Annotated in this window: 103 protein-coding genes, 1 tRNA gene and 2 pseudogenes (2 of these 106 only partly in view); 55 read left to right on the top strand and 51 right to left on the bottom strand. The window is 69.9% G+C overall.

Going from position 1 to position 115,343, the window contains the following annotated elements; translation table 11 throughout:
* Both QGN30_RS06065 and QGN30_RS06060 read left to right on the top strand, forming a co-directional pair.
* Window positions 1–605, top strand: partial view of a molybdopterin oxidoreductase family protein gene (locus tag QGN30_RS06065; RefSeq protein ID WP_248923241.1) — the 3' portion only. It extends 1,783 nt beyond the left edge of the window; only the last 605 of its 2,388 coding nucleotides appear in the window; its start codon lies off the left edge, out of view; the stop codon is at window positions 603–605.
* Window positions 602–1,081, top strand: coding sequence for a hypothetical protein (locus QGN30_RS06060; RefSeq protein ID WP_008260959.1), 480 nt, complete (start codon window positions 602–604; stop codon window positions 1,079–1,081). The genes QGN30_RS06065 and QGN30_RS06060 overlap by 4 nt, the downstream gene beginning before the upstream one ends.
* 110 nt (window positions 1,082–1,191) lie before the next feature.
* Here QGN30_RS06060 and QGN30_RS06055 read toward each other — a convergent pair whose 3' ends face one another.
* Genes QGN30_RS06055 through QGN30_RS06040 form a run of 4 tightly spaced genes read right to left on the bottom strand, consistent with a single transcriptional unit; the run spans window position 1,192 to window position 3,999 of the window.
* Complete coding sequence (locus QGN30_RS06055; protein ID WP_008260961.1) at window positions 1,192–2,196, bottom strand: patatin-like phospholipase family protein; 1,005 nt, start codon at window positions 2,194–2,196, stop codon at window positions 1,192–1,194.
* Window positions 2,197–2,652: a cyanase gene (gene cynS / locus QGN30_RS06050; protein ID WP_442587018.1), complete on the bottom strand. Its 456-nt coding sequence runs from the start codon at window positions 2,650–2,652 to the stop codon at window positions 2,197–2,199.
* A 33-nt stretch (window positions 2,653–2,685) separates the two neighbouring features.
* Window positions 2,686–3,435 (bottom strand): class I SAM-dependent methyltransferase, encoded by a 750-nt coding sequence (locus QGN30_RS06045; protein WP_014381155.1) that lies wholly within the window; start codon window positions 3,433–3,435, stop codon window positions 2,686–2,688.
* Window positions 3,436–3,483: 48 nt separating this feature from the next.
* Window positions 3,484–3,999 (bottom strand): nitroreductase family protein, encoded by a 516-nt coding sequence (locus QGN30_RS06040; RefSeq protein ID WP_009957403.1) that lies wholly within the window; start codon window positions 3,997–3,999, stop codon window positions 3,484–3,486.
* Window positions 4,000–4,156: 157 nt separating this feature from the next.
* Here QGN30_RS06040 and QGN30_RS06035 point away from each other — a divergent pair, with 157 nt between their 5' ends.
* The 6 genes from QGN30_RS06035 to QGN30_RS06010 all read left to right on the top strand — a co-directional run bounded on the left by QGN30_RS06035 (window position 4,157) and on the right by QGN30_RS06010 (window position 15,525).
* On the top strand, window positions 4,157–5,023 hold the full coding sequence (locus tag QGN30_RS06035; protein ID WP_008260968.1) for a cyclopropane mycolic acid synthase family methyltransferase: 867 nt from the start codon (window positions 4,157–4,159) through the stop codon (window positions 5,021–5,023).
* 40 nt (window positions 5,024–5,063) lie between these two features.
* Window positions 5,064–8,366 (top strand): exodeoxyribonuclease V subunit gamma, encoded by a 3,303-nt coding sequence (gene recC / locus QGN30_RS06030; RefSeq protein WP_248923242.1) that lies wholly within the window; start codon window positions 5,064–5,066, stop codon window positions 8,364–8,366.
* Complete coding sequence (gene recB / locus QGN30_RS06025; RefSeq protein ID WP_014381158.1) at window positions 8,366–11,668, top strand: exodeoxyribonuclease V subunit beta; 3,303 nt, start codon at window positions 8,366–8,368, stop codon at window positions 11,666–11,668. Before recC ends, recB begins: the two co-directional genes overlap by 1 nt.
* Window positions 11,665–13,386, top strand: coding sequence for an exodeoxyribonuclease V subunit alpha (gene recD / locus QGN30_RS06020; protein WP_014381159.1), 1,722 nt, complete (start codon window positions 11,665–11,667; stop codon window positions 13,384–13,386). Before recB ends, recD begins: the two co-directional genes overlap by 4 nt.
* Window positions 13,383–14,138: a TVP38/TMEM64 family protein gene (locus QGN30_RS06015; RefSeq protein WP_036459711.1), complete on the top strand. Its 756-nt coding sequence runs from the start codon at window positions 13,383–13,385 to the stop codon at window positions 14,136–14,138. Before recD ends, QGN30_RS06015 begins: the two co-directional genes overlap by 4 nt.
* A 130-nt stretch (window positions 14,139–14,268) precedes the next feature.
* Window positions 14,269–15,525 (top strand): HNH endonuclease signature motif containing protein, encoded by a 1,257-nt coding sequence (locus QGN30_RS06010; protein ID WP_036459812.1) that lies wholly within the window; start codon window positions 14,269–14,271, stop codon window positions 15,523–15,525.
* Window positions 15,526–16,064: 539 nt separating this feature from the next.
* Here QGN30_RS06010 and QGN30_RS06005 read toward each other — a convergent pair.
* Window positions 16,065–17,012: a class I SAM-dependent methyltransferase gene (locus QGN30_RS06005; RefSeq protein WP_014381162.1), complete on the bottom strand. Its 948-nt coding sequence runs from the start codon at window positions 17,010–17,012 to the stop codon at window positions 16,065–16,067.
* A 145-nt stretch (window positions 17,013–17,157) separates the two neighbouring features.
* On the opposite strand from QGN30_RS06005, the gene QGN30_RS06000 reads away from it, so the two are divergent.
* On the top strand, window positions 17,158–19,536 hold the full coding sequence (locus QGN30_RS06000) for a lysylphosphatidylglycerol synthase transmembrane domain-containing protein (RefSeq protein WP_014381163.1): 2,379 nt from the start codon (window positions 17,158–17,160) through the stop codon (window positions 19,534–19,536).
* Between the two features lie 10 nt (window positions 19,537–19,546).
* Here QGN30_RS06000 and QGN30_RS05995 read toward each other — a convergent pair whose 3' ends face one another.
* The gene (locus QGN30_RS05995; protein ID WP_233042239.1) at window positions 19,547–22,192 is read right to left on the bottom strand and encodes a GH92 family glycosyl hydrolase; all 2,646 of its coding nucleotides are present in this window, start codon (window positions 22,190–22,192) and stop codon (window positions 19,547–19,549) included.
* Between the two features lie 199 nt (window positions 22,193–22,391).
* On the opposite strand from QGN30_RS05995, the gene QGN30_RS05990 reads away from it, so the two are divergent.
* Together QGN30_RS05990 and QGN30_RS05985 are read left to right on the top strand one after the other, a co-directional pair.
* Window positions 22,392–23,072 carry an LpqN/LpqT family lipoprotein gene (locus QGN30_RS05990; RefSeq protein WP_026071189.1) on the top strand — a complete coding sequence of 227 codons (681 nt, stop codon included), beginning with the start codon at window positions 22,392–22,394 and terminating at the stop codon, window positions 23,070–23,072.
* A 37-nt stretch (window positions 23,073–23,109) separates the two neighbouring features.
* Window positions 23,110–23,595, top strand: a complete 486-nt coding sequence (locus QGN30_RS05985) for a hypothetical protein (RefSeq protein ID WP_095763735.1) — start codon at window positions 23,110–23,112, stop codon at window positions 23,593–23,595.
* 4 nt (window positions 23,596–23,599) lie between these two features.
* Here QGN30_RS05985 and QGN30_RS05980 read toward each other — a convergent pair whose 3' ends face one another.
* From QGN30_RS05980 to QGN30_RS05965, 4 genes and pseudogenes are all read right to left on the bottom strand, one after another.
* A complete protein-coding gene (locus tag QGN30_RS05980; RefSeq protein ID WP_009957863.1) occupies window positions 23,600–24,283 on the bottom strand; it encodes a PAS and ANTAR domain-containing protein in 684 nt (227 codons plus the stop codon).
* A 200-nt stretch (window positions 24,284–24,483) separates the two neighbouring features.
* On the bottom strand, window positions 24,484–25,575 hold the full coding sequence (locus QGN30_RS05975; RefSeq protein ID WP_014383325.1) for a galactokinase: 1,092 nt from the start codon (window positions 25,573–25,575) through the stop codon (window positions 24,484–24,486).
* A complete protein-coding gene (gene galT, locus QGN30_RS05970) occupies window positions 25,572–26,612 on the bottom strand; it encodes a galactose-1-phosphate uridylyltransferase (protein WP_416366874.1) in 1,041 nt (346 codons plus the stop codon). Before galT ends, QGN30_RS05975 begins: the two co-directional genes overlap by 4 nt.
* Window positions 26,586–26,657 (bottom strand): annotated as a pseudogene (locus QGN30_RS05965) (galactose-1-phosphate uridylyltransferase); the annotation flags it as partial. The pseudogene QGN30_RS05965 and the gene galT, both read right to left, overlap by 27 nt.
* A gap of 111 nt (window positions 26,658–26,768) precedes the next feature.
* On the opposite strand from QGN30_RS05965, the gene QGN30_RS05960 reads away from it, so the two are divergent.
* From QGN30_RS05960 to QGN30_RS05950, 3 genes are all read left to right on the top strand, one after another.
* Window positions 26,769–28,991 carry an FUSC family protein gene (locus QGN30_RS05960; protein WP_248923694.1) on the top strand — a complete coding sequence of 741 codons (2,223 nt, stop codon included), beginning with the start codon at window positions 26,769–26,771 and terminating at the stop codon, window positions 28,989–28,991.
* An 84-nt stretch (window positions 28,992–29,075) separates the two neighbouring features.
* A complete protein-coding gene (locus QGN30_RS05955; protein WP_014381171.1) occupies window positions 29,076–30,326 on the top strand; it encodes a cytochrome P450 in 1,251 nt (416 codons plus the stop codon).
* A complete protein-coding gene (locus tag QGN30_RS05950) occupies window positions 30,323–31,489 on the top strand; it encodes an FAD-binding domain (protein ID WP_009953215.1) in 1,167 nt (388 codons plus the stop codon). Before QGN30_RS05955 ends, QGN30_RS05950 begins: the two co-directional genes overlap by 4 nt.
* Before the next feature lie 7 nt (window positions 31,490–31,496).
* On the opposite strand, the pseudogene QGN30_RS05945 reads toward QGN30_RS05950, so the two are convergent.
* Window positions 31,497–32,368, bottom strand: a pseudogene (locus QGN30_RS05945) (alpha/beta fold hydrolase).
* A 66-nt stretch (window positions 32,369–32,434) separates the two neighbouring features.
* On the opposite strand from QGN30_RS05945, the gene QGN30_RS05940 reads away from it, so the two are divergent.
* From QGN30_RS05940 to QGN30_RS05925, 4 genes are all read left to right on the top strand, one after another.
* Window positions 32,435–33,334, top strand: coding sequence for an NYN domain-containing protein (locus tag QGN30_RS05940; protein ID WP_014385837.1), 900 nt, complete (start codon window positions 32,435–32,437; stop codon window positions 33,332–33,334).
* A 153-nt stretch (window positions 33,335–33,487) separates the two neighbouring features.
* Window positions 33,488–34,717 (top strand): cytochrome P450, encoded by a 1,230-nt coding sequence (locus QGN30_RS05935; protein ID WP_008260994.1) that lies wholly within the window; start codon window positions 33,488–33,490, stop codon window positions 34,715–34,717.
* Window positions 34,718–34,856: 139 nt separating this feature from the next.
* Complete coding sequence (locus tag QGN30_RS05930; protein WP_165576433.1) at window positions 34,857–36,116, top strand: IS30 family transposase; 1,260 nt, start codon at window positions 34,857–34,859, stop codon at window positions 36,114–36,116.
* Between the two features lie 146 nt (window positions 36,117–36,262).
* Entirely contained in the window at window positions 36,263–37,582 is a 1,320-nt protein-coding gene (locus QGN30_RS05925) for a hypothetical protein (protein WP_248923243.1), read from the top strand.
* Window positions 37,583–37,595: 13 nt separating this feature from the next.
* Here QGN30_RS05925 and QGN30_RS05920 read toward each other — a convergent pair whose 3' ends face one another.
* The gene (locus QGN30_RS05920) at window positions 37,596–38,903 is read right to left on the bottom strand and encodes an NRAMP family divalent metal transporter (RefSeq protein ID WP_248923244.1); all 1,308 of its coding nucleotides are present in this window, start codon (window positions 38,901–38,903) and stop codon (window positions 37,596–37,598) included.
* A 127-nt stretch (window positions 38,904–39,030) separates the two neighbouring features.
* Between QGN30_RS05920 and QGN30_RS05915 the strand changes: the two genes are divergently transcribed.
* A complete protein-coding gene (locus QGN30_RS05915) occupies window positions 39,031–41,016 on the top strand; it encodes a molybdopterin-containing oxidoreductase family protein (protein ID WP_248923245.1) in 1,986 nt (661 codons plus the stop codon).
* A gap of 97 nt (window positions 41,017–41,113) precedes the next feature.
* On the opposite strand, the gene QGN30_RS05910 is transcribed toward QGN30_RS05915, so the two are convergent.
* Together QGN30_RS05910 and QGN30_RS05905 are read right to left on the bottom strand one after the other, a co-directional pair.
* Window positions 41,114–41,323, bottom strand: coding sequence for a hypothetical protein (locus tag QGN30_RS05910; protein WP_009951849.1), 210 nt, complete (start codon window positions 41,321–41,323; stop codon window positions 41,114–41,116).
* Window positions 41,324–41,575: 252 nt separating this feature from the next.
* Window positions 41,576–41,659: transfer RNA gene (locus tag QGN30_RS05905), tRNA-Tyr, on the bottom strand.
* A 69-nt stretch (window positions 41,660–41,728) separates the two neighbouring features.
* Here QGN30_RS05905 and QGN30_RS05900 point away from each other — a divergent pair.
* The 4 genes from QGN30_RS05900 to QGN30_RS05885 all read left to right on the top strand — a co-directional run bounded on the left by QGN30_RS05900 (window position 41,729) and on the right by QGN30_RS05885 (window position 46,715).
* Window positions 41,729–42,220, top strand: coding sequence for a YajQ family cyclic di-GMP-binding protein (locus QGN30_RS05900; protein ID WP_008261003.1), 492 nt, complete (start codon window positions 41,729–41,731; stop codon window positions 42,218–42,220).
* A 113-nt stretch (window positions 42,221–42,333) separates the two neighbouring features.
* Complete coding sequence (locus QGN30_RS05895; RefSeq protein ID WP_248913419.1) at window positions 42,334–43,845, top strand: flavin-containing monooxygenase; 1,512 nt, start codon at window positions 42,334–42,336, stop codon at window positions 43,843–43,845.
* A gap of 61 nt (window positions 43,846–43,906) precedes the next feature.
* Window positions 43,907–44,932 (top strand): NAD(P)H-dependent glycerol-3-phosphate dehydrogenase, encoded by a 1,026-nt coding sequence (locus QGN30_RS05890; RefSeq protein WP_008261006.1) that lies wholly within the window; start codon window positions 43,907–43,909, stop codon window positions 44,930–44,932.
* A 244-nt stretch (window positions 44,933–45,176) separates the two neighbouring features.
* Window positions 45,177–46,715 carry a SulP family inorganic anion transporter gene (locus QGN30_RS05885; RefSeq protein WP_198347144.1) on the top strand — a complete coding sequence of 513 codons (1,539 nt, stop codon included), beginning with the start codon at window positions 45,177–45,179 and terminating at the stop codon, window positions 46,713–46,715.
* Window positions 46,716–46,730: 15 nt separating this feature from the next.
* On the opposite strand, the gene QGN30_RS05880 is transcribed toward QGN30_RS05885, so the two are convergent.
* The 3 genes from QGN30_RS05880 to grcC1 all read right to left on the bottom strand — a co-directional run bounded on the left by QGN30_RS05880 (window position 46,731) and on the right by grcC1 (window position 49,050).
* The gene (locus QGN30_RS05880) at window positions 46,731–46,991 is read right to left on the bottom strand and encodes a helix-turn-helix domain-containing protein (protein WP_042913551.1); all 261 of its coding nucleotides are present in this window, start codon (window positions 46,989–46,991) and stop codon (window positions 46,731–46,733) included.
* An 82-nt stretch (window positions 46,992–47,073) separates the two neighbouring features.
* Entirely contained in the window at window positions 47,074–47,937 is an 864-nt protein-coding gene (gene htpX / locus QGN30_RS05875) for a zinc metalloprotease HtpX (RefSeq protein WP_008261012.1), read from the bottom strand.
* A 96-nt stretch (window positions 47,938–48,033) separates the two neighbouring features.
* Window positions 48,034–49,050 carry a nonaprenyl/(2E,6E)-farnesyl/geranylgeranyl diphosphat synthase gene (gene grcC1 / locus QGN30_RS05870; protein ID WP_095563060.1) on the bottom strand — a complete coding sequence of 339 codons (1,017 nt, stop codon included), beginning with the start codon at window positions 49,048–49,050 and terminating at the stop codon, window positions 48,034–48,036.
* Between the two features lie 22 nt (window positions 49,051–49,072).
* Between grcC1 and menJ the strand changes: the two genes are divergently transcribed.
* Complete coding sequence (gene menJ / locus QGN30_RS05865; protein ID WP_248913420.1) at window positions 49,073–50,311, top strand: menaquinone reductase; 1,239 nt, start codon at window positions 49,073–49,075, stop codon at window positions 50,309–50,311.
* Window positions 50,312–50,421: 110 nt separating this feature from the next.
* Window positions 50,422–50,835 carry a DUF732 domain-containing protein gene (locus tag QGN30_RS05860; RefSeq protein WP_008261015.1) on the top strand — a complete coding sequence of 138 codons (414 nt, stop codon included), beginning with the start codon at window positions 50,422–50,424 and terminating at the stop codon, window positions 50,833–50,835.
* Window positions 50,836–50,842: 7 nt separating this feature from the next.
* Here the strand turns inward: QGN30_RS05860 and QGN30_RS05855 are convergent, their stop codons facing one another.
* Entirely contained in the window at window positions 50,843–51,535 is a 693-nt protein-coding gene (locus QGN30_RS05855) for a demethylmenaquinone methyltransferase (RefSeq protein ID WP_095563061.1), read from the bottom strand.
* Between the two features lie 55 nt (window positions 51,536–51,590).
* Between QGN30_RS05855 and QGN30_RS05850 the strand changes: the two genes are divergently transcribed.
* Entirely contained in the window at window positions 51,591–52,415 is an 825-nt protein-coding gene (locus tag QGN30_RS05850; RefSeq protein ID WP_095562932.1) for an SDR family oxidoreductase, read from the top strand.
* Between the two features lie 8 nt (window positions 52,416–52,423).
* Here QGN30_RS05850 and QGN30_RS05845 read toward each other — a convergent pair whose 3' ends face one another.
* The 6 genes from QGN30_RS05845 to QGN30_RS05820 form a co-directional block, all read right to left on the bottom strand.
* Window positions 52,424–53,578 carry a glycosyltransferase family 4 protein gene (locus tag QGN30_RS05845; RefSeq protein WP_095562933.1) on the bottom strand — a complete coding sequence of 385 codons (1,155 nt, stop codon included), beginning with the start codon at window positions 53,576–53,578 and terminating at the stop codon, window positions 52,424–52,426.
* Between the two features lie 51 nt (window positions 53,579–53,629).
* A complete protein-coding gene (locus QGN30_RS05840; protein ID WP_036389758.1) occupies window positions 53,630–54,154 on the bottom strand; it encodes a DUF3592 domain-containing protein in 525 nt (174 codons plus the stop codon).
* Window positions 54,155–54,165: 11 nt separating this feature from the next.
* Window positions 54,166–55,815 carry a 2-succinyl-5-enolpyruvyl-6-hydroxy-3-cyclohexene-1-carboxylic-acid synthase gene (menD, locus tag QGN30_RS05835; RefSeq protein WP_201406308.1) on the bottom strand — a complete coding sequence of 550 codons (1,650 nt, stop codon included), beginning with the start codon at window positions 55,813–55,815 and terminating at the stop codon, window positions 54,166–54,168.
* A gap of 140 nt (window positions 55,816–55,955) precedes the next feature.
* Window positions 55,956–56,741 (bottom strand): alpha/beta fold hydrolase, encoded by a 786-nt coding sequence (locus QGN30_RS05830; protein ID WP_009951861.1) that lies wholly within the window; start codon window positions 56,739–56,741, stop codon window positions 55,956–55,958.
* Window positions 56,738–57,655: an o-succinylbenzoate synthase gene (locus QGN30_RS05825; protein WP_373307938.1), complete on the bottom strand. Its 918-nt coding sequence runs from the start codon at window positions 57,653–57,655 to the stop codon at window positions 56,738–56,740. Before QGN30_RS05825 ends, QGN30_RS05830 begins: the two co-directional genes overlap by 4 nt.
* A gap of 50 nt (window positions 57,656–57,705) precedes the next feature.
* A complete protein-coding gene (locus QGN30_RS05820) occupies window positions 57,706–59,310 on the bottom strand; it encodes an amidohydrolase (protein WP_009951863.1) in 1,605 nt (534 codons plus the stop codon).
* 77 nt (window positions 59,311–59,387) lie between these two features.
* Between QGN30_RS05820 and fadD8 the strand changes: the two genes are divergently transcribed.
* The gene (fadD8, locus tag QGN30_RS05815) at window positions 59,388–60,989 is read left to right on the top strand and encodes a fatty-acid--CoA ligase FadD8 (RefSeq protein WP_009951867.1); all 1,602 of its coding nucleotides are present in this window, start codon (window positions 59,388–59,390) and stop codon (window positions 60,987–60,989) included.
* Window positions 60,990–61,064: 75 nt separating this feature from the next.
* Here fadD8 and QGN30_RS05810 read toward each other — a convergent pair whose 3' ends face one another.
* Entirely contained in the window at window positions 61,065–61,607 is a 543-nt protein-coding gene (locus QGN30_RS05810; RefSeq protein WP_038537675.1) for a TetR/AcrR family transcriptional regulator, read from the bottom strand.
* 85 nt (window positions 61,608–61,692) lie between these two features.
* Here QGN30_RS05810 and QGN30_RS05805 point away from each other — a divergent pair, with 85 nt between their 5' ends.
* From QGN30_RS05805 to QGN30_RS05760, 10 genes are all read left to right on the top strand, one after another.
* Window positions 61,693–62,628 (top strand): aldo/keto reductase, encoded by a 936-nt coding sequence (locus QGN30_RS05805; RefSeq protein WP_008261042.1) that lies wholly within the window; start codon window positions 61,693–61,695, stop codon window positions 62,626–62,628.
* A gap of 14 nt (window positions 62,629–62,642) precedes the next feature.
* The gene (locus QGN30_RS05800; protein ID WP_014942953.1) at window positions 62,643–63,098 is read left to right on the top strand and encodes a nitroreductase family deazaflavin-dependent oxidoreductase; all 456 of its coding nucleotides are present in this window, start codon (window positions 62,643–62,645) and stop codon (window positions 63,096–63,098) included.
* A gap of 13 nt (window positions 63,099–63,111) precedes the next feature.
* Window positions 63,112–64,014 carry a 1,4-dihydroxy-2-naphthoyl-CoA synthase gene (locus QGN30_RS05795; protein ID WP_038537677.1) on the top strand — a complete coding sequence of 301 codons (903 nt, stop codon included), beginning with the start codon at window positions 63,112–63,114 and terminating at the stop codon, window positions 64,012–64,014.
* 29 nt (window positions 64,015–64,043) lie between these two features.
* Window positions 64,044–64,940, top strand: coding sequence for an SDR family oxidoreductase (locus QGN30_RS05790; protein WP_008261046.1), 897 nt, complete (start codon window positions 64,044–64,046; stop codon window positions 64,938–64,940).
* Between the two features lie 40 nt (window positions 64,941–64,980).
* Window positions 64,981–65,388 carry a VOC family protein gene (locus QGN30_RS05785; RefSeq protein ID WP_008261047.1) on the top strand — a complete coding sequence of 136 codons (408 nt, stop codon included), beginning with the start codon at window positions 64,981–64,983 and terminating at the stop codon, window positions 65,386–65,388.
* Window positions 65,389–65,485: 97 nt separating this feature from the next.
* Window positions 65,486–66,724: an inorganic phosphate transporter gene (locus tag QGN30_RS05780; protein WP_008261048.1), complete on the top strand. Its 1,239-nt coding sequence runs from the start codon at window positions 65,486–65,488 to the stop codon at window positions 66,722–66,724.
* Window positions 66,721–67,032, top strand: coding sequence for a hypothetical protein (locus QGN30_RS05775; RefSeq protein WP_008261049.1), 312 nt, complete (start codon window positions 66,721–66,723; stop codon window positions 67,030–67,032). The genes QGN30_RS05780 and QGN30_RS05775 overlap by 4 nt, the downstream gene beginning before the upstream one ends.
* A 56-nt stretch (window positions 67,033–67,088) precedes the next feature.
* The gene (locus QGN30_RS05770) at window positions 67,089–67,391 is read left to right on the top strand and encodes a DUF3349 domain-containing protein (protein ID WP_008261050.1); all 303 of its coding nucleotides are present in this window, start codon (window positions 67,089–67,091) and stop codon (window positions 67,389–67,391) included.
* A 68-nt stretch (window positions 67,392–67,459) separates the two neighbouring features.
* Window positions 67,460–68,545: an o-succinylbenzoate--CoA ligase gene (menE, locus tag QGN30_RS05765; RefSeq protein ID WP_008261059.1), complete on the top strand. Its 1,086-nt coding sequence runs from the start codon at window positions 67,460–67,462 to the stop codon at window positions 68,543–68,545.
* Between the two features lie 35 nt (window positions 68,546–68,580).
* Window positions 68,581–69,921, top strand: a complete 1,341-nt coding sequence (locus QGN30_RS05760) for a hypothetical protein (RefSeq protein WP_038537680.1) — start codon at window positions 68,581–68,583, stop codon at window positions 69,919–69,921.
* 153 nt (window positions 69,922–70,074) lie between these two features.
* Here the strand turns inward: QGN30_RS05760 and QGN30_RS05755 are convergent, their stop codons facing one another.
* The 3 genes from QGN30_RS05755 to QGN30_RS05745 are packed head-to-tail and all read right to left on the bottom strand — an operon-like array spanning window position 70,075 to window position 73,187.
* Window positions 70,075–70,740: a TIGR04282 family arsenosugar biosynthesis glycosyltransferase gene (locus QGN30_RS05755; protein ID WP_008261071.1), complete on the bottom strand. Its 666-nt coding sequence runs from the start codon at window positions 70,738–70,740 to the stop codon at window positions 70,075–70,077.
* Window positions 70,737–71,399 carry a glycosyltransferase family 2 protein gene (locus tag QGN30_RS05750; protein WP_014381199.1) on the bottom strand — a complete coding sequence of 221 codons (663 nt, stop codon included), beginning with the start codon at window positions 71,397–71,399 and terminating at the stop codon, window positions 70,737–70,739. Before QGN30_RS05750 ends, QGN30_RS05755 begins: the two co-directional genes overlap by 4 nt.
* Before the next feature lie 3 nt (window positions 71,400–71,402).
* Window positions 71,403–73,187 (bottom strand): hypothetical protein, encoded by a 1,785-nt coding sequence (locus tag QGN30_RS05745; RefSeq protein ID WP_248923246.1) that lies wholly within the window; start codon window positions 73,185–73,187, stop codon window positions 71,403–71,405.
* Between the two features lie 306 nt (window positions 73,188–73,493).
* On the opposite strand from QGN30_RS05745, the gene QGN30_RS05740 reads away from it, so the two are divergent.
* A complete protein-coding gene (locus QGN30_RS05740; RefSeq protein ID WP_041787109.1) occupies window positions 73,494–75,203 on the top strand; it encodes a DUF7937 domain-containing protein in 1,710 nt (569 codons plus the stop codon).
* Window positions 75,204–75,207: 4 nt separating this feature from the next.
* Here QGN30_RS05740 and QGN30_RS05735 read toward each other — a convergent pair whose 3' ends face one another.
* Together QGN30_RS05735 and QGN30_RS05730 are read right to left on the bottom strand one after the other, a co-directional pair.
* Window positions 75,208–76,236: an NAD-dependent epimerase/dehydratase family protein gene (locus QGN30_RS05735; RefSeq protein WP_038537689.1), complete on the bottom strand. Its 1,029-nt coding sequence runs from the start codon at window positions 76,234–76,236 to the stop codon at window positions 75,208–75,210.
* Window positions 76,233–77,009: an S-methyl-5'-thioadenosine phosphorylase gene (locus QGN30_RS05730; RefSeq protein ID WP_230487585.1), complete on the bottom strand. Its 777-nt coding sequence runs from the start codon at window positions 77,007–77,009 to the stop codon at window positions 76,233–76,235. The genes QGN30_RS05735 and QGN30_RS05730 overlap by 4 nt, the downstream gene beginning before the upstream one ends.
* Window positions 77,010–77,087: 78 nt before the next feature.
* Here QGN30_RS05730 and QGN30_RS05725 point away from each other — a divergent pair, with 78 nt between their 5' ends.
* On the top strand, window positions 77,088–77,960 hold the full coding sequence (locus QGN30_RS05725) for a 1,4-dihydroxy-2-naphthoate polyprenyltransferase (RefSeq protein WP_038537691.1): 873 nt from the start codon (window positions 77,088–77,090) through the stop codon (window positions 77,958–77,960).
* A gap of 82 nt (window positions 77,961–78,042) precedes the next feature.
* Window positions 78,043–79,050: a beta-ketoacyl-ACP synthase III gene (locus QGN30_RS05720; protein WP_248923247.1), complete on the top strand. Its 1,008-nt coding sequence runs from the start codon at window positions 78,043–78,045 to the stop codon at window positions 79,048–79,050.
* Window positions 79,051–79,054: 4 nt separating this feature from the next.
* Here QGN30_RS05720 and QGN30_RS05715 read toward each other — a convergent pair whose 3' ends face one another.
* Window positions 79,055–79,426, bottom strand: coding sequence for a DUF4229 domain-containing protein (locus QGN30_RS05715; protein ID WP_008261083.1), 372 nt, complete (start codon window positions 79,424–79,426; stop codon window positions 79,055–79,057).
* Window positions 79,427–79,472: 46 nt separating this feature from the next.
* Here QGN30_RS05715 and QGN30_RS05710 point away from each other — a divergent pair, with 46 nt between their 5' ends.
* Window positions 79,473–79,634, top strand: a complete 162-nt coding sequence (locus QGN30_RS05710; RefSeq protein WP_008261085.1) for a hypothetical protein — start codon at window positions 79,473–79,475, stop codon at window positions 79,632–79,634.
* A 21-nt stretch (window positions 79,635–79,655) separates the two neighbouring features.
* Here the strand turns inward: QGN30_RS05710 and QGN30_RS05705 are convergent, their stop codons facing one another.
* From QGN30_RS05705 to QGN30_RS05670, 8 genes are all read right to left on the bottom strand, one after another.
* The gene (locus tag QGN30_RS05705) at window positions 79,656–80,963 is read right to left on the bottom strand and encodes a MinD/ParA family ATP-binding protein (protein ID WP_008261087.1); all 1,308 of its coding nucleotides are present in this window, start codon (window positions 80,961–80,963) and stop codon (window positions 79,656–79,658) included.
* Window positions 80,964–81,035: 72 nt separating this feature from the next.
* Window positions 81,036–82,013 (bottom strand): c-type cytochrome biogenesis protein CcsB, encoded by a 978-nt coding sequence (gene ccsB / locus QGN30_RS05700; protein ID WP_008261089.1) that lies wholly within the window; start codon window positions 82,011–82,013, stop codon window positions 81,036–81,038.
* The gene (gene resB, locus QGN30_RS05695; protein ID WP_038537698.1) at window positions 82,010–83,605 is read right to left on the bottom strand and encodes a cytochrome c biogenesis protein ResB; all 1,596 of its coding nucleotides are present in this window, start codon (window positions 83,603–83,605) and stop codon (window positions 82,010–82,012) included. Before resB ends, ccsB begins: the two co-directional genes overlap by 4 nt.
* A 47-nt stretch (window positions 83,606–83,652) precedes the next feature.
* Window positions 83,653–84,432, bottom strand: coding sequence for a cytochrome c biogenesis CcdA family protein (locus QGN30_RS05690; protein ID WP_008261093.1), 780 nt, complete (start codon window positions 84,430–84,432; stop codon window positions 83,653–83,655).
* Window positions 84,429–85,013 (bottom strand): TlpA disulfide reductase family protein, encoded by a 585-nt coding sequence (locus tag QGN30_RS05685; RefSeq protein ID WP_009952542.1) that lies wholly within the window; start codon window positions 85,011–85,013, stop codon window positions 84,429–84,431. Before QGN30_RS05685 ends, QGN30_RS05690 begins: the two co-directional genes overlap by 4 nt.
* Window positions 85,014–85,030: 17 nt before the next feature.
* On the bottom strand, window positions 85,031–85,639 hold the full coding sequence (locus tag QGN30_RS05680; RefSeq protein WP_009952541.1) for a histidine phosphatase family protein: 609 nt from the start codon (window positions 85,637–85,639) through the stop codon (window positions 85,031–85,033).
* Complete coding sequence (gene hemL, locus QGN30_RS05675; protein ID WP_009952540.1) at window positions 85,639–86,988, bottom strand: glutamate-1-semialdehyde 2,1-aminomutase; 1,350 nt, start codon at window positions 86,986–86,988, stop codon at window positions 85,639–85,641. The genes QGN30_RS05680 and hemL overlap by 1 nt, the downstream gene beginning before the upstream one ends.
* A 69-nt stretch (window positions 86,989–87,057) precedes the next feature.
* A complete protein-coding gene (locus tag QGN30_RS05670; protein WP_008261101.1) occupies window positions 87,058–87,399 on the bottom strand; it encodes a hypothetical protein in 342 nt (113 codons plus the stop codon).
* 73 nt (window positions 87,400–87,472) lie between these two features.
* Here QGN30_RS05670 and QGN30_RS05665 point away from each other — a divergent pair, with 73 nt between their 5' ends.
* The 4 genes from QGN30_RS05665 (at window position 87,473) to car (ending at window position 93,613) form a co-directional block, all read left to right on the top strand.
* Entirely contained in the window at window positions 87,473–87,868 is a 396-nt protein-coding gene (locus tag QGN30_RS05665; protein ID WP_008261103.1) for a nitroreductase family deazaflavin-dependent oxidoreductase, read from the top strand.
* An 11-nt stretch (window positions 87,869–87,879) separates the two neighbouring features.
* On the top strand, window positions 87,880–89,061 hold the full coding sequence (locus QGN30_RS05660; protein ID WP_248923248.1) for a mandelate racemase/muconate lactonizing enzyme family protein: 1,182 nt from the start codon (window positions 87,880–87,882) through the stop codon (window positions 89,059–89,061).
* The gene (locus QGN30_RS05655; RefSeq protein WP_038537703.1) at window positions 89,058–89,975 is read left to right on the top strand and encodes a ketopantoate reductase family protein; all 918 of its coding nucleotides are present in this window, start codon (window positions 89,058–89,060) and stop codon (window positions 89,973–89,975) included. The genes QGN30_RS05660 and QGN30_RS05655 overlap by 4 nt, the downstream gene beginning before the upstream one ends.
* A 71-nt stretch (window positions 89,976–90,046) precedes the next feature.
* Window positions 90,047–93,613 (top strand): carboxylic acid reductase, encoded by a 3,567-nt coding sequence (gene car, locus QGN30_RS05650; protein WP_042792115.1) that lies wholly within the window; start codon window positions 90,047–90,049, stop codon window positions 93,611–93,613.
* 22 nt (window positions 93,614–93,635) lie between these two features.
* On the opposite strand, the gene QGN30_RS05645 is transcribed toward car, so the two are convergent.
* The 3 genes from QGN30_RS05645 to QGN30_RS05635 form a co-directional block, all read right to left on the bottom strand.
* Window positions 93,636–94,994, bottom strand: coding sequence for an amino acid permease (locus QGN30_RS05645; protein ID WP_036459753.1), 1,359 nt, complete (start codon window positions 94,992–94,994; stop codon window positions 93,636–93,638).
* 79 nt (window positions 94,995–95,073) lie between these two features.
* Window positions 95,074–96,426 carry an MFS transporter gene (locus QGN30_RS05640; protein WP_014385860.1) on the bottom strand — a complete coding sequence of 451 codons (1,353 nt, stop codon included), beginning with the start codon at window positions 96,424–96,426 and terminating at the stop codon, window positions 95,074–95,076.
* 5 nt (window positions 96,427–96,431) lie between these two features.
* Window positions 96,432–97,577 (bottom strand): LLM class flavin-dependent oxidoreductase, encoded by a 1,146-nt coding sequence (locus QGN30_RS05635; protein WP_014942971.1) that lies wholly within the window; start codon window positions 97,575–97,577, stop codon window positions 96,432–96,434.
* A 346-nt stretch (window positions 97,578–97,923) separates the two neighbouring features.
* On the opposite strand from QGN30_RS05635, the gene QGN30_RS05630 reads away from it, so the two are divergent.
* Window positions 97,924–98,787 carry an alpha/beta hydrolase gene (locus QGN30_RS05630; protein WP_179300164.1) on the top strand — a complete coding sequence of 288 codons (864 nt, stop codon included), beginning with the start codon at window positions 97,924–97,926 and terminating at the stop codon, window positions 98,785–98,787.
* Window positions 98,788–98,836: 49 nt separating this feature from the next.
* Window positions 98,837–100,960: an acyltransferase family protein gene (locus QGN30_RS05625; RefSeq protein WP_042792116.1), complete on the top strand. Its 2,124-nt coding sequence runs from the start codon at window positions 98,837–98,839 to the stop codon at window positions 100,958–100,960.
* Window positions 100,961–101,151: 191 nt separating this feature from the next.
* On the opposite strand, the gene QGN30_RS05620 is transcribed toward QGN30_RS05625, so the two are convergent.
* Both QGN30_RS05620 and QGN30_RS05615 read right to left on the bottom strand, forming a co-directional pair.
* Complete coding sequence (locus QGN30_RS05620) at window positions 101,152–101,838, bottom strand: Rv0518 family GDSL lipase (protein ID WP_026071180.1); 687 nt, start codon at window positions 101,836–101,838, stop codon at window positions 101,152–101,154.
* A 90-nt stretch (window positions 101,839–101,928) separates the two neighbouring features.
* Entirely contained in the window at window positions 101,929–103,167 is a 1,239-nt protein-coding gene (locus QGN30_RS05615) for an acyltransferase family protein (protein WP_014381214.1), read from the bottom strand.
* A 356-nt stretch (window positions 103,168–103,523) separates the two neighbouring features.
* Between QGN30_RS05615 and QGN30_RS05610 the strand changes: the two genes are divergently transcribed.
* The gene (locus QGN30_RS05610) at window positions 103,524–103,964 is read left to right on the top strand and encodes an STAS domain-containing protein (RefSeq protein WP_009955034.1); all 441 of its coding nucleotides are present in this window, start codon (window positions 103,524–103,526) and stop codon (window positions 103,962–103,964) included.
* Here QGN30_RS05610 and QGN30_RS05605 read toward each other — a convergent pair.
* The 7 genes from QGN30_RS05605 to QGN30_RS05575 form a co-directional block, all read right to left on the bottom strand.
* The gene (locus tag QGN30_RS05605) at window positions 103,948–104,208 is read right to left on the bottom strand and encodes a hypothetical protein (protein ID WP_038537711.1); all 261 of its coding nucleotides are present in this window, start codon (window positions 104,206–104,208) and stop codon (window positions 103,948–103,950) included. The two genes, QGN30_RS05610 and QGN30_RS05605, sit on opposite strands and share 17 nt — an antisense overlap.
* A complete protein-coding gene (locus tag QGN30_RS05600) occupies window positions 104,205–104,735 on the bottom strand; it encodes a DUF3093 family protein (RefSeq protein WP_009955035.1) in 531 nt (176 codons plus the stop codon). The genes QGN30_RS05605 and QGN30_RS05600 overlap by 4 nt, the downstream gene beginning before the upstream one ends.
* Before the next feature lie 55 nt (window positions 104,736–104,790).
* Complete coding sequence (gene hemB, locus QGN30_RS05595) at window positions 104,791–105,780, bottom strand: porphobilinogen synthase (RefSeq protein WP_009955036.1); 990 nt, start codon at window positions 105,778–105,780, stop codon at window positions 104,791–104,793.
* A gap of 45 nt (window positions 105,781–105,825) precedes the next feature.
* Complete coding sequence (locus QGN30_RS05590) at window positions 105,826–107,481, bottom strand: uroporphyrinogen-III synthase (RefSeq protein ID WP_008261154.1); 1,656 nt, start codon at window positions 107,479–107,481, stop codon at window positions 105,826–105,828.
* A 23-nt stretch (window positions 107,482–107,504) separates the two neighbouring features.
* Window positions 107,505–108,452, bottom strand: a complete 948-nt coding sequence (hemC, locus tag QGN30_RS05585; RefSeq protein WP_008261156.1) for a hydroxymethylbilane synthase — start codon at window positions 108,450–108,452, stop codon at window positions 107,505–107,507.
* 13 nt (window positions 108,453–108,465) lie between these two features.
* Window positions 108,466–109,845: a glutamyl-tRNA reductase gene (locus tag QGN30_RS05580; RefSeq protein WP_008261158.1), complete on the bottom strand. Its 1,380-nt coding sequence runs from the start codon at window positions 109,843–109,845 to the stop codon at window positions 108,466–108,468.
* A gap of 115 nt (window positions 109,846–109,960) precedes the next feature.
* Entirely contained in the window at window positions 109,961–110,230 is a 270-nt protein-coding gene (locus QGN30_RS05575; RefSeq protein WP_008261160.1) for a glutaredoxin family protein, read from the bottom strand.
* Window positions 110,231–110,289: 59 nt separating this feature from the next.
* On the opposite strand from QGN30_RS05575, the gene QGN30_RS05570 reads away from it, so the two are divergent.
* From QGN30_RS05570 to QGN30_RS05540, 7 genes are all read left to right on the top strand, one after another.
* Complete coding sequence (locus QGN30_RS05570; RefSeq protein WP_014381220.1) at window positions 110,290–110,598, top strand: WXG100 family type VII secretion target; 309 nt, start codon at window positions 110,290–110,292, stop codon at window positions 110,596–110,598.
* Window positions 110,591–110,881, top strand: coding sequence for a WXG100 family type VII secretion target (locus QGN30_RS05565; protein ID WP_014383353.1), 291 nt, complete (start codon window positions 110,591–110,593; stop codon window positions 110,879–110,881). The genes QGN30_RS05570 and QGN30_RS05565 overlap by 8 nt, the downstream gene beginning before the upstream one ends.
* 4 nt (window positions 110,882–110,885) lie before the next feature.
* A complete protein-coding gene (locus QGN30_RS05560; RefSeq protein ID WP_082278443.1) occupies window positions 110,886–113,378 on the top strand; it encodes an ADP-ribosyltransferase in 2,493 nt (830 codons plus the stop codon).
* 44 nt (window positions 113,379–113,422) lie between these two features.
* On the top strand, window positions 113,423–113,638 hold the full coding sequence (locus tag QGN30_RS05555) for a hypothetical protein (RefSeq protein WP_080552538.1): 216 nt from the start codon (window positions 113,423–113,425) through the stop codon (window positions 113,636–113,638).
* A 30-nt stretch (window positions 113,639–113,668) separates the two neighbouring features.
* A complete protein-coding gene (locus tag QGN30_RS05550; RefSeq protein WP_157135798.1) occupies window positions 113,669–113,806 on the top strand; it encodes a hypothetical protein in 138 nt (45 codons plus the stop codon).
* 310 nt (window positions 113,807–114,116) lie between these two features.
* Window positions 114,117–115,028, top strand: coding sequence for an HAD family hydrolase (locus QGN30_RS05545; RefSeq protein WP_008261172.1), 912 nt, complete (start codon window positions 114,117–114,119; stop codon window positions 115,026–115,028).
* Between the two features lie 44 nt (window positions 115,029–115,072).
* Window positions 115,073–115,343, top strand: partial view of an FAS1-like dehydratase domain-containing protein gene (locus QGN30_RS05540; protein ID WP_009955042.1) — the 5' portion only. 251 nt of this gene lie beyond the right edge of the window; 271 of the gene's 522 nt are visible here — the first part of the coding sequence; the start codon lies at window positions 115,073–115,075; its stop codon lies beyond the right edge, outside the window.

The raw sequence follows: 115,343 nt of genomic DNA, 5'->3' as shown, positions 1-115,343 counted from the left end.
AGTTCTGGGCGGAACCCGACTACTGTGAGGCCTACGGCAAAGACATGATCACCGGCGCCCCGCTGCAGCCCGACGAGTACCGCTCGATGAACCCCTACGGCAGGGCGATCATCAAGGCGGCCCAATACGTTCCTCCCCATGAGCGGACCAGCCCGGATTTCCCGTTCGCGCTGATCACCGGACGCACCGTCTACCACTTCCATACCCGCACGAAAACCGCGCGGGCACAGCAACTTCAGCGGGCCGCCCCCGAGGTGTGGGTCGAGGTCTCGGCCGGCGACGCGCGCCGGCTGGGCATCGCCGACGGCGACCTGGTCGAGGTGAGCACGCCGCGGGGCTGCATCAGGTGCGCGGCGCGGGTCTGCGGCATCCGCGACGGCGTGTTGTTCGTGCCCTTCCACTATGGCTATTGGGATGCCGGGACCAACGGGCATCACCGGGCCGGCAACGAACTCACGCTGACCGATTGGGACCCGGTGTCCAAGCAGCCGATCTTCAAGACGGCCGCCGCCCGGCTGCGCAAAAGCCGGATGCGGCGAGCCGGCGGGAACGGCGCCGCCGCCCCGCCCGCGGCGGTTGCCGAAGCCTTGGGGGGTCAGGCGTGAAGCTCAAAATGGCGCTGCGCGAACTGCACCGCTCCGAACGCAAGCTGGCCCACGAACTCAACGTGGTCGCCGCGCGACACCACAGCGACCAGGACGTCAGCCACCTGGCGCAGGACCTGGCCGGCTGGTCACGCCATCACCTCGCCGAGCTGGCGCGGCACGGCCGCCACTACGGCCTGCACCTGTCCACCGATCCCCGCACCGGCGCGGTCACCGGTTTCCTGCAATCGCGCCTCAGCGGCCTGCTGCGGCACCGGCCGGAGCCGGGGCTGATGCTGCTCGCCGACCTACGCCGGATTCACCGCCTGTCCGCGGGGGTGTCGCTGGACTGGGAGCTGCTGGCCCAGGGGGCGCAGGCCGCCAAGGATTCCGAACTGCTGAGCCTGGCCTCGCGCTGTCATCCCGAGACGCTGCGCCAGATGCGCTGGGCCAACGCGATGCTCAAAGAGCTTTCGCCGCAAGTGTTGATGAACTGAAACGGCGAACGCGGTGACCGCCATCGGCGGCCACCGCGTTCCTCTCGCCTCCTCGCCGCCAGTCTGGCACGTGCGCGACGAGCCGTCACTTCACCCGGCGGGGCGACGGCTTACCGGAACCGGTCCAGATAAGCCGGCCAATCCCACGTCGACAGGAACGCCTGCGCCGCCGCATAGCCGCTCTCGTACAGCTCTTCGAGGCGGCCCTTGGGGATGTCGAAGTCGAGCACGCCGACATCGGTCGACTCGACCGCGATGGCGCGGGCCGCCACCCACGGCCGGCTGAGATGGGTCTGGTCGTGGCCGGCCAGCATGGTGGTGACCAGGCTTTCCAGCAACGCCGTCTGTTCGAAGAAGCGCAACGGTTTCAGGGCCGGCATCACCGCGCCGATGCCCTCGGTGAGCCTCGGCAGCACCGTGATCCCGAACGTGGGCCAGCGCGGGGCCCTGCCGTCGGGGCGGTCGAAGGTGTCGATCGGGAAATTCGACAGCACGCCGCCGTCGACCAGGGTGGACGTCGAGCCGTCGGCGCCCGTCAGCTTGACCGGGCGATAGAAGAACGGGATCGCCATCGAGGCGCGCACCGCGTCGGCCACCGGCTGCTCGTCGGGGTCCAGGCCGTAGAGCCGCCGAAAGTCCCACGGGAACCGCACCAGCTGCGCCGCTGTCAGGTCGGCGACGGTGACCACCAGCTTGTCGCGCCGCCCCTCGAGCAGGCGGTCGTCGTCGAGGTGCAGATCGCCGAAGCGGGTGACCCCGAAGTTCTTCAACTCGCTGCGGATCCAGTCGTAGGCCACGTCGCCGCGGTACATGCTGGAATCGGTGACCAGCCCCCAGGCCGCACCCAGGTAGGGCACGGGTCCGGCGTCGCGCCACTTACGCAGGGGGACCGAGAACGCGAGCTCCTTGACCTGCGCGCCGGTCAGCTGCCCATCGGTGGATCCGGCCGCCAGGATCGCCGCGACCACCGAACCGGCCGAGACCCCCGACACCCGCTTGATCGAATATCCGGCATCCATCAGCGCGACGATGGCGCCCACCAGCCCGATGAACTTGACGCCCCCGCCGGAGAGCACCAGATCGACGGGCTTCGGCTGGTGTGCGGTGGATTCCATCTACCGCTCCGACGAAACCCATTGATAGGGAAGGAATTTCCCGTCGAACGTGACCACGACGCGGTCACCGGACGGGTGCGGCTTCTTCTGGATGTCGACGCTGAAGTTGATCGCGCTCATGATCCCGTCGCCGAACTGTTCGGCGATCAGCTCCTTGAGCGCTCCGCCGTAGACCTGCAGGGCCTCGTAGAAGCGGTAGACGGTCGGGTCGGTCGGTACGGCGGTGGGCAGGCCGCCCCGCATGGGCGCCGCCGCCAGCACGGGCACCACCGACTCGTCGAGGCCGAGCAGCTCGGCCAGGGTCTTTGCTTGCTCGACCGGAATCGGGTGCTGCCCGAGCAACGCCGCCGTCGTCCACACCACCGGCCTGTCGATGGCGTCGGCCAGTTGTTGCCACGTCAGCCCCTTCGCCAGGCGCGCGACGACGATCTGTTCGGTGAGTTCGGTTCTCGTCATGGGTCCCAGCATGCACGTCGGCCCGATCGCGCCTCAGCCCGGTTTGGTCGCGGTGACCAGCCGCGTGGAGAACCACGGGCCGCCGTACCACATCCGCCAGCCGAGGTTGCGCCGCCGCACATTGCGCCAGCCCAGTTCGCGCAGCCGCTCGGCGTGCTGACGCGTCTCCCAGAGGTCCGCGATCGCGAGCCGGCCGCCCGGCCGCAGCACCCGCACGGCTTCGTCGAGCGCCCGCCGCCGGCCGGCGTGGCCGTCGATGTTGTGGATGGCCAGGTTGCTCACGACCACGTCGACGCTCTCGTCGGCCAGCGGCAGCGCGGTCACGTCGGCGGTGCGCACCTCGACGCGGTCGGCGACGCCTTCGGCGACCGCATTGGCCAGCGTGGCCTGCCGCGAGTTGTCCGTCTGGTCGGCCTGCCACAGGTCGACACCGATCGCGCGGCCCCGCGGCAACCGCTTGGCCGCGGCCAGCAGCACCGCGCCGCGCCCGCACCCGAGGTCGAGCACCGTCTCGTCGCCGGCGAGCCGCAGATCGCGCAGAACCCGGTCCCACACAACGAATTTCCCGGACCGCGTCGCGTACATGTACAGGAGCGCGTTGCCGGCGATGCCGGCGCTCGACACCGCCGCCAGCCCCGCCCGGAGCCGCTTGCCGCGCGCCCAGCTGATCGCGGCCAAGACGGCCAGGGCGACAACTTGAGCGCCGACGCCCAGCGCCTGGGTTCGCGCCGAGAACTTGTGAAACGAACCGTCGACTCCGTAATCGCCCTGGTGGTCATGCATGCCCCTCAGCTTACGACTCAGCAAGTCGCCGAAGGTTTTTCACGCGTCTCACCACCGGCCGTGATGCACCACCTCGGAAAACGGCCGGCGATTCGGTGTGCGGATCGGGCGCAGCGGGCGATCGGCGGGATAGCCCACCCCGAGCAGGAAAGCCACCAGGTGATCGTCGGGAACACCCAGGATGGCGCGCGCCTTCTCCTGATCCCCGACCGACGAGTGGCCGGTCCCGATTCCCAGGTCGGTGGCCGCGATCATCATCGCCATGGTGGCCTGGCCGATGTCGTAGTTGTCGGTGACCACCCGGCGCTCGTCGGGCGGCACCGGCGCCACGATCGCGATCGCGGCCGGCGCCGCGGCGATATGGCCGGCGCCCCGCCAGACCGTGGACAACTCCTGCAGCTGGGCGCGGTCGGTGACGATGACGAAGTCCCAGGGCTGACGGTTTTTGGCCGACGGCGCACGCCAGCCGGCTTCGGCGATCCGGTCGAGGTCCTCGTCGGAGATCGCCCGCGGCTGATACTCGCGCACATTGCGCCGCGCGCGGATCGCGTCCCAAGCATCCATCTGGTTCCCTCCCTCGCGGCTGTTCCCCAAGTATCGACGAAGCCCGCCCAAGTTTGCGTACGACGAAATCGGGAAAGTCGTGGTGACGTGGTGAACCACCCGGGCGGGCGGCTCGTGAACAACTGAATGCCCCAAGTCAGAAAGGCGGGTGGCCGCCGTGGCAGAGCACCTGACGCCGCACTTCGAAGAGGTCCAAGCCCACTACGACCTCTCGGACGACTTCTTCCGGTTGTTCCTCGACCCCACCATGACCTACAGCTGCGCGTACTGGGACCGCGGCCGAGATATCACGCTGGAAGAGGCCCAGCTGCGCAAGATCGACCTCTCGCTGGGCAAGCTGGGCCTGCGGCCGGGGATGACGCTGCTGGACGTGGGCTGCGGCTGGGGCGCCACGGCGCGCCGCGCGATCGAGAAGTACGACGTCAACGTCATCGGCTTGACCCTGTCGGCACACCAGGCCGCCCACGTGCAGAAGCTCTTCGACTCGATGGACACCGAACGCAGCCGCCGGGTCCTGCTGCACGGCTGGGAGGAGTTCGATGAGCCGGTGGACCGGATCGTCTCCATCGGCGCCTTCGAGCACTTCGGGTACGACCGCTATGACGATTTCTTCGCGATGGCGCACCGCCTCCTGCCCGACGACGGGGTGATGCTGCTGCACACGATCACCATGCTGACCCCGCAGCAGATCGTCGAGCGGGGCCTGCCGATGACCGAGGAGCAGACCAGCTTCAACGAATTCATCGCCACGGAGATCTTCCCGGGCGGGCAGTTGCCGGCCATCGAGATCGTCGAGTTCCACGCGTCCAAGATGGGTTTCAACCTCAAACGCCGGCAGTCGCTGCAGCTGCACTACGCCCGGACCCTCGACCACTGGGCCGAGGCCTTGGAGGCCCACCACAGCGAGGCCGTCGCGATCCAGTCCGAAGAGGTGTATCAGCGCTACATGCGCTACCTGACCGGCTGCGCCGACGCGTTCCGGGCCGGCTACATCGACGTCAACCAGTTCACCCTGGCGAAGTAGGCACCCCGCCCCGGGCGCCGGGGTTTATCGTGACAGCGCAATGCCGCTTCATCTGCACCGCGCCGAGCGCACCGATCTGTTGGCCGACGGGCTCGGCGCTCTGCTGGCCGATCCCCCGGCCGACCCGTTCGCCCCCGAGCTCGTCGTGGTCCCGGCGCGCGGGGTGGAGCGCTGGCTGAGCCAGCGGCTGTCGCACGTGCTCGGTCGGGCCCGCGGCGGCGGGGTTTCCGGCGGGGTGTGCGCCGGGGTTTCGTTCCGCAGCCCCGGCTCGCTGATTGCCGAGATCGCCGGCACCGCCGACGACGATCCGTGGTCGCCGGAGGCCATGGCGTGGCCCCTCCTGGAGGCGATCGACCACTCGCTGGACGAACCGTGGTGCCGCCCGCTGGCGACCCATGTCGGTCACTTCCACACTGGCGCGGAGGCCGAGCTGCGCCGGGGGCGGCGGTATGAGGTGGCGCGCCGGTTGGCCGGGCTGTTCGCCTCCTACGCACGGCAGCGCCCGCAACTGCTGATCGACTGGCTGGGCGGCGACCCGGGCGATCTCGACGAGGACCTGCGTTGGCAGCCGGAGCTGTGGCGGGCGCTGGTGTCGCGGGTCGCGGCCGATCCCCCGCACATTCGCCACGCCAAGACCCTCGCGCGGCTGTCCGAGGCGCCCAGTGACCTGCCCGCGCGGCTGTCGCTGTTCGGGCACACCCGGTTGTCGCGCACCGACTCCGAGCTGCTGGCCGCCCTGGCCATCCACCACGAGCTGCACCTGTGGCTGCCGCACCCCAGCGACCGGCTGTGGCGCGCGCTGGCCGGCACGCGCGGGGCGATCCCCCGCCGCGAGGACACCAGCCACCGCGCCGTGGGCCACCCGCTGCTCGCCACCCTGGGGCGGGACCTGCGCGAGCTGCAGCGCGGCCTGCCGGCGGACGCGCAGACCGACGAATACCTGCCCGGCGAGGCGCGCCCGGACACGCTGCTCGGCTGGGTGCAGTCCGACATCGCCGCCAACGCCGTGCGGCCGCGGGGGCGCGCGCGGGCCGACGACGACCGGTCGGTCCAGATCCACAACTGCCACGGCCCGGCCCGCCAGGTCGATGTGCTGCGCGAGGTGCTGCTCGGCCTGCTGGCCGACGACCCGACGCTCGAACCGCGCGACATCCTGGTGATGTGCCCGGACATCGAAACCTATGCGCCGCTGATCGTGGCCGACTTCGGACTCGGCGACGTGGTGCACGGCGCGCATCCCGCCCACCAGCTACGGGTGCGCCTGGCGGATCGCTCACTGGTCCAGACCAATTCGCTGCTGGCTGTGGCCTCCCAATTGCTGGGGCTCGCCGGCGGCAGGGTGACGGCCACCGAGGTGCTCAACCTGGCACAGGCCGCCCCGGTGCGCGCCCGGTTCGGGTTCACCGACGACGATCTGGAGGCCATCACCCGCTGGGTGCGGCAGGCCAACATCCGGTGGGGATTGGACCAGGAGCACCGGCGGCCCTACCACGTCGACTTCGTGCACAACACCTGGCGTTTCGGCATCGACCGGATATTGGCCGGCGTCGCGATGTCCGACGATTCGAACGCATGGATCGACGCGACGCTGCCGCTCGACGACGTGAGCAGCAACCGGGTCCCGTTGGCCGGCCAGTTCGCCGAATTCGTCGCCCGGCTGCACCACGTGGTCGACTCCCTCACCGGCACAAGGACATTGACCGAGTGGCTGGCCACCCTCGCCGGCGCCATCGCCTCGTTGACGCGGGTGCACGAGTCCGAGGAGTGGCAGACCGGTCAGGTGCAACGGGAGTTCGCCGCGGTCCTGGCGCAGGCCGGGTCACGGGGCGGCACGGTGCTGCGACTGCCCGACATCCGCGCACTGCTGACCCGGCACCTCGCCGGGCGCCCGACGCGGGCCAACTTCCGCACCGGCACGCTGACGGTGTGCACCATGGTCCCGATGCGCTCGGTCCCCCACCGGGTGGTGTGCCTGGTCGGCCTGGACGACGGGCTGTTCCCGCGTCTCGGTGTCGTCGACGGGGACGACGCGCTGGCCCGCCGCCCGATGACCGGGGAACGCGACATCCGTTCGGAGGACCGGCAATTGCTGCTCGACGCGATCGGCGCCGCCACCGAGAAACTGGTGATCACCTACACCGGCGCCAATGAATATTCGGGGCAGCCGCGCCCACCCGCCGTGCCGCTGGCCGAATTGCTGGACGCCCTCGACGTGACGACGCCGACGAAGGTGCGCCACCGCATCGTGATCGAGCATCCGTTGCAGCCGTTCGACATTCGCAACGTCATCCCCGGCGAACTGGTGCCGAAGGTGCCGTTCAGTTTCGACCCCACGGTGCTGCGCGCGGCGCGCGCGGCCAGCGGCAAACACACCGAACAACCCAAATTCGTTGCGGCGCTGCTGCCGCCCCCGCCGGCCGACGACGTCAACCTCGCCGACCTCGTCGGCTTCTTCAAAGACCCGGTGAAGGGCTTCTTCCGCGCCCTGGAATTCACGCTGCCCTACGACGTCGACGGCGTGCAGGATGCCATGCCGGTCGACATCAACGGCCTCGAGGAGTGGACCGTCGGCGACCGGATGCTGGGTGACATCCTGCGCGGGATGAGCCCCGATGACGCGCGGCAAGCCGAGTGGCGCCGCGGCACACTGCCCCCCGGCCAGCTGGGCTGGCGCAAGGTCACCGAGATCCGCGACCAGGCCGCCGCGCTGGCGCTCGAGGCGCTGCGGCATCGGCAAGACCACCGATCGGCCGCCGCCTATGACGTCGACGTCGATCTGGGCGCCGGTCGCCGACTCACCGGCACGGTGTCGCCGGTCTATGACGACGCCCTGGTCTCGGTGACCTATTCGAGGCTGGACGGCAAGCACCTGCTCGAATCGTGGATTCCGTTGCTGGCGTTGGCCGCTCACGACCCCGTCCGCGACTGGTCGGCGGTGTGCATCGGCCGGATGCGCCGCGGCAGAAGCATCCGGGTCGAGGGGCTGGGGCCACCGGACGGCGATCCCGTCGAGGTGCTGCGCGAGCTGGTGACGATCTACGACGCGGGACGGCGGGAACCGATTCCGTTGCCCATCAAGACGTCCTACGCGTGGGCGGCGGCCCGGCACGGCGGCGACGACCCGGCGGCCGAGGCGCGGCGCCGGTGGAAGACCAGCGACCGCTTCCCGGGTGAGGACCAGGCGCCGGCGCACGTGCGGGCGTGGGGGCGCGGCGCGCCGTTGGACGATCTGATGCAACCGGTGCGGCCGGGCGAGGAGTGCGACGGCGAGGACAACCGGCTCGGCGCGTATGCGGCCCGGCTGTGGCTGCCGATGCTGCGCGCCGAGCGGAAGCTCATCTGATGCAGCGCTTCGACCTGTTGGGCCCGCTGCCGGCCGAGCGCTCCACCACCGTGCTGGAGGCCAGCGCGGGCACCGGCAAGACGTTCGCGTTGGCGGGCCTGGTGACGCGGTATCTCGCCGACGGCGCGGCGAGCCTCGATCAGATGCTGCTCATCACGTTCGGCCGCGCCGCCAGCCAGGAACTGCGGGAACGTGTCCGCTGCCAAATCGTCGACGCGGTAAGGGCTTTCGCCGACCCGTCGACGGTCGGCGACAACCAGCTGGTGGCGTACCTGCTGGACGGCACCGACGATCAGCGCGCGGCGCGCCGACAGCGTCTCCGCGACGCGCTGGCCGGCTTCGACGCGGCGACCATCGCCACCACCCACCAGTTCTGCCAGCTGGTGCTGCGCTCGCTCGGCGTGGCCGGCGACACCGCCGCCAGCGTGACCCTGCTCGATAGCCTCGACGACCTGGTGACCGAGATCGTCGACGACCTCTACCTGGCGCACTTCGGGCAGGAGCGCGACGACCCGGCGCTGCACTACTCCGAGGCGCTGCGGCTGGCCCGCGAGGTGGTCAACAACCCGTCGACCCAGCTGCGGCCGCGCGACCCGGACCCCGATTCGCGGGCCGCCGTCTGCCTCCGGTTCGCCAATGACGTTCTGGCCGAGCTTGATACGCGCAAGCGCCGGCTGGGCGTCCTCGGCTATGACGACCTGCTGACCCGACTGGCCGACGCGCTGGCCACCGACGGCTCCCCCGCCCGGCTGCGGATGCACCAGCGTTGGCCGATCGTCATGGTCGACGAATTCCAGGACACCGACCCGGTGCAATGGCAGGTCATCGACCGCGCGTTCAGCGGGCGCTCCACGGTGATCCTGATCGGCGACCCCAAACAGGCGATCTATGCGTTTCGCGGGGGCGACATCGTGACCTACCTGCGGGCGGCCCAGACGGCCGGCGAGCGCAAGACGCTGGACATCAACTGGCGCAGCGATTCCGCGCTCGTGGCGCGGCTGCAGGTGGTGCTGCGCGGCGCCCAGCTCGGTGACCCCGCGATCGTGGTGAACGATGTCGGCGCGCATCACCGCGGCCACCGGCTCGCCGGCGCGCCCCGCAACGACCCGTTCCGGTTGCGCGTCGTGTCGCGAAAAACCCTGGGGCGCCGCGGCGTTCAAAACCTGCCCATCGACGAGCTGCGCGAGCACATCGGCGCCGACCTCGCCGCCGACATCCGCGCCCTGCTCGCCGCCGGCGCCACGTTCGACGGCGAGCCCCTGCAGGCCCGCGACATCGCGGTCATCGTGGAACGGCACCGGGACGCGCACGCCTGCTTCAAGGCCCTGTGCGACGCCGGCGTTCCCGCGGTCTACACCGGCAACACCGACGTGTTCACCTCCGAGGCCGCCGAGGACTGGTTGTGCCTGCTGGAGGCCTTCGACCAACCGCATCGGCCCGGCATGGTCCGCGCCGCCGCGGCGACGATGTTCTTCGGCGAGACGGCCCAAACGCTGGCGGCCGGCGGGGACGCCCTGACGGACCGGATCGCGAAAACGCTGCGGGAGTGGGCCGGTCACGCCCGGGAACGCGGCGTCGCGGCCATCTTCGAGGCCGCCCAGCTGCTGGGGATGCGCGATCGCGTGCTCGGCTGGCGGGGCGGTGAGCGGCACATGACCGACCTGGCGCACGTCACCCAGCTGCTGCAGGAGGTCGCCCACCGCGAGCATTACGGACTGCCGGCGCTGCGCGACTGGCTGCGCCGGCAACGCGACGAGCGCGGCGGCGCCCCCGAACGCAACCGCCGGCTCGACAGCGATGCCGCCGCCGTGCAGATCATGACCGTCTTCGTCAGCAAGGGCCTGCAATATCCGATCGTGTACCTGCCGTTCGCGTTCAACCGCAACACCCAGGACAGCGACGTGGTGCTGTTCCACGACGAGGACGGCACGCGTTGCCTGCACGTCGGCGGCAAGGACAGCCCCGACTTCAAAACCGTTGAGCGGCTGGGCCGTAAAGAGGATGCCAGCGACGACAGCAGGCTGACCTACGTCGCGTTGACCCGGGCGCAGGCACAGGTGGTGGCCTGGTGGTCACCGGCGTACTTCGAGCCCAACGGCGGCCTGTCGCGGCTGCTACGCGGGCGCCGGCCCGGCGACCCGGTCGTTCCGGACCGATGCGAACCCGCGAAGGTCTCCGACGATGACGCACTGGCCCGGTTGCGCGAATGGGAGGCCGCGGGCGGGCCCGTCATCGAGGACTCGGTGGTGGCGCCCGCCCCGTCGCTGCCGCCGGCGCCGGTGCCCCGGCACCTGGACAGCCGCCACTTCCACCGCGCCATCGACACCACGTGGCGGCGCACCTCCTATTCGGGACTGATCCGGGTGGCCCAGGCCAGCGGGGTCGGCAGCGAGCCCGACGTCGCCGGGCTCGACGACGAGGTCGGCGATATCCCGTTGTCCTCCCCGGCCGCCGGGCCGGACGTGCCCTCGCCGATGGCGGACCTTCCGGCGGGCGCGACGTTCGGCTCCCTGGTCCACGCCGTGCTGGAGACGGCCGACCCGTTCGCCGCGGATCTGGCCGCCGAGCTCGAAGAGCACATCCGGGAGCATTCGGCGTGGTGGCCGGTCGCCGCGACCCCCGAGGAGCTGGCCGCGGCGATGGTGCCGATGCACGACACCCCGCTGGGACCGCTGGCGGACGGGTTGACGCTGCGCCGCATCGGGCTCTCGGATCGGTTGCGGGAACTGGACTTCGAGCTTCCGCTGGCCGGCGGCGATCGGCCGTCGGTGGGGCCGGAGGCCCGCCTGGCGGACCTGGCGCCGCTGCTGCGCGAGCACCTGCCGCCCGACGATCCGCTGGTGTCGTATGCCGACCGGCTGACGGACCGGGCGCTCGGTGACCAGTCGTTGCGCGGGTACCTCACCGGCTCGATCGACGCCGTGCTCCGGATTCCCGACGGCGCGGGGCACCGCTTCGTGGTGGTGGACTACAAGACCAACCTGCTCGGGGATCCCGAGCGGCCGCTGACCGCCGCCGACTACGACCGGCCGCGGATGGCGGAGGCGATGCTGCACTCGGACTATCCGCTGCAGGCGTTGCTGTACTGCGCGGTGCTGCACCGGTTCCTGCGGTGGCGGATACGCGATTACGACCCGGACCGGCACCTCGGCGGTGTGCTCTACCTGTTCGTGCGCGGCATGTGCGGCGCGGACACCCCGGTGCGCGACGGGCACCCGTGCGGCGTCTTCAGTTGGCGGCCACCGCCGTCGTTGATCTCGGCCCTGTCGGACCTGCTCGACGCCCGGACGGTGCCGGCATGACGGCGGAGGTGATGTTCGCGACCGGATTGCTGCGCACGTTCACCGATGCCGGCGTCTTCGAGGCGGCGGACGTGCATGTGGCGCAACGGCTTACCGCGCTCACCGGCGAGTCCGACGAACGGGTGGCCCTAGCGGTCGCGCTGGTGGTACGCGCGCTGCGGGGCGGTTCGGTCTGCGTCGATCTCCGCGCGGCGCCCGGGCTGCTCGGCGACGCCGACCTGCCGTGGCCCGGCGCCGACGACTGGCTGGCGGCGGTGCGGGCCAGCGCGTTGCTCGGGCCGCCTCCGGTGCTGCGGTTTTTCGGCGATCTGCTGTACTTCGACCGGTACTGGCTCGAGGAGGAGCAGGTGTGCACCGACCTGCTGGCCTTGTCGGCGCCGCCGGTCGGCATCGAATCGTCCAGTTACGAACGGCTTTTCGAGCCCGGGTACGAGGAGCAGCGGGCCGCCGCCGAAATCGCGGTGTCGCACGCGGTGACCGTGCTGACCGGTGGCCCCGGCACCGGCAAGACCACCACGATCGCGCGGCTGCTCGCCCTGCTCCTCGAGCATGCCGAGCGGGCCGGGATGCCGCCGCCGCGGATCGCGCTGGCCGCACCGACCGGCAAGGCGGCGGCGCGGCTGGCCGAGGCGGTGGCCGCGGGGGCCCGACGGCTCGGCGCGGCCGACCGGGCGCGGCTGGCCGGCCTGTCCGGGACCACGCTGCACCGGCTGCTGGGTCCCCGGCCGGATACGTCGGTGCGGTTCAAGCACAATCGCGCCAACCGGCTGCCGCACGACGTCATCGTGGTGGACGAGACGTCGATGGTGTCGTTGACGATGATGGCCCGGCTGGCCGAAGCGGTCCGCCCGGACTCCCGGTTGATTCTGGTCGGCGACCCGGACCAGTTGGCCTCGGTGGAGGCGGGCGCCGTGCTGGCCGACCTGGTGGACGGGCTGTCCGCCCGCGGCGACGTGCGGGTGGCCGCCCTGCGCACGCCGCACCGATACGGCACGTCGATCGGCGCGCTGGCCGAGGCGATTCGGGTCGGCGACGCGGACCGGGTGGTGGAGCTGCTGGCGGCCGGGGGCGAGCACGTCGAGTGGGTGGATGCACAGCGCCCGGCCGATCGGCTGCGCGAGGTGCTCGTCGCGCACGCGCTGCGGCTGCGGTCGGCCGCGCTCCTGGGCGCGGCCGACGAGGCGCTGGCCACGCTGGACGAACACCGGCTGCTGTGCGCGCACCGCGAGGGCCCGTATGGGGCGACACACTGGAACACGTTGGTGCAGAAGTGGATTGCCGAGGCGACGGGGCAGCCGGCATGGTCGCAGTGGTACGCCGGGCGCCCGCTGCTGGTGACCGCCAACGACTACGGCCTGCGGCTCTACAACGGCGACACCGGTGTGGCGGTGGCCGGCGCGGAGGGCCTGCGGGCGGTCATCGCCGGTGCCAGCGGGCCGCTAGACTTCGCGACCAGCCGTCTCGGCGAGGTGGAGACGATGCACGCCATGACCATCCACAAGAGTCAGGGCAGCCAGGCCGACGAGGTGACCGTGCTGATACCGCCGGAGGATTCGCGACTGCTGACGCGGGAACTGTTCTACACGGCCGTGACCCGGGCGCAGACCAGGGTGCGGGTGGTGGGGCCCGAGGCCTCGGTGCGCGCGGCGATCGAGCGCCGGGCGATGCGGGCCACCGGATTGCGGCAACGGCTGCGGGCCGACGCCGCCGCGACGTGACGGACGGCGGGGGCGAGGGCGACGGTCCCGCCCCGGCGTCCCAACCCGTCTCGCGGCGGGGCCCGGTCGTGCGGCTCGCCGTGTTCGCGGCCTTTCTGGCCGTGGTGTTCTATCTGGTGGCCGTCGCGCACGTCATCGACATCGAGGAGATCCGGCGGGTGGTGTCGGCCACCGGGCCGGCGGCCCCGCTGACCTACGTCGTGGTCTCGGCGGTGGCCGGGGCGCTGTTCGTGCCGGGCTCGATTCTGGCCGCGGGCAGCGGATTGTTGTTCGGTCCGCTACTGGGCGTGTTCGTGACGCTGGGCGCGACGGTGGGCACCGCGATCGTGGCGAGTTTCGTCGGCCGGCGGGCGGGCCGCGACAGCGCCCGGGCGCTGCTGGGCGCGCAGCGCGCCGACCGCTTCGACGCCCTGATCGGGCGCCGGGGGCTGTGGGCGGTGGTCGGGCAGCGCTTCGTTCCCGGCATCTCGGACGCGCTGGCCTCGTACGCGTTCGGGGCGTTCGGAGTTCCGTTGTGGCAGATGGCCGTTGGCGCGTTCATCGGTTCGGTTCCGCGGGCCTTCGTCTACACCGCACTGGGCGCCTCGATCGGCAACCGGTCGTCGCCGCTGGCCTACGCGGCGATCGCGGTGTGGTGTGTGAGCGCCATCGTCGGCGCGTTCGCCGCCCACCGCGGGTACCGGAGATGGCGCACTCACGCCGGCCGTGACGCGGACACCGGTTCGCCAGAGCCGGGTTCCGAAGCCCGCTAGCGAGTCTTGGTCGCTGGTAGGGATTAGTGCATGGCTGTCCACGGTCCAGGTGTCGGGGCATTGCGCACAAAATTCGGAGGCGGGGGTCGGGCGGCCCGGTTTTGTCGGTGGTGGCTGTGATGATGTGGTCATGTCGTCGACCGCGTCCGCTGAGGCCGTGGTGGTCACTGCGAGTGACCGCCTTGAGGTGTTGTTCGGGGAGTTGGCGGAGTTGGCGGGTCAGCGCAATGCGATTGATGGGCGCATCGTGGAGATCGTCGCCGAGATCGACCGCGACCAATTGTGCGGTGTGACCGGGGCGCGGTCGGTGCCGGCGTTGGTGGCCTGGAAGCTGGGCTGCTCGTCGGCCAACGCGCACACGCTGGCCGCGATTGCTGGCCGGCTGACGGAGTTTCCCCGCTGCGCCGCCGGCCTGCGAGAGGGTCGCCTGTCGGCCGATCAGGTCGGGGTGATCGCCGCACACGCAGGCGAGGGATCTGATGAGCATTACGCGCAGCTGGCCGCGGTCGCCACGGTGAACCAGTTGCGTACCGCGGTCAAGCTGGAACCGCGACCGCAACCCGAACCTCGCCCCGATCCTGGGCCCGAGCGTTCGATCACCACGACCACCGACGAGGCGGGCAGCTGTTACCGGATCAAACTTCCACACCACGACGCGGCGAAGTTCGACGCGGCGTTGGCGTCTCATCGTGAGGCGCTGATCGCCGAGTGGAAGCGCGACCACGACAATGGCGAGCACGCCGGTGCTCAGGTGCCGCCGTTGCCTACCACCGCCGACGCGTTTATGCGCCTGGTCGAGGCGGGCTGGGACGCCGAGGCCACCCGCCGCCCGCATGGCCAGCACACCACCGTCGTGGCACACCTCGACATCGAGCAGCGCGTCGCCGCGCTGCATCTGGGTCCGCTGCTGCCCGATGCCGAACGCCGCTACCTGACCTGTGATGCCACCTGTGAGGTGTGGTTCGAACGCCACGGCGAGGTCATCGGTGCCGGCCGGACCACGCGGGTGATCAATCGGCGGCTTCGCCGCGCGCTCGAGCACCGCGACCGCGCGTGCGCGGTGCCCGGCTGTGGTGCCACCCGTGGTTTGCACGCCCACCACATCCGGCACTGGGAAGACGGCGGCCCCACCGAGTTGGCCAACCTGGTGCTGGTCTGCCCCTATCACCACCGGTTGCACCACCGTGGCCTGATCACCATCACCGGACCCGCAGACGCTCTCGTGGTCACCGGCGAGGCCGGCCAAATCCTGAGCCCGGGCTCACTCGCGCACCCACCCACCCGGCCCCCGCCCGCGGTGCCACCGTGTCCGGGACCTACCGGTGAGCGGGCCGACTGGTGGTGGTATGACCCCTTCCAACCCCAACCACCACCGACAAACAACTAACCCTGGCACAGGGCTCACTCGCTATTGGCACTGTGTCAAAGCTCAAACACCTTGGGGCATAACCCAGTTCGTTCAAACTACGCGGCTATCCACCGCGTCGTGGCCATCGGGCCCGACGGCCAATCACGCACCGACTGGTCGACGTGACCGGTTGATCTATGGCGTTGATAAAGACGGCACCCGGCGACTCGTCGGCTTCGAAGTACAGGTCGAAGCGATAACGATTGGGCGTCACCATCGTGCGGCAACAACGTCGACATGGATGCGTACCGCCGCAGGGCCGTTCGGGCCCGCCACCGGCATACCGTCCACGGCAGCGTGTACCGACTGATCCGCCAGCCGAAGGGGGAACCCTGATGGACGACGAGCGAGAACCTGTACAACCGCGTGACCGGGCCGATGGCATATCTGTAACGGATGTCGAGAGAAAGCGATAATCGACCGGCCAACGGATAAGCTGAAGTAGCACAACGGTTTAACCGTGCTAACTTGATGGCCGCGGCCCGCTGCGTACGGCTTCGCCGACCTCGCGACCGCCGCTAGCCGGCCGCCCGCTGCGCCGCGACGAACAAGTTCCCGGGCACGTAGTCCCGCACCTCCTTGGCCGCCGCTCGGCCATAGCCGGCCATCAACTCGTCGGACGGTGTCACCGTCACGTCCCAGCCATGACGGCCGAACCACTCGCCGACGTCCTCGCGCTCCTCGAAGTACCACAGCTCGTCGGTCCTCGGCACCTGCCGGTCGGGATCGACCTCGGCCATCAGCGCCGCGATGCGATCCATCCGCTCCCGGCGCCTCGCGCGAAGCTGGGGGTCGAGGAACTTGGGGCCCAGCGCCTCCACGGCCACCCGGCTGCCGGGGACGGTGAGTCCCTGAATGCGTTCGAACAGCAGCTCCTGCGCCGCGGCCGGCAGATAGGGCATCAACCCCTCGGCCGACCACACGCTGGGCGCGCTGACGTCAAAACCCGCCTGCCGCAACGCTTCCGGCCAATCCTGGCGCAGGTCCACCGCGACGGGGACGCGGTGACAGGCGGGCTGCGCGCCGTGCTCGGCGAGCGTCGACGCCTTGAAGTCCAGCACCCGGGGCTGGTCGAGCTCGTAGACCGTCGTCCCCGCCGGCCAGGCCAACCGCCACGACCGCGCGTCCAGACCGGCGGCCAAGATCACCGCCTGCCGGATGCCGGCGGCCGTCGCGTCGAGGAAGAACCGGTCGAAAAACGCGGTGCGCGAGGCCATGTAGCCGACCATCGATTGCATCTGCAGCGGCAGCGTCGGTTCGGCTTCGACGACAGCGTCAGGTAGTCGCCCCGCCGAATGCCAGTTCCATACGCCGTCACCGGCGGCGTCGAGGAAGACCTGGGCGAACGGATCGCTGATCAACGGGTTCTCGCCGCGGGTCTCCGCGGCGCGGGCGGCGGCCACGCCCAGGGCGGTCGCCCCTACGCTCTCGGTGATCTCCCAGCTGTCGTTGTCGGTCCTGGCCACGCGCACGTCCTTCCCACTTCGCTAGCAGGGCTACGTACCCGACCCTACGCGCGGCGGATGAGTGGCAGCTGTCCCCGAGCCGGGTATTAAAGTTAACTTGTCGGCGAGCCCATCGGCAGGGGCGAATCCGAAGGATCGTTGATACATGCGAGTTGACGGGCGCGACATCCCCGTTTCCGGCAGCCTGCTGCAGCCACTGACCCGACGGACCAACGACATCCTGCGACTCGTCCTGGCCTCGCTCTTTTTGGCGCTCGTGATCACGGGTTCGTTGGTCACCCGCCCGCAGTGGATCGCGCTGGAGAAATCCGTCTCGCAGATCGTCGGCGTCCTGTCCCCCACCCAATCCGACGTGGTGTACCTGGCGTACGGGCTGGCGATCGTGGCCCTACCGTTCATGATCCTCATCGGCCTGATCGTCGCCGGGCAGTGGAAACTGCTGGGCGCTTACGCGACCGCGGGGCTGAGCGCGATCGTGCTCTTGTCGATCAGCGGCACCGGCCTGGCGGCGCCCCGGTGGCACTTCGACGTCCACGACCGGCTGAGCACGCTGCCGGCACAGCTGCTAGACGACCCGCGGTGGATCGGGATGCTGGCGGCGGTGCTGACGGTGTCGGGGCCCTGGCTGCCGGCGCGCTGGCGGCACTGGTGGTGGACGCTGCTGTGGGCCTTCGTCCCGATCCACCTGGTGATCAGCGCCGTCGTTCCGGCGCGATCGCTGGTGGGACTGGCGGTCGGGTGGGTGGTCGGCGCGCTGGTGGTGCTGGTGGTCGGCACCCCCGCGCTCGAGGTGCCGCTGGACGCCGCGGTGCGCGCGATGGCCAAAGCCGGCTTCGTCGTCTCGCGGCTCACTGTGGTCCGGCCGGCCGGGCGTGGCCCGCTCATTCTTTCGGCCGACGGCGACGACGATTCCGGCCGGACCGCGCTGGTCGAGCTGTACGGCCCGCACCAGCGCAGCGGCGGTGCGCTACGCCAGCTGTGGGGGAAGCTGAAGCTGCGCGACACCGAAACCGCTCCCCTGGTGACGTCGATGCGCCGCGCGGTGGAGCATCGCGCGTTGATGGCGATCGCCATCGGTGACGCCGGCCTGGCCAACACCGCGACGGTCGCCCTCGCCCCGTTGGACCGGGGATGGATGCTGCACTCGCACAAGCCCGCTCGGGGCACGCCCATCGACCGCTGCGCGGCGACGACGCCCGTCGTCCGGCTGTGGGATGCGCTGCGGATCCTCAACGACCGCCAGATCGCCCACGGCGATCTGCGCAGCCAGCACATCACCGTCGACGACGGCGCGGTGTTGTTCGGCAGCTTCGGCAGCGCCGAGTACGGCGCGACCGATGCCCAGCTGCAGTCGGATATCGCGCAGCTGCTGGTGACGGCGTCGGCGCTGTATGACCCGAAGTCCGCGGTGCGCGCCGCGATCGAGGTGTTCGGCGCGGACACCATTTTGTCGGCGTCCCGCCGGCTCACCAAAGTCGCTGTGCCGCGGTTCATTCGGCGGTCGGTGCCGGACGCCGGCACGGTCATCTCCGCCGCACGCGCGGAGGTGAAGCGCCAAACCGGCGCCGATCAGATCAAGCCGCAAACCATCACCCGCTTCACCCGCAGCCAGATGATCCAGCTGGTGCTATTCGGCGCGCTGGTCTATGTCGCGTATCCCTTCATCAGCACGGCACCGACGTTCTTCTCGGAGCTGAAGACGGCGAACTGGTCGTGGGCGCTGGTGGGCCTGCTGGTGTCGGCACTCACCTACGTCGGTGCGGCCGCGGCGCTGTGGGCCTGCGCCGACGGCATGGTGAACTTCTGGACGCTGTCAATCGCCCAGGTGGCCAACACTTTTGCCGCGACCACCACGCCCGCCGGGGTCGGCGGGCTGGCGCTGTCGACGCGGTTTCTGCAGAAGAGCGGCCTGTCGGCCATGCGGGCGACCGCGGCGGTGGCGCTGCAGCAGTCGGTGCAGGTGATCGCCCATATCGCGCTGCTGGTCGTGTTCAGCGCCGCCGCCGGCGCCTCGATGAATCTCTCCCATTTCGTGCCGAGCGCGACCCTGCTGTACCTGATCGCGGGTGTGGCGCTGGGCATCATCGGGACGTTCTTGTTCGTGCCCACGCTGCGGCGGTGGCTGTCCACCGAGGTGCGCCCGAAGCTGAACGAGGTGGTCGGCGACCTGGTGAAGCTCGCCCGCGAGCCGCGGCGACTGGCGCTGATCCTGCTGGGCTGCGCGGGCACCACCCTCGGCGCGGCGCTCGCGCTGTGGGCCAGCATCGAAGCCTTCGGCGGGGGAACGACATTCGTCGCCGTCACGGTCGTCACGATGGTCGGTGGGACGCTGGCCTCGGCCGCCCCGACCCCCGGCGGCGTCGGTGCCGTCGAGGCGGCGCTGATCGGTGGCCTGGCCGCCTTCGGGGTGCCGGCGGCGATCGGTGTGCCGTCGGTGCTGCTGTACCGGATGCTGACCTGCTGGCTGCCGGTGTTCGTCGGGTGGCCGGTGATGCGCTGGTTGACCACCAACGAGATGATCTGAGGAATCCCGGTCAGGAGTTGCCGGATTCGGCCTGCGTGACCACCAGAACCGTTGACCTGCGCGCGCTTTCGCCGGCCGTGGTGGTCAAGTACACCAGGTGGTAGTCCTCGGGAACCGACTGCGCCACCGTGATCGGGACGGAAACCGCGGCCGATCCGCCGTTGCCGAAGCGGCCGGGCGTGGGCGCCACGGTGATCCCGGCGTCGGTGGACGTGCCGGAAACCGTGTAGCCGTCGGGGACGTCGCGGCCGTCGATCATCCGTTGCGCGTCGAGGGTGACCGTGCCCGTGCGCCCCGGCGCGATCGTCACGACGGGTTGAGCGACGTTGACGGTCAACGCCGAGCTGCCCGCCCCGAACGACGGCGGCGCGTCCGCTTCGGATGTGCCCCAACGCTTGTCGGGATAGGCGGCGAGCGAGAACGTCAGCGTGCCGCCGGTGGTGATGATCGTCTCCGGCAGTGACGTGTGCTCGGTGGGCCGGCCGTCGACCTTCAGGCCGCTGATGTATTTGAGGTGGTGCGGCCCCGACGCGCCCGGCGCGGAGATCCGGAGGAATTTGCCTGCGGGCAGCGCGATTTCGATTCGGTCGAACAGCGGCGCGCCCACGGTGAGGATCGGCGTGCCCGGGGTGGCCGGGTACACGCCCAGCGCCGCCCACACGTACCAGGCGGCCAGCGCGCCCAGGTCGTCGTTGCCCGGCTCCCCGTCGGCGGTCGGCGCGAACAGTCCACGCACCCGGTCGACCGTGCGCTGGGTCTTCCACGGTTGCCCGATGTAGTTGTATAGCCATGGCACACCGAAACTCGGCTCGTTGCCCGCCCACAGGTAGGGCTGGTTGGGGCCGACGTTGAGCTTCTCGGTGAACCGATCGAGCCGGTCGGCCACGGCCGCGCGGCCGCCCAGGGCGGTCACCAGGCCCGCGACGTTGTGCGGCACCGACCAGACGTACTGCTCGGCGTTGCCCTCGTCGTACCCGACCTGGCCGAAGTTCTCCGGGGACACCACGACCGCGGGGCCGGGGCGGAAGAACCCGCTCCAGCTGCGGGGCACCACGGATCGGGTGGTGGGATTGAACAGGTTCTGCCAGTACTGCGACCGATTCTGGAATTCGGCGGCGGTCGCGGCGTCCCGGAGCGAGTCGGCGAATCGGGAGATGGCGAAGTCGTCGACCGACCACTCCAACGTGATCGAGGCGTCGGCGATCCAGCCGTTACGGCCGAATACCAGGGTGAACGGCGCATAACCGAACCGCAGGTAGGTCTCGATGCCCGGCCGCTCCACGTAACCGGCCAGCCCCGCCCCGCCCTTGGTCGCCCCGTCCACCATGTAGCGCAACGCGGCACGGACGTCGAAGTCCTTGGCCCCGAACGTGTTCAGGCTGACGATGAACGGCACCACGCTGTCCCCGGTCATCTCGCCGGTCGCGGCGTTGGCGAACGCCCAGCGCGGCAGCGAACCACTCTGCTGGGCGTCGTTGACCAGCGATTGCGCCATGTCGCTGGCGCGGTCCGGAAACAGCAGCGCCTGCAACGCAGCCAGGCACCGGTAGGTGTCCCAGTCGGAGAAGTTGGCGTACTGGGTGTGGCCCGCGGCCACGGTGTGGATAGCGCCGTCGAACCCGACGTAGCGCCCGTCGGCGTCGTTGAACATGTTGGGGTGCAACAGGGATCGGTACAGGGAGGTGTAGAAGGTGGTCAGATCGTCGACATTCCGGCCGGCCACCGAGATGCGGGACAGCGCGGCGTTCCATTCCCGCGAGGCGGCGGTGCGCACGTCGTCGAAGCCGGCGGCGTCCTCGGCCGCCAGGTTGGCCCGCGCGCCCTCGATGCCGACGTAGGAGATGGCGGTGCGCACCTCGAGCGTCGTGCCGGCCGGGAATTCGACGTAGCCGCCGCTGTACGGCGCGTTCGCGCTGCGGGCACCGGCGTAGACCGTGGCGCCGTCCCAGGATCCGAAGGAGGTGAAGGGCCGGCTGAATTTCATGGCGAAATACACCGTGTAGGCGTTCGGCTTGTCGCAGAACCCCCCGCTGGTGGCCCAGCCGGTGATGGTGGTGTTGTCCTCCCCGATCTGGATGGTCGCGCGGGAGTTTCCCGCCAACGACGAGCCCGAGCGGACCTGCAACAGGGCGGGGCGGCCGTTGCGCGGGTAACTGAATCGCCCGACGCCCGTGTGCGCGGTGGCGGTCAGTTCGGCCCTCACGCCGGTGTCGGGAAACCGCACGGCGTAGTAGCCGGGCACGCCCTGCTCGGTGTCGTCGTGGGCGATCGTCTCCCAGGCGTTCCAGGGTTGCGGGCCGACGCCGCCGGTGGCCGGAAGCATCGAGATGTCGCCGAACGCAGCGCATCCCACCGACGCGTGGGTCATGCTGAACCCGGTCGAGCGCGGGTTGTCGTAGTTGTATCCGGCGTAGTTGCCGACGGTGTCCGGCGAGTACTGCACCATCCCGAACGGCACGGTGGCGCCGGGAAAGTTGTTGATCTCGCCGACCGTCTCGCCGCCCGTGCCGGTGCCGATGAGCGTCGCGACGTGGTCGACCGGATTGGCCACGAAGACGGGCGGGCCGTCATACCCCTTCGGCGGGGCGGCGGCGATGAAGGTCATGAAGACGGCCGACGCCGCGATGACCGCAATCAGCGCCCTTCGTGACCGCATAGAAGTCTCTTACTCCGATACGACCGCGCAGCGGCGCATTGCGGTGGCGTTTCCCCTATGAATTGACTGACGAGCGGCCGGCGCGGCACAGGCAGCAAAATGTCTAAAAGATACCGGCAAACTTGCGGCACATTTCGGCTACTGTCATCCAGCGTGGCTGGCGCTGGTATCGGCCCAATTCTCGGGAAAGCCTGGATAAATGAAACACTTGCCTCTAGCAATCATCTCCTTGGCGCTGAGTTTTGCGCTTGTCGGTTGCGGCCACGACCACAAGTCTGCTGACAAAACGACTACGTCCACGTCGGCGTCGACGTCCACTTCCTCGGGGACCTCGTCGCAGACCAGCGCGGCGCCGGCGGCGAAAGCCCACTACACGATCGCCGACTACGTCAAGGACAACAACATCTCGCAGACGCCCGTCCACCACGGCGATCCCGGTCCGAACGTCGACCTGCCGGTGCCCCCAGGCTGGCAACTCACCCAGGACTCCGGCACCTCCTACGGCGGCATCGTGCAAAGCCAGCCCGCCAATCCCTCCGATCCGCCCACCATCGCGACGCTGTTCTCCAAGCTCACCGGCAACGTCGACCCGGCGAAGGTCCTTCAATACGCCCCGGGCGAGGTGCAGAATCTGCCCGGATACCAAGGCCAGGGTGGTGCTGGTTCCGCGTCCACGCTCGGCGGTTTCCAGGCCTGGCAGCTGGGCGGTACCTACCAAAAGGACGGCAACACCCGCGTCAGGGCGCAGAAGACGGTGGTGATCCCCGCGCAGGGGGCGGTCTATGTGCTCCTGCTCAAAGCCGATGGCCTTCAGAGCGATCAAGCCTCGTTGATCGACGCCGCCATGGTCATCGACGAAAAGACCACCATCACCGGCTGAGAAGTAGTGCGGCGCCGCAGGGATCTACGGTAAACGCATGGCAGAGCAGTCATATGCGGTCGATGCCGGGCATCCGCCGTCGGCGTTATTTCGTCTCGTCAACCCGGTGATGGGGCTTTTGCTGCGCAGCCCCTTTGCCGGCGCCGCGCGCAAGCAATTCATGGTGTTGAGTTTCACCGGGCGCAAGTCGGGGCGTCCGTACTCAGTTCCGTTGAGCGCGCACCTGATTGACGGTCAGCTCTACGCGCTGACCGGCGCGCCGTGGAAGCAGAACTTCCGCGACGGCGGCCCCGTCGATGTGGTGTACGACGGCACGACGACGGCGATGCGCGGCGAGCTCATCCGCGACCGGGCCGCGGTCTCCGATCTCTTGCTGCGCGCCGCCGAGTCGTATGGCGTGGCGCGCGCGCAGCGCATGATCGGGCTGAAGTTCCGCGATCGCCGCATTCCGACCCGCGATGAGTTCGCCGAGGCGGTCGACCGGCTCCACCTGGGGGCCGTCCGGCTGAGTCCGGTCGGCTAGCCGCTCAGCCGGCGGGGTGGTCGGGCGCCCGCAGGTGCGCGGCACGCAGGCACCGGTCGAAGCGCGAACGCGCGGTGATGACTTCCTTGCCCAGCGCGGTGAAGTCGTCGGCGATGCGTTGGGCCAGCACCCCGAGCTTCGTGTTTTTCGATTGGGACAGCGTTTTGAGCATGGTGAAGGCGGCGTCCTCGTCGATGCCGTAGATCAGCATCAGCATCCCCTTGGTGCGGTCGATGACGCCGCGGCGCCCGACGATCTCGGCGACCTTGGCGCTGATGGAATCCTCCCGGTTGCGCGCGGGCGGCGGCGTGACTTCGATGTAGAAGCCGTGGGTCCCGACGACCTCGTCGTTGTCGTCGCAGAACCGGTCGCCCACCACGATGACGTGGTGGATGAGGCCGCGGGTGTCCACGATGCGATGCCGCACGCTGAACGCCTGACGGCGCCTGATCATGTCGTTGATGCCGTCGACCACCTGGGGCCGGTCCGCCGGGTGTTTGTGCGACAGCACCAGCTCGGTCGTGGGGGTCACGGTGCCGGGCTCGTAACCGTGCATGCGCTGGACCTGGTCGGACCATACCCAGCGGTGGCCCTCGAAGTAGAAGCGGAACCAGCCGGCCCGCTGCGGAACGGCGCCGGCCAAACCGCGCTCGATCGCCGCGGCCTGGCGGTCTAATTCCCAAGCCACGGTGGGTTTTTCGCGTCGACGGCAAGCGGACCGGTAACAGCGTGCATCGGCGATCTCGAATGGATCGCCGACCCCCGGGCGGGAAATCCGGAACTGCACATGCAGGAGTGAGATACCCCCATGGCCGTGAGGTTACAGTTTCTGACCGGTGGTCACTGCGGAAATCAGGAAATTGCCGGGCGAGTAAGTTTTCGGCGCGCTCACTGGCACGAACCCGCGCCGGCGGCCGCCCGGGTCCGGGTGACGACGGGTTGTTCGAAGCCGGCGTCGACCACGGCGCGCCGCACCGCCTCAGCGACCGCCCCCGCGCGCGCGATCGGCACCAGCGCGATCACGCAGCCACCGAATCCGCCGCCGGTCATCCGGGCCCCCAGCGCGCCCGCGCGCACCGCTGCCGCCGCGATCAGGTCGATGCGTTCGGTGGTGATGTCGAAGTCCTCACGCATGGAGGCGTGCGAGGCGGTGAAGATCCGCCCGGCCTCGGCGTAGTTCCCATCGCCCAGTGCCGCAACGCAATCGATGACCCGCTGGTTCTCGCTCAGCACGTGGCGGGCGCGACGGGCATCGACCGGGTCCCGCACGGCGCCCAGGTCGGCGGGCCCGCGATCGCCGACCTCGCGCAGCGACGACGCCCCGAGGTCGGCGGCGGCGCGCTCGCACGACTGGCGCCGCGCCGCGTAGTCGCCGCCGGCATGGCTGTGGCGCTCCCGGGAGTCGATCAGCAGCAGGGCGACGCCGGCGGCGTCGGGGTCGAAAGCCACCGGCGTGACGGCGAGGTCGGCGAAGTCGATCAGCACCGCCGTCGCCGGCCGGCCGAACAGCGAGGCGAGCTGGTCGAGCAAACCCGTTGGGGCGCCCACGTACTCGTTTTCGGCGCGCTGGGCGAGCCGGGCCTGGTGCTTGCGGTCGATGCGCACGCCCGCGGCCGAGGCGATCGCCCCCAGCGCCGCGCATTCCAGGGCCGCCGAGGAGGACAGGCCCGAGCCCATTTCCACGTCGCTGGTGATCGACATCGTGCCGCCGGGCACCGGGTAATCCGCCTGGCGCAGCGCCCAGATCACGCCGGCCACGTAGGCCGCCCAACCGGTCACCTCCCCCGGGGCGGTGCCGAGCGCAATGCGCACCGGGGCGTCCGCGCGCTCACTGGTCACGGTGATCGCGTCGCCGGGGCCGGGCGTGAACGTCGCCACCGTGCGCTGCGGCAAGGCGATCGGCAGCGAGAAACCCAGGTTGTAGTCGGTGTGCTCGCCGATCAGGTTGATCCGTCCCGGCGCGCCGTAGCGCACCGTCACCGCAGTTCCCGTAACCGCTGCGCCACGCTTTCGGGGGTGACGTCACCGATGAAGGCGTCCATCGCCGATTCGGAGGCCGCCAGGTACTTGAGCTTGGTCGCGCTGCGGCGGATGGACATCAGTTCGACGTGGAAGTACCCGTCCGCCTGGACCCCGGCCCCGGAATACTGGTGCAGCGCCGAAATGTAGGGCAGCGGTGTGGAATACATGCGGTCGAAGCGCCGCAGCACGTCAAGGTAGATGGCCACGAACCCGTCCAGCTCGTCCTCGTCGAGGCCGATCACGTTGGGCACGAACCGGTTCGGGTAGATGTGCACCTCGACCGGCCAGCGCGCGGCGAAGGGCACGAACGCGGTGAACACCTCGTTGCGCGCGACGATGCGGCCACCGTCGGCGACCTCGCGGGCCAGCAGATCACCGAACAGGTTGCCGCCGTGCTTGTTTCGATGCGCCCGCGCCTGCTCCAGCATGGCGACCGTCCGCGGCGTCAGGTAGGGATAGCCGTAAATCTGGCCGTGCGGATGGGTGAGGGTGACCCCGATCTCCTCACCGCGGTTCTCGAAGCAGAACACCTGCTCGACGCCCGGCGCGGCCATCAGGTCGGCCGTGCGGTGGCGCCACGCATCGACCACCAGCCGCGCGTGTGCCGGCGTCAACGCCGCGAAGGAGCCGGTGTGATCGGCCGAAAAGCAGATCACCTCGCAGCGCCCGGGCGCCGGGGTCGACACGAAGCCGTCGGCGTCGCCGGGATCGGGAAGCGGCGTCGCGGCGCCCGACAGGCTGGGAAAGCGGTTCTCGAACACGACGACGTCGTAGTCGGGCGCGGGCACCTCGCTGGTCAGCCCGGTCGGGCCCGGGCACAGGGGGCACGCGTCGGGCGGCGGCTTGTAGGTGCGGTCCTGGCGCAGCGCCGCGACGATCACCCACTGCCCGGTCGTCCGGTCGAACCGCAACTGCGACTGTTCGGTCGTACGCGGCGGCAGGGACCGGCGGTCCTCGACCGGCGCCGGACGATGCCCGGGCAGCGAGAAGAACAGCAGGTCACGGCCGTCAGCCAGCTTCGCTCGCGTCGGCGCAGTCACGATGTCGAAGACTAGCTTGGTCGCCGGCACCCGGTTCGGGTAACCATGGGGGTACGCGATAGAGAGGCGGTCACCGGAATAACTGTCCTGTACGAACGCGCCCGCAACTGGGTGATCGGCTCCGATCCGGGCTTGCTTCGGCTGCGGATGGCGACTCGGACAACGGCCGCGCTGGGCCTTTCGCTGCTGGTCCTTTTCGTCCTCACCAGGGCGACGGGACAACCCCTGACCGTCGCGCTGCTGGGCGTCGTCATCACCATGGTCGCGTCGCGGTCAGTCAACGAGCCCGACCCGCGCCAGCAACGAATCACCATGGCGCTCTTGCCCGTTCCCGCCGCGCTGGCCATCACCGCCGCCGCGCTGCTGGCCCCGCACGTGGTGGCCAGCGATGCCGTCTTCGTGCTGATCGTGTTCACCGCGGCCTACATCCGCCGCTTCGGGGCGCGCGGCAGGGCGCTGGGGATGGTCGCGTTCATGTCGTACTTCTTCACGCTGTATCTGCGGGCCCGCGTCTCGGAGCTGCCCTGGATGATCGGGGCGGTCGCGGTGGGCACGGTGTGCACGTACGTGATGACCGCCTACGTGCTGCCCGACCGCCCCGAGCGGGTGCTGCGGGCCACCATCCGGGCGCTGCGGGCGCGGATGGCGATCGTCATCGACACCACCGCCGAAGCGGTGCGGACGGGCCGCCTCGACGAACGGCGGCGCCGCCGCATGCGGGCGCGCACCACGCGGCTCAACGAGACCGCCCTGCTGGTGCAGAGCCAGATCGAGGACAAAGCCGATCCCGGCGCGCTGTGGCCCGGCGTCACCGCCGAACAGCTGGCCCCCTGGCTGCTGGACGCCGAGTTGGCCATCGAATGGGTCGCCACCGCCGGTCGGCGGGCCGCCGCCGTGGCGGGTGAGGCCCCGGAATCCATCCCGATCGGCACGCGGGTCGCGCTCGTCGACGCGCTCTCGCAGCTGGCCCGCGCGATCCGCCTGCCCGAACCCGAGGGGCTGCGGCGGGCGGCCGCCCGCGCGCAACGGCTGCTGGACGAGCTGCCCGAGGCTGGAGCCGCGGCCGAGGACGACCCGGGCGCCACCGCGGTCCGCCGCCTCGCCCTGGCGATCATCAACGCCGCGGGGGCGACGTCCGACGTGCGGGCGATCGTCGATCGGATGGCCGCCGGCGCCCCCCTTGACGAAACCGGCGGCGAGCGGCCGGCGGCCGACGAGCGCGCCGCGCCGGAGGGGGCCGCCGACGAGGCACGCCCCGGCGGGCTGCTGCCGACCACCCGGCAAGCCATCCAGGTCTGTATCGCCGCCTCGCTGGCCATCGTCACCGGGGAGCTGGTCTCGCCGGACCGGTGGTATTGGGCGGTGATCGCCGCGTTCGTGATCTTCGCCGGCACCAACTCGTGGGGCGAAACCCTGACCAAGGGCTGGCAACGCCTGCTCGGCACCCTGCTCGGCGTGCCCGCCGGCGTGCTGGTGGCCACGCTGCTGACCGGCCACGAAATTGGCGCTCTCGCCGGCATTTTCGTGTGTCTGTTCTGCGCCTTCTATTTCATGACGGTCACCTACAGCCTGATGACCTTCTGGATCACCACGATGCTGGCGCTGCTGTACGGCCTGCTCGGCCAGTTCTCCTTCGGCGTGCTCATGCTGCGGATCGAAGAGACCGCGATCGGCGCCGTCATCGGGGCGACGGTGGCCGTCGTCGTGTTGCCGACGAACACCAGAACCGCGATCCGCGCCGACACCCGCACCTTCCTGACGAGCCTGTCGGCGCTGATCGAGGTGTGCGCCGCCACCATGTGCGGAGAGGGCGGCGCCAGCCCGTCCGAGCAGGCGCGTCAGGTCGATCGGGATCTGCAGCAGTTCCGGGTCACCGCCAAGCCGCTGTTGGCGGGCGTCGCCGGACTCGCGGGGCGGCGCAGCATCCGCCGCGCCCTGGGCATCTTCACCGCGTGTGACCAATACGGCCGCAGCCTGGCACGCAGCAGCGAGCAGTATCGGGACCCCGTCGGGTCACCGCCGCCGGCCCCGAAACTGGCGCAGGCGTTTTCGGCGGCCGCCGCCCAGACGCGACGCAACATCGAGGCGTTGCAGGAGGCCATCGAGGGGGGTCACGCACCGACCCTGGTCTCGGCGGCCGACGACCTCGACGCCGCGGAAACCCTGGCGCGACAACAGGACGGCGACGGCCACGGCGCCGAGCCGCGGCCCGAGACCCGGCGGTACCTCACCGCGGTGCACGCCCTTCGCCAGATCGAGCGGGCCGTCATCACCGCCGCCACCAACCTCGGTGGACGCGAACGCGTGCGGACGGCCGAGCCCGCGTCACGCTGAGGCGCTTTGCTACCGATCGCGCGCGGCCGCGGCTACCATCGTGCTGACCGCCGCGGTCCGTAGCCACAGCCGAGGAGAAATCCCATGGCCACACCGAACCTCCCGCCGGGCTTTGATTTCACCGATCCCGACATCTACGCGCACCGGCTGCCGGTGCGGGAGTTCGCCGAACTGCGCGCCACCGAACCGGTCTGGTGGAACGAGCAGGCGCCGGATAAGGGCGGGTTCGGCGACGGCGGCTACTGGGCGGTGACCAAGCATCGCGACATCCGCGACGTCTCGCTGCGCAGCGACGTGTTCTCGTCGGCCGCCAAGTCGATCGTGCCGCGTTACCGGGAAGACTTGGCGGCCGGGCAGATTGAGGCGGGCCGGGCGTCGATGATCATGATGGACGACCCCGAGCACAGCCGGTTGCGCAGGATCGTGTCGCGGGCCTTTACACCGCGCGCGGTCGAGCGGCTGCGCGCCGAACTGTCCGAGCGGGCCCGGTGCATCGTCACCGAGGCCGCGGCGGCGGGGTCGGGCGACTTCGTCCGCCAGGTGGCCTGCGAGTTGCCGCTGCAGGCCATCTCCGCGCTGCTCGGGGTTCCGCATGAGGACTACGACAAGCTGTTCGACTGGACCAACAACATGATCGGCAGCGACGATCCGGAATTCGCCGGCAACGACGCGCTGACCTCGGCCGGCGAATTGATGTGGTACGCCATGCAATTGGCGGCGCGCAAGGCCGAAGAACCTGGCGACGATATCGTCACCACCCTGATTCAGGCCGATGCCGACGGCCAGCGCCTGTCGGAGGCCGAGTTCGGCATGTTCGTGGTCACGCTGGCCGTCGCGGGAAACGAGACCACGCGCAACTCGATCACGCAGGGAATGATGGCCTTCACCGACTATCCGGTCCAGTGGGAGCTGTTCAAGGCGCGGCGACCCAAGACCGCGGCCGACGAGATAATCCGTTGGGCCACACCGATCACCGCGTTTCAGCGCACCGCGCGCGAGGACACCGAACTCGGCGGTGTGGCCATCAGAGAAGGTCAGCGGGTGGTGCTGTTCTACCGCTCGGCCAACTTCGACGAAGAGGTCTTCGACGACCCGTTCACCTTCGACATCCTGCGCAGCCCCAACCCGCACCTCGGTTTCGGCGGCACCGGGGCGCACTACTGCATCGGCGCCAACCTGGCCCGCATGACGATCGATGTGATGTTCAACGCGCTGGCCGACCGGCTGCCCGACCTGGCCCCGCTGGGAAATCCGGAGCGCCTGCGGTCGTCATTCATCAACGGCATCAAGCACTGGCCCGTCGATTACCGAGGCGGCCACCCGGTCGCCTCATGAGGATCGCCATCAGCGGTGCCGGCGTGGCCGGGGCGGCGCTCGCCCACTGGCTGCATCGGACCGGCCACACGCCGACGCTGATCGAGCAGGCGCCGCACCTGCGCACCGGCGGCTACATGATCGACTTCTGGGGCGTGGGCTACCAGGTGGCCATGCGGATGGGCATCGAAGGGCCGATCCGCGCCGCCGGATACGAGATGGAACGGCTCCGCTCGGTCGGCCCGCGCGGCGAGATCAAGGCGGACGTGGACGTCGACGTCTTTCGCCGCCTGCTCGGCGCCGACTTCACCAGCCTGCCGCGCGGCGATCTGGCCGCGGCGATCTACGCCACCATCGAGGACGAGGTCGAAACGGTCTTCGGCGACAGCATCTCGTTCGTCGACGAGCGCGACGACGGGGTCCGACTCGGGTTCGAGCGCGGCGGCGCGCGCGATTTCGACCTGCTGATCGGCGCCGACGGGCTGCACTCCAACGTGCGCCGCCTGGTCTTCGGGCCCGAACGAGAATTCGAGCGCTATCTGGGCTGCAAGGTGGCGGCCTGCGTGGTCGACGGTTACCGGCCGCGCGACGAGCTGGCCTACGTCACCTATGCCGAACCCGGCCGCCAATTGGCGCGTTTCGCGCTGCGCGGCGACCGCACCACGTTCCTGTTCATCTTCCGCGCCGACCACGACGACACCGACACACCGCCGAAAGACCAGCTGCGCAACACCTTTGCCGACTGCGGCTGGGAAGCCCACGACATGCTGGCCGCGCTCGACGACGTTGACGACCTCTACTTCGACGTCGTCAGCCAGATCCACATGAACCGCTGGTCGCGGGGGCGCGTGCTGCTCATCGGGGATGCGGCCGGCTGCATTTCGCTGCTCGGCGGTGAGGGCACCGGCCTGGCGATCGCCGAGGCCTACGTGCTGGCCGGCGAACTCGGGCGCGCCGGCGGCGACCATCGCCGCGCGTTCGACGCCTACGAGACGCGGCTGCGTCCCTTCATCGAGGGCAAGCAGGCCGGCGCGGCGCGGTTCATCGGGTTCTTCGCCACCCGGACCCGATTCGGGCTGTGCTTCCGCGACCTGGCGCTGCGCACCATGAATTTCGCCCCGATGACACGGCTTCTCGCGCGCGACGTGCGCGACGACTTCGAGCTGCCCGACTACGGCATCTAGCCACCGATCACACGCTCGGCTGCGGACTTTGTGTGTCGCGGCGCTCGCCCGTGGCGATGAAGTCCTCGATCAGCTCCACCACCTGGTTCGGCGCCTCCACCTGCGCGAAATGACCGACGTCGGGCAGGATTTCGAGCCTGGCGTCGGTGCGAGCCTTGTGCGCGGCGTACGCGTGATCGACGGGGATGATGCCATCGCGCTCCCCCAGATCGCCATGACCGGCAAGTCCTCACGCAGCGAGAGTCTGTTGAGCGCGCTGACCGCCTGGCCCCGGTAGTCGACCACCGACCTCAGCGTCCGCAGGAACGACTGGCGCGTCTCACCGTCGGACAACGACGAGTAGGCGCTCCACAGCTCGGCCCCGCGCGGCGACTGGATGCCCGCGCTTTTCAACCAGGACCTGAGCTTGTTGCCGACGGACAGGACGGGCGTGGGCGCGATGATCGGCAACACCAGCTCCGCCCCGGGGGCCGAGAGCAGCCGCAGCACCCATCCCACGTCGGGACCCAGGCCGCCGCTGCTGATCAGGATCAACCGCTTGGCGTAGTCGGGGTGCTGATAGACGAACTGCATGGCGACACCGCCGCCGAGCGAATGACCGACCACGGTGGCCTGGCTGACACCGAGTTCGTCGAGGAAATCACGAAGCCAGACCGCAAACGCGCCCAGCGAGTAGTCGGTGCGGGGCTTCGCGGACTGGCCGTGGCCCAACAGGTCGGGCGCGACGATCCGGAACTTCTTCGACAGCTGCGGTATCACGGATCGCCAGGTCTCCGAACTCCCCGCCATACCGTGGATCAGCAGCAACGCTTCGCCATCACCCTCGTCGCGATAGGCGATGCGATCCCCATGTAACTCGAGAAACTTCATGTCACTCATTCGGGCTGTGTACCCGCTTTGGCCCTGCTGACGACGCGGGCAGGGCAAATGCCCGCCCGTTGAGCAATGATCAAGGGCATGACCGAACCGGTTGCGGCCCGCGTGGCCGTCTACCTCGACTTCGACAACATCGTGATCTCGCGGTACGACCAGATACACGGGCGAAACTCGTTTCAGAAGGACAAGGCCAAGGGGCTCGAGCAGCATTCCGAACGGTTGGGCCAGGCGACGGTCGACGTCGGCGCCATCCTCGACTACGCGTCGTCGTTCGGGACCCTGGTGCTCACCCGCGCCTATGCGGACTGGTCGGCGGATATCAACGCCGGATACCGCGGGCAGCTGGTGGCCCGCGCGGTCGACCTGGTGCAGCTGTTCCCCGCGGCGGCCTACGGCAAGAACGGCGCCGACATCCGGCTGGCCGTCGACGCGGTCGAGGACATGTTCCGGCTGCCCGACCTGACCCACGTGGTGATCGTGGCCGGCGACTCCGACTACATCCCGCTGGCCCAGCGCTGTAAGAGGCTGGGCCGGTACGTGGTGGGCATCGGGGTGGCCGGGGCGTCGAGCCGGGCGCTGGCGGCCGCGTGCGAGGAGTTCGTCGTGTACGACGCGCTGCCGGGGGTTCCCGCGCTCGACCGCGAGCCCGGGCCGGCCGACACCGCCCCGCCGAAGCGGCGCGGCGGGCGCACCAAGGCGGCACAGGCCGAGGAGCCCGAGCCGCCCGACGCGCAGGCCGCCGCCACCGCGCTGCTGACGCGCGCGCTACAGATCGGCCTGGAGAAAGACGACGTCGACTGGCTGCACAACTCCGCGGTGAAGGCGCAGATGCGGCGCATGGATCCGTCGTTCAGCGAAAGGTCTTTGGGTTTCCGGTCATTCAGCGATTTTTTGCGGTCGCGTTCCGACATCGTCGAGCTGGACGAGACGTCGACGACGCGGATGGTGCGGCTGCGCGCGCAGGATTGAGCGGCGTCGCCCCCGCGTCGCGGCAATGCATTTTCTCGCTGGTGTATGGCGTTTCGCCGATGCGCGGATCGATATCGTTGACAGCGCCCCGGGGTGGCCATACATTGTCTGGGAGTCGTCCGCAGCTGGTGGGGGATCGATGAGGAGACCGTCATGACCGTCGGTGCCGCTCCCCCAAGCGTTTTCGACGCCGACCTGCCCACTCTGTCCTACCGTGACGACGAAACACCCGCGGAGGTCTACCCGCGCCTGCGGGAGGCGCAACGACACGCGCCCGTCGCACTGGGGCCGCACGGCCCCGAGGTGCTCGGGTACCACATGGTCCGGTCCGTCCTGCGGGACACGCGGTTCCAGATCCCGCCCGGCCTGAATCTCCTTGTCCAGGGCATCACTTCGGGCCCGCTGTGGGACAAGGTGGTCAACAGCCTGCTGTGCCTCGAGGGCGACGCGCACCACCGGCTGCGCAGCCTGACCTCCAAGGCGTTCACGCCGAAGGCCACCCTGCGCCTGCACGACACCATGGTCGGCGTGCTCAACGAACTGGTCGATCGGGTCGCCGGCGCCGGGCGCTGCGACGTCGTCACCGACATCGCGCGCCCGTATCCCGTGCCGATCATCTGCGCGCTGCTCGGGGCGCCCCGCGAGGACTGGCAACGGTTCTCGCTGTGGGCGGACGACGTGTTCAAGGCGTTCAGCTTCACCGCCGACCTGACCGAAGTGGAGCCCGTCGTAATGCGCGCGTGGCGCCAACTCGACGCCTATGTCGACGAGATGGTCGCCGGGCGCCGCCGCAGCCTGACTGACGACCTGCTGTCCGACCTGATCCGCGCCGAGGACGAGGGCGACCGCCTCGACGCGGCCGAACTGCGCATGCTGGCCGGGGGGCTGCTGCTGGCGGGGACGGACACCACCCGCAACCAGGTCGCCGCGTCGGTGCACCTGCTGTGCGAGCACCCGGAACAGTGGGAGCTGCTGCGCCGGCGACCCGAGTTGGCGATGCGCGCGGTCGAGGAGACCATGCGGCACTCGCCGATCGTGTGCGGGACGCTGCGGCTGGTGGCCGAGGACGCCGAGGTCGACGGCTACGTGTTTCCCGCCGGCACGATGGTCCTGCTCAACACCGGGGCGGCGAACCGCGACCCCACCGTCTACGACGACCCGGACCGCGTCGACATCACCCGCGAGGGCGCCCCGCCGATCCTGACGTTCGGCGGCGGCGCGCATTACTGCCTGGGCGCCAATCTGGCCAGGCGCGAGATCGCCGAGGCGCTGACCGTCTTGACCGCCCGCCTGCGCAATCCGCGCATCGCCGGCCCGGCTCCGTGGAAGCCGATGGGAACGCTGAGCGGCCCGCTGAGCCTGCCGCTGGAGTTCGACCGCTAGGCATCCGGCGCCGCTCAGGGATTCGGGTGTGAGCTCGCGGATTCGGGTGTGAATCCACGGCTTTGACTGTGCGCTGAGGGCGACGACACGCCGCTTGGGCTCAAGGGGTGATTGCAACACTTCGTAGTTAGGGGTGTTGATGACGGGTCAGCCTCAGTTGTTGTCGGTGCAGCGCCGGTATTGGGAGTTGATCGCGTCCGGGGTGTCCTCGGAGGACGCCGGGGTTGCGGTCGGCGTGTCGGCGACGTGCGGCGGCAAGTGGTTTCGCAGGTTTGGTGGTGTGAATCCGCGATGGTTAGCCCCTCAGGGGCAGAAACGGCCGCGGTTGTCGGCTGATGAGCGTGAACAGATCATGATCGGCGCCGCTCAGGGCGAATCGATTCGCTCGATGGCAGCCCGGTTGGGCCGGGCCCCGTCGACAGTCATGCGCGAGATCGCCAACAACGGCGTCATGCGGGGGTATGTGGGCCGTTATCGTTCTCGTTACCGCTTCGGAGCCCGCCGAGCGGGCGTGGATGCGAAATCGGGCTATTCGGCGCGGATTGCTCAGCTTCGCAGCGAGCAGCGAGCGCGCCGGCCCAAGATCGGCAAGCTGGGTCGCTGCCCTGCGTTGCGTGATCAGGTGCAAGCGTGGTTGGTCAAGAAGTACAGCCCGGAGCAGATTGCCGGGATGTTGGCCACGACGTATTCCGACCGCCCGGAGATGCAGGTGTCCCACGAAACCATCTACAAGGCGCTCTACGTGCAAGGACGCGGGGAGCTACGCCGCGAGCTGACTAAGTGTTTGCGGACCGGGCGGGCATTGCGCAAGCCACGGGCCAGAGTCGGCGCCCGTAGCGGCTGCGGCCGAATTCCGGGCATGGTCAACATCAGTGAGCGGCCCGCTGAGGCCGCTGACCGCGCGGTGCCCGGGCACTGGGAGGGTGACTTAATCCTGGGCAAAAATCAACACTCTCAGATCGGCACCCTGGTCGAACGTTCCACCGGGTTCGTGCAACTGCTGCACCTGCCCGCCCGTCGCGACCCTGAGACGGTGGCTGATGCGATGATCGCCACCATCAAAACCCTGCCCCAGGCATTGCGGCGCTCGCTGACCTGGGACCAAGGCCACGAAATGTTGCGCCATGCCCGCATCAGTATCGACGCCGGCATCGACATCTACTTTTGCGATCCACACTCACCCTGGCAGCGCGGCAGCAACGAAAACACCAATGGCCTATTGCGCCAATACTTTCCGAAAGGCACCGACTTATCCGTGCACTCGGCCGACTACCTCGCCGAAGTCGCCGCTGAACTCAACGAACGCCCACGCAAACGCTTCGGCTGGGACAGCCCCGCCCAAGTCCTCAACCGGCTACTGTCAAACCCGCCACAAACCACTGTTGCAACCAAACCTTGAAACCACCCCGAGCGCGGCCGCCGTGGCTTCACAGTCAAAGCCAAGGCTTCACACCCAACGCGACGCCGTTGGCAATCCGCCAAGTCGCGGTGGCGGCGGGGCGGCCTTACGCTGCGGGGGTTACACGAACTTCACGGGGGTTTTCGATGCGCGCAACCTGGGGACCGGCGGCCGCCGCGGTCGCCTGCCTGGCGCTGTCGTCCTGCTCGGAAACCGTGTCGGCGCCCCCGCTGACCCCCACCGCGCCGACGTCGGCGTCGAAAACGACCACCCGTGCGGGACCCGCCCCGATCACGGGCCCGCTGGAAAAGGACTGGAAGAGCTACGGCGGCACGGCGTATTTCGGCTGCCCGCAGACCTTTTCGGCCGGCAAATCCGCACTCGACGACATCCGGCCGAAGATCTTCGACCCGAAGACGGGACAGTACGTCGCGCCGGCCATCCCCACGATCGCCGCCGGCGAGAACCTCACCGGCGCCATGTGCGCGCTGACCGGCGCCGCCGCCGACCTCAAGGTCGTCTACGTGGTCACCACCGTCAAGCCCGCCCAGGCCCCGGCGCCCGAAATATCAAGGACCACCGCGTATTCCTACGACTGGTCCTCGGGCCACCAGGTCGCCACCAAAGAACTGCAGCCGCCGATCCCCGGCCTGAGGTTGGCCGCGCCGAAGGAATGGGGACTGGCCCCGACCGCCTCGGGCGTGGCGTGGGTGAACGCCTTCACCGACGGGCACGCCCCCGCGTCGCCGCCCCGAACCGTGGTCCTGTCCGGCGCCGACCTGTCGATCATGTGGGACGATCCCCAGCCCGCCCGGGTTTGGCAGGACGTCATTGCGTTCCCCCGCGACGCCGATCCCGGCAAGGCCTCGGGGGCCGAGCTCCGCCGCCCGAACGGGGAGGCGATCTACCAGGACGACGACGCGCAATCCGTGGACGCCGAATTGGCCGACGGCCCAGACAAACTGGTGAAGATCACCCACCGGGAGTCGCGCAACCCACCGGCCGTCTCCACGATGTTCTATGACCTCAACGCCAAATCCCTCATCAAGATCGGCGATTCGGACCGGGTCTCCGGCGGCGGGCTGAGCGCGGCCCTGTCCGACGGGAAACTGTTTGTCGACGGGCACAATTCGGAGAACTCCTCGTTCGGGTTCGGGGTGTGGAACCTGCGCAGCCAACAGTGGGACTTGCTCAAAAGCCGCGACGACGCCAAGAAGATGTCGATTTCGAAGCTGGCGTTCTTCGAAGACCACCTCTACCTCACCGGCAGCGGCGGCACGTTCTCGGTCATCGCCCTTCCTGCAACGGATCCCGTCGCGTCCGGCTGGTCGACACGCCCCTTCGAGCGGATATCCGGATGGACGCTGGTGTGCCGCGGCGAGACCGCGCCGTCGTCCAACGGCGAGTGCAAGGAGATCGTCATGGTGCAAGACCAGGACGGCCACTACCCCGGGCCCTGGTTCTGACGGTCGCCCGCGGTCAGGTCCAGCCGAGGGCCTGCGGAACCATGTACAGGCCGAACCCGATGGTCACGAAGCACAGCGCGCGGGTGACGTATTTGTGCAGCCCGCGCATGCGCCACTGCTCGGGCAGGGCCCTGGCTTCCAGCGCCAGCAGCAGGCCCAGCACGATGGGCAGCAGCAACGCGTTCATGACTTCGACGTCGACGGCCAGATTGACCAGGTCGACGCTGGCCAGCACCAGCACCGCGCCCACGATGTGCGCCAGCGAATACGTGATGTAGAACCTGGCGGTGGCGCGGTTGGGCCGCTCGTTGAGCGTGTGCTTCCAGCCGAACACCTCCGCGAGCCCCCACGCGCCCGCGAGCGAGGCGACGATCGCGGCCACCAGCGCCGCGCCCAGCATGCCGAGCCCGAACAGCACCGTCCCGCCGACCCGGCCGAGGTAGGGCGTGAGCGACTGGGCGATCTGGCCGACGGTCTCCAGTTCCGCGCCGCCGCCGTGCGCGCCGCTCGTCCCAATGGTGGACGCCATGGTGACCACCACCGCGATCATGATCAGCTGGGTCAGCACCGCGCCGAAGGCGGTGTCGTAACGGGCCTGGCGAATCGTGTTCTCCGACAGGCGCTTATCGACCACCGCTCCCTGCTGGTAGAAGATCATCCACGGCATGATGACCGCGCCGACGTTGGCCGCGACCAGTAGCAGGTATGACGAGTTGCCCAGCGGCATCGACGACAACCCGTCCACCAGGGCTCTGGGGTCGGGCCGGGCCATGACCATCGCCACCAGGAAGGCCAGTTCGGCGGCGCCGACGACCAGGCCGATGCGCTCGACGCGCCGGTAGCTACCGGTCAGGGCCAGCGCCAGCAGCGCGACGGTCGCGACCGGAATGCTCACCCAGCGCGAGACGCCGAAGAGTTCACCCACCCCTGCCACCCCGGCGAACTCCGTGAGCAACGCCCCGATCGCCGAGGCGAACAGGGTGAACGCCGACAGCCACGCCCAGCCGCGGCCGAACCGCTCCCGGATCAGCGAGCCGTGGCCGCGCCCGGTGACGATGCCCAGCCGCACGGTCATTTCCTGCACGACGTAGAGCACCGGCATCAGGATCAGCTGCGGCAGCACCATCCGGTAGCCCCACTGGGCGCCGGACTGCGACGCGGTGATCAGCGACCCGGCATCGGTGTCGGCCAGCATCACCACCAGGCCGGGGCCCCACACCGACAGCAGCCCCCATCGCAGCCAGCGGCCACGGGTGCGCAGCGGTATTGGCGGCCGGTCCTCGGATTCGTCCGCCACCGGCGGGGTGGTCGTATCGGTCACCGGTGGATCCTAACTAGGGGCCGCCTAACCACGGGCGTTTGCCGGAGAGCGCCATTGGCCGAAAATGTGCCGTCATTCTCGAAAATGCGATAGGCGTTCTCGAATTGCGAGAGTACGTTGCCCAAGTATGCAAACGGTGCGTAGCTTCTGCCGCGTCTGCACCTCCGTCTGCGGCATCCTCGTCGACGTCGAGGGTGACGAGGTGCTCCGCGTTCGCGGCGATCAGGACCATCCCTTTTCCCGCGGTTACACCTGCCCGAAGGGCCGCGCCCTGCCGCAGCTGCACCACCACCCCGACCGGCTCGAACGCCCGAGGATGCGGGCGGACGGCCGCCTGCGCGACACCACGTGGGACGCCTGCCTCGACGACCTGGGCACGCGGCTGAAGGACATCATCGACCGGCACGGGCCGCAATCGGTCGCGTTCTACTTCTCCACCATGGAAAGCGCCGGCTTCCGCATGGCCGAGGCGCTGCACGCCGCGATTGGCACACCGGCCAAGTTCAGCCCCTTGACCATCGACGGCACCGCCAAGCCTTTGGTCTCGGATCTGGTCGGCGGATTCATGGGGCTATCGGGCCGGACCGACCTGGACAACGCCGACTTCCTGATGCTCGTCGGCGTCAATCCCGTTGTCTCGCATGGACATGCGATCTCGATGCCCAATCCGACCGGCACGGTGCGCGAGATCGCGCGGCGCGGGCAGGTGTGGGTGATCGATCCCCGCCGCACCGAGACCGCCCGGCTGGCCACCGCCCATCTGGCGCCGCGGCCCAGCACCGACCACGCCGTCCTCGCCTACCTGGTGCGCGAGATCCTGCGCGACGGAATGAAATCCGACGTCCCCGTGCAGGGCATCGACGAGCTGGCGCGCGCGGTCGAGCCGTTCACGCTCGAGCACACCGCGAAGCTGGCCGATGTCGCCGAGGCCGACCTGACCCGGTTGTGCGCGGGCGTGCGGGCCGCCAAGTGCGTTGCGGTCGAAACCGGCACCGGCGTCACGATGACCGCCGAGCGCGCCAACGTCACGCAGTGGCTCGCCTGGGTGCTGATGATCCTCACCGGCGCGATGAACCGGCCCGGCGGGACGTGGTTTCACCCCGGATTCGCCTACCAGCTCGAGACTTTCGGCGAGTTTTTGCCCGTCACGCCGATCGAGGGATCCTTCGGTCCGGGACCGCGCAGCCGCCCCGAGGCGCAGGCGTTCATCAACGAGTGGCCCTGCGCGGCGCTGCCCGACGAGATCGCCGCGGGCAACATCCGCGCCCTGATCAACGTCGGCGGCAGCCTGGTCACCTCGTTCCCCGAGACCGGCAAGCTGATTCCGGCCCTACAGATCCTCGAGGTGTTCGCGACCACCGAGATCATCAACAACGAGACCACCGAGCTGGCCACCCACGTCCTGCCCACCAAGGACCCGCTGGAACGCCCCGACATCACCATCCACGACATCCTGAGTTCGCATGTGTCCGTGCAATACAGCCCGGCCGTCGTCGAGCCGGTCGGCGAACGCCGCTCGATGTGGTGGGTGTTCGCCGAACTCGGCCGCCGGCTCGGCTACGAGCTCGGCAATCTCGGCGATCCCGACACCAGCACCGACGACGACGTGCTCGCCGTCCTGTTGGCCGGCGCCCGAACGGGATTCGACGAGGTGGCGGCGGTGGGTTGGGCCGAGGCCCCGCGCGAGCTGCCCGCGGCCTGGGTCGACGAGCACGTCGCGCGGATGGGCGGCTGGCGGCTGGCGCCGCCGCTGCTGGTGGACCAACTCGCGGGCCTAAAACCGCCCGCGCCGCTGGTGCTGGTGCCGCGCCGGCAGCGCCGAAAGCTCAACGGGCAGCTGGATTTTCTCGGCGAAGCCCCCGAGGTTCTCATCCACCCCGAGGACGGCGCCGCCGCGGGTGTCGCCGACGGGCAGAAGGTGACGGTGCGCAGCGCGAACGGCGAACTGACCGGCATCGCCAAGGTCGACGACTCCATTCGGCGCGGGGCGGTGTCGATCCCGCACGGCCACCACGCGGCCAACGTCAACCGCCTGACCAACAAGGACGACATCGACGTGGTGACCGGCATGGTGCGCTACTCGGGGGTGCCCGTCAGCCTGCATCCGGCCTGAAACACGCTGTCCTGGTTGGGCAGAAGACACCCTCCCGGTCGATGGGTTGGAGGAGTCGAACCGGGAGGGTGCCTGGCTTGGCGTTGACGCTCGAAGGTCACTGCCCGGCGCGCAGGTCGCATTGGACGACGAAGCAGAGCCGGTCGGCGAAGGCGATGGCATCGGCGATCTTCTCGGCCAGCTCGGCGGCGCGGGCCTTGCGGACGCCGGCCAGGCCGGCCTGCGCGGCGAGGGCCGATTCGCGCGCCGTCGCCAGTGCCGTGCGGCACTCGCGGAGTATTGAGAGTGTGGCGGGACTGATAGACATGTCGCCCCCTACAAATCGCGCTCTCACAGCGATACCCGCCCCGGGGCCCGCCACACCGACGTGGCGCAAATTTTTACAACCAATTTGTAGAAATTGCGCACGTGTCGCACAACGTCGCCGCCGGCCCCTGGTCGGCCGGCCGGGCGACCGGGAATCGCGGCGGGCGGAACGACCGCGCGGTGCGCCACACGACTGCGCCCCGGCAAACCGAAATTCACGGTGTGCGACGGCGCGCGGGCCTACCAAAAACTGTGGTGGCAGGTACAGGATTCGAACCTGTGAAGCTTTCGCGACGGATTTACAGTCCGCTCCCATTGGCCGCTCGGGCAACCTGCCGCCAGACAGGTTACAACGAGCGAGTAGACAAAGCACAAACGCCTATCACCGGATGAAGGGACGGAATGCATGGCGGACTCATCGTTCGACATCGTCAGCAAAGTGGATCGCCAGGAGGTCGACAACGCGCTCAACCAGGCCGCAAAGGAGCTGGCCACGCGGTTCGACTTCCGCGGCACCGACACCACGATCGCCTGGAAGGGCGACGAGGCTATCGAGCTGACGTCGTCCACCGAGGAACGCGTCAAGGCGGCCGTCGACGTCTTCAAGGAGAAGCTGATCCGCCGGGACATCTCCATGAAGGCCTTCGACGCCGGCGAGCCCCAGGCCTCCGGCAAGACCTACAAGGTCAGCGGCTCGCTCAAGCAGGGCATCAGCAGCGAGAACGCCAAGAAGATCACCAAGCTGATCCGCGACGACGGCCCCAAGTCCGTCAAGACCCAGATCCAGGGCGACGAGATCCGGGTCACCAGCAAAAAGCGCGACGACCTGCAGGCCGTCCAAGCGCTGCTGAAGCAGGCCGACCTGGACGTGGCGCTGCAGTTCGTCAACTACCGGTGATCGCCGGTCGCGAGCGCGACGGTGCGGCCCGCGCGGTTTCGCGACTTCCTAGCCCGACCAACCGGTGGGTCTCTAGGCTAGTGACGAGTCCCACAATTTGAGCGAGGTTCACGATGACCGTGACGCCCCAGGAGGCCGCCGGCCACGGCGCGACCGAGGCCGACTACTTCGACGTCATCATCGTCGGCGCCGGCATCTCCGGCATTGACGCCGCCTACCGGATCACCGAACGCAATCCCCAGCTGACCTACACCGTCCTGGAGCGGCGCGCGCAGATCGGCGGGACGTGGGACCTGTTCCGCTACCCCGGGGTGCGCTCCGACAGCAGCATCTTCACGCTGTCCTTCCCGTTCGAGCCGTGGACCCGCGAAGAGGGCGTGGCCGACGGCGTGCACATCCGCGAGTACCTGGCGGCCACCGCGCGCAAGTACGGCATCGACCGCCACATCCGGTTCGACAGCTACGTGCGCTCGGCGGACTGGGACTCCGCGACCGACACCTGGACGGTCACCGTCGAACAGGGCGGGGAGCGCAGGCTCTACCGCGGCCGCTTCCTGTTCTTCGGCAGCGGCTACTACAACTACGACGAGGGCTACACCCCCGACTTCCCGGGCATCGAGGAGTTCCAGGGCACGGTGGTGCACCCCCAGCACTGGCCCGAGGACCTGGATTACGCCGGCAAGAAGGTCGTGGTGATCGGCAGCGGCGCGACCGCGGTGACGCTGCTGCCGTCGCTGTCGGACCGCGCCGCGAAAGTGACCATGCTGCAGCGCTCGCCCACCTATCTCATCTCGGCGTCCAAGTACGGCACGGTCGCCGCCGTCGCGCGAAAACTGCTGCCCCGCAAGCCCGCTCATCTGGTCGTCCGCATGTACAGCGCCCTGACCGAGGCGGTGTTCTTCGCGTTGTCCCGCAAGGCGCCGGGGTTCGTGCGGTGGCTGCTGCGGCGCAAGGCGATCAACAGCCTGCCGGCCGGATACGACGTCGACACCCACTTCAAGCCGCGGTACAACCCCTGGGACCAGCGGATGTGCCTGATCCCCGACGCCGACCTGTACGAGGCCATCAGCGCCGGGCGCGCCGACGTGGTCACCGACCACATCGACCATTTCGACGCGACCGGCATCGCACTCAAGTCCGGCGGGCACCTCGACGCCGACGTCATCGTCACCGCCACCGGCCTGCAGCTGCAGGCGCTGGGCGGGGCCACGATCAGCCTGGACGGCAACGAGATCAAGACCAGCGACCGGTTCGTCTACAAGGCGCACATGCTCGAAGACGTGCCGAACCTGTTCTGGTGTGTGGGCTACACCAACGCGTCGTGGACGCTGCGGGCCGACATCACCGCCCGGGCGACGGCAAAACTCATGGAGCACATGGCCTCTCACGGCTACACGCGCGCCGCCCCGCACCGCGGCAACGAGCCGATGACCGAGAAGCCGTCGTGGGACATCAACGCCGGCTACGTGTTGCGCTCGGTGCACGCGCTGCCTAAGTCGGGCACCAAGCGGCCGTGGAACGTGCGGCAGAACTATCTCGCCGACGCCATCGACTACCGCTTCGACCGCATCGAGGAGGCAATGGTGTTCGGCCGGACCGCCGACCGCGCCGCGCTGGCCGGATAGCCACGCACGGGAGTTCGTGAACTACTCCCAAATCTCAGATGTCGGCAATACGCTGATCGCCATGGCATCTGAGAAGCGCGAACCCAAAGTCGTTGTCCTCGGTGGCGGCAGCTGGGGCACCACCGTGGCCTCGATCTGCGCGCGCCGCGGGCCGACGCTGCAGTGGGTGCGCTCCGAGGAGACCGCCCGCGACATCAACGACAACCACCGCAACAGTCGCTACCTCGGCAACGACGTCGAGCTGAGCGACACCCTGCGCGCCACCACCGACTTCGCCGAGGCGGCGAACTCCGCCGACGTCGTGGTCATGGGCGTGCCCTCGCACGGCTTCCGCGGGGTGCTCACCGAGCTGGCCCGGGAGCTGCGGCCGTGGGTGCCGGTGGTGTCCCTGGTCAAGGGCCTCGAGCAGGGCACCAACATGCGCATGTCCCAGATCGTCGAGGAGGTGCTGCCCGGGCACCCCGCGGGCATCCTGGCCGGTCCGAACATCGCGCGCGAGGTCGCCGAGGGTTACGCCGCCGCCGCGGTGCTGGCCATGCCCGACCAGCATCTGGCGACGCGGCTGTCCGGGCTGTTCCGCACCAGGCGCTTCCGCGTGTACACCACCGACGACGTCATCGGGGCCGAGATGGCCGGGGCTTTGAAGAACGTGTTCGCCATCGCCGTCGGCATGGGGTACTCGCTGGGCATCGGCGAAAACACCCGCGCGCTGGTCATCGCCCGCGCGCTGCGGGAAATGACGAAGCTGGGCGTCGCGGTGGGTGGGGACCCGGACACCTTCCCGGGGCTGGCCGGGCTGGGCGACCTGATCGTCACGTGTACCAGCCAGCGCAGCCGCAACCGTCACGTCGGTGAACAACTGGGGGCGGGCAAACCGATCGACGAGATCATCGCCTCGATGAACCAGGTCGCCGAGGGGGTCAAGGCCGCCAGCGTGATCATGGAGTTTGCCAACGAATTCGGCCTCACCATGCCCATCGCCCGTGAGGTCGACGCCGTGATCAACCACGGCTCGTCCGTCGAGGAGGCCTACCGCGGCCTGATCGCCGAGGTGCCCGGCCACGAGGTGCACGGCGCGGGCTTCTGACCTGGGCGTCGCGGGCTGGCCAAATTCAAATCTTTGCGTTCTCTATGGGCCGCTCACGTCCGCTTGACCCCCGTTTGCCAGCAAAATACCGTCAGACCAGGTAGTCAGTGATTTTCCGGTTGCGATCCTGCTCGTCGTCCGGATGTAATCCGCTGCACGCCAACCCGTTACGAAGATGTAACTGGCCGCAAGAAGGGCGGATATCGGAACATCCCCCGCAAACTCCCACCGAGGGACGTGACCGATGCAAGACATTGAACGGGCGGGCGATCGGCTCCCCACCGCGTCACGCGCCGACCGGCTGCGCGGCATCATCCGGCACGACCTGCCCTCCTCGCTGGTGGTCTTTTTGGTCGCGCTCCCCCTGTCGCTGGGAATCGCGATCGCCTCGGGCGCCCCGGTGCTCGCCGGCCTGATCGCCGCGGTCGTCGGGGGCATCGTCGTCGGCAGCGTGGGGGGCTCCCCGCTGCAAGTCAGCGGCCCCGCGGCCGGGCTGACCGTCATCGTCGCCGGGCTGGTTTTCGAGTTCGGTTGGGGCATCACGTGTTTGATCACCGTCGCCGCCGGGACCCTGCAGGTGCTGTTGGGGCTGAGCCGCGTGGCGCGCGCCGCCCTGGCGATTTCACCGGTCGTCGTGCACGCCATGCTGGCCGGCATCGGCATCACGATCGCCCTGCAGCAGGCGCACGTGTTGCTGGGCGGAAAATCCAAGAGCACCGCCTGGCACAACCTGATCGGCCTGCCCGGGCAGGTCGTCGGTGCGCACCGGCCGGGGGTCATCCTGGGCGTCCTGGTGATCGTCATCATGGTCGCCTGGCGGTGGGTGCCCGCCAAGGCTCGCCGGGTACCGGGTCCCCTGGTCGCGATCGTGGCGGTCACCGCGCTCTCGGTCGTCTTCCCGTTTCACGTGCGCCGGATCGACCTCGAGGGGTCACCGCTGGACGCGCTGAGGCTGCCCGACCTTCCCCACGGCAACTGGGGCGCGTTCACCGTCGGGGTGATCACCGTCGCGCTCATTGCCAGCGTCGAGAGCCTGCTGTCGGCGGTGTCGGTCGACCGGATGCACAACGGGCCACGCACCGACTTCAACCGGGAGCTGGTGGGACAGGGCGCCGCCAACATCATCTCGGGGACCGTCGGCGGGCTGCCGATCACCGGGGTCATCGTCCGCAGCTCCACAAATGTCAACGCGGGCGCCAAATCCCGGGCGTCGGCGATCATGCACGGCGTCTGGATCCTGCTGTTCACCATTCCGTTCGCCGGACTGGTCGAGCAGATCCCCACCGCCGCGCTGGCCGGTCTGCTGATCGTCATCGGCGTCCAGCTGCTCAAGCCGGCGCACATCGAAACCGCAATGAAGCACGGCGATCTCGCCGTGTACGTGGTGACCGCCGTCAGCGTCATCTTCCTCAATCTGCTGCACGGCGTGCTGATCGGCCTCGCACTGGCCATCGCGCTGACCGGATGGCGGGTGATCCGGGCCAAGATCGAGGCGGAGCCGGTTGGCGACGAATGGCGGGTGACGATCGAGGGCGCGGCCTGCACCTTCCTGGCGCTCCCGAGGCTGACGCGGATGCTGACGTCGGTTCCGCGGGGCGCGACGGTGACGGTGGCGATCTCGGTCCATTACCTCGATCACGCTGCGCACCAAACGATTACCGACTGGCAGCGGCAGCACGAGGCGACAGGCGGGACCGTCGAAATCCGGGGTGTGATGGAGACGGGTCACCGCGCCGCGGACGAACCGCTGGTCGAGGCCCAGGCGCCCGGGGCCGCAGCGTAATTGCGCGCCCCGCGCTCAGTCGACGTCGATCCTGATGTGCAGCCGCTTGCCGCACACCTGCGCCAGGCGCTGCAGCACGTCGACGCGCGGCACCTCGTCCCCGCTCTCCCACGCGGCCACGGCCTCGCGGGTGGTGCCCAGTGCGTGCGCCAGTTGTTCCTGGTTCATCCCGGCACCGGCACGGGTCTCGAAGATCAAATCGGGCAGATTCAGCGCCAGCCCAGCTTCATGAATATCGATCGAGTCAGAGTGCGACATCGCCATCACCGCTTCCATCAACGGAAAGCCAAGGACTACAGCTAACTCCGATGTTACGTGCGGTTCGGCCGGTGTGCACGCGGCGTTTTACCGCCGTTTCCTACCGCCCGGCCATCTGCTCGAGGCGGCGGATGCGGTCCTCGATCGGCGGGTGCGTCGAGAAGAGCGACCCGATCCGCTCGCCGGCCCGAAATGGGCTGGCGATCATCAGGTGTGCCTGGCTGGCCAGCTGGGGCTCGGGTGGGAGCGGGGCCGCCTGGACCCCACCGGAGATCTTGCGCAGGGCCGACGCCAGGGCCAGCGGGTCGCCGGTCAACACCGCGCCCGATTCGTCCGCCTGGTATTCCCGCGACCGGGACACCGCGAGGCGCACGACCGTCGCCGCGATCGGGCCGAGCAACGAAACCAGCAGCAGCGCAAAGGGATTCTCGCCGTCGCGGCTGTTGCCGCCGAACATGCCGGCGAACATCGCCATGTTGGCCAGCGCGGTGATCACCGACGCCATCGCACCGGCGATGCAGGAGATCAGGATGTCGCGGTTGTAGACATGCGACAGCTCGTGTCCCAGCACGGCGCGCAGCTCGCGTTCGGTGAGGATGCCCAAAATGCCGGTGGTGCAACACACCGCGGCGTTGCGCGGATTGCGGCCGGTCGCGAACGCGTTGGGCGCGTTGGTGTCGCTGATGTACAGCCGGGGCATCGGCTGGTGCGCGGCGGTGGCCAGCTCCCGGACGATCCGGTACATCGCCGGCGCCTGGAGCTCGGAGACCGGCTGCGCATGCATCGCCCGCAGCGCCAGCTTGTCGCTGTTGTAGTAGGTGTAGACGTTCATGCCGATGGCGAACAGCACCGCGAGAAACATCGCGGTCTTGCCGAACAGCGAGCCCACAAACACGATCAACGCGGACATGCCGACCAAGAGGGCAAACGTCTTGAACCTGTTGGCATGCGGATGCCAGGTCATCGGTGTCCTCCTAGGACATTCCGGAGCACACTCCGGAACACTCGTTCATTGTCGACTATTGAACGCCCGAGACGGCCGAAGGAGTTCCGTGACGCGCTAGCCGTGCCGGCTGATGGTGTAGTCGACCAGCGTCTGCAGCGCGTGCCGGCCGGGCACGTCGGGCAGCAGCGCCAGCTCCTGGTGTGCCTGCGCCGCATAATCCTGCAGCGACCGCTTGGCCTTGGCCATGCCCTCCGACGCCCGCAGCAGCGCCAGCGCCTCGGCCACCGTCGCGTCGTCGTCGATGGGCCCGACCAGCAGCTCGCGCAGCCGCGCCGCGTCGGGACCGGGTTCGCGCAGCGCGTAGACCATCGGCAAGGTGTGTACGCCCTCGCGCACGTCTGTGCCGGGCAGCTTGCCGGACTCGCGGGAGTCGCTGTCGATGTCGATGATGTCGTCGGAGATCTGGAAGGCGGTGCCCACGATGCCGCCGAGGCGGCTCAGCCGCTCCACCTGGTCGGCGTCGGCGCCCGAGAACATCGCGCCGAAGCGGCCCGCCGCGGCGATCAGGCACGCGGTCTTCTCGTAGACCACCTTCAGGTAGTGCTCGATCGGGTCCGCCCCCTCGGCCGCCCCCGTCAGGCCGCGGGTCTCGCGCATCTGCCCGGTCACCAGCTGGGCGAACGTCTCGGCGATCAGCCGCACCGCCTCGGGCCCCAGCCGGGACACCAGCCGCGAGGCGGTGGCGAACAGATAGTCGCCGGCCAGGATCGCGACGTTGTTGCCCCAGCGCACGTTGGCGGTGGGCGTGCCGCGGCGCACCTCGGCCTCGTCCATCACGTCGTCGTGATACAGCGTGGCCAGGTGCACCAGCTCGATCACGGCGCCGGCGATCGTCACGTCCGCGGCGTCGGGATTGGGCCCCAGCTGTGCCGACAGCACGGTGAACAGCGGCCGGAACCGCTTGCCGCCGGCCTTGAACAGGTGGGTCAGCGACTCGGTCATGATCTCGTCGGCGCTGCGCAGTTCGGTGTCCATGAGCTGCTCGATCCGCCCGACACCGTCGCGCACCGTCGCCGCGAAGGCCGCGTCGCCGAGATCAACGCCCGCCACCACCGTCGCCGGAGTATTCACGGGACCAAACATACTGGTGTGCATGAACACGGGAGCGACCCGAGCCCACGTGGTGGTGGTGGGCGCCGGACCCGCCGGTTCGGCGGCGGCGGCGTGGGCCGCGCGCGCGGGCCGCGAGGTCCTGGTCATCGATTCGGCGAGCTTCCCCCGCGACAAGGCCTGCGGTGACGGGCTGACCCCGCGCGCGGTCGCCGAGTGCGAACGCCTGGGGCTCGGGGACTGGCTGGACGCCCGCATCCGGCACCGCGGGCTGCGGATGAGCGGGTTCGGCGGCGAGGTGGAGGTGGACTGGCCCGGCCCGTCCTTCCCGTCGACCGGCAGCGCGGTGGCCCGCGTCGAGCTGGACGACCGGATCCGCAAAGTCGCGGAGGATTCCGGGGCGCGGATGCTGCTGGGCACCAAAGCCGTTGGCGTGCAACATGACTCATCGGGACGGGTGACATCGTTGACCTTGGCCGACGGCACCGAGGTCGGGTGCCGGCAGTTGATCGTGGCCGACGGCGCCCGTTCGTCGCTGGGGCGCAAGCTGGGCCGGCGCTGGCACCAGGAGACGGTGTACGGCGTGGCGGCCCGCGGGTACCTGAGCACGCCGCGCGCCGACGACCCCTGGCTGACCTCGCATCTCGAGCTGCGCGGACCCGACGGCTCCAAAGACACAGTGCTGCCCGGCTACGGCTGGATTTTTCCGCTCGGCAACGGCGAGGTGAACATCGGCGTCGGGGCGTTGTCGACGTCGAAACGACCCGCCGATCTGGCGCTGCGGCCGCTGATCGACCACTACACCGACCTGCGCCGCGACGAGTGGGGCTTTGTCGGCCCGCCCCGGGCGGTGTCGTCGGCGCTGCTGCCGATGGGCGGCGCGGTGTCCGGGGTCGCCGGGCCCAACTGGATGCTGATCGGCGACGCCGCGGCGTGCGTGAACCCGCTCAACGGCGAAGGCATCGACTACGGGCTGGAGACGGGCCGGCTGGCCGCAGAGTTGCTGGACGGCCGCGACCTGTCGCAGGCGTGGCCGTCGCTGCTGCGGGAGCACTACGGTCGCGGCTTCTCGGTGGCGCGCCGGCTGGCGCTGCTACTGACCTTTCAGCGATTCCTGCCCGCGACCGGGCCGATCGCGATGCGCTCGACGACGCTGATGACCATCGCCGTGCGGGTGATGGCCAACCTGGTCACCGACGAGGACGCGGACTGGGTCGCGCGGGCCTGGCGGGGCGGTGGCCGGCTGTCCCGGCTGATCGACCGCCGCACCCCGTTCAGCTGAGCCGCGCCCGCATCGCCGCTGGTCGGAGGGCGCGGCCGCCCTGCCGGGACGCACGATCGGCGCCCGCCGTTTGTCGGCGCGGCCGGAACCGGGCGTGTATAGTCCAGCTAATGAAGGGAACGATGCTGGCTACTATCGGTGCCGCTGCCGCTGCTGTTGCTGCTTTCGCGCTGGCCGCGCCGGCGCCGCTCTCCGCGCCCGCCCAGGCGGACCCGCCGCCGACGGCGCCGTACCCGACCCCGCGGACGCCGTCGCCGCCCAGCGACTACGACGCGCCGTTCAAGAACACGGTCAACGGGTTCGGCATCTACCAGCCGCAGGACCAACTGGCCTGGCTGGGCAAGATCACCTGCGACCGGATCGACCACGGCGTCGACCACGACGCCCACCAGTCCGCGACGTTCATCCAGCGCAACCTGCCGCGCGGCACCACCGAGGGCCAGTCGCTGCAGTTCTTGGGCGCGGCGGTCGACCACTACTGCCCGGAGCACATCGACGTCGTCCAAGCGGCCGGCAACCACTAACTCCGTCTCAGCGCGGGGGCAGGTGCCCGGCGTGTAGGGCGACGATGCCGCCCGTCAGGTTGCGCCACCGCACTCCCACCCAGCCGGCCTGGGTGAGCTGCTGCGCCAACCCCTCCTGATCGGGCCACGCCCGGATCGACTCCGCCAGGTACACGTAGGCCTCGGGGTTGCTGGACACCGCGCGAGCCACCCGCGGCAGCGCGCGCATCAGGTACTCCTTGTAGACGGTGGCGAACATGCCGTTGGTGGGGGTGGAGAACTCGCACACCACCAATCGGCCGCCCGGGCGGGTGACGCGCGCCATCTCGCGCAGCGCGGCCTGGGTGTCGACGACGTTGCGTAGCCCGAAACTGATTGTGACGGCATCGAATACGTCGTCGGCGAACGGCAGCCTGGTGGCGTCGCCGGCAACCTTCGGCACGTGGCGCGCCGCCCCCGCCGCCAGCATGCCCACCGAGAAATCGGCGGCCACACACCACGCCCCGGATTTCTTCAGCTCGACGGTCGATACCGCGGTGCCCGCGGCGAGGTCCAGCACCCGCTGGCCCGGCCCGATCTCCAGCGCCGCCCGGGTGGCCTTGCGCCAGTGGCGGTCCTGGCCCATCGAGAGCACGGTGTTGGTCAGGTCATAGCGCCGGGCGACGCCGTCGAACATCGACGCGACGTCGCGGGGGTCCTTGTCCAACTCGGCGCGGCTCACCACACGGACGGTACCCCCAGGGAATTCCGCGGCGACAGCAGCGTTGCAACTCTGCGTGACTGACAAAGTGTGGTTCATCACCGGTACATCGCGCGGATTCGGACGGGCGTGGGCGATCGCGGCGCTGGAGCGGGGCGACAGGGTCGCCGCCACCGCGCGCGATACGGCGTCGCTGGACGATCTGGTGCGCAAGCACGGCGACGCGCTGTTGCCGATCCAGTTGGACGTGACCGACCGCGCCGCGGACTTCGCGGCCGTCAAGCGGGCGCACGACCACTTCGGCCGTCTCGACATCGTGGTGAACAACGCCGGCTACGGGCAGTTCGGGTTCGTCGAGGAACTCTCCGAGCGAGACGCCCGCGACCAGATCGACACCAATGTCTTTGGCGCACTGTGGATCACCCAGGCCGCGCTGCCGTACCTGCGCGAGCAGGGCAGCGGCCACATCATCCAGGTTTCCTCGATCGGGGGCATCACCGCGTTCCCGTTGGTCGGCATCTACCACGCGTCGAAATGGGCGCTGGAAGGCTTTTCCCAGGCGCTGGCCCAGGAGGTCGCCCCGTTCGGTGTGCACGTCACGCTGATCGAGCCGGGCGGCTTCGACACCGACTGGGCCGGCGCCTCGGCCAGGCACGCCGAGCGGCTGCCGGCCTACGACGACCTCCGCGCGGCCGTCGAGGCCGAACGCAGCCGGCGGTGGGCCAGCCCGGGCGACCCGTCCGCCTCGGCGGCCGCGCTACTGAAGGTGGTCGACGCCGAAAAGCCGCCGCTGCGAGTCTTTTTCGGCTCGTCCCCGCTGGAGACGGCCAAGGCCGACTACGAGAGCCGGCTCCGCAACTGGGAGGAATGGCAACCCGTCGCCGAGTTGGCGCAGGGCTGATCGCGCCGTCACTCCCCCTGCGCGTACCGCCTGGCGGACAGCCGGCGCCGCTCGAACGGCGACAGCACCGCCTCGTAGTGGCCGAGCAGCTCGTCGCAGATCACCGACCAGCTGCGGCCGACGACGCTGCGCCGCGCGGCCGGCGCGTAGCGCGCCCGTTCGGCGAGCAGGTGCGCGACGGCCTCGGGCAGCCGGGCCTCGAACTCGTTGACCCCCAACAGCAGACCGGTACGCCACGGGGTGACGAGGTCACGTGGGCCGCCGGCGTCGGGGGCTATGACCGGCAACCCCGACGCCAGCGCTTCCTGCACGACCTGACAAAACGTCTCGTGCTCACCGGGGTGCACGAACACGTCCATGCTGGCGTACGCCGCGGCGAGCTCGTCGCCGTAGAGCGCACCCGTGAAAACCGCTGTCGGCATTGCCGATTGCAGTTTGTCGCGGTCGACGCCGTCACCCACGATGACGAGCTGCACCGAGCCGCCGGCGGCCAGCCCGGCGAGCCGCTCGACGTGTTTTTCGGGCGCGAGCCGGCCCACGAACCCGACGATGGGCTTGCCGTGCGGTGACCACCGCCGCCGCAGCGCCTCGTCGCGCGCCGACGGCGCGAACCGCAGCACGTCGACGCCGCGCGCCCACCGGTGCACCCGTGGAAAACGATGGGCGACAAGCGCTTCCATCGTCACCGTGGACGGCGCCAGCGTGCGGTCGGCGAGGCCGTGCAGGTGCCGGAACCAGGCCCACGCGGCCCGCGCCGTCATCGGGATGCCGTAGCTGGCCGCGAAACCCGGGACGTCGGTCTGATACACCGCGACCGTCGGCACCCCCAACCACCGCGCCGCGCGCACCCCGCCATACCCCAGCAGCGCCGGCGACGCCAGATGCACGACGTGCGGGTCGAATCCGCGCAGGACGCTCACCAGCCGGGGCGTCGGCACGCCGAGCGGCAGCGTGGTCACCTTCGGGAACATCCGTGCGGGCACCCGGTGCACGCGGATGCCGTCGTGAATGCGCTCCGCCGGCGGTTCGCCGGGTGGCGCGTCGGGGGCGATGACGAGGGCCTCGTGGCCGGTGCGGCGCAGGTGCTCGAGCACCCGGATCACCGAGTTGCTGACACCGTTGACTTCCGGCAGGAAAGATTCCGCGACGATGGCAACGCGCACCCCATCACCGTCTCAGCGCCGCCTGTCGACAAGGTTGCCTCCGGGCGTCCGTCACGCGAAATTTGCAGGTTCGGCGGTTTCGGCGCGGCGGTCCAGCCACTTGTCCAGCAGCGCCAGCGCCACCAGCAGCGCCGCCGCCCCGAGCCAGGCCACCACCGCGATGGACCCCGCCGGGATGATCGCCAGCCCCGCGTTGCGGTGCTGCACGCGGACCAGGTTCGGGTCGTTCTTGTTGTACTCGACGTAGATTCGCATCCCGGTGGCCAGGTGGGACGGGTAGAGCACCCCGAGTTCGGGGCGGTAGGTGACCCGCTCGGGCGTGACGAATTCGATGGTGGAGCGGCGCGGCCCGGCGCTGAGCACCTCCGCCTGCGCGACGCCCATGTTGTGGGTGATCGCAAGGTCGTTGCGCCACGCGCCGGCCACCAGCAGCACCGACTGCAGCGTGACCAGGCCGGCGACGATCAGCACCGCGATCCGGGCCCATCGCAACGCGATCCTGGCAGGCGTTTTCGGAGGTTCGTCGCTGCGTCCGTGAATCAGTAAGTGCAGCAGAACCTTTGGGGATCTCGCCATCTATGCGCGCCTCACAGCGCCGCCTTGATGGCGGCGTGCAGCTGCCGCAACGAGGAGCGGTCCGCCTTGACTTCCAGCACCCGCATCCCGGGGCCGGGATCGTCGAGGGCGGCGTGCAATTCGTCGACCTCGATCTGGCGGCTCTCCACGTGATACGCGCGGCACAGCGCCCCCACGTCGACGTCGTGCGGGGTTCCGAAGATCCGCGACGACACGTCGGAGAACCGGGGGTCGCCCTGCTCGAGCAGTTCGAAGATGCCGCCGCCGTTGTCGTTCGAGACCACGATGGTCAGGCGGCGCGGGGTGGGTTCGGTGGGGCCGATCAGCAGCCCGGAGCTGTCGTGCACGAAGGTCAGATCGCCGATCAGCGCGACGGTCCGCGCCGGGTTGTCCGGGTCGCCCACGCGTTCGTGGGCGAGTGCCGCCCCGATCGCGGTGGACACGGTGCCGTCGATCCCGGCGACCCCGCGGTTGGAGCGCACCCGGATGCCGTGGGTGTCCAGGCCGACCAGCGCCGCATCGCGGACCGGGTTGGACGCCCCGAGCACCAGCTGGTCGCCGGGCCGCAGCGCGGCGGCCACCGCCGCCGCGACGTGCAAACCGGTGGTCAGCGGGTGCGCCGCGAGCTGGCCCCGCACCGCGTCGTTCGCGTGCCGGTTCGTCTCGGCGCACCGGTGCAGCCACGCCGGGTTCGGCGCCCCGGTGGTGACCGCCCGCGTGCCGGTGGCCTGCGAGTTTCCCGAGACGTCGGGCCAGCGGGGGCCGGTGGTCAGCGCGAACACCGGCACCTTGGGGTCGGCCAGCAGCGCCGACACCGGGCGGTGCAGGGTCGGGCGGCCGAGCATGATCACCTGCTTGGGCCGCAGCAACGGCAGCGCCAGGGGGTGCAGCGGGTTTTCGGGGGCGGGCGCGGTCGGTTCGGCCACGGTGGGCAGCTGGGCGAGGGCGGGATGGGTGCCGGCGCCGTGGCCCGCGATGACGACCGTGTCGGGCGTCAGGTCGATCTCCAGCGGCTGGTCGAAGGTGACCGGCGGGGTGTAGGTCCATGGCCGGCCGCCCGGGCGGCCCGGCGGGAGCACCGCGCCGCGGGGTTCGGGATCCGGCACCAGGGGTTCGCGCAGCGGGATGTCGAACTGGACGGGTCCCGCGTTGGCGGTGCGCGATCCGGTGGCGGCCGCCAGCACCCGGCAGGTGGCCGAGCGCCAGGTGGCGTTGTGCGCGTCCAGCCGTTCGGGGGCGTCCTCGGCGAGGCCCAGGCTGATGGTGGCCCGAACCTGGGTGCCGAAGTAGCCCAGCTGCTCCATGGTCTGGTTGGCCCCGGTGCCCAGGAGTTCGTAGGGCCGGTTGGCCGACAGCACGATCAGCGGCACCCGCGCGTAGTTGGCCTCCACCACGGCCGGGCCCAGGTTGGCCACGGCCGTGCCGGACGTCATGGCGACGCACACCGGCGCGCCGGCTGCGATCGCCAGGCCGATGGCCAGGTAGCCGGCGGTGCGTTCGTCGATGCGGACGTGCAGCCGGATCCGGCCCGACCGGTCGGCGTCCTGCAGCGCGAAGGCGAGCGGCGCGTTCCGCGAACCCGGGCACAACACCACGTCGCGGACGCCGCCGCGAATCAGCTCGTCAACGACCACGCGAGCCTGGGTCGTCGAGGGGTTCACTCCTACAGGGTGTCACAGCCCGCTTAGCACACGTCGAGCGTGGAGTTGTTGGGGCAAATCACCGCGATTTCGCCCCACAAGTCGACGCTCGGCGCCTACCTCGGCTCGGCGAGGGCGCCTACGTCGGCTCGGCCGGGCACCTATCGCGGCTCGGCGAAGAACTTGAGCATGGCGGCGTTGACGGCGTCGGGCCGCTCGAAGAACCCGAGGTGCCCGGTGTCGGGGATCTGCATGTAGCGGCCGTTGGGCAGCGCGTCGGCGACCTCCCGGCCCAGATACGGCGGCGTCAGGACGTCGTCGGAGAAGCCGATCACCAGCACCGGCGTCGCGATGCTGCGGTAGGCCGACAACCGGCTGGTGTAGGGCGCGACGTCCAGCTGGGCGCGCATGCCCGGGGTGGGTTTGACCGGCCAGGTGGAAAACATCGCGATCCAGTCGGCGACCGCGGTGTCGTCGTTGAGCGTCTTGCGGGAAAAGTTTTCCAGCAGGCGGATTTTCGCCTCGTAGGCGGCCGGCAGCGTGACGCCGGCGTCGGCCAGCTCAGCCTCGGCGTCGCGGAAGAACTGCCGCGCACGGTCCATGCGGCCGCGGGTGCCCATCAGGACCGCCGCGCTGACCAGATCGGGCCGGGCGAGCATGAGTTCCTGGGTGATGAAGGCGCCCATCGACATTCCGACGATGCGGGCGGGGGCGGCGTTCAGCCCCTCGATCAGCGCCACGGTGTCGGCGACCATCGTTTGCGTCGAGAAGCCGTCGGCGTTCTCCGTGGCGCCGATCCCGCGATTGTCGAAGGTGATGACGCGGTATCCGGCCGCCAGGAACGCGGGGACTTGATAGGGGTGCCAGGTCCGTCCGGCGCCGCCGTGGCCGGCGATAAAGACCACGGGCTCACCGGAGCCGCGGTCGTCGTAAGCCAGGTTGATCACCCGGACGACGGTACAAGCAACCGATGGCACGCCTTGACCCGGTCGATCCACCACTGCCGACGCTCGGGTGGTGCCGCCAGCGCGGCCAGCCGCGCCGGATCCGGCGTCACCGGCCCCACGGCCAGGTGCCCGTCGACGGGTGGGGCGGTCTCGGCCACGTCGTCCACGAACAGCCCGCCGGTGCCCAGCCCGCAGGCGTGCCGAAGCCGCGGCAGTGCCGCCGCCGCGGTCAGCCCGGTGCCGATCCCGACCGCCGAGTCCAGCGCGCTGGAGACCACGACGGGGATGTCGATCTGGTCGGCGATGGCGAGCATGGCCGAAATACCGCCCAGCGGGGCGACTTTGAGCACCGCGATGTCGGCCGCCCCGGCGCGGACCACGGCCAGCGGGTCCTCGGCCTTGCGGATGCTTTCGTCGGCGGCGATCGGCACGTCGACGCGGCGCCGCAGCTCGGCGAGTTCGCCGACCGTCGCGCAGGGTTGTTCGAGGTACTCCAGCGGGCCGTCGGCGGTCAACGCCGCGGCCGCCTCGACCGCCTGCTCGACGCTCCAGCCGCCGTTGGCGTCCACCCGCACGGTCGGCACCAGGTCGCGCACCGCATTGACCCGGGCGACGTCGTCGGCCAGCGTCTGGCCGGGCTCGGCGACCTTCACCTTGGCCGTCCCCGCGCCGGGAAAGCGGGCCAGCACCTCGCCCACCTGGGCGGCGGGCACGGCCGGCACCGTGGCGTTGATCGGGATGCGGTCCCGGCGGACCGGCGGCGGCTGCCGGTAGGCGGCCTCGATGCCGCAGGCCAGCCAGTGCGCGGCCTCGGGCGGCTGGTATTCGACGAAAGCCCCGAACTCCCCCCAGCCGGCCGGGCCCTCGATCAGCGCGACCTCGCGGGTGGTGATGCCGCGGAACCGCACCCGCATGGGCAGCGCCACCACGTGCAGGCGGTCCAGCAGGTCCTCGAGGGGCGGCGTCACGCGCTGTAGACCTGGCGGCCCGCCAGATAGGTCGCCCGCACGTCGAGGTCGGCGATCCGCTCGGGGGACACGGTGCGCGGGTCGCCCGAGAGCACCACGAGATCGGCGTACTTGCCGACCTCCAGCGAGCCGATCACGTCGTCGGAGAACAGCTGCCAGGCGGCGTCGATGGTCTGGGCGCGGATCGCCTGCTCGACCGTCAGCCGCTCCTCGGGTCCGAGCACCCGGCCGCTGGGCGCCGTGCGGGTCACCGCCACGCTGATGTTGCGCAGCGGCTCCTCGGGCGTGACCGGCGGATCGTTGTGCAGCGAGATCCGCATCCCGGTGGCCACCGCGGATCCCGCTGGCATCCAACGGGTTCCGCGCTCCTCGCCGAACAGCCCGTCGACGATGACGTCGCCCCAGTAGTGGATCTGGTCGACGAAGATGCTGCAGGTGACGCCGAGGTCGTGGGCGCGCCGCAACTGCTCGGGCCGGATGGCGCCGACGTGTTCGAGCCGCAGCCGGTGGTCGTCGCGCGGGTGGCGCCTGAGGACGTCCTCGTAGACGTCGAGGATGGTGTCGACGCCGGCGTCGCCCTGCACGTGGCAGGCCATCGGCCAGCCGAACGGGAAGTAGGCGCCGACGATCTCGTGCAGCTGCTCTTTCGTGTAGTTGGCGCAGCCGCAGGACCCGGGCGCGACGCCGATGATGCGGGTGGCCTCGGTGTCCAGGTACGGGAACGAGAGGTCGATGTTGCCGATCCAGGGCGAGCCGTCGACCCAGATCTTGATGCCGACCTGGCGCAGGATGTCGTCGCCCTGCCCGGGTGTGGCGTCGGTGGACATTTGCGGGTTGGAGATCTCGTAGGTCCGCAGCCGGACCGTCAGCTGGGAGCGCAGCCCTTCTACCAGCGGCCGAAAGCCGGGGTCGAAGGCCATCTCCGAGCAGGTGGTCAGCCCGGCGCGGTTGAGCCGGGCGCATTCGGCGAGCAGCATCCGCGGATAGTCGGCGAAGTCGATGACCCCGCCCAGCAGCGGGAACACCGCGCCGGTCTCCTCGGCGGTGCCGTCGAGTTCGCCGTCGGCGTCGCGGCCGTACTTGGCGCCCTTGGGGTCGGGGGTGTCGCGGTCGAGGCCGTGCAGCTGGGCGGCGCGCGAGTTGAAGTACGCCTTGTGCCCGGAATTGTGCATGATCACCAGCGGGGTGTCGGGCGCGATGCCGTCGAGCCAGTTCAGCGTCGGCTCCGGAAGTCCGTTCTGCAGCAGCGGATCCCAGCCGTTGAGGTAGGCGCCGTCGGATCCGCGCCGCGCGACCTCGGAACGCACCGCGGCGACGACGTCGTCGGCGCTGCGCATGGTGACCGGGCGGATGTCGACGAGGCGGTCCGACAGGGCGACCGCCTCCATCAGCGGATGGCCGTGGGCCTCAACGAATCCCGGCATGACGCAGCCGTCACCGACGTCGACGGTCTGGGTGTCCGGGCCGATGGCGTCGGCGACCTCGGCACGAGTCCCGACGGCGACGATCCGGCCGTCGGCCACGGCGAGCGCCTCGGCGGTGGGCCGGGCCTCGTCGACGGTCAGGATGGTTCCGGTCACGACGAGATCTGCCTGCCCCATGGATAGGGATGGTAATGATCGGTGGGGTCTTCGAGGGTGCGGCTGACCCAAATTGCAACACGTTCTAGTCTTGCCACATGAGTGACGAGCTGCTGCGCAACCCGACCCACAACGGCCACCTGCTCGTGGGCGCCCTCAAGCGCCACAAGAACAAGCCGGTGCTGTTCCTCGGCGACACCACGCTGACCGGCGGTCAGATGGCCGAGCGGATCAGTCAGTACATCCAGGCGTTCGAGGCGCTCGGCGCGGGCACCGGTGTGGCGGTCGGCTTGCTGTCGCTCAACCGCCCCGAGGTGCTGCTGATCATCGGCGCCGGCCAGACCCGCGGCTACCGGCGCACCGCCCTGCACCCGCTGGGCTCGCTGGACGACCACGCGTACGTGCTCAACGACGCCGGCATCAGCTCGCTGATCATCGACCCCAACCCGATGTTCGTCGAGCGCGCGCTGGCCCTGCTGGAGAAGGTGCCGGGGCTCAAGCAGATCCTGACCATCGGGCCGGTGCCCGAGGCGTTGAACGGTGTCGCGGTCGACCTGGCGGCCGAGGCGGCCAAGTACGACCCGCAGCCGCTGGTCGCCGCGGACCTGCCGCCGGATCAGGTCATCGGCCTGACCTACACCGGCGGCACCACCGGCAAGCCCAAGGGCGTGATGGGCACCGCGCAGTCGATCTCGTCGATGACCCAGATCCAGCTCTCGGAGTGGGAGTGGCCGGAGGATCCGCGGTTCTTGATGATCACCCCGCTCTCGCACGCGGGGGCGGCGTATTTCCTGCCCACCCTGATCAAGGGCGGCGAGATGCACGTGCTGCCCAAGTTCGACCCGGCAGATGTGCTGAAAACCATTGAGGAGAAACGCATCACGGCCACCTTCCTGGTGCCGTCGATGCTGTACGCGCTGATGGACCACCCCGATTCGCACACCCGCGACCTGTCGTCGCTGCAGACCGTCTATTACGGCGCGTCGGCGATCAACCCGGTTCGGCTGGCCGAGGCGATCCGCCGGTTCGGCAAGATCTTCGCGCAGAACTACGGGCAGTCCGAGGCGCCGATGGCCATCACCTACCTGGCCAAGAACGAGCACGACGAGAAGCGGCTCACCTCGTGCGGGCGCCCGACCCTGTTCGCGCGGGTGGCGCTGCTGGGCGAGGACGGCAAGCCGGTCCCCCAGGGCGAGCCCGGCGAAATCTGTGTCAGCGGACCGCTTTTGGCCGGCGGGTACTGGAACCTGCCCGACGAGACGGCGAAGACTTTCAAAGACGGCTGGTTGCACACCGGCGACATGGCCCGCGAGGACGAGGACGGCTTCTACTTCATCGTCGACCGGGTCAAGGACATGATCGTCACCGGTGGCTTCAACGTCTTCCCCCGCGAGGTCGAGGACGTCGTCGCCGAGCACCCGGCGATCGCCCAGGTATGCGTGGTCGGCGCGCCGGACGAGAAGTGGGGCGAGGCCGTCACCGCGGTGGTGGTGCTGCGCTCCGACGCGCCCCGCGACGACGCCGCGATCGAGAAGATGACCGCCGAGATCCAGGCCGCGGTCAAGGACCGCAAGGGCTCGGTGCAGTCACCCAAGCGGGTGGTGATCGCCGAATCGCTGCCGTTGACCGGGCTGGGCAAGCCGGACAAGAAGGCCGTGCGCGCGCAGTTCTGGGAGGGCGCCGAACGCTCGGTGGGTTGAGCATTGCGCGGGTTGCGCCGAGCGCCCGGCCCGCCGGGCGCTGGCGGCGCGGCGCCCGGCTGGCCGGGCGCTCGGTCAGGTCGCCGAGACGCCGGCCACCAGCAGGTCGAGCATGCGGCCGGTCTGCTCCGATGAACCGCTGACCAAAAAGATGCCGATGAGGCTGGACACCACGTCGTCGGCGCGCACGTCGGCGCGCAGGCTGCCGTCGTCGGCGCCCGCCCGCAACAGCAGCTCGACGGCGCCGACGATGCTGTCGCGGGTCTGGCTGGGTTCCATTGCGCCAGAATCGAAGATCGCCTGCAGGGACTCGGCCATGCCGCGCTTGGCGGCCACGAAGCCCGCGTAGCGGTCCATCCAGCGTCGCAGCGCCGTCGTGGGCGGATGCCGCCCGAGCAGCTGCTCGGCGGCCGCGGCCACCTCGGCGAGCTCGGCCCGGTAGATGGCCTCGACGAGGGCCTCCCGATTGGGGAAATGGCGGTACAGCGTGCCGATCCCGACGCCCGCGTCGCGGGCGATCGACTCGAGCGAGGCCGCCGCGCCGTGCTCGGTGAACGCCGCGGTGGCCGCCAACAGCAGCCGCTCGCGATTGCGGCGCGCATCCGACCTTCCCACCAAAGCGGAGGCACCTCCGTTTCTGCTACGCTGACGAAAGCGGAGGACCCTCCGCATTTTTCCAGTGTCTCACGATCAAGGGAGCACCATGACCGATCTCAACCCCGGCGGCATCGGCACCATCGGATCGCATCCCGTCGCCCGCATGGGCTACGGCGCCATGCAACTGTTCGAGACCTCCCCGCAGGACGCGGCGGCGGTGCTGCGGCGCGCGATCGACCTCGGCGTCAACCACATCGACACCGCGTCGTTCTACGGTCCCGGCGAGGTCAACCGCCGGATCCGCGCGGCGCTGGCCCCCTACCCGGACGACCTCGTCATCGTCAGCAAGGTCGGCGCCCGCTACACCGGCGAGCAACCCATCCCGCTGGCTCCAGCGCAACGGCCCTCCGAGCTGCGCGCCGCCGTCGAGGACGACCTGCGCCAGCTCGGCCTCGACCGCGTCCCGGTGGTGAACCTGCGGCGGCTCGACTCGGGCATCGGCATGGCCGCCGAGGGCGATCAGATCGTCGACCTCGACGACCAGCTGGCCGAGATGATCGCCCTGCGCGACGAGGGCAAGATCGGCGCGATCGGGCTCAGCAGCGTGTCGCTCGACGTGCTGCGGCGGGCGCTGCCCGCCGGCATCGCCTGTGTGCAGAACGCCTACAGCCTGCTGGACCGCTCCCAGGAAGCCGCGCTCGAGCTGTGCGTCGACGAGGGCATCGCGTGGGTGCCGTACTTCCCGCTCGGCTCCGCCTTGCCCGGATTCCCGAAGGTCGCCGACGATCCGGTGGTGGCCGGCATCGCCGGCGAGCTGGGCGTCTCCGGCGCCCGGGTCGGGTTGGCCTGGATCCTGGCGCATGCGCCGAACACGTTGCTGATTCCGGGCACCCGGTCGATCGCCCACCTCGAGGAGAACATGGCCGCGGCCGACGTCACGCTGAGCGCCGAGGCGATCGCCCGGCTCGACGCGGTCGCCACACCCGGCGTCGACCCCTGGGCGCAGGGCGCCGAGCCCTTCCGGGAGGCGTCCCGGAGCTGACTAGTGTGTCAGGCATGGCACGCGCTGACGGGCTCAAGCCGCCCTGGTGGCTGAAACCGGCGAACAAGGTGTTCATTCAGCTCTCCCGGCTGGGCCTCAGCTTCGGCGGTGAAAGCCCGGTGGTGTTGACCGTGCCGGGCCGCAAGTCCGGCACGCCACGGTCGACGCCGGTGACACCGATGACGGTGGACGGCAAACGCTATGTGGTGGGCGGGTTTCCGGGCGCGGATTGGATCCGCAACGTCCGCGCCGCCGAGCACGCGACGCTGGCCCGCGGCCGGCACCGCGAGCGGGTGCGGATGGTGGAGCTGCCCGCCGACGAGGCGCGCCCGTTCCTGCGGGCATTTCCCACCGAGGTGCCCACCGGGGTCGGCTTTATGAAGCGCTCGGGGTTGGTCACCGACGGCCGCCCCGAAGAGTTCGAGGCGCTGGCCGGCGTGTGTCCGGTATTCCGGCTGGACCCGGCATAGGAGTTCACAGACGTTGAGTGACAACCCGTTTGACGCCGACCAGTGGCGTCCCGTCGAGGGCTTCGGCGACCTGACCGACATCACCTATCACCGGCACGTCGACGACGCCACGGTGCGGGTGGCGTTCGACCGGCCCGAGGTGCGCAACGCGTTCCGGCCGCACACCGTCGACGAGCTCTACCGGGTGCTCGACCACGCCCGGATGTCCGCGGGAGTCGGCGTGGTGTTGCTGACCGGCAACGGCCCCTCGCCCAAGGACGGCGGTTGGGCATTCTGCTCCGGCGGCGATCAACGCATCCGCGGGCGCAGCGGCTACCAGTACGCCAGCGGCGAGACCGCCGACACCGTCGACCCCGCCCGGGCCGGACGGCTGCACATCCTCGAGGTGCAGCGGCTGATCCGGTTCATGCCCAAGGTGGTCATCTGCCTGGTCAACGGGTGGGCGGCCGGCGGCGGGCACAGCCTGCACGTGGTCTGCGACCTCACCCTGGCCAGCCGCGAGCACGCCCGCTTCAAGCAGACCGACGCCGACGTCGGCAGCTTCGACGGCGGCTACGGCAGCGCCTACCTGGCCCGCCAGGTGGGCCAGAAGTTCGCCCGCGAGATCTTCTTTCTGGGCCGGGCCTACACCGCCGAGCAGATGCACCACATGGGCGCGGTCAACGCCGTCGTCGACCATGCCGAGCTGGAATCCGAAGCCATCGCATGGGCGCGCGAGATCAACGCCAAATCCCCTCAGGCGCAACGCATGCTGAAGTTCGCGTTCAACCTGCCCGACGACGGCCTGGTGGGCCAGCAGCTGTTCGCGGGCGAGGCCACCCGGCTGGCCTACATGACCGACGAGGCCGTCGAGGGCCGCGACGCCTTCCTGGAAAAGCGCGACCCCGACTGGAGCCGGTTTCCCCGGTACTTCTGAGCCCGCCCGCCCGCCTAGACTCGCGTCCCGTGAGCAAGAGTCCGCTTCGCCGGTTCACCGACCAGCTGGTGCTGGCCACCATGCGACCGCCGATGGCCCCGCAGGTGCTGGTCAACCGGCCGCTGATCAAGCCGATCGAGCTGGCGGGCAAGCGCATCCTGCTCACCGGGGCGTCGTCGGGCATCGGCGAGGCCGCCGCCGAGCAGTTCGCCCGCGAGGGGGCCACGGTGGTCGTCGTGGCCCGTCGCCAGGAGCTGCTGGACGCACTGGCCGAGCGGATCACCACGGCGGGCGGTGACGCCACGGCGATCGCTTGCGACGTCTCGGACATGGACGCCGTCGACGCGCTGGTCGCCGACGTCGAGAAACGGCTCGGCGGCGTCGACATCCTGATCAACAACGCCGGCCGGTCCATCCGCCGGCCGCTGGCCGAGTCGCTGGAGCGCTGGCACGACGTCGAGCGGACCATGGTGCTCAACTACTACGCGCCGTTGCGGCTGATCCGCGGCCTGGCGCCGGGAATGATCGAACGCGGCGACGGCCACATCATCAACGTCTCGACGTGGGGGGTGCTCTCGGAGGCGTCGCCGCTGTTCTCGGTGTACAACGCGTCGAAGGCCGCGCTGTCGACCGTGAGCCGGGTCATCGAAACGGAGTGGGGCGAGCGGGGTGTGCACTCCACGGCGCTGTACTACCCCCTGGTGGCCACCCCGATGATCGCGCCCACGAAGGCCTACGAGGGCGTGCCGGCGCTGACGCCGGAAGAGGCCGGCGAGTGGATGATCACCGCCGCCCGCACCCGCCCGGTGCGCATCGCGCCGCGCATGGCGATCGCGGCCAAGGCGCTGGACACCTTTGGCCCCCGCTGGGTCAACGCCGTCATGCAGCGCCAGAGCATCCAGCCCAATCGCAAGGGCGACCGCTGACCGGACCGGCGCGATCGGGCCCGTGTGATAGACACGAGTTATGGAGATCCTGGCCAGCCGGATGCTGCTCCGGCCCGCGGACTACCAGCGGTCCCTGGCCTTCTACCGCGACGAGATCGGCCTGGCGATAGCGCGTGAATACGGCGGCGGCACAGTGTTTTTCGCCGGGCAGTCGCTGCTGGAGCTGGCCGGGTACGGCTCCCCGGACCATTCCCGCGGCCCGTTCCCGGGCGCGCTGTGGCTGCAGGTCCGCGACCTCGAGGCGACCCAGGCCGAGCTACGCGGCCGCGGCGTGTCGATCGCCCGCGAGGCGCGTCAGGAACCCTGGGGCCTGCACGAGATGCACGTGCTCGACCCCGACGGCATCACGCTCATTTTCATCCAGATCCCCCCGGACCACCCGTTGCGCCGCGACACCCGAGGTGAACGGCAGGGAAATTCCGGTTAACTGAGAGGTAACATCTGGCGACGACTCAAGGTACACCCGCGTTTCATGTCATGCCGCATTCGACAATGGATTGCCCCTACCACCAGAATCAGGCCCTGTGAACATCCAATTGTTCCTCTTGATCATTGTCGTAATCACGGCACTGGCTTTCGATTTCACCAACGGCTTTCATGACACGGGCAACGCGATGGCGACCTCGATCGCCAGTGGCGCGCTCAAGCCCAAAACGGCGGTTCTGCTCTCGGCGGTACTGAATCTGGTGGGCGCGTTCATGTCCACCGCCGTCGCCGCCACGATCGCCAAGGGCCTCATCGACTCCAACATCGTGACGCTGGAGCTGGTGTTCGCCGGCCTGGTCGGCGGCGTCGTCTGGAACCTGCTGACCTGGCTGCTCGGCATCCCCTCGAGTTCGTCGCACGCCCTGATCGGCGGCATCGTCGGCGCCACGATCGCTGCCGTCGGCGCGCACGGCGTGATCTGGAAGGGCGTGATCTCCAAGGCCATCATCCCGGCCGTCGTGTCGGCGATCCTGGCCATCGCGATCGGCGCGGTCGCCACCTGGCTGGTCTACCGGATCACCCGCGGCGTGCCGAAGGCCCGCACGGAGGCCGGTTTCCGGCGCGGCCAGATCGGTTCGGCGTCGCTGGTCTCGCTCGCCCACGGCACCAACGACGCACAGAAGACGATGGGCATCATCTTCCTGGCGCTCATCTCCTACGGCTCGGTCAGCAAGACCGCCACCATGCCGCCGCTGTGGGTCATCGTGAGCTGCGCGCTGGCCATGGCGACCGGCACCTACCTCGGCGGGTGGCGCATCATCCGCACGCTGGGCAAGGGCCTGGTCGAGATCCAGTCGCCGCAGGGCATGGCCGCCGAATCCTCCTCGGCCGCGGTGATCCTGCTGTCGGCCCACTTCGGCTACGCGCTGTCGACCACCCAGGTGTGCACGGGTTCGGTGCTGGGCAGCGGGCTGGGCAAGCCCGGCGGCGAGGTCCGCTGGGGCGTCGCCGGCCGCATGGGGGTCGCCTGGCTGGTCACCCTCCCGCTGGCGGGGCTGGTCGGCGCCTTCACCTACGGCATCGTGCACCTGATCGGCGGCTACCCGGGGGCGATCACCGGTTTCGCGCTGCTGGTCGCGGTCTCGGCCACCATCTACCTCCGGTCGCGCAGGGTCAAGGTCGACCACCACAACGTCAACGCCGAATGGAAGGGCGATCTGACCAGCGGGCTGCAGGCCGCCGACCAGCCGCCGCCCGGCGATGACGGACCCACGCTCGGCGGCGTGTCCGCCCGGTACGACTCCGACGACCCGTCGCTGAAAGCCAACGCCTCATGAGCCACATCGGCGACTGGTTCAACTACCAGGCGAGCCTGAAGATTCTGGTCTTCGCGATGCTGGCCGGCGCCGCCCTGCCGGGGCTGTTCGCCCTCGGGATCCGGCTGCAGTCCGCGGGGGCGGGCGACATCAGTCTGGACGGCGCCAGCAACGGCTCCGCCCCGCGGCGCAACCCGATGCTGACTGCGTTGGCGTGGAGCATCTACGCGCTGGTCATCGCGGTGATCGCGCTGGCGTTGCTCTACATTGCCCGCGATTTCATCGCCCATCACACCGGCTATCCGCTGCTTGGAGCGAAACCCAAGTAGCATCGTTTGATGCCCATCGAGTCGGCGAACCGGACGCCGGGGAGAGCTGTATCCGCGTGAACGGATTTCTCAATTCCATCGTCTCGTGGCTCCGCGCGGGCTACCCCGAGGGCGTGCCACCCACCGACACGTTCCCGGTGCTCGCGCTGCTGGCCCGCCGGCTGTCCAACGACGAAGCCAAGGCCGTGGCGTGCGAGCTGGTTCGGCGCGGCGAGTTCGACGACGTCGACATCGGCGTGCTGATCACCCAGATCACCGACGAGCTGCCGTCGCCGCAGGACGTCGAGCGGGTACGGGTGCGGCTGGCGGCCCAGGGCTGGCCCTTCGACGACGCCGATCAGGCCGGGGATCCGGCATAGCCGTACTGCGCGCGCTGCACGTCCCGCCGGGCGCGGCGGCCGAGACGCTGCTGCCCGCCCTGGCGGGCGTGCTGGAGGGACGCGACCCGGCGCTGGTAGCCGTCGGCGACGATCGCGAGTCGGCGGCGCTGCGGGCGGGGCTGCGCGTCGGGGAAACCATCGACGACGACGTGGCCCTGGTGGCGGCGACGTCGGGCACCACCGGCAACCCGAAGGGCGCCCTGCTGACAGCGGCCGCCCTGCGGGCCAGCGCCGCGGCCACCCATGACCGCCTGGGCGGCCCGGGCAGCTGGCTGCTCGCCCTGCCGCCACACCACATCGCCGGGGTGCAGGTGCTGGTCCGCAGCCTGCTCGCCGGCACGTCGCCGGTCGAGATGGATGTCACCGGCGGCTTCGATGAAACCGAATTGCCCAGGGCCATCGGCGCTTTGGGCCCCGGCAGGCGGTACACCTCGCTGGTCGCCGCGCAGTTGGCCAAGGCGCTCGCCGACCCGGCGGCCGCGGCCGCCCTCGCCGAACTCGACGCCGTGCTGCTCGGCGGCGGGCCCGCGCCGCGTCCGGTCCTGGACGCCGCGGCCACGGCCGGAATCACCGTCGTGCGCACCTACGGCATGAGTGAGACCGCCGGCGGGTGCGTCTACGACGGCGTCCCGCTGGCCGGGGTGCGGCTGAGGGTGGCCGACGGGCGCATCGTCATCGGGGGCGCGACGGTGGCCAAGGGCTACCGCGACCCCATCGACCCCGACCCGTTCGCCGAGCCCGGCTGGTTCGTGACCGACGACCTCGGCGCCATCGACGGCGCGGGCGTGCTGACGGTCCTGGGCCGCGCTGACGACGCGATCAGCACCGGCGGGCTGACGGTGTTGCCGCAGCCGGTCGAGGCGGCGCTGTGCAGCCACCCGGCCGTCCGCGATTGCGCGGTGTTCGGGGTGGCCGACGAACGCCTCGGGCAGCGGGTGGTCGCCGCGATCGTGGTGCACGACGGCCGCGTGGCGCCGACTGTGGAGGCGCTGCGCGCGCACGTGACGCGCGCCCTGGACGCCACCGCGGCGCCGCGCGAGGTGCACGTCGTCGACGCGCTGCCGCGCCGCGGCATCGGCAAGGTCGACCGCGCGGCGCTGGTGCGCCGCTTCGCCGGCGCGAGCGATCAATAGGCTGTGCGTCCGTGAGGCGGGGTCGACGGCAGGCGGTGCGCGACGCCGTCGCGGTGTCGATCGGCGCGGCGCTGGTGGCGGCGGCGTTCGTGCTGCCGCGGATGAACCTGGGGGTCCGGCCGCGCCTGGATGTCGGGGCGGAAAAGTTCGCCACCCACGCCGGCTCGGCGCCGATCTTCGGCGAGTGGCTGATCCACGCCGGCTGGGGCACCGGCCCGGCCATTGCCCTCGCCGTCGTCGTCGTCGCGTGGGGACCGACTCTGGCGCAACGACTTTCGTGGCGGGCGCTGACGCTGGGCAGCTGGGCCGTCGCCGGCGGGTGGGCGTTCGCGCTGGCGATGATCGACGGCTGGCAGCGCGGCTTCGCCGGCCGGCTGACCACCCGGGACGAATACCTGTCGCAGGTGCCGGGCGTCACCGACATTCCAGCCACGCTGCGCACGTTCGCCGGCCGGATCGTGGACTACCAACCGCATTCGTGGACCACCCACGTGTCGGGGCATCCGCCCGGGGCGCTGCTGACGTTCGTCTGGCTGGACCGGATCGGTCTGCACGGCGGCGCCTGGGCCGGGCTGCTGTGCCTGCTGGCCGGCTCGAGCGCCGCCGCCGCGGTGGTGGTCGGCGTGCGCGCGCTGGCCGACGAGTCCACCGCGCGGCGGGTAGCCCCGTTCGTGGCGCTGGCGCCGACGGCGATCTGGGTGGCCGTCTCCGCCGACGGATACTTCGCCGGCGTGGCCGCGTGGGGCATCGCGCTGCTGGCCGTGGCGGTGCACCGCCCGGTCCGGTTCCCCGCCCTGACCGCCGCCGCGGCCGGGCTGCTGCTGGGCTGGGGAGTGTTCTGCAACTACGGCCTGATGCTGATGGGGCTGCCGGCGGCGGCGGTGCTGGCGTCCGCGGCGGACTGGAGGGCGATCCTGCGGGCGCTCGGTCCGGCGGCGCTGGCCGCGATCGGGGTGGCGGTGGCCTTCGCCGTCGCCGGGTTCTATTGGTTCGACGGCTATCACCTTGTGCAGCAACGCTATTGGCAGGGCATCGCCAAGGACCGGCCGTTTCAGTACTGGAGCTGGGCCAACCTGGCGTGCGTGGTGTGCGCGATCGGGCTGGGCGGCGTCGCCGGGCTCGGGCGGGTGTTCGACGGCGCCGCCGTCCGTCGCCGCTCCGGTTTTCACCTGCTGTTGTTGGGCGTGCTGGCCGCCGTCGTGTGCGCGGACCTGAGCATGCTCAGCAAGGCCGAGGTGGAACGCATCTGGTTGCCGTTCACCATCTGGCTCACCGCGGCGGCCGCGCTGCTGCCGGTGCGCTCGCACCGGATCTGGTTGGCGCTCAACGCCGCCGGCGCCATTGCGCTCAACACGATCATCCTGACGAACTGGTAGGTCCGGTTCGAGTGTGAGCTGAGGGCAACGAGTGTGAATCCTGGGCTTTGAGTGTGAACGAGCGGCGGGAATTCAGCGATTTCTCCGCCCTGGCTGCACTCCCAAATCCAACGATTCACACTCAAAGCGCCAGACGCACCGCCGCTTGCGCGCTCACAGCCCGGCCGCGCGGGTGATCCGCGCGAAGCGGCTGTCGGGCCCGCAGGCCTCGCGCACCGCGGCGACGTCGTCGACGACGTCGACGTCGGCCAGCGTCTGCACCGTCGCGACGTCGATGCCCGTGTCGCGCAACGCCTTCAACGTCAGTTCCCCGGTGTCGGGCGCCGACATCGGTACGGTGCGCAGGCACTGGGCCATCGCCGGTGCGCCCACGCCCAGCACCCACCAGCCGCCGTCGCGGGCCGGCCCCAGCACGGCCGGCGCCTCGAGCAGCCGGCGCGCGCAGCCGGTCAACAACTCGGCGGTGACCTGGGGGGTGTCCATCCCGATCTGCAGCACCGGCAGCCCGTCCGACGAGGCGTCGGCGTGCGCGTTGGCGAGGCGTGCGGCGAAATCGTCGCCGCGCTGGGCGATCACGGTGAAGGACGCCAGTCGCCGCCGGATATCGGCGGCGCTCGCGGCGCGGCCGAGGTCCCCGGTGAGGGCGACGACCCGCGCCGCCACCGGCGCGTCGGCCACGGCGTCCAGCGTGTCGAGCAGTGCGGCGGCGGCGATCTCGGCGGCGACGCGGTCGCCGACGCTCGCCGCGAGCCGCGTCTTGGCCCGGCCCGGCTCGGGCGCTTTGGCGACCACCAGCAGCGTCACCGGCAGGGCGGTCACGAGATCACCTTCCAGAAGTCGAGGATCGCGGTGATGCTGCCGCGCAGCGATCCGCTGACCTTCGACTTGCCGCCCGTGCGCGGGCCGTAGCTGACGTCGAGTTCGACGACGCGCCAGCCGGCGGCCGCGGCGCGCACCAAAAGCTCGAGCGGATAACCGGATCGGCGGTCGGCGACGCCCAGCGCCAACAGCGCCTCGCGCCGGGCCACTCGCATGGGCGCGATGTCGTGCACCGGCAGGCCGTGGCGGGTGCGCAGCCGCCAGCTCATGACGACGGTCCCGATGCGGGCCACCCACGGCCAGTGCAGGCCGGGCACCGGACGGCGCCGGCCGGTCACCAGGTCGGCGCCCTGCTCGAGCGCGGCGACCAGCCGCGGCAGGTCCGCGCCGTCCATCGAGCCGTCGGCGTCGATGACCGCCACGATCGGGGTCGTCGCGGCCATCACGCCCGCGTGCACGGCGGCGCCGTACCCGGCCCGCGGTTCGGCGACGACCCGGGCGCCGTGGCGCGCCCCGACGCCGGCGGTGTCGTCGGTGCTGTTGTTGTCGACCACCAGCGCCCGGTAGCCGGCCGGAATGGCGGCCAGCACGGCCGGCAGCGACTCCTCCTCGTTGAGGCACGGCAGGACCACCGTGACCAGGCCGTCGGCGCCGGGCACGCGTCAGAACCCGCGGTGCGTGCGGGGCTCCTGCGGGAACAGCGGCTGCTGCGAGTGCGTCGGCGGCGCGGTCTGCTGGGTGTGCGTCTGCACCGGCGGTTGGGTGGTCGCCTTGGTGCTCGGCGGCGCATACGTCGTCGTCGGGGGTGCGTGCGTGGTCGTCGGGGGTGAATACGTCGTCGTCGGGGGCGAATACGTGGTCGTCGGGGGCGAATACGTCGTCGTCGGCGGCGAGTACGTCGTCGTCGGCGGCGAATACGTCGTCGTCGGGGGCGAATACGTCGTCGTCGGCGGCGAGTACGTCGTCGTCGGCGGCGAATACGTCGTCGTCGGGGGCGAATACGTCGTCGTCGGCGGCTGGGACGTCGTGATGGTCGGCGGCGTGTAGGGCGTCGTCGGGTTGTACGGCGGGTTGTAGGGCGGTTGCCACCCCGGGATCGGAATGGGAATCGGAATAGGAACCGGCACAATAGGATTCGGCCGCGGCGCCCAACCCGGATCGGGGTTGGGCACGACACCGGGGTTGCTCGGCGCCTCGGGAACGGGAGCGACCTGCGGACCCCCTCCGGACGGGGGCGCAACGTGTTCGGGAGCCGGGACGGTGCCGCCCTGGAACCCGGCGTTGGGCGCCTCGGGCGGCGGTGGGGGCAGCGGCGCCTGCTGCTGGCTCGGCAAGATCGGCATGAACTTGCCCGGGGTGCCGTTCTGCACGCCCACCACCGGCTGCTGGGCGGCGGTCGGGCGAACGGCAACCGCGATCGCGGTGGCCAGCGACGCCAATCCGATGACCGCGAAGGCGATGACGGCGTTGCCGATCACCAGCGATCGCCGCGACAGCTTCGTCGGCGCGTCCTCGCCGGCCTCGGCGTCGTCGCCGAACTCCGGGCCGTAGTCGTAGTCGTCGAATTCGGGGTCGTACTCGTCCATCTCGCCCGGATAGACCCCGCCCTCGTCGGCCATCGAGTACGCCAGCTGCGGCTCCTCGGCGTCCGGCGCGGGCACGACCGTCGTCTCGTCCCCGGTGAGGCCGGCGGCGGGGGCCATCGCGGTCGCGTCCCCGGCGGCGGGGGCCATCGCGGTCGCGTCACCGGTCAGGCCGACGGCCGGCGCCATGGCCGTCGCGTCCGGCGCGGACGCCGCCGCCGCGGCGATCGCGGCGCCGCGCGCGAGCGCAAACGTGGGGTCCTCGGCGACCTGCACCCGCATGGTGGACGCGTCGCGCAATTCGTCGGCGACCCGGTTGAGGTCGGGCGAGGCGCCGAGCAGATACACCTCCCCCGGCGCGTCGGGATGCGTGCCGAGGTTCGCCATCATCGTCTGGAACGCGGCGGTAGCGTCCGGGCCCGTGGCGCCGGTCAGCGGCTGGCTGGCCAACACGGTCGGCGGCGCGTCGGGGTCCCCGGCGTCCGGGCCCACCACCGACAGGGTGGCCGTCGCGTCGTCCATCACGAGCGCGGCGCCGGGCCGCCCGGCCGCCCGCATGAGGGCGGCAACGGCCTGCGACTCCGAGAGCACCGCCACGTTGTGAACGCCGGAGTCCTCCAGCGCCCGCCGCAGCTCGTCAGCCCGTGGCTCGTCGGACCAGCACAGGCGCGTGCCGACCAACCGGTGGTTCTCGTCGGCCAACAAGCGATTGGTTCCGACCACGGTCTCGGTGAGCGTGCCGAGCGGGTTGTCGGCGAGATCGATGACGGATTGGTCGATCACGTCGGTGCCCTGGGCGCCCGACCCCAGGAGCGCCAGGCGGGCGACGGGACCGGTGACCGCGACCCCCAAAACGACGTCCATCCCGCTTCTCCTTCACCCTGGCCACCCCGCACCAGCAATGTCCCGGCATCATTACACTTGCGATACCGTCGGCAGTATCAGTCATTCGGCGACAAGGTTCGCCACTAGCGCAGCGTAACCAGCTTTTCGAAGGACAGGACGGTCGCCGCGGAATCGCCTCCGCCCAGCGGCCCGTCCCAGCCACTGCCACGGCAGCCGAACGGAGAATATGTTCGCAAGCGAGCAGTGCGTGTGGCTCGGCAGGGCATTCCCCCGCCGGACACCGGCAGCTGCGCCGAAAGTAGTCGTCCTTGAATCCCGGGGGGCATGGTGAGCCAGAGCAGCGACGACACGCCAACCGGCCCCATCGGGGCCCGGGCCCAGCAGGCGCCCGCGCCCCGCATCATCCGCCCCCACGCCACCGGCGGCACGACACCCGTTGCCGGGGGCACGGGACGGCGCCGGGCCATCGTCAGCGACGCGACCGCGGTGGTGCTGTTGGTGCTCGCCGTGTTCTTGCCGTGGAATCTGTACTTCGGTGTCGGGATTCCCGACAGCAGTCCGGCCCTGTTCGCGGTGCTGCTCGCCGTGACGGTGCTGGCCGTCGCCGCCGTCGCGGTGGCCGGTTCCTGGCGGTCGGGCGGCGAGCGGTTCAACCCGGCGTCCGCGGCGCGGCTTCGGTTGGCGCTCAACGCCCCCTATCTGCTGCTGGTGCTCGCCGTCGTCGCGTTCGACGCGTACGAGACCGTCCGGTTCGGGGGCACGGTCACCGTGCCCGGCGGGGTGGGGCCCGGGGCGTGGGTCGGCGTCGCCGGCTCGCTGCTCAGCGCCCAGGCGGCGCCGGCCGGGCCGATCCCGGCCGACGACGAGTACACGGGCTGGCATCGCTCCGCCCGGATGATCGGGGCGCTGTCGATGCTCGCGGCGGTGCTCAGCTTCGGCTTCAACCTGTACTGGCGGGTGCGCTACGCGCTGCAAAGCACCAACGGCGCGGCGGAATTCGGCAAGCAGAACATCGCGGTGATCGCCACGGCGGTGGTGTACGGGGTGGTGGCGCTGGTCGCGGTCCTGGTCGCGTCCAGGTGGCTGCTGCAGCGCACCCGGGCGAGCCGGCTGACCACCGTCGCACTGGGTGCGTCGGCGTTGGCCGCGGGGATCCTGGTGTGGATCCTGCCCGTCGGCCGCGACCTCGATGCGTTCCACGGCATCGCCCAGAACACCTCGACCGCCGGGGTCGGCTTCGAGGGTTACCTCGCCTGGGCGGCAGGAGCGGCCATCTTCGCGCCGCGGGCCCTGTTCGGTCACCGCAACCCGTCGCCGGCGGAGGAATCCGCGTGGCGGTCCGCGACCCGAAATGGCTTGCTGCTCATCGCCGTCTGGGCCGTGGGGTCGATCGCGATGCGGCTCACCGACCTTGTCGTCGGCATCGCCTTGAACTATCCGTTCTCCCGATACGACAGCGTGGTGCTGGCCGCGTTCGACCTGGTGACCGCGGCCCTGGCGATCTGGCTGCGCCGCCGCCTGGCCGGAATCTCGGCGCGACTGGTCACGTCGCTGTGCGGGCTCGTCGCCGCCCTCAGCGTCGCCCGCGTGATCGTCGGCGTCGCGCTGGCGCCGCGGTTCGCCGACTCGCCCAATTCGCCCGCGCGGCAACCTGTCTACGGCAACGACCTCGCCCAGCAGATCACCAGCACCTTCGACGTGACGCTGTGCGGACTGGCGCTGGGCATCCTGGCGGCCGCCGTCGTGGCCGGGCAACTGCACGGGCGGCGCCTGGCTCGCCGCGCCGCCCGCAAGCGCGCGGCCGACGCGAATGCGGCGGCGCCGACCACCCGGGTCCGCGTGGGCCAGGCCCCCGGGCCGTCGGCCGCGGCCACCACCCGCATGCCCACCGGGGGGCCCGGCGCGGAGAGCGACCCACCCACCGCCGAGATCCCGCCGCTGGCCGGCTCGCCTCGCATCTTTCGCGGCGACGACTCCGGCACGCGGCAGATACCGGTGCGGGGGCCCCAGATCTTCCGCCCGCCGCAAACGTAGGGGTTCACCGAAGGGGCGCGAACGCGAACTCGCGCAACCCGTCACCCGGTAAGACCGCCGCGCGAAACCCCAGCACCTCGGCCGCCCGGGCCGGGTCGGCGACGATGTGGCGCACGTCGCCGCTGCGATACTGGCCGGTGACCAGCGGCGACAGCGAACCGCCCCGCGCGTCGCACAGCGCCGCGGCCACCTCGAAGATCGAAATCGGCTGCCCCGAGCAGACATTGGCCGCGAGGAAACCGTCGTCGTGCGCTAGCGCCGCGACGTTGGCGGCGGCCACGTCATCGACGTGCACGAAGTCGCGCATCTGGCCGCCGTCCTCGAAAACCCTTGGCGGCTCGCCCTTTTCCAGCGAAGACCGGAAGATCGCCGCCACGCCCGAATACGGGGTGTCGCGCGGCATGCCGGGGCCGTAGACGTTGTGGTAGCGCAGCGCCACCACCGAGCCGCCGGTGGCCTCCGACCAGGCCAGCGCGTAATGCTCCTGCGCGGTCTTGCTGGCCGCGTACAGGCTGCGGGGGCGCAGGCAGGCGTCCTCGTCGACGAGGCGCCACGCCAGCTCCTCCCCGCCGACCGGGCACCGGTGCTCGAAGGCCCCGGCGTCGAGGTCCGCGCGCCGGCGCGGCAGCGGGTCCACGCGCCCGTGCCGTCGGCAGTGATAGTTCCCCTGCCCGTAGACGACCATCGAGGACGCCAGCACCAGGCGCCGCACCCCGGCGGCGAACATCTGCGCCAGCAGCACCGTGGTGGCCAGGTCGTTGTGGCCGCCGTAGGCGGGCGCGTCGGCGGCGTCCACGCCGGCGCCCACCATCGCCGCCTGATGACACACCGCGTCCACGCCGTCCAGGAGCGGGGCCAGCGCGTCGGCGTCGCGCACGTCGACGCGGTGACATCCCTTCGGCAACACCGGGTTCGGGCCGTGCGCGGCGGGCAGCAGGACATCGACGGCGACGACGTCGTGGCCGGCGGCGCGCAGCGCGGCGCCCACCCGCGCGCCGATGAACCCGGCCGCGCCGGTCAACAACACCCTCATGGCAGCTCGATGGGCAGCGCCACCCCGGTGTGCGGCAGGCAGTGGGTGCAGGTGCGGTCGGCGGCGACCCGGCCGATGGCCGCGCGCACCAGCGCCTTGAACGGCCCGATGTTGCGTTCGAATTCGGCGAACACGTCGACGGTCCGCACGCCCTCCCCGGCGCTCACGCCGGCGTCCAGGTCGGTCACCAAAGCGATTGCCGCGTAACAGATTTCGAGCTCGCGGGCGAGCACGGCCTCCGGGTATCCGGTCATGTTCACCAGCGAGAACCCGGCGGAGGCGAACCACCGGCTTTCGGCGCGGGTGGAAAATCGCGGCCCCTGGATCACCACCATGGTGCCGCCGTCGACCACTTCGGGGAGGTCGCTGACCGCCGCGCGCAGCGTCGGGCAGTACGGATCGGCGAAGTCGACGTGGATCCCGCCGGAGTCGAAATAGGTGTCGGCGCGGCCCCGGGTGCGGTCGACCAGTTGATCGGGCACCACGATGGAGCCCGGGCCGAGTTCGGGTTTGAGGCTGCCGACCGCGCACGGCGCGAGCACCCGCCGCACGCCGAGTTTGCGCAGGGCCCACATGTTGGCCCGATACGGCACGGTGTGCGCGGAGAATTCGTGCTTGGCGCCGTGGCGGGGCAGGAAGGCGACGTCGTGTCCCTCGATGGCGCCCACGGTGACCGGGGCACTGGGCGCTCCGTAGGGGGTGTCGACCGTGACGTCGTCGGCGTCCGATCCGAAGAAGGTGTAGAAGCCGCTGCCGCCGATGACTCCGAGCATCCGACCATTGTGGTGCATGACCACGCGGTGATCGCGGGGCCTGGGGAGCGGCGGCCCGCATCCTGGCAGGATGGCGTTGTGGCCAATCTCAGGCAGTGGGTTTCGGGTGCGCGGCCGCGGACGTTGCCCAACGCGGTGGCGCCGGTCGTCGCCGGCACCGGCGCCGCGGCCTGGCTGGGATCCGCGGTGTGGTGGAAGGCGCTGCTGGCGCTGGCCGTCGCCCTCGCGCTGACCGTCGGCGTCAACTACGCCAACGACTACTCCGACGGCATCCGCGGCACCGACGACGACCGGGCCGGTCCGGTGCGCCTGGTCGGCTCGCGGCTGGCGGCCCCGCGGGCGGTGCTGGGCGCCGCGGTCGCGAGCCTGACGATCGGGGCGCTCGCCGGGGTGGTGCTGGCGCTGTTCAGCGCGCCGTGGCTGATCGCGGTGGGCGCGGCCTGCATCGCCGGGGCGTGGCTGTACACCGGCGGCTCGAAACCCTACGGCTACGCCGGTTTTGGCGAGGTCGCGGTGTTCCTGTTCTTCGGGCTGGTCGCCGTGCTCGGCACCCAGTACACGCAGGCGTTGCGGGTGGACTGGGTGGGGCTGCTGCTGGCGGTGTCGGTCGGGGCGCTGTCGTCGTCGGTGCTGGTGGCCAACAACCTGCGTGACATCCCCACCGACGCGCGGTCGGGGAAGATCACCCTCGCGGTGCGGTTGGGCGACGCCCGCACCCGCGTCCTGTATCAGGCGCTGCTGGGCACCGCCGGTGTGCTGACCCTGGCGCTGATGGTGGCCACCCCGTGGTGTGCCGCCGGACTGGTGGCCACGCCCCTGGCCCTGCGCGCCATGGCCCCGGTGCGATCGGGCCGCGGCGGCCCGGAGCTGATCCCGGTGCTGCGCGACACCGGGCTGGCGATGGTGGTGTGGGCGATCGCGGTGGCGGCGGCGCTGACGATAGGTACCTAGAGTGCGAGCAGAGGCAAAGGCCCCCGAAAACGGCGCTGGTGGGGTACTTTTGCGTCTGCCCCGGGGATAGCGAAGGACCGCAATGAAGCAGATTTCCGCGACCAGCGGGCCCACCAACATCGGCTTGCTCAGCGTCGGGTCATACCGCCCCGAACGCGTGGTGACCAACGACGAGCTCTGCGAAAACATCGACTCCTCCGACGAGTGGATCTATTCGCGCACCGGGATCAAGACGCGCCGGTTCGCCGCACGCGACGAATCCGCCGCCTCGATGGCGACCGAGGCCGGGCGGGAGGCGATCGCCAAGGCCTCCCTCGAGGCCTCCGACATCGACTGCGTCATCGTGGCCACCAGCACCCACCTCCTGCAGACCCCCGCGTGCGCCCCCGCGGTCGCGGCGGCGCTGGGCGCCACCGGCGTGCCCGCCTTCGACATCTCGGCGGGCTGCGCCGGGTTCGGGTACGCGCTGGGCGTCGCGGCCGACATGATCCGCGGCGGGACCGCCGCCAGGGTGCTGGTCCTGGGCTCGGAGAAGCTGTCCCCCACGATCGACATGCAAGACCGCAGCAACTGCTTCATCTTCGCCGACGGCGCGGCCGGCGTGGTGGTGGGCGAGACGCCCACGCAGGGCATCGGGCCGACCGTCTGGGGCAGTGACGGCAACCAGGCCAGCGCCATCCGCCAGGACATCGACTGGCTCGACTACCTGGAGAATCCCACCGGCCCGCGCCCCTTCCTGCGGCTCGAGGGCAGCGCGGTCTTCCGCTGGGCGGCTTTCGAGATGGGCAAGGTCGGCCAGCAGGCCATGGACGCGGCGGGGATCCGGCCCGAAGAGATCGACGTCTTCGTGCCGCACCAGGCCAACAGCCGAATCAACGAGATTCTGGCCAAGAGCCTCGAGTTGCGGCCGGACGCGGTGATCGCCAACGACATCGAGCACACCGGCAACACCTCGGCGGCGTCCATCCCGTTGGCCATGGCCGAGGTGCTGGCGACCGGGGCGGCCAAGGCCGGCGACCTGGCCCTGCTGATCGGTTACGGCGCCGGCCTGAGCTATGCCGCCCAGGTCGTCCGGCTGCCCAACGGCTGAGCCCTCACCCGTCCTCGCGCGTCTCGTCGGGCGGGGCGTCCCCGTGCAGCCGGGCCTGCAGCAGCTCGCGCTCCCGTCGGCGCCGTTCGCCGGCGATCGCCAGCGCCGCGGTGGCGCGCCGGCGCAGCGGCCCGAACACCCAGATGCCCAGCGGCATCGCGATGATCAGCGCGAACAGCGCGGCCACCACGAGGGGGAACTGCGTGATGCCCGCCAACCGCGCGACGCCATAGATCACGGCGGTGAGCACGACCGCCAGCAGCAACCGCGCCGCCATGTATGCCAAAACGGGGACGACGACGTGGTTTTCGGCGCTCTCGCCGCCAGCGCCGTTTCCCGGGCCCCCGATGGTGTTGTCGCTACCTTCGTGTGACACAGCCAAAGCCTACGGCGCGGGTATATTCGCCCGAAGGAGGTGTTGTGTGGTCTACCTGCTGCTCGTCGTGATTTTGGGAACGCTGATCTACGTCGGCTGGCGTGCCGCGCGATCCCAGGTCCACCGACCGAAGACGCGCGTCATCGGACCCGACGACGATCCGGATTTCCTGCGGCGGCTGGGCCACGGCGATAACAACCCGCGCTAGCCAGCTGGATAGCGACCGCCGCTAGCCCAGGACTCCCGGGTTGCGCTGGTCGCCGGGGAATCCGTCGGCGACGATGGCGGCCAGCTCGGTGAGCGCTTCGCGGGTGGGCCGCCGCAGCCGCTCCAGGTCGATCTCGGCGCCCTCCTCCAGGTGCGGGTCGAACGGCACCAGCTGGACCGCGCGGCAGCGCCGGGAGAAGTGCTCGATCACCTTGTTCATGTCGACCTTGCCGGGGCGCGGGCGCACCCCGTTGATGACCGCGATCGAATTGCGGACCAGGTCTTCGTGGCCGTGGGCGTCCAGCCAGTCCAGCGTGGCCGACGCGCTGCGCGCGCCGTCGATGGAGGCCGAGCTGACCACGACCAGGGCGTCGGCCCTGTCCAGCACCGACTTCATCACCGAGTGCAGCAGGCCGGGTCCGCAGTCGGTGAGCACCAGGCCGTAGAACCGCTCCAGGATGTCCAGGATCCGCCCGTAGTCCTCGGCGCTGAAGGCCTCCGAGATCGCGGGGTCGGTCTCCGAGGCGAGCACCTCCAGGCCGCTGGGACCCTTCGAGGTGTAGCGGCGCACGTCGCTGTAGCGCTCGATGGTTCCGGCGTCGTGCAGCAGCTGACGCACGGTCGCGGCGGTCTCCAGCGGGATCTTCTGGCTCAGCGTGCCGCGGTCGGGGTTGGCGTCCACGGCCACCACGCGGTCGCCGCGAATGGAGGCGAAGGTGGCGCCCAGCGTCGCCGCGATCGTCGTCTTGCCGACACCGCCCTTCAGCGACAGGAACGCCACCCGGTACGAGCCGCGCAACGGCCGGTTCACCTGGGCGACCAGGTTGTTGTAGCGGCTGGCCCGGGGGCTTTCGCCCAGGTTGATCAGCCCGCCGGACATCTTGTACAGCAGCAGCCGCCACCCGTCGGACGGCGGCGGCTGGACCGGCCGCAGCAACATGCCGGTGGACAGCTCCGGATACGGCGTGTGCGGGAGGTGCTCGGGGCGCTGCGGCGCCCCCTGCATCTGGGTGGGCGGGGCGTCCGGCCCGGCGTAATAGGCGCCGTAGGCGGTCGGGTCGACGCGCGGGATGCCGGTGACCGGGGTGGAGTCCCACGGCGGCATGGCGCCGGGCCGCGGCGCGGTGGGCGGGGCCGCCTGCTGGTGTTCGGGGGTGGGGACGCGGCGCTCGGTGCGGAATCCGGCGAAGGCGCGAGTCGGGGCGTCCCCGCCCGACTCCGGTTGCGGTTCGCCCGCGTCCTGCTGGGCGGGCGCCGATGACGTCTGTGGGGGAATTTGCGTGGTCGGTTGTTCGGGCGCCCCCACGCCCGCCGTTGGATGCTCGGACACTGCATTCCCCCTTGTTGTGCGCTTGTCGTGCGCTATTCCGTTGTGTGCGTTATTCGGGGCGGTTGTTCGCTCTCACCCGACGCCCGCATACGAATGCAGGCCGACAGTCACCAGATTAACGAAGAACAAATTGAAGACCATCGCCACAAAGCCCGCGACGTTGATCCACGCGGCTTTGCGGTCCCGCCATCCGGCGGTCGACCTGGCGTGCAGGTAGGCGGCGTATATCACCCACGCGACGAAGGACACGGTCTCTTTGGGGTCCCAGCCCCAATACCTGCCCCAGGCCTCTTCGGCCCAGATGGCCCCGAAGATGACCCCGAACCCGAAGACCGGAAACGCGAAGATCGTCGTGCGGTAGGCGATGCGGTCCAGGGTTTCCGCGTCCGGGAAGCGCCGCACCAGCCGGGCCGCGGCGCTGTCGGTATCGGGATCCCCCAGCCGCGAGGTGCGCAGCAGGAACAGGATGCTGGCGATCCCGGCGACCAGGAACACCCCGGATCCCAGGCTGACGACGGACACGTGGATGGGCAGCCAGTAGGACTGCAACGCGGGCATCACGGGCGCGGCGTTGGTGTAGAGCCAGCGTCCCGACACCGTGAGCAGGATCAGCACCGGCAGCAGCAGAAAGACCCACAGGGGACGGTATTGGGGGCGGCGCAGCACGACGGCCCCGGCGATCAACCCGCACAGGCAGGTCAGGTTGATGAATTCGTACATGTTGCCCCACGGCACCCGCACCGTGGCCAGGCCGCGCAGCACCAGGCAGGCAAACAGCAGGCCGATGCCCAGGTACACCACGGACAACCCGGCCCGCCCGACGCGCTCGTCGAGCGGGCGCTGGTCCGGCTGTTCGACCACCCCGGGGGTGGCGGAGTCGGCGCTCACCGCGCCGGCCAGCACCCGGGCGCGCTGGTCCGCGCGGCGCCCGCCGGCGTACGCCAGCTCGAAGGCCAGCAGCAGCAGCGCGATGACCAGCGCGACGACGGCCGACGTAAACGCCCAGTCGGAGTAGCGCGCCAGCTCGACGTTGACGTGCAGCGTGTTCATGTGACGTCCACCTGAGAACTCCTTTGGGACGCGGGGGGCGTCTCGGCGCGGCCGGCCCCGCCCAATCCGTCCAGCAACCGCTCGGTCAATCGCTCGAACTCGTCGCCCCACCCGGAGTTGTCGGTGCGCGCCAGCCCGCCCAGCTCGACGTTCACCGTACCGGGTGCCCCGCCGGCGTCGGGCGTCAGACGGACCCACACGCGGCGGCGGCGCACCAGCAGCGACACCACCAGACCGCCCATCATCGTGATCGCGAAGACGAGCACCCAGGTCTGGCCGGGGTCGTGGGAGACCTGGAGGTTGACGAACGGCACGGCGCCGACGAAGCGGATCACGGTGCCGGCGGCCGGCCCCTGGTCGATCCGGACCGCCTGGCCCGCGCGCAGGTTGACCCGCTTCTCCTTGGTCAGCCGGCCCTGCTCGATCAGCCGGGGATCGAGGGTGAACAGCGACTGGGGCAGCCCGGTGTCCAGGCCGGTGTCGCCGCGGTAGATGTCGACGGCCACCGCGGGGGCGTTCAGGGCCGGGAACCGCGACGACAGCAGCGTGCCGTCCAGCTGCTCGGTCGGCGCGAGCAGGCCCTGGATCGCGATCTGGTGCGCGCGGCGCTCCGCCGGGGTGGGATAGGTGCCGGCCGGCGGGTCGATGCGGGCCACGCCCGAGGAGAGCAGGGTCTGCGGATTGTCGGGTCGCCACTGCACGGTCGACGTGCGGACCTGCCCGTCCGGGAACGTGACGCTGAAGGTGGGCGCGTAGCCGTGCCCCTGCAGGTACACCCGGTCACCGCCGAGCCGCAGCGGGTGGTTGACCTCGAGCCGGTAATGGCGCCAGGTGTTGGCGGTCAGGTCCTCGCCGGACTGGTAGGCGATGTTCGCCGCGAACGAGGTGGCCTGCCCGGACGGCAGGTAGTGCGCCGCGAAGTCGTCGACCCGGATGCACAGCGGGTGCAACGAGGTGCCGTCAACGGTGTTGCCGGCTCGGAACGAGTCGAACGCGGCCGGCGACGCGGAACAGAAGCCGGGGCCGCCGTCGGCGATGACGATCACGTTGCCCTCGTAGCCGAACAGCTTGCCGACGGCCACCGCGACCAGCAGGCCCAGCAGCGAGAAGTGGAAGACGATGTTGCCGAATTCGCGGAGGTAGCCCTTTTCCGCGGACACCTCCACGACGTCGGAAGCCGCGCCGTCTTCGTGGCGGATGGCGGTGCGCCAGCCGCGCAGCCGGTCGGTGATCGCGTTGGCCAGGGTGTTGAGCTCTTCGGCGCCGGCCCGGATCTGGTGGCTGGCGTGCTTGGGCAGCCGGGCCAGGTTGCGCGGGGCGGCGACCGGGGTGGACCGCAGGCTGCGGACGTGCTCGATCATCCGTGGGGTGAGGCAGCCGACCAGGGACACGAACAGCAGCACGTAGATGGCGGTGAACCAGAAGCTGGAGAACACGTTGAACGCCTGCAGCCGGTCCAGCCAGGGCCCGATCACGGGGTGGGCCTTGAGGTAGTCGTCGACCTTGCCGGCGTTGAGGTTGCGCTGCGGCAGCAGGGCGCCGGGGATGGCGCCGAGCGCGAGCAGGAACAGCAGCACCAGCGCGGTGCCCATCGAGGTCAGCGCGCGCCACGTGTTGCGCCCCCACGCGAGGAGTTGCCTCAAATCGGGAGCCTCACGTCGGACACGAACGCGTCGCGCAGCCAGGAGACGAAGTCGTTCCACACCCCGGTGACCAGCAGGGCGCCGACGGTGATGAGCAGCACGCCGCCGAACACCTGGATGGCCCGGGTGTGCCGGCGCAGCCAGCCCAGGCCCGCCACCGCGCCCGCCGAGCCGAATGCCAACAGCACGAACGGGATCCCCAGCCCCAGGCAGTACGCGATCACCAGCACGATGCCGCGCGCCACGCTGGCGCCGTCGGTGGCCGAGGCGACGGTGATCACGCCGGCCAGCGTCGGCCCCAGGCACGGCGTCCAGCCCAGCGCGAACACCGCGCCCAGCACCGGCGCCCCGGCGACCGTCGTCAGCTGCCGCGGGCTGAACCGCGCCTGGCGCTGCAGGGCCGGGATGAGCCCGACGAACACCAGGCCCATCACGATGGTCAGCACGCCGCCGGCCCGCTGCAGCAACAGCTGGTTGGTGATCAGCGTGGTCGTCATGCCCAGGACGGCGACGGTGCCCAGGATGAACACCGCGGTGAACCCGGCGACGAACAGCGCCGCCGATCCCGCGACCCGCCAGCGCGCGCCCGGCGGGGCTTTCACGGCGCCGGGGGGCGGTTGTTCGTCCACGCCGACGACGGCGGCCAGGTACGACAGGTAGCCGGGCACCAGTGGCACCACGCAGGGCGAGGCGAACGACACCAGCCCGGCCAACAGGCACGCGCCGAGCGCCACCAAAAGCGGTCCGGCGGCGGCGATCTGGGTGAAACCGGTCACTCGTGGGCCAATCGTTGCACCACCGGCTGCAGGTCGCCCGCCAGCATCTCGCGCAGGAAGACCGCCGCGACGCGGTGCTGACGGTCCAGGACCAGCGTGGAGGGGATCACGGTGGTGGGGTACTTGCCGCCGAACGCGATCAGCGTGCGCATGGCCGGGTCGTAGATCGACGGGAACGTGACGTGGCGGTCGTTGACGAAGTCCAGTGCCGCCTGCCGGTTGTTGTCGCGGACGTCGATGCCGAGAAACGACACCCCGGCGCCGCGGGTGGCGTCATACACCTGCTGCAGCTGGGTGACCTCGGCGCGGCACGGCCCGCACCACTGCCCCCAGATGTTGATGACCACCACCCGGCCGGCGAAGATCGGATCGTCCAGCGACAGCGTGTGCGCGGGGTCGGCCAGGTCGGGGCCCGCCAGGGGGCCGGGGCGGCCACGGCTGGACGGCGGGTCGTAGGAGATGTCGGTCTTGCCGCCGGGCGAGACGAACTCGAAGGTGCCGCCCTGGGCGACCGCGTCGTGGCCCGAGGAACAGCCGGCGAGCAAGCCGGAAACCAGGGTCGCCAGCGCGGCCCCGGTCATCGCTAGCCCTCGTATGTTCAAGGGGCCGCCGGCTCGGAGTACTCGACGCCGGCCAGTCGGTCGCCGTCGTAGACCAGGGTGGTCACCGACGCGAGGCCGCATTGCCGCCGCCGCGGGTCGTGCCACAGCCGCTGACCGGTCAGGTGCAGGCGCAGCGTCCACACCGGCAGTTGGTGGCTGACGCACACCACCTCGTGGCCGGCGCCGCGGGCGCGGGCCTTGTCCACCGCCGTCTCCATCCGGGCCGCGATCTCGGTGTAGGGCTCCCCCCACGACGGCCGGAACGGGTTGCGCAGCTGCCACCACACCCGGGGGTCGCGCCAGGCGCCGTCGCCGGGGCTGACGCGCCGGCCCTGGAAGAAGTTGGCGGATTCGATGAGGTCCGGGTCGGTGTCGATGGGGAGGCCGTGCTTGGCGGCGATGGGCGCGGCGGTTTCCTGGGCGCGTTGCAGGGGCGAGGCGATCACCGCGACGATGTCGCGGTGATCGAGGGCGTCGGCCACCGCGGCCGCCTGCGCCCGGCCCGCCTCGGACAGGTGAAACCCGGGCAGCCGCCCGTAGAGGACGCCGCTCGGGTTGTACACCTCGCCGTGCCGCACGACGTGCACCCGGGTCTGCTCGGCCATCAGGACTTCCCCTCCTCGGCTTCGGCGGCGGCCCGCGCGGCGCCCGGCAGCGCCTCGGCGATGCGGTCGAAGGCGTCGTCGTCGAGCGCGGTCGAGACGAACCACGCCTCGAAGGCGCTACAGGGCGGGTAGATGCCCGCGTCCAGCAGCGCGTGAAAGAACGGTGGATAACGCCAGGTCTGGCTGGCGCGCGCGGAGCCGAAGTCCGTGATCGGAGTGTCGGAGAAGAACACGCTGAGCATGTTGCCGGCCCGCGGAATCTGGTGCGCCACACCGGCATTCGTCAACGCGTCGGAAAAGAGCCCGGCCAGGCGGTCGGCGTTGGCGTCCAGGGTCGTGTAGGCGGCGGCATCGGCGTTGCGCAGTGTCGCCAGCCCGGCGGCCATCGCGACCGGGTTTCCCGACAGCGTGCCGGCCTGATACACCGGGCCCAGCGGCGCCAGCCGCTCCATCACCTCGGCCCGCCCCCCGAAGGCGGCGGCCGGCAACCCGCCGCTCATCACCTTGCCGAAGGTGAACAGGTCGGCGTCGACGGGATCGATTCCGTACCAACCGCTTCGGCTGACACGGAAGCCCGTCATCACCTCGTCGATGATCAGCAGCGCGCCGTGTTCGGCGGTGATGGTCCGCAGTGCCGCGTTGTAGCCGGGCGCGGGGGGAACCACCCCCATGTTGCCGGGACTGGCTTCGGTGATCACCGCGGCGATCTGGTCGCCGAACCGGGCGAAGGTCTCGCGCACGGCCTCGATGTCGTTGTAGGGCAACACGATGGTGTCGGCCGCCGTCGCCCCGGTGACGCCCGGTGAGGACGGCAGACCCAGCGTCGCCACCCCGGAGCCCGCGTCGGCGAGCAGCGCGTCGACATGGCCGTGGTAGCAGCCGGAGAACTTGATGACCTTGGCCCGGCCGGTGAAGCCGCGGGCCAGCCGCACCGCGCTCATGGTGGCCTCGGTGCCGGAGTTGACCAGGCGGACCCGGTCGACCGGTGCCACCCGCCCGATCATCTCGGCGGCCAGCTCGCTCTCCGCAGGCGTGGGCGCCCCGAACGACAGGCCCGAGGCGGCGGCCTTCGCGACGGCGTCGACCACGGCGGGGTGGGCGTGGCCCAGGATCATCGGGCCCCACGAGCAGACCAGGTCCACGTAGCGGTTGCCGTCGGCGTCGGTCAGCCAGCAGCCGCGCGCCTGCGTGATGAACGGCGGCGTCCCGCCGACCGCGGTGAATGCTCGAACGGGAGAGTTCACGCCGCCCGGAATGACGGCGCAGGCGTCCTCGAACAGCCGCGCCGAGGCCGCCGTGGCCCGAGGGGCTCCGGTGGCGTGCGCGGTCGCCCGATCACTGCTTCCCATGACGACTAGTGTCCCAGCCTTCGCGGCCCGTCCAACTACAGGGTGTAGCAGGGCAGGCCGGTCGGCCGGTCAGGCCCCTTGCCGTTCGGCTTCCTGCGCCTTTTGATAGTCGTGGCGCGCGGCGTCGCGTTCCTTTTCCGCCGCGCGCTGGTGCGCGGCGACATCGCCGAGGCGCTGGGCGACCGCGCGCTCATGGACTTCGGCGGCCCGCTCGTGCGCGACGGCGGCGTCGTAGTGGCGCTGCACTCCGCGGCGGTGAGCCTCCTCGTCGCGCTCGTGGGACGCCTCGGCGCGCTCGGCGGCGCGGCGCGCGTCGTCCACGGTGACGGCCTTGCCCGCGGCGAGTTCCTCCCCCCGGCGCACCAGCTCCTCCGCGCGCCGGGCGGCCTCGTTACCTGCCGCCTGCCCCATGAGACGACATTAGACCCGTGGCCCCACAAAGATCGGGTTGTCCTGGCCGGGGACCTGCGAGTTGGATGGGAGGATGCAACTCCCCCAAGGACTTGCCCGGTTCAACCGTCACGTCACCAACCCGATCCAGCGGATGTGGGCCGGTTGGCTCCCGTCCTTCGGGATCCTGGAGCACGTGGGGCGGCGCTCGGGCAAGCCGTACCGCACACCAGTGAACGTGTTTCGCACCGAGGTCGACGGCAAACCCGGGGTGGCGATCCTGCTGACGTATGGCCCCGACCGGGATTGGCTGAAGAACCTGACCGCGGCGGGCGGCGGGCGCCTACGCACCCGGGGCAAAACCGTGGGTGTCGCCGATCCGCGCGTGGTCTCCAAGGCCGAGGCGGCGGCGCACGTGTCCCGCGGCGTGCGACGGGTTTTCGCCAGGCTGCCGTTCGAGCAGGCGGTATTGCTCACCCTGACGTCCTGAACGCGCGGGTGATGCGGATCGCGGCGATCGTCGAGCGGGCGGTCGGCCTCGAGGGCGGTCGACGCGGCGGGCCCGCCAACGCGGTGGTCAACTTCTCCGGTCACACCGTCTCGTTGGTCGCGGTGATCACCGACGTGATCCGGGGCGGGCGGCCCGTGGCGGGTGTGGCGTTCAACTCGATCGGGCGGTTTGCGCAGAGCGGGATCCTGCGCGACCGGATGATCCCGCGGGTGTTGGCCGCCTCCCCCGATGGGCTGCTGGATGCGTCCGGGTTCCTCGATCCGGCCGCGGTCGTGGCGTGCGCGCTGGCCGACGAGAAACCCGGCGGTCATGGGGACCGGGCGGCCGCGGTGGGAGCGCTGGAACTGGCGTGCTGGGACCTCAACGCCAAGCTGCGCGACGAGCCCGCGTGCGTGACGATCGCCCGCCACGCCGGGCGGGATCCCGCGCCGGCGGTGCCGGTGTATGCCGCCGGCGGCTACTACTACGCCGAGGGCGGCGTCGAGAGGCTGCGCCGCGAAATGCGCGGGTACCTCGACCTCGGCTATGACGCGGTCAAGATGAAGATCGGCGGCGCCGCGCTGGGCGAGGACCTGACGCGGATCGAGGCCGTCGTCGACGCCGTCGGCGACGCGGGACGGGTCGCGGTCGACGCGAACGGCCGCTTCGACCGCGCACAGGCCACCCGCTGGGCGGACGCGCTGGCCCCCTACGGCCTGCGCTGGTACGAGGAGCCGGGTGATCCCCTCGATTACGCGCTGCACCGCGCGGTGACGGACCGCTACGACGGCGCGGTGGCCACCGGCGAAAATCTGTTCTCGGTGCCGGACGTCACAAACCTGGTTCGCTACGGGGGCATGCGGCCGAATCGTGATGTCTTCCAAATGGATCCGGGGCTGAGCTACGGGCTGGGCGAGTACATGCGGATGCTCGACGTCCTGGAGGCTCATGGTTTCGATCGCCGGTTCGCGTTTCCGCACGGCGGGCACCTGATCAACCTGCACGTCGCCGCCGGGCTCGGCCTGGGCGGGTGTGAGGCTTACCCGGGAGTGTTCGCGCCGTTCGGCGGCTATTCCGACGCCTGCGTGGTCTCGGGCGGCCGGATCGCGCCGACGGACGCAGCCGGGTTCGGCCTCGAGGAGAAGGCCGGCCTGGCCGAACTGATCGCGGAGCTGACCGGAGGGTGCGGATGAAGATCGCGGTAATCGGTTGCGGGGCAATGGGTTCCATTTACGCCGCCCGACTGGCGACCGCTGGTAACGACGTGCTGGCCATCGACCGCCACCAGCCCAGCATCGAACGGATCAGCCGCGACGGCCTGCGGGTCACCGGCCCGGGCTACGACCGGGTGGTGCCGCTGCGGGCCAGCACCACCGCGCCGGACGAGCCGATGGATCTGATCGTGCTGGCGGTCAAGGCGGCCGACGTGACAGTCGGTGCGCGCCAAGCCCTTCCGATGCTGGGGCCGGCCACACCGGTGCTGACCATCCAGAACGGTTTGGGATCGGCGGAGACGGTCGCCGGCATCGTCGGCGCCGAGCGCGTCGCCGTCGGCATCGCCAGCGGGTTCGGGGCGTCGCGGGTGGCCCCCGGCCATGTGCATCACAACGCCATGCGGGCGATGCGCTTCGGCGCCCACTCGTCGCTGCCGCACGCGACGGTCGAAACGATCGCGCGGGCCTGGACCGACGCCGGATTCGACGCCGCCGCGGTCACCGACATCGCCGCCATGCAATGGGAGAAGCTCATCTGCAACGCCGCCTACAGCGCGCCGTGCGCGCTGACCGGCATGACCGTCGGCCAGGTGATGGACGACCCGGAGATGGCTCCGGTCAGCCGGGCCGCCGCCACCGAGGCGTGGACCGTCGCCCGCGCGTCCGGCATCGCGGTGGCCGTCACCGACCCCGTCGCCCACGCGCGCGCTTTCGGCGCGCAGATGCCCGACGCCAAACCGTCGGCGCTGCTGGACCACGAGGCCCGCCGCGTCAGCGAGATCGACGTCATCAACGGCGCGGTGCCGCGCCAGGGCGCACGGGTCGGCGTCGCGGCGCCGGTGAACGCGACGCTGACCGCCTTGATCAAAGCGATCGAACGGCAGTGGGGCTGACCGGGCTCCGCTAGAACGGGCCAGGACGGGTATACGGCACCGGCACGCGCCGCGATGAGAGGAAGCCGCCGATGACCGACACCGTCACCGACTCGGGCCGCGAGCAGCGCCTGACCGAGCGCGTCGAACAGCTGTACGCCAACGACCCGCAGTTTCGGGCCGCCGCGCCGTCGCCGGAGGTGACCGAGGCCGCGCACCGCGCGGGACTGCGGCTGGCCGAGGTCGTCGACATCTACCTGAGCGGTTATGCCGATCGGCCCGCCCTCGGCCAGCGCGCCTGCGAGGTGGCGCGCGATCCGGCGACCGGGCGCGCGGCGACGTCCCTGCTGTCGGGGTTCGAGACCATCACCTACCGCGAGCTGGGTGACCGGGTCGCGGCGCTGGCCGCCGCGTGGCGCTCCGGCCTGCCCGGCGGGTTGCGCCCCGGCGACTTCGTCGGCGTCCTGGGCTTCACCAGCATCGACTACGTCGTGCACTACCTGGCGTGCATCCGGCTGGGCGCGGTGTTCGTGCCGCTGCAGACCAGTTCGACGGCGGCCCAACTCGCCCCGATCGTCGCCGAGACGTCGCCGCGCATCCTGGCCGTGAGCGTCGAGTCCCTCGGCACCGCGGTCGATGTCGTCCTCGAGGCACCGTCGGTCCAGCGCCTGGTGGTGTTCGATTACACCAGCGACGACGACGAACAGCGCGGCCGCTACGACGACGCCCGCGCGCGCCTGCGCGACGCCGGGCACGGCGCCGAGATGGTGGCGCTCGCCGCCGAGCTCGCGTCCGGTCGCGAGCGCCCGGCGCCGGAGGCCCACGTTCCGGGCCAGGGCGAAAACCCGCTGGCCACACTGATTTACACCTCCGGCAGCACCGGCACCCCCAAGGGGGCGATGTACACCGCCGACATGATGACCCGGATCTGGCAGCGCCCGCACAGCCCCTCGGTGGACATCGGCCGGGTGGTCCCGGCCATCCACCTGCAGTACATGCCGCTGTCGCACGTGTACGGGCTGGAATGGCTGATCGCCACCCTGTCCTCCGGCGGCATCGGCTACTTCGCCGCCAAGAGCGACATGTCCACCCTGTTCGACGACATCGGCTTGGTCCGGCCCACCGCGTTGAACCTCGTCCCCCGGGTGTGCGACATGTTCTTTCGCCGCTACCGCAAGGAGCTCGACCAACGGGCCGGCGACGGCCTCACCGCCGAACAGCGCGACGAGGCGGTGAAAGCCGAACTGCGGCAAGACTTCATCGGCGGGCGGGTCGTCTCGGCGATGTGCGGCAGCGCGCCGCTGTCCAAGCAGATGCACGCCTTCATGGAGTCGCTGCTCGACGTCACCGTGGCCGACGGCTACGGCGCGACCGAGACCGGCGGCGGCATCATGCGCAGCGGCCGGATCAGGCGCCCGCCCGTCACCGACTACAAACTCGTCGACGTCCCCGAGCTGGGCTACCTCACCACCGACAAGCCCTACCCGCGCGGCGAGCTACACCTGAAGGCCAGCAACGTGATTCCCGGATACTTCAAGCACCCGGAGCTGTCGGCGCAGATCTTCGACGACGAGGGGTTCTACAAGACCGGCGACATCATGGCCGAGCTGGGGCCCGACCACCTGATGTATCTGGACCGCAGCAACAACGTCATCAAACTCTCGCAGGGTGAATTCGTCGCCGTCTCCCAGCTGGAGGCCACCTTCTCCACCAGCCCCTACATCCGCCAGATCTTCCTGTACGGCAGCAGCGAGCAACCGTTCCTGCTCGCGGTGATCGTGCCGAACGTCGACGCCGTCGGCGGCGGCGACGCGCGCGCCCTGATCGCGGAGTCGCTGCAGCAGATCGCCGCCGACTCCCACCTGCACCCGTACGAGGTCCCGCGCGACTTCCTGCTGGAGCCGCAGCGTTTCACCCGGGACAACGGCCTGCTGTCCGGGGTGGGCAAGCTGCTGCGTCCGGCCCTCAAGGCGCGCTACGGCGAGCGCCTCGACGCCATGTACGACGAGATCGAGGCCAGCCACGGCAACCAGCTCGACGAGCTGCGCTCCGCGAGCCGCGAGCTGCCCACCATCGACACGGTGCGGCGGGCGGCCGCCGCAACCCTGGGCCTGCCGGCGGACGCCGCGCTGCGCGGCGACGCGAAGTTCATTGAGCTGGGCGGTGATTCGCTGTCGGCGTTCTCCTTCGCCACGCTCCTGTCGGAGATCTTCCACATCGACGTGCCCGTGCAGACCATCGTCAGCCCCACCGCGACCCTGGCCACCGTCGCGAACTACGTTGACGGCGAACGGACTTCGGAATCGACGCGGCCGACGTTCGCCTCGGTGCACGGCCGGGGCGCCACCGTCGCCCGCGCCGCGGATCTGACGCTGGCCAAGTTCATCGACGACGACACGTTGGCCGCCGCGCCCCACCTGCCGGCGCCGACCGGCGCCATCAACACCGTGCTGCTGACCGGGGCCAACGGCTACCTCGGCCGCTTTCTGTGCCTGGATTGGCTGGAGCGCCTGGCCCCCACGGGCGGCACGGTGATCTGCCTGGCCCGCGGGGCGGACCCGACCGCCGGGCGTCAGCGCATCGAGGCGGCCATCGACAGCGGCGACGCCGAATTGTCGCGGCGTTTCCGCCAATTGGCCGACAAACATCTTCAGGTGCTCGTCGGTGACGTGGGCGCCGCCAATCTCGGGCTGGACACGTCCACCTACCAGCGCCTGGCGCGATCGGTGGACCTCGTCGTGCATTCGGCCGCCCTGGTCAACCACGTGCTGCCGTACAGCCAGCTGTTCGGCCCGAACGTGGTGGGCACGGCCGAGATCGTCAAGCTGGCGATCAGTGAGCGCCTCAAGCCGATCAACTACATCTCCACCGTGGCCGTGACGACGCTGCCGGATGGCAGCTTCATCGGCGAGGACGCCGACGTGCGTTCGGCCAGCCCCTCGCGCTCCCTCGACGAGTCGTATGCCAGCGGGTACGCGACCAGCAAGTGGGCCGGCGAGGTGCTGCTGCGCGAGGCCCACGACCTGTGCGGCGTGCCGGTCGCGGTCTTCCGGTCCGACATGATCCTGGCGCACAGCGATTTCGCCGGTCAGCTCAACGTGCCGGACATGTTCACTCGGCTGATCTTGAGCCTGGTGGCGACCGGGATCGCGCCGCGATCCTTCTATCAACTCGACGCGTCCGGCAACCGGCAGCGCGCCCATTACGACGGGCTACCAGCCGATTTCACCGCCGAGGCCATCACCACGTTGGGCGCGCGCACCCGGCAGGGTTACCACACCTACAACGTGCTCAACACCCATGACGACGGGGTTTCGTTGGACACCTTCGTGGACTGGCTCATCGCCGACGGGCACGAGATCGAACGGGTCGACGACTACGACGAGTGGCTGGCCAGATTCACCGCGGCGATGAAGTCGCTGCCGGACAACCAACGGAAGAGTTCCCTGCTGCCGCTGATGAGCGCCTACGCCAAGCCGGGCCAGCCGACGCACGGCACCGGCATGCCCGCCGAAAAGTTCCGCGCGGCAGTGCAATCCGCGGGGATCGGCGCCACCCGGGATGTCCCGCACGTCACGCAGGCGTTGATCGACAAATACGTCGCCGATCTGCAGCGGCTGGGATTGTTGCGCACCCGTGCCGGAGCGCACGCGGGATGAGGGACCGCGCGCCGGTGTGTGCTCAGTCGCCGGAAGCCACGCCGACGCGTCCGCGCCGCCGGGCAACGACGTAGAGCCCGATCACCACCGCCCAGGACAGCAGGCCGAGCCACAGCTGACTGCGCGCCCGCTGATCGAACGCCATCTGCACCAGCACCGCGGTGATCCCGGCCAGGGTGAGGATGGACAGCACCGGGAAGAACCACATCTTCACCGTCAGCTTGTCCGCGGGCGTGCGGCGGCGCAGGACGATCTGCGACAGCGCGATCAGCCAGTAGACGAACAGGATGACCGCGCCAGATGAGTTGAGCAGGAACAGGAATACCGTGTGGGGCGCGACCCGCGCCATGATGACGCACCCGAATCCGACGGCCGACGAACACAGGATCGCGAGATAGGGGACGCCGCGGCCGCTCAGCTGGACCAACCGCATCGGCGCCTCGCCCCGATCGGCGAGGACGAACAGCATGCGCGACGCCGTGTACAGCCCGGAGTTCAAACACGACAGCACCGCGGTGAGCACGACCGCGTTCATCACCTGATCCGCTCCGGGCAACCCCATGTGCTTGAGCGCGGCCACGTACGGCGAGCCGCCGAGTTGTCCCGAGTCCCACGGCAGGATCGCGACGAGCAGGAAGACCGAACCGACGAAGAAGATGCCGATGCGCACCACGACCGATCTGGTCGCCCTTTGGACCGCGAGCTCGGGGTCGCGGCTTTCGGCCGCGGCGACGGTGACGATCTCGGCGCCCACCATCGAGAAGATCACCACCACGATCGCGGCGAACACCGCGCCCACACCGTGGGGAAAGAACCCGCCGTGTGCGTGCAGGTTGGCCAGGCCCCCGGGATGCCCCGGCACCAGGCCCAGGACGTACACCGCGCCGACGGCGAGGAAGATCGCGATGGCCGCGACTTTGATTCCGGCGAACCAGAATTCGAACTCCCCGAACGACGTCACGGAGAAGAGGTTGGTCGCGGTCATCAACACCATCAAACCCAGCGACAGCGCCCAAAGCGGCGCGTGCAACCAGTAGGTGAGGACTTTACCGCCGGCGACCGCCTCGAAGCCCACCACGATCACCCAGAAGTACCAATACAGCCAGGCGACCGAAAACCCCGCCCAGCGGCCCAGGGCGCGGGCCGCGTAGTCGGCGAACGAACCCGTCGACGGGTTCGCGGCCGCCATCTCGCCCAGCATCCGCATGACCAGGACGACGAGCAGGCCGCACAGGGCGTAGGTGAGGAATGCGGCCGGCCCGGTGTCCTTGATCACCACGCCGGATCCGACGAACAGGCCGGCACCGATCACGCCGCCAAGGGCGATCATGCTGAGTTGGCGCTGCGACAGCCCTTGGCGCAGTTGCGAAGTGCCAGCCATGACCTGCCACCCCCTGCGCGCATCCGGTGTTGGTCATCAACCACAGCACATCAAGCGCCGCGACACCAGGTCCGCGCCCCTAGAGATACAAGTCGCGCTCGCGGATCAGCGCCGTGGCGACCACGCTAATGACCGCTGTCGCAACCAAATACCCGCAGGCCAGCCAGGGCGCACCGCCGAGGGCGGCGATCAGCGCGGTCAGGATCATCGGGGTGACCCCGGAGGCGTAGATTCCCGAGACCTGGTAGACGAACGACAGCCCGGTGTAGCGGGTGCTCGTGGGATACAGCGCGGAGTACAGCGTGCCCTGCGCCCCGTAGAACAGCGCGTGCACGACGCCGAAGACGATGATCATCGCCAGGCCGAACCACAGCAGCTTCTTGGTGCCGAACAGGGCGAAGGCGGGGAAGGCCGTCAGGCCGTAGCAGGCGATGCCCACCAGGTACACCCGTCGCGCACCGAAGCGCTCGGTCAATCGTCCCGAAATCGGCAGCAGCACAGCCATCAACAACGCGGCGATGGTCACGGCCACCAGGACCGACACCCGGTTCAGCCCCAACGCTCCCGTCGCGTAACTGATCGCGAACACGCCCCAGGTGTTGAAGGCCGAGCCTTCCGCCCAGCGCGACAGCAACCCGAGCAGCGTGTTGCGCCGCGAGCGGGGCTCGCGAACGATGTCCCGCAGCGGCACGGTGGACGCGGCCTGCAGGTCTTGCAGCTCCCGGAACGCGGGAGTCTCGTCGACCCGCAACCGCACCACGATGCCGATCACCACCAACAGCAGGCTCAGCAGGAACCCGATGCGCCAGCCGTACGCGAGGAATCGGTTCGGCCCCAACACAATCTGCAAGAACGCGAATATGCCCGTACCCATGGCCAGTCCGAGCGCCAGCCCGACTTGTGGGACGGCACCATAGCGGCCGCGCCGGTCGTCGGGGCTGTGTTCGACGGCCAACAGCACCGCGCCGCCCCACTCGCCGCCGAGCGCGAAACCCTGCAGCACGCGCAACACCAGCAGCAGTACCGGTGCCCACGCCCCGATCTGCGTAGCGGTCGGCAACAGCCCGATCAATGCCGTCGCGCCGCCCATGATGAGCATCGTCAAGGCCAGGCTGCGCTTGCGACCGATCCGGTCACCGATGTGACCGAACACCACGCCCCCGATGGGCCGCATGACGAACCCGACGGCGAAGGTGGCGAATGCCAATAGTGTCCCCACCAAGGAACTTTCATTCGGAAAGAACACCTTGTTGAAGACCAGTCCGGCCGCGGTGGCGTACAGGAAGAAGTCGTACCACTCGACCGTGGTCCCCAACAGGCTCGCCGCGACGACGATGCGCAACCGCCGACGCCGCTGGTCGGATCGCTCGGCGACCGGATACGCATCGGCCAGCCCGGCGGCGGGTGCCGATGCGGGCAACGTGGCGGCCATGGCCCTTAGTGCGCCGACGCGACCGCGAAGGGCGTCGCCGCGGCCGGATGCGACTGGCGGTTGGGGTGACGCCACAGGCCCATCCGCTCCAGAATCGGCAGCACGCCCTCGCCGAACCAGTAGGCCTCCTCCAGATGCGGATATCCCGACAAGATGAACTGGGTGATCCCCAAATTGGCGTATTCGGCCAGCCGTTCGGCGACCTCGGCGTGCGACCCGACCAGTGCGGTGCCCGCTCCCCCACGCACCAGGCCCACACCGGCCCACAGGTTCGGCGCGATCAGCAACTTGCTGCTGTCGCCGCCGTGCAGCTCCCGCATCCGGCGCTGGCCCTCGGATTCGCTGCGTGCCAGGCTGTCCTGAACCCGTGCGATGTCGGCGGGGTCGATGGCGGCCAGCAACCGGTCGGCCTCCGCCCATGCCTGCGCGGACGTGTCACGGCTGATCACGTGAATCCGCAAGCCGTACCGCAGGATTCGTCCGGCGTCAACGGCCAGCCCACGGACCCAGTCCAACTTCTTGGCGACCGCGGTCAGCGGCTCGCCCCAGGTGAGATACACGTCGGAGTGCTTGGCCGCCACCGGCCCCGCGGCCGCCGACGACCCGCCGAAGAACACCGCCGGTATCGGATCGGGCGGGTTGTTCAGTTGCGCGCCTTCGACCCGGATGTGCTCGCCGGAGAAGGTCACCGGCTCCCTCGAGGTCCACAGCTGCCGCACCACGTGCAAGAACTCGGCGGTGCGGGCGTAGCGCGCCTGCTTGTCCAGGAAGTCCCCGTAGGCGCGCTGCTCGTGCGGTTCGCCACCGGTGACGACGTTGAGCAGCAGGCGTCCGGCCGAGTGCCGCTGGAAGGTCCCGGCCATCTGGGCCGCCAGGGTGGGACTGAGCAGCCCGGGCCGAAAAGCCACCAGAAATTTCAGGGTCGCGGTCGATTCGACCAGCATCGCCGTCGTCAACCACGCGTCCTCACACCACAATCCGGTGGGGGTGAGAACCGCCTCGAACCCGTTGTCTTCGGCGGCCGTACAGATCTGGTGCAGGTACCGCAGCGTGGCGGGCCGGTCGCCGGACATCGGCGTGCCGTGCCCGCCCGCGACCAGATTCCGCGAATCGCCGTAGGTCGGCAGAAACCAATGAAACGCGAGACTCACGTCACAATCCTCTTTCGCCCCTGTGCACAGAAAGCTCCATCCTTCGCAATCCGCAGCCGTCGGGCGAGGGTTGAAACCTTCGAGATTGCATTCCCGGCGCGGGGGTCTGCCGCTGCGCCAGAAGGCAATACGATCGCAATGTTTCCGGTGGTGGCAAGACTCGTCGCCACCGCTACGATGTGAGCCGACGCCGCAACCCGTCACGGAGGCCCCCTCCCGCCGGGCCGTCCGTGTCGCCCGTAAAGATCACCGCATCGTGACCGAAAGGTCACGCCAGATCACACAATGCTTCCAATACGGCGTGGCTCGGCGGGTAATCCCCGCTACGGGCGGCATCATTGCGATCATGCCTGACCTCACACGCCGGGCGGTGCTCCGGATGGGCGCCGGTGCCAGCCTCGGAGCCGCCGGCGTGTACGCGTTCAGCTCGCTGCTGGCCGCGGAGACGTCGCAGGCCGCGACGCTGCCGCAAGCTCCCGCCCCGTTCGAGCCACCGACGGCGGGCAGCGCCCTGCCGAACAGGCTGACCGGGTCGTTCGTGTCGGCGGCCCGTGGGGGCATCAAGACCAACTACGTGATCGCCATGCCGCCCGGCCAGAGCAAGATGCTGCGTCCGGTGATCGCGCTGCACGGTGTGGACGGCGACGCCAACCAGATGATCGACATGGGCGTGCCCGACGGGCTGGCCCGGCTGGCCAAGGAGGGCAAGCCGCCGTTCGCGGTCGTCGGCGTCGACGGGGGCAACACCTACTGGCACAAAAGGACTTCCGGCGAGGACTCGGGCGCGATGGTGCTCGACGAGCTGCTGCCCATGCTGTCCACGATGGGTTTCGACACGTCCCGGGTCGGCTTCATGGGGTGGTCGATGGGCGGATACGGGGCGCTTCGTTTGGGCGCCAAGTTGGGCCCGTCCCGGACCGCCGGAATCTGCGCCATCAGCCCGGCCCTGTACACGTCGTACGCGACGAGCGCCCCGGGCGCGTTCGACAGCAACGAGGACTTCGTGCAGAACAGCGTGATGGGTGTGCCGGCGCTGAATTCCATTCCGCTGCGCGTGGATTGCGGCAACTTCGACCGCTTCTATTTCGCCACAAAGCAATTCGTCTACCAGTTGAAGACGCCGCCCGCGGGCAGCTTCTCGCTCGGCGGTCACGACGTCGCCTACTGGCGCAGCCAACTACCCGGCGAACTGGCCTGGATGGCGACCTGAGCCAACGATGACACTTCGGGAGGAATCAGTCGCCGGCAGCCCACACCGCGTGGAGCGGCGGACTTCCCGAAGGGGATTCCGGCCCGACATCGAGGGGCTGCGCGCCGTCGCGGTGATCGCCGTCGTGCTCTACCACGCCGGCATCCCCGGGGTCAGCGGCGGCTACATCGGGGTGGACGTCTTCTTCGTCATCTCCGGCTTCCTCATCACCGGGCTGCTCTTCCGGGAGGCGGCCGCCACGAATACCGTTGCGCTGGGCCGCTTTTACGGCGCGCGAGCCCGGCGGCTGCTGCCGGCCGCGGCCATCGTCGGCACCGTCACGGCCATCGCCGCCGCCGCGGTGCTGCCGCCGCTACAGGCCCGCAGCGTGTTCCTCGACGGCATCGCCAGCGCCCTGTACGTCGGTAACTATCGGTTCGCCCTGCGCGGCACCGACTACCTGACCACCGACGCGCCGTCGCCGTTCCAGCACTACTGGTCGCTGGGCGTCGAGGAGCAGTTCTACCTCGTGTGGCCGGTGCTGATCATCGCCACCGCGTGGTTGGTCCAGCGCGTCCCGCTCCTGCGCGGCACCGCTAAGCGGGCGGCGCCGTACGCGGCGGTCCTCGCGGTGGTCGCCGTCGCGTCGTTGACGGCCGGCGCGCTGTGGACCCGGACGTCGCCGTCGTGGGCGTTCTTCTCGCTGCCGACCCGGGCCTGGGAACTGGCGGCCGGCGGCCTGGTGGCCCTGTCGCTCCAGCAGTGGCGGCGCCTGTCGCTGCTGACCGCGTCGATCGCCGGGTGGGGCGGCCTGGTGTTGATCCTGCTGACCTGCACCCAGCTGGGCGCCCACACCCCCTACCCCGGCGTCGAGGCGCTGCTGCCCGTGCTGGGCACCGCGCTGATCGTCGGCGGCGGAGCCGTCACCGGCGGGCTCGGGCCCGGCCGGCTGCTGTGCCGCCCGGCGATGCGCGCCATCGGCCGCATCTCCTACTCCTGGTACCTGTGGCACTGGCCGGTGCTGCTGTTGATGCCGGCGCTGCTCGGCGAGCCCGCCGGGCTGCCGGCCCGCCTGAGCGCGACGGCCGTGTCCGCCGGGCTGGCCGTCATCACCCTGCATCTGGTGGAAAACCCGGGCCGCTTCGCCGCGGCCCTGCGCCGCTCGGCGAAGGTCAGCCTGGCCGTGGCGGGCGGGGCCAGCGCCGCCACGGCGTGTGCATGCATGCTGCTGCTGAACGTGATCCCCGCGCCGGTGGGCCACGGCGTCGCGGCGCCCCGGGCCAACATCGTCGCGGCGCCCCCGGCCGGCGTCGCCGCCGTCAGCCCGCAGGAATCGGCGGTCCGTCAGGCCTTCGACCAGGCGCGCGTCGTGCTCGCAAGCGCGGCCGGTCTGCGCACCGTCCCGTCGAACCTCGACCCCCCGCTGGACAAGGCGCCGGCCGACAAGGCCGCCGTGTTCGTCAACGGCTGCGTGCGGTCCTGGCGCGACGTCGGCCAAAGCGAATGCGCGACGGGCGATACCGCGTCGCCGACGACCGTGGCGCTGATCGGCGACTCGCATGCCGCCATGTGGAACCCGGCGTTCGCGCAGCTCGCCGAGCAGCGGCACTGGCGGCTGGAGACGCTGGCCAAGGTGACCTGCCCGCTGCAGGACCTACACATCGTGAGCCCGTATCTGGGCCGCGAGTACACCGAATGCGAGCAGTGGCGCGCCGACATCATGGGCCGGATGAACGCCGAACACCCGCGCCTGGTCGTGCTGGACATGAGCCGGCGCTACGGCGGGGACTTCGGCTTCACCTCCTACGATCCGGCGTGGATCGACACCCTGGGACGCACCGTGGCGCAATTGCGCGCTACCGGCGCCACCGTCCTGGTGCTGGGACCCGCCGCCGACCCGCATTCGTCCGCGCCGACCTGCCTGTCCGCCCACCTCGACGACGCAACCGCTTGTGCGCCAACGCGTTCCGCGGCCGTCAACGACGATGGGATCGCCGCCGAGCGCGCCGCGACCGTCGGCAACGGCGGGCATTACGCGGAGCTGACCGACCTGTTCTGCGCCCCCGACCGCTGCCCGCTGATCGTCGGCAACACCCTGGTGTTCCGCGACGACAACCATGTGACGACGCAGTACGCGCGGCTGCTGGCACCGGTGATGGGTGTGCTGGTGGACCGCGCCGTGGCGGACGGGTGAACGGCGATGAACTTCTCGCGGCGGACGAACGTCAGATCAGTGAAGGGTTTTTTGGAGGGTTAGCTCATGTCTCCACTGCTGCTGGTCTGCATCGCGGTCGCCGCACCCTTCGCCGGAGTCGGCCTGCTACACCTGCAAGATCGCCTGGAGCGGTGGGACTACGAGCGCCACGCGGAGGACTAGGCGGCCCGTCACGTCGAGAGCTGAGTACGGATCAGCGGCGCGATCTTGTCGGCCATGTACTGGTGCCCCGCGTCGTTCGGGTGCACGCCGTCGGGGCCGATCAGGTCGGGCCTGCCGACGAACCAGTGTTCGGCGATCGGGTCGATGAACGTCGCCCCGGCGGCCCCCGCCGCGCCGCCCAGGACGTCGCGAATCAGGAACATCGATGGCGGAACGTCGGCGGTCGGCCACGGCGGGCCGATCACCAGCAAGCGCGCGGCCGGCGCAAACCGGCGCGCCAGATCCAAAGCGGCGTGGGTCTTTTCGGTCAGCAGCAGGGGATCGATACCCTGGTCGTTGCGGGAGCCGAAGAACACCACCAGCGCGTCATCGGGGTGGACGGCCCTGGCGGTCAGGTCCTCGAAGGTGCTGCCGTGGTCACCGGGCGCGGCGTAACCGGCGCGGCCCTCGGCCGCCACATCGGCCGAAACCCGCGAGCCCCGCGCACCGAGCGCCTGCCACGCGCGCGACGGCCATGACCGCGCGCCGAGGCCGCCCTCATCGGTACCGGTGGTGTACGAATCCCCGATGACCGCCAGGTGATTGAGCCGGAAGTCCAGCGTCAGCGTCGCGTAAGTGCGCACCTGCGGTGGGTATGCGATGCCCACGCCCCCCAGAAAACTCAACCCAATGAGAAAGGTGGCCAGACGACTCACTCATACCTCCACTGTCAACGGCATGGTCGGGTGCCGCCGTGTTCTCATCGAATATTGCCCGTGACTCGCGGCCGGGCGCAAAAGCAGCCATCACACCGCGCGGACCGAAATCGCTTCCAGCGGACGGTCGATCGGATGCGGCTTGCCGTTCGTGGACTCGCCGGGATCACTCCTCGCGTTCACGGCCCGGACGTCGACCATCTTGCGCATCCAGCGGCGGGCGGGCTCTTCGACGGCGTGATACAACGCGATCGAAAGGACCACGGCAATCGCGAGCAGGCCGATGACGTTCCATTTCCACGGATTGTCCTGCGTTGCGAGCTCGAATTGTTCCACGGCCCAACCCCAGGACGTGTGCACCAGCTCGTGAACCATGTACAGGCAGAACGAGATCTGACCGCCGTACACCATCACCCGCGTCGACAACATCCTGGGCAGGCTCCCCAGGCCGACGGCCAGCGAGATCACCAGCGGAACGAACAACACGTCGACGACGCCGCCGCTGTCGTTTTCCACCACCCCGGATATCGGGTGTGCGCCAAACCAATACAGGACGCCCACCATCGCGGCCAACAGAAGCAGCGAGATGTACCCCGCGACGCGGCGGCCGCGGTCGGTCAGCCGCAGTCTGCGCACGGCGGCACAGGCCAGCGCCCCGGCGGTGAACTGTGTGACGATCCGCGGCAGCCAGCTCCACGGCGTGTAGAAGTGGCCGCTGGCCAGCAGCATCACCACCGGCGGCAACGACGCCGCGAACGCCAGCACCATGAGGCTGCGCGCCCGCGTCGCCTGCTTCATCCGCAACAACACCAACACCAGTAGGGCGAAAAGCACGTACGCCAGCCATTCGGCGCTGATCGACCAGGCCGGCCCGTCCCAGCTCGAGTCGTCGAAGAACGGCACAAACCACAACTGCACCAACAGGATCTGCCGCACGTAGCTGACCGCGGTGAGTGAGGCGGCGTCCGGCGACGGCACGTGGCCCACGTGCAGGGTGAAGATCACCCACAGGGCGGCGAGGTGCAATGTCACCAGGTACACCGGCCATACCCGGGCCAGCCGCAGCCACAGGAAGTGCAGGGTGGCGCGGGTCGACCAGGACCGGCCCATCCGGTCGAGGTAGTTGTACGTCAGCACGAAGCCGCTGAGGATGAAGAAGAGGTCGACGCCCTGGGCGCCACAGTTGAGGACGGGGGCCAGCGCGTCGCGGAAATCGGGCGACGCATCCCCGAGCATCGGCCGGAAGTGAAACAGCACCACCCAGAGCGCGGCGACGATACGGAGTCCCGTCAGGGCCTTGATTTCGCCCCGGATCTCTCCGCCCCGCACGCTGCTCTTCCCGTCTGGATCCTGCCGTTCCGTTCTCCTGCTATCGGCTGAGCGGGCGATCTCGCCATTTCGCAAGCCCCCCGACTAGCAACCGGCAGCCATGGCAGCCTAGCAGCGCAATCGCCGACATGCGGGGACGGTTGTGGTGTGGCACATGGCCTTCAGGGCCGCCCGGAATGCGCGACGCCGATTACGGAGGTTTGCTCGTCGCGAAATCGCATTTTGCTTCTTAGCAAAGCGTTAGGCGCGGCTACCGGTGTCCTTAGGCTTGCGGCCTAGCGTTTAAGGCAGCTTTGGTGAGCGGGGAGGCGCGCCCCAAGGCCACGCGCGAGCGACACGGAGAGTGAGGGGTCCTCATGACGATCGCAGGCACCGGGAGTCGCCACGACAACTGCGTCTTTGAGTGCGATGGCGCTCAGGTGCGGGCGCACTACCGCCACTTGGCGACAGTGGTGCATATCCGCGGTGAAATCGACGACACCAATGTCGACCGCGTCAGTCGCCACATTCGGCGTTTCACGCTCGGGGAAAACCCTGTGGTGCTCGATGTCGCCGATGTCAGTCAATTTGCTGAGGCCGGTATTTCGCTCTTGTATGCGTTCGATGCCGATTGTCGGGCCGCCGGTGTTGATTGGACGCTGGTGGCCAGCTCGGCGGTCATCGCGGTGCTCGAGGACACCGGTCATGACGCCAATTTCCCGCTGATGCGCTCGGTTCAGGAGGCACTGCGCGACCGGGCCGACGCCATCAGGGTCCGCCGCACGATGGCGTTGCCGCTGGTCAGGAAGACGTCGTAGCGCCGGAGCGGGCACGCCGCAGCCTGGCCGCGCCGACGACCACCAGCACGCCGGCGCTCGTCAACAGCACGAGTGTCAGAAGCAACAGCTGCGGGTCATAGACCACCGACGTCGTAAAGGGCTGCCCCTCCGCGATGGGCGCGACGGCCACCGTGTGATGCGAGCGCGTCCAGCTGATTCCCGAGCCCGCCAGGGCGGCAACCGCCACGGCGAGCTCGACCAGCGCCCGGTAGCTGGCGATCATTGCGCGGGCCCTGCCTGATCGCCGGCGGGGTCGTCCGGATCGCCGTCGATGACGTCGGTCCCGGTGGGCTCCACCCGCTCTTGGACCAGCGGGGTCAGGGCCGCCCGCAGCTGGCGATGACGACGCGCCCACGCCTGGGCGGTGCGGCCGTTGGTGAGCTTGAGGCCGATGCCGATCCGTCCGCGCGGCACCCCGACCAACTCGCCGAGCGCCCGCGCCGACTGCCAGCGCGCCAGCTCCTTGCCGGAGGCTTCGTGGTTCTCGGGCTCGGGATAAACCCTGACGATTTCGCGGACCAAGATGGTCTCGGTGCCTTGGCGCAGGGCGTCTTCGGTCAGCTCGACCGAGACGTGGATCCGCGCCGCCTTCACCTGCAACCCCACGAACGCCGACACCAGGACGAAGAAGATCGCGGGGACCACGAGCGACACCTTGGCACCGCTCCAGATTTCGATCAGGACCATGGCCGCCGCCGAGGCCGGGCCGGACGCCACCCACCACCAGGTGGCGCCGGGTTCGTAGAACAACGGCTTCGGTTGGGTATCGCTTCTGGTCGTCTCTGATGTCAACGCAAGCCCCGTCTCACGAAAGCCACCCTGCCGCGTCCGCGGCCCAATAGGTGAGAACGATATCGGCTCCGGCCCGCCGGATGCTCGTCAATGATTCCAGGGCCGCCGCGCGCTCGTCGATCCAATTGTTCGCGGCCGCAGCGCGAATCATCGCGTACTCCCCCGACACCTGATAGGCGGCCACCGGCACCGGCGAAATCGAGGCCGCCGCCGACACCACGTCCAGATAACCCAATGCCGGCTTCACCATCACAATGTCGGCGCCCTCGTCCAGATCGAGCTGGATCTCGCGGAGCGCCTCGCGGGAATTGCCCGCCTCCTGCTGATAGGTGCGCCGGTCGCCGGAGAGGCTGGAACTGACCGCTTCCCGGAACGGACCGTAGAACGCCGATGCGAACTTGGCGGCGTAGGCGAGGATCGCCACGTCGGTATGGCCGGCCGCGTCCAGCCCGTCGCGAATCGCGCCCACCTGACCGTCCATCATCCCGCTCGGACCTACCACGTGCGCGCCCGATTCCGCTTGCGCCACAGCGAGTTTCACATATCGGGCTACGGTCGCGTCGTTGTCGACCCGACCGCGGTCGTCGAGGACGCCGCAGTGGCCGTGGTCGGTGAACTCGTCCAGGCAGGTGTCGGCCATCAGCACGGTGGCCTCGCCGAGGTCCTTGGCCAGGTCGCGCAGGGCGACGTTGAGGATGCCGTCGGGATCGGTGCCGGCCGACCCCACCGCGTCCTTGTCCTCATCACGCGGCACACCGAACAGCATCAGCCCGCCCACCCCGGCGGCGACGGCGCTGGCGGCGGCGCCGCGCAACGAATCGCGGGTGTGTTGGACCACCCCCGGCATCGAGGCGATCGGCCGGGGCTCGTCGATGCCGTCGGCGACGAACATCGGCAGCACCAAATGCCTTGGCTCCAGCGACGTTTGCGCGACCAAACGGCGCAACGCCGGGGTTGAGCGGAGCCGACGCGGACGCTGCCGCGGGTAGGCGCTACCGCTCATCGTGGCGACCCGCTGCGCCCGGCTCCGCCGCGCTGGCGATCGCCACTAGCGCCTGCGGCTCTTTTTGCGCGGCGGTGGCAGCGCGCCCTCGGCGCGCAACCGCGCGGCGTGTTCGGCCAAAGCGTCGACCAGCGGACCAACCGCGGCGGTCTCGGGCTGGACATCGACCCGCAGACCGAACTCGGCGGCGGTCTCGGCGGTCTTGGGGCCGATGCAGGCGATGATCGTCCGCGCGTGCGGCTTGCCGGCGATACCGACCAGGTTGCGCACCGTCGAGCTGGACGTGAAGCACACCGCGTCGAACCCGCCGGTCTTGATCATCTCCCGCGTCTCCGCCGGCGGCGGCGCGGCCCGCACCGTCCGGTAGGCGGTGACATCCTCGATCTCCCAACCACGTTCGCGCAGGCCCTCGGCCAGCGTCTCGGTGGCGATGTCGGCCCGCGGCAGCAAGACCCGGTTGACCGGATCGAAAACGCTGTCGTAGGGCGGGAAGTCGTCGAGCAGACCCAGCGAGGACTGCTCACCGGCCGGCACCAGCTCGGGGCTGATCCCGAACGCCCGGACCCGGTCGGCGGTCGACTCGCCCACGCAGGCGATCTTCACCCCGGAGAACGCGCGCGCGTCCAGCCCGAACTCGCCGAACTTCTCCCACACCGCGCGCACCGCGTTGGTGGAGGTGAACACCACCCACTGGAAGCGGCCGTCGACCAATCCCTTGACGGCCCGTTCCATCTGCGCGGGGCTGCGTGGCGGCTCGACGGCGATGGTCGGCACCTCGATCGGCAGCGCGCCGTAGGACGTCAGCCGCTCGCTCATCTCGCCGGCCTGGTCCTTGGTGCGGGGCACCAGCACGGTCCAGCCGTACAGGGCGCGGCTCTCCCACCAGTTCAGCTTCGCCCGGCTCGACACCGTCTTGCCGATGGTCACCACCAGCGGACCCGTCAGGGGGCCCGCCGGGTCGGTGCCGCCCAGCACGGCCGAGTCGGTCAGGCCGTGCAGCGTCGTCTCGATGGAACGCTGCTGGCAGGTGGTGCCCTGCGCGGTCACCACGCACGGCGTGTTCTCGGCGAGCTCGTGTTCGATCAGGGTGCGCGCCGCGTCGGCCAGATGCGACGACGTGGCCTGCAGGATCAGCGGTCCCGGCGCCGCGGCCAGCGCCTCCCAGTCCACGTCGCCGCGCACGTCGGCCACCGTGTGCGAGGAGCCCAGCGGCAGCCCCGCGTACGTCGGGACGGCGTTGGTGGGCGCCAGCCCCGGCACGATCTCGATGTGCAGGTGGCTCCGCGCGATGGCGTTGACCTCGGTGATGACGGCGTCGACCGTCAGCGGGTCACCGGCCACCAGGCGGACCACGTCGACGCCCGTCCGCGCCTCGTGGGTCAGGGTCTTGGCCACCTCGGCGGGGTCACCCAGCGCCGGGCGGATGTCCGGGCCACCGGAGATCACCGCGGGCTGCGTCTGGCCCTGGTCGGCGCCGTCGCCGCTGGAGGCGGCCGGGTCGGCCGGGGCCGGGCCGGAAACCGGCGGCAGGTCTTTGCCGATCAGCGCCAGCACCGGCTCGGGCACGTCAGGGTCGGTGAACACCAGAGCGGCGTTCGTCAGCACCGTCGCGGCCCGGGTCGTCAACAGTCCCGGGTCACCGGGGCCGGAGCCCACGTACGTGATGCGGCCGGGTGTCGGCTTACGCCCTCGCGTCGTCATTGTCGCTCCCACGTAACTCGCACTTAATTTCCTCGCGTCGGGTCTTGCCGCGCTCCGCGCATCAGCTCCCGGGCGCCAAGTTCGAACAGCTCCGCGGCAACCGAAAGCCCAAGCTCTCGTGCTCGACCGGGAGTGCCGATGCCCGACGCGCGGATCACGTCGGACCCGTCCAGCGCCGCCACGCAGCCACGCAGCGACAGCTCTTCAAAGATCCGGCCTTCCTCATCGATGGACTCGACCACTTCAGCGATCGCGCCCACCGGTGCGGAGCAGCCGGCCTCCAGTTCGGCCAACAGAGTTCGCTCCGCGGTGACCGACGCGCGCGTGTCCGCGTCGTCCAGCTCCGCCAGCACCGCCGCCAACCGGGTGTCACCGGCACGGCATTCGACGGCGAGCGCGCCCTGAGCCGGTGCTGGCAACATCTGCACCGGCTCTAGCGTCTCGGTGACGTCATCGAGGCGACCGAGTCGGGCCAGGCCGGCCCGGGCCACCACGATCGCGTCAAGATCACCACTGCTTACCCTGTTCAACCTGGTATCTAGGTTGCCTCGTAGGGGGCGGATTTCCAAACCGAGACCCAATGCTCTAAGCTGCGCGGCCCGCCGCGGCGAGGAGGTACCCACCAGCGAACCCGGTGGCAACTCCCCCAGCACCAGTCCGTCCCGGGCTACCACCGCGTCACGCGGGTCGTTGCGCACGGGTATGGCGGCCACAGCAAACCTCGGGTCGTCGGCCGTCGGCAGGTCCTTGTGGGAGTGCACCGCGGCGTCCACGCGGCCCTCTTCCATGGCCTCGCGCAGCGCGGTGGTGAAGACACCCACCCCCAAGGATTCGATGGGTCCCGACGACCGGTCCCCGGCCGTGGTGATGGTCACCAGCTCTGCCGGGTGACCCAGCGCGATGAGGGCGTCTCTGACGACGCCGGCCTGGGTGGTGGCCAGCAGGCTGCCCCGCGTGCCTATCCGGATCACGTTCGCCAATCGGCTACTCGGCAGGTTGCTGCGGGGTGCCCGCGTCGAAACCGTTTGCTATGACTGGCAATTCGCCCGCGGCCACGGCGTCGACGGCGGTCTGGTCGAGTTCGAAAAGCTCGCGCAACGCCTCGGCGTAGCTGTCGCCGCCGGGGGCGCTGGCGAGCTGCTTGATGCGCACAGTAGGGGCGTGCAGCAGCTTGTCCACTACACGCCGCACGGTGCGGGCGACCTCTTCGCGCTGCGCGCTGGCGAGCCCGGGGAGCCGGTTGTCCAGGCGCAGCAGCTCGGCTTCGACCACATCGGCGGCGCGCTGGCGCAGCGCCGTCACCGTCGGGGTGACCTCGGCCATCCGCTGGCCGGCCAGGTAGGCGGCAACTTCGGTGGCCACGATGGTGCGGGCCGCGTCGACGTCGGCGGCCGCGGCGTGGGCCGAGGGCTCGTGCTGCACGCGGTCCACGTCGACGACCCACACGCCGGGCAGGCCGGCCACCGCCGGGTCCACGTCGCGCGGCATGCCCAGGTCGCAGATCACCAAGGGGTCGGTGGTCTCATCGACGATCGAGCGGTTCGCGGCCGCGAGCGCGTGGTGCACGTCGGCCAGCGAGACCACCGGGCTCACCGCCCCGGTGCAGCTCACCACCACGTCGGCACCCGCCAGGACGTCGGTCAGCTGCTCCAATGGCAGCGCGTCGGCCCGCACACCGGTTTCGCGGATCTTGCGGACCAGGCGCTGCGCCCGGGACAGCGACCGGTTGAGCACGTGAACCTGGGCGATGCCGGCGCGAGACAGATGCGCCGCGGCCAGGGCGCCCATCGCCCCGGCGCCGACCAGCACGGCGGTCCGGCCCGACAGCCCGCCCAGCCGGCGTTCGGCCATGTTCAGGGCAACCGACACCACGGAGGCGCCGGCGGCGTCGATGGCGGTCTCGGAATGCACCCGCTTGCCGACCGAGAGCGCGCGTTGGGCCAGCTCGTGCAGGACGCGGCCGACGGTGCGATTGGTCTCGGCGGTGGCGTACGCGCGGCGCACCTGACCGAGCACCTGCTGCTCTCCGATCACCGCCGAATCCAGGCCGCTGGCTACCGCGAACAGATGCTCGACGGCGGCCTCGCTGTACCGGACGTAGGCGTATTTGGTGAGGTCGGTCATCGACATCCCGGAATGCTCCGAGAGCACCTGTCCGATCACCGCGAGCCCGCCGTGGAACGCGTCCACCACCGCGTAGACCTCGACCCGGTTGCATGTCGACAGCACCATCGCCTCGGTCACCAGCGGCGACTGCAGCACCCGGTCGACGATCTTGCCTTGATCGGACTCGTCGATGCTGAGTTGTTCCAGGACGGAGACCGGCGCACTGCGGTGCGAAACCCCGAAGAGCAAGACGCTCACGGCAGCATCACCTGGCCAGCTCCCTTGCATCCTCCAGTAACTGAACTGCTGTCCACGGTAAACGTTTATCAGCTGGGCTACCAAATAATTGCCCCACGGCCACCCGGCCGCCTCGTCAGCGGGCGAGATCCGCGCGCAGCCGGGGCTCGTCGAGCTCCCAGTAGCTGTGTTCGCGCCCGTCGAGCAGGACCACCGGCAGCCGGTCGCCGAACTCGGCGCGCAGCGCGGGGTTGCCGTCCGCGGCCGCGGCGTCGACGTCGGTCGTCGACAAATCGAAGCCCAGCTCACCGGCCAAAACGACCAGCCGGGCGTGGATGCGCTCGCAGATGGTGCACCCGTCGCGGGTCAACAACTCCACATGCGGGCGGCCGGTCGCTCGGGTCATGGGAATCAGTGTGTCATCAGCGACTTGTGGGGGCGTCTACCAGGAGTTATGTTCCGGCTATGGCCGACAACACGGTGCGGGTCGATCCGGTGGTGATGCAGGGCGCCGCCGTCTCGCTGAGCGGTGCGGCCGAGCATCTTTCGGCTCAGCTGTCCCAGCTCGACGATCAGGTGGGTCAGATGCTGGGTGGTTGGCAGGGGGCGGCCGGGGGTGCCTATGCCTCGGCATGGGAGCTGTGGCACAAGGGCGCCCGGGAGGTCGAGCTCGGGTTGTCGATCCTGGCGCATCTGGTCGGCGAGGCCGGCGGCGCGTATCACAGCAACGAGGCAGCGTCCGCCCAGGCCGAGCGGGCAGTGCGCGATGCCTGAGGCGTTTCGGGTTGATCCGCAGGCGTTGGCCGACGCGGTGCAGCGGATGGCGGCGTTTCAGCGCTACGCCGAAGACATGATTGCCGAAATCGATTCTCGCGTAACGCGTTTGCATGGGACGTGGACGGGTGAGGCCGCGGCGGCCCACGCCGAGGCGCATCAGCACTGGGTGCGCGGCGAGGCGATGATGCGCGAGGCGCTGGGGCAACTGGAGAAGGTGGCCACGACAGCGCACGGCAACTACACCGGCGCGATGTCGACGAATCTCGGTATGTGGTCGTGAATACATGGCGCCGCTGGCGTGTGACCCGACTGCCCTAGATCGCGCCGGCGCCACGGTACTGTCCACCGGCGAGTCGCTGGGATCGGTGATCTCGGCCCTGACCACTGCGCTCGCGGGCAGCGCGGGCATGGCCGGTGACGATCCCGTCGGTGCGGCGCTGGGCCGCACGTACAATGGCGCAGCGGCCAAGGTCATCGAGGCGATGACCAGTACCCGCAACGGACTCTGCAGCATCGGCGACGGCGTGCGGATGTCGGCACACAACTATGCGCACGCCGAGGCGATGTCGGATGTGACGGGCCGCGCCGAAGGCTTGCCGACGCCGCCAGTGACCGCGCCATTGGCCGCGCCGTCGCATCCGCCGTCGGCGGTGGGCGCCGGCAGCGCTGCCCCGGCGGGCTGGAGCTGGGTTGCGCCGTATATCGGAATGATCTGGCCCACTGGCGATTCGGCGAAGTTGCGTGCCGCCGCGGCGGCGTGGACGACGGCGGGCGTCAACTTCATGACGACCGAGATCGCGGCCGGCGGCGGGAGCATGGCCGCCATTGCCGCGCAGCAGATTCCCGAGGCCGCGGCCATCAACAAAGCGTTGGCCGATGCGTCGGGAGCCACGGCCAGCGTTGCGCAGCAATGCCAAACGATTGCCGCGCAACTCAACAGTTACGCGGCCCAGATCGACAAGGTCCACGCGGCGATCCTCGATTTGTTGTCCCGCATCTGCGACCCGATGACCGGGATCAAAGAAGTGTGGGACCTCCTGACCGACGAAGACGAAGACGAGATCAAAAGGATCGCCGACGACATCAAAACGGTGGTCGACAGCTTTTCCCGGGAAGCCGAAACGCTGGGCGGCCAGATCGAGGCCACCATGTCGGCGGCGGCCACCGCGGCAGAAGATATGGCCCACTGGGCGGGTAAGGAGTGGGACCACTTTTTACACGGAACGCCAGTCGGCAGGGCACTGAATCAGGTGGGCCAGACCGTCAAAGGTTTCGGCGTCGAAGGCTACGGCTTTCTTGAGCAGCTCGCGAAGTTCAGCCCGAATCGGCTCCAGACCGATCCGATCGGCTACGCCAAAGACGTGTACGGCATGGTCTCCGGGGCCGCGCCGCTCGTCGGCTTGGGCCCTGACGGAGGGCCCGGCGTCGCCGACTCGTGGAAGTCGCTCGGTAAGGACGTCACCCACTGGGACGAGTGGGGGTCCAACCCGGCCGAAGCGCTCGGCAAGACCCTTTTTGATGGATTGACCTTGGCCTTGCCTGGCGGACCACTCTCCAAGGTGGGCAAAGCGGGAAGCCGGGCGGCCGATGTGCTGAAGGGTTTGAAGAAGCCGCCTGAGATTCCTCAGCCTCCGTCGATCAAGCCGCCGGAGGTCAAGGCGCCGGAGGTCAAGCCGCCGGAGCCGGGTCGTCCCGCGCCGGCTCCTTCGGGCAAACCGGCACCGGGCCCCGCCGACGGTCCCCTGCCGCACAGCCCCACCGAATCCAAGCCGCCGGTTGGCGGGACACCGCACAGCGGCGAGCCGAAACCAATTGCGGTCCCACCAGAATCGGGCGGCAAGCCACCGGTATCGGCCCCCGCAGAAGGCACACCACCACCCCACCCGCCGCCGCACGAGCCTGCGCCTACGCGGGTCCCACCTGCGGAGCCGGCAGCGGTCACGCCCGCCGCTTCGGCGCCCGCTGCTTCGATGCCGGCGGCCTCGGCTCCTTCGATGCCATCGATGCCGGAGCTGCCGTCTTTACCGGAGCCGCCGTCCCTCCCCTCTCTTCCCATGGACAACCTCCCCGCCGAAACGCCCCCCGCTGCCGTACCTCACGGCGGGGAGCCGGGCGCTCCCCCAACGGGACCGCCACATCCCCCTGATGGCACACCGCCTCTTGACGGCGCACCTCCCGGAGCGGGGGATAGTGCTCCACACGGCCCAGGAGACGGCGGTCCGCATGGGCCGGTCGACGGCGACACGAACGACCCGAGCGGGCACGGACCACACGACCCGGGTCCGGACGACGGCAGTGATCACCATTTACCACTGCACCCGCTTAACTCGGACGATCTGGCCGCGCTCGCCCACTACACTGGGCCTGGATACAAAGACCTAAATTCTGCTCTTAGGGAAGGCGCATTGGAAGCATCTCAACAGGCCCGTGTTGACGCGCTGAACAAAGCGTTGGAGAAACTCCCGACGTATGAAGGCACCGTAGTCCGAGGAACAAACCTGCCCGCCGATGTGCTCGAACAGTACCGACCTGGAGAAATAATTACTGAGTCGGCGTTTACTAGCACCTCGATGGATCATGCCGTGGCTCAGTCACCCACTTTCGCTGGAAACACCGAGTTCAGGATCTTGTCAACTACGGGACGAGATGTGTCTTCGGTGTCAATGTTCCCCGGTGAACAAGAGATATTGTTTCCAGCCGGGTCGAAATTTTATGTCGTGAACAAGACAATAGATCCACATACAGGTAGGACAATCATCGAGATGATCGAACGCTGACTAGCTGCTCATCTCGTACCTTGTAATCATGATGGGAGTTACCAATGAGCAAAAAGATCGCCGGTAAGACTTTTTCCACACCAGAAGAAGCTGGTGTCAGCGCGCCAACAGAAGAAGAATTAGCGCGCGCAAGGAAGAGTTTCGACGAATTTCAGGCCAAAGTCGACGCTGTTGCGCCAGAAGACCGCAAAACAGACGTTTCGCCGAAATTTTGGGATGATATATCCGGTACTGAGTACGATCCCGACAAGAAAACGTAACTTCGTTTTCTCTGCGGGCACCGTAGAAGGGTGACGACGATTTTCGTTATCGCGGACCTGCACTTCCTTAATGGTGGTATTACCGGAACTCTCGGCCTTTCGGACACGAATCCCAATTATCCCATTGCCATCTCCACCGATACGGTCGCGGCAGCGAGCGGAGAATAGTTGACTGTCGCAGGCCCAGCGACCAACTAACACATCGCAAACGCCCACGGACAAGTCTTGTCGCGCCCCGACCAACCCGGCCTGCCCAGCCGCGAGTGTGACGCTGCAGTCACACTCGGCGTCGAACGTGACGCCAGCGTCACACTCGGCGGCCCGGGGCATCAGCTCGGCAGCCCGGCAGCCCGGCAACCCGACAGCCGGGCAGCCGACGACCCCAGCCATACCCGCCCCCACGCCAACTGCCCGATAGGGTTGGATATCGGGCACCCGCCGGGTCACCAGGCACCACAGCGATCTAGGAGGTTGGGCGATGACTTCCTCTGACCCGGTCAACGCAGACCACACCGGTTACGTTGACTTGGAGTCGCTGGGCGCGGACGCCAGCGCGGCCCGCGCGATCGAGGGCATGCAGGAGGAAGCCGCCGCCGCCCCGGACCGTCCGCAACCCCCGGTCGACCTCACCGCCGCCGCCTTCTTCGACGTCGACAACACCTTGGTGCAGGGCTCCTCGGCGGTGCATTTCGGTCGTGGGCTGGCCACGCGCAACTACTTCACCTATCGCGATGTGATCGGATTCATCTACGCCCAGGCCAAGTTTCAGGTCCTCGGCAAGGAAAACAGCAACGACGTCGCCGCGGGCCGGCGCAAGGCGCTCGCCTTCATCGAAGGCCGGTCGGTCGAGCAGCTGGTGGCCCTGGGCGAAGAGATCTACGACGAGATCATCGCCGACAAGATCTGGCCCGGCACTCGCGAGCTGACCCAAATGCATCTGGATGCCGGCCAGCAGGTGTGGCTGATCACCGCCACGCCCTACGAGCTCGCCGCGACCATTGCGCGACGGCTCGGCCTGACCGGCGCGCTGGGCACCGTCGCGGAATCGGTCGACGGCGTCTTCACCGGCAGGCTGGTCGGCGATATCCTGCACGGCACCGGCAAGGCGCACGCGGTGCGGTCGCTGGCCATCCGCGAGGGGCTCAACCTGAAACGCTGCACCGCCTACTCCGATAGCTACAACGACGTGCCCATGCTGTCGCTGGTGGGGACCGCGGTCGCCATCAATCCCGACGCCCGCCTGCGCGCGCTGGCACGGGAGCGCGGATGGGAGATTCGCGACTTCCGCACCGCCCGCAAAGCGGCCCGGATCGGGGTGCCGTCGGCGTTGGCGCTGGGCGCGGCCGGCGGTGCGCTGGCCGCGGTGGCCTCTCGACGGCAATCACGCTGATAGGCTGCGCCGCGCAGACATATTCGAGCGGAGAGCACAGCGGCATGACAGTCCCCAAAGAAGCCGAAGGACTCATCGGCAGCCATTACCGCGCACCGGACTACTTCGAGGTCGGGCGCGAAAAGATCCGTGAGTTCGCCCTGGCGATCAAAGACGACCACCCGGCGCATTTCGACGAGAATGAATCCCGGAGGGCCGGGTATACCGACATGGTGGCGCCGTTGACGTTCCTCGCGATCGCCGGGCGCCGCGTTCAGTTGGAGATCTTCACCAAGTTCAGCATCCCCATCAACATCGCCAGGGTCATTCACCGCG

Source organism: Mycobacterium sp. 3-98 (assembly GCF_035918355.1).
Classification (GTDB): Bacteria; Actinomycetota; Actinomycetes; order Mycobacteriales; family Mycobacteriaceae; genus Mycobacterium; species Mycobacterium intracellulare.
This window is presented reverse-complemented; position numbering and strand designations above follow the sequence as displayed.

Bases quoted from the DNA above. Each gene is read 5' to 3' on its own strand.
- QGN30_RS06055 (WP_008260961.1), bottom strand. From the start codon at position 2,196: ATGGAATCCACCGCACACCAGCCGAAGCCCGTCGATCTGGTGCTCTCC.
- cynS (WP_442587018.1), bottom strand. From the start codon at position 2,652: ATGACGAGAACCGAACTCACCGAACAGATCGTCGTCGCGCGCCTGGCG.
- QGN30_RS06045 (WP_014381155.1), bottom strand. From the start codon at position 3,435: ATGCATGACCACCAGGGCGATTACGGAGTCGACGGTTCGTTTCACAAG.
- QGN30_RS06040 (WP_009957403.1), bottom strand. From the start codon at position 3,999: ATGGATGCTTGGGACGCGATCCGCGCGCGGCGCAATGTGCGCGAGTAT.
- recC (WP_248923242.1), top strand. From the start codon at position 5,064: ATGCCGCTTCATCTGCACCGCGCCGAGCGCACCGATCTGTTGGCCGAC.
- recB (WP_014381158.1), top strand. From the start codon at position 8,366: ATGCAGCGCTTCGACCTGTTGGGCCCGCTGCCGGCCGAGCGCTCCACC.
- recD (WP_014381159.1), top strand. From the start codon at position 11,665: ATGACGGCGGAGGTGATGTTCGCGACCGGATTGCTGCGCACGTTCACC.
- QGN30_RS06010 (WP_036459812.1), top strand. From the start codon at position 14,269: ATGTCGTCGACCGCGTCCGCTGAGGCCGTGGTGGTCACTGCGAGTGAC.
- QGN30_RS06000 (WP_014381163.1), top strand. From the start codon at position 17,158: ATGCGAGTTGACGGGCGCGACATCCCCGTTTCCGGCAGCCTGCTGCAG.
- QGN30_RS05995 (WP_233042239.1), bottom strand. From the start codon at position 22,192: ATGCGGTCACGAAGGGCGCTGATTGCGGTCATCGCGGCGTCGGCCGTC.
- QGN30_RS05990 (WP_026071189.1), top strand. From the start codon at position 22,392: ATGAAACACTTGCCTCTAGCAATCATCTCCTTGGCGCTGAGTTTTGCG.
- QGN30_RS05985 (WP_095763735.1), top strand. From the start codon at position 23,110: ATGGCAGAGCAGTCATATGCGGTCGATGCCGGGCATCCGCCGTCGGCG.
- QGN30_RS05955 (WP_014381171.1), top strand. From the start codon at position 29,076: ATGGCCACACCGAACCTCCCGCCGGGCTTTGATTTCACCGATCCCGAC.
- QGN30_RS05950 (WP_009953215.1), top strand. From the start codon at position 30,323: ATGAGGATCGCCATCAGCGGTGCCGGCGTGGCCGGGGCGGCGCTCGCC.
- QGN30_RS05940 (WP_014385837.1), top strand. From the start codon at position 32,435: ATGATCAAGGGCATGACCGAACCGGTTGCGGCCCGCGTGGCCGTCTAC.
- QGN30_RS05935 (WP_008260994.1), top strand. From the start codon at position 33,488: ATGACCGTCGGTGCCGCTCCCCCAAGCGTTTTCGACGCCGACCTGCCC.
- QGN30_RS05930 (WP_165576433.1), top strand. From the start codon at position 34,857: ATGACGGGTCAGCCTCAGTTGTTGTCGGTGCAGCGCCGGTATTGGGAG.
- QGN30_RS05925 (WP_248923243.1), top strand. From the start codon at position 36,263: ATGCGCGCAACCTGGGGACCGGCGGCCGCCGCGGTCGCCTGCCTGGCG.
- QGN30_RS05915 (WP_248923245.1), top strand. From the start codon at position 39,031: ATGCAAACGGTGCGTAGCTTCTGCCGCGTCTGCACCTCCGTCTGCGGC.
- QGN30_RS05910 (WP_009951849.1), bottom strand. From the start codon at position 41,323: ATGTCTATCAGTCCCGCCACACTCTCAATACTCCGCGAGTGCCGCACG.
- QGN30_RS05900 (WP_008261003.1), top strand. From the start codon at position 41,729: ATGGCGGACTCATCGTTCGACATCGTCAGCAAAGTGGATCGCCAGGAG.
- QGN30_RS05895 (WP_248913419.1), top strand. From the start codon at position 42,334: ATGACCGTGACGCCCCAGGAGGCCGCCGGCCACGGCGCGACCGAGGCC.
- QGN30_RS05890 (WP_008261006.1), top strand. From the start codon at position 43,907: ATGGCATCTGAGAAGCGCGAACCCAAAGTCGTTGTCCTCGGTGGCGGC.
- QGN30_RS05885 (WP_198347144.1), top strand. From the start codon at position 45,177: ATGCAAGACATTGAACGGGCGGGCGATCGGCTCCCCACCGCGTCACGC.
- QGN30_RS05880 (WP_042913551.1), bottom strand. From the start codon at position 46,991: ATGGAAGCGGTGATGGCGATGTCGCACTCTGACTCGATCGATATTCAT.
- htpX (WP_008261012.1), bottom strand. From the start codon at position 47,937: ATGACCTGGCATCCGCATGCCAACAGGTTCAAGACGTTTGCCCTCTTG.
- menJ (WP_248913420.1), top strand. From the start codon at position 49,073: ATGAACACGGGAGCGACCCGAGCCCACGTGGTGGTGGTGGGCGCCGGA.
- QGN30_RS05860 (WP_008261015.1), top strand. From the start codon at position 50,422: ATGAAGGGAACGATGCTGGCTACTATCGGTGCCGCTGCCGCTGCTGTT.
- QGN30_RS05840 (WP_036389758.1), bottom strand. From the start codon at position 54,154: ATGGCGAGATCCCCAAAGGTTCTGCTGCACTTACTGATTCACGGACGC.
- QGN30_RS05825 (WP_373307938.1), bottom strand. From the start codon at position 57,655: ATGCGGGTGCGGTTCCGCGGCATCACCACCCGCGAGGTCGCGCTGATC.
- QGN30_RS05820 (WP_009951863.1), bottom strand. From the start codon at position 59,310: ATGGGGCAGGCAGATCTCGTCGTGACCGGAACCATCCTGACCGTCGAC.
- fadD8 (WP_009951867.1), top strand. From the start codon at position 59,388: ATGAGTGACGAGCTGCTGCGCAACCCGACCCACAACGGCCACCTGCTC.
- QGN30_RS05805 (WP_008261042.1), top strand. From the start codon at position 61,693: ATGACCGATCTCAACCCCGGCGGCATCGGCACCATCGGATCGCATCCC.
- QGN30_RS05800 (WP_014942953.1), top strand. From the start codon at position 62,643: ATGGCACGCGCTGACGGGCTCAAGCCGCCCTGGTGGCTGAAACCGGCG.
- QGN30_RS05785 (WP_008261047.1), top strand. From the start codon at position 64,981: ATGGAGATCCTGGCCAGCCGGATGCTGCTCCGGCCCGCGGACTACCAG.
- QGN30_RS05775 (WP_008261049.1), top strand. From the start codon at position 66,721: ATGAGCCACATCGGCGACTGGTTCAACTACCAGGCGAGCCTGAAGATT.
- QGN30_RS05745 (WP_248923246.1), bottom strand. From the start codon at position 73,187: ATGGACGTCGTTTTGGGGGTCGCGGTCACCGGTCCCGTCGCCCGCCTG.
- QGN30_RS05740 (WP_041787109.1), top strand. From the start codon at position 73,494: ATGGTGAGCCAGAGCAGCGACGACACGCCAACCGGCCCCATCGGGGCC.
- QGN30_RS05735 (WP_038537689.1), bottom strand. From the start codon at position 76,236: ATGAGGGTGTTGTTGACCGGCGCGGCCGGGTTCATCGGCGCGCGGGTG.
- QGN30_RS05730 (WP_230487585.1), bottom strand. From the start codon at position 77,009: ATGCTCGGAGTCATCGGCGGCAGCGGCTTCTACACCTTCTTCGGATCG.
- QGN30_RS05720 (WP_248923247.1), top strand. From the start codon at position 78,043: ATGAAGCAGATTTCCGCGACCAGCGGGCCCACCAACATCGGCTTGCTC.
- ccsB (WP_008261089.1), bottom strand. From the start codon at position 82,013: ATGAACACGCTGCACGTCAACGTCGAGCTGGCGCGCTACTCCGACTGG.
- resB (WP_038537698.1), bottom strand. From the start codon at position 83,605: ATGGGCACCGCGCTGGTGCTGCTGTTCCTGCTCGCGCTCGGCGCCATC.
- QGN30_RS05685 (WP_009952542.1), bottom strand. From the start codon at position 85,013: ATGACCGGGGCCGCGCTGGCGACCCTGGTTTCCGGCTTGCTCGCCGGC.
- QGN30_RS05680 (WP_009952541.1), bottom strand. From the start codon at position 85,639: ATGGCCGAGCAGACCCGGGTGCACGTCGTGCGGCACGGCGAGGTGTAC.
- hemL (WP_009952540.1), bottom strand. From the start codon at position 86,988: ATGGGAAGCAGTGATCGGGCGACCGCGCACGCCACCGGAGCCCCTCGG.
- QGN30_RS05670 (WP_008261101.1), bottom strand. From the start codon at position 87,399: ATGGGGCAGGCGGCAGGTAACGAGGCCGCCCGGCGCGCGGAGGAGCTG.
- QGN30_RS05665 (WP_008261103.1), top strand. From the start codon at position 87,473: ATGCAACTCCCCCAAGGACTTGCCCGGTTCAACCGTCACGTCACCAAC.
- QGN30_RS05660 (WP_248923248.1), top strand. From the start codon at position 87,880: ATGCGGATCGCGGCGATCGTCGAGCGGGCGGTCGGCCTCGAGGGCGGT.
- QGN30_RS05655 (WP_038537703.1), top strand. From the start codon at position 89,058: ATGAAGATCGCGGTAATCGGTTGCGGGGCAATGGGTTCCATTTACGCC.
- car (WP_042792115.1), top strand. From the start codon at position 90,047: ATGACCGACACCGTCACCGACTCGGGCCGCGAGCAGCGCCTGACCGAG.
- QGN30_RS05645 (WP_036459753.1), bottom strand. From the start codon at position 94,994: ATGGCTGGCACTTCGCAACTGCGCCAAGGGCTGTCGCAGCGCCAACTC.
- QGN30_RS05640 (WP_014385860.1), bottom strand. From the start codon at position 96,426: ATGGCCGCCACGTTGCCCGCATCGGCACCCGCCGCCGGGCTGGCCGAT.
- QGN30_RS05630 (WP_179300164.1), top strand. From the start codon at position 97,924: ATGCCTGACCTCACACGCCGGGCGGTGCTCCGGATGGGCGCCGGTGCC.
- QGN30_RS05610 (WP_009955034.1), top strand. From the start codon at position 103,524: ATGACGATCGCAGGCACCGGGAGTCGCCACGACAACTGCGTCTTTGAG.
- QGN30_RS05605 (WP_038537711.1), bottom strand. From the start codon at position 104,208: ATGATCGCCAGCTACCGGGCGCTGGTCGAGCTCGCCGTGGCGGTTGCC.
- hemB (WP_009955036.1), bottom strand. From the start codon at position 105,780: ATGAGCGGTAGCGCCTACCCGCGGCAGCGTCCGCGTCGGCTCCGCTCA.
- QGN30_RS05590 (WP_008261154.1), bottom strand. From the start codon at position 107,481: ATGACGACGCGAGGGCGTAAGCCGACACCCGGCCGCATCACGTACGTG.
- QGN30_RS05575 (WP_008261160.1), bottom strand. From the start codon at position 110,230: ATGACCCGAGCGACCGGCCGCCCGCATGTGGAGTTGTTGACCCGCGAC.
- QGN30_RS05570 (WP_014381220.1), top strand. From the start codon at position 110,290: ATGGCCGACAACACGGTGCGGGTCGATCCGGTGGTGATGCAGGGCGCC.
- QGN30_RS05565 (WP_014383353.1), top strand. From the start codon at position 110,591: ATGCCTGAGGCGTTTCGGGTTGATCCGCAGGCGTTGGCCGACGCGGTG.
- QGN30_RS05560 (WP_082278443.1), top strand. From the start codon at position 110,886: ATGGCGCCGCTGGCGTGTGACCCGACTGCCCTAGATCGCGCCGGCGCC.
- QGN30_RS05555 (WP_080552538.1), top strand. From the start codon at position 113,423: ATGAGCAAAAAGATCGCCGGTAAGACTTTTTCCACACCAGAAGAAGCT.
- QGN30_RS05545 (WP_008261172.1), top strand. From the start codon at position 114,117: ATGACTTCCTCTGACCCGGTCAACGCAGACCACACCGGTTACGTTGAC.